Annotated in this window: 83 protein-coding genes, 5 tRNA genes, 11 rRNA genes and 1 riboswitch (2 of these 100 running past the window's edge); of the genes, 54 read left to right on the top strand and 45 right to left on the bottom strand. The window is 46.4% G+C overall.

Annotated elements, in window-relative coordinates:
* The 16 genes from OCU77_RS15310 to OCU77_RS15235 all read left to right on the top strand — a co-directional run.
* A 23S ribosomal RNA gene (locus tag OCU77_RS15310) occupies window positions 1-187 on the top strand; it begins 2705 nt to the left of the window's first position.
* Window positions 188-314: 127 nt separating this feature from the next.
* Window positions 315-430: ribosomal RNA gene (rrf, locus tag OCU77_RS15305) — 5S ribosomal RNA — on the top strand.
* Between the two features lie 407 nt (window positions 431-837).
* Window positions 838-2380, top strand: a 16S ribosomal RNA gene (locus OCU77_RS15300).
* A 353-nt stretch (window positions 2381-2733) separates the two neighbouring features.
* Window positions 2734-5625, top strand: a 23S ribosomal RNA gene (locus OCU77_RS15295).
* Between the two features lie 127 nt (window positions 5626-5752).
* Window positions 5753-5868: ribosomal RNA gene (rrf, locus tag OCU77_RS15290) — 5S ribosomal RNA — on the top strand.
* Window positions 5869-6275: 407 nt separating this feature from the next.
* Window positions 6276-7818, top strand: a 16S ribosomal RNA gene (locus OCU77_RS15285).
* A 367-nt stretch (window positions 7819-8185) separates the two neighbouring features.
* Window positions 8186-11077: ribosomal RNA gene (locus tag OCU77_RS15280) — 23S ribosomal RNA — on the top strand.
* Window positions 11078-11204: 127 nt separating this feature from the next.
* A 5S ribosomal RNA gene (rrf, locus tag OCU77_RS15275) occupies window positions 11205-11320 on the top strand.
* A gap of 407 nt (window positions 11321-11727) precedes the next feature.
* Window positions 11728-13270: ribosomal RNA gene (locus OCU77_RS15270) — 16S ribosomal RNA — on the top strand.
* 96 nt (window positions 13271-13366) lie between these two features.
* A tRNA-Glu gene (locus OCU77_RS15265) sits at window positions 13367-13442 on the top strand.
* A 1-nt stretch (window position 13443) separates the two neighbouring features.
* A tRNA-Lys gene (locus OCU77_RS15260) sits at window positions 13444-13519 on the top strand.
* A 31-nt stretch (window positions 13520-13550) separates the two neighbouring features.
* Window positions 13551-13626 (top strand) — tRNA-Val (locus tag OCU77_RS15255).
* Window positions 13627-13940: 314 nt separating this feature from the next.
* A 23S ribosomal RNA gene (locus OCU77_RS15250) occupies window positions 13941-16832 on the top strand.
* A gap of 127 nt (window positions 16833-16959) precedes the next feature.
* A 5S ribosomal RNA gene (gene rrf, locus OCU77_RS15245) occupies window positions 16960-17075 on the top strand.
* Together the 16S, 23S and 5S rRNA genes with 4 tRNA genes alongside form the textbook arrangement of a ribosomal RNA operon.
* A 66-nt stretch (window positions 17076-17141) precedes the next feature.
* Window positions 17142-17218: transfer RNA gene (locus OCU77_RS15240), tRNA-Asp, on the top strand.
* 340 nt (window positions 17219-17558) lie between these two features.
* Complete coding sequence (locus tag OCU77_RS15235; protein ID WP_107303012.1) at window positions 17559-18617, top strand: glycosyltransferase family 9 protein; 1059 nt, start codon at window positions 17559-17561, stop codon at window positions 18615-18617.
* A 36-nt stretch (window positions 18618-18653) separates the two neighbouring features.
* On the opposite strand, the gene OCU77_RS15230 is transcribed toward OCU77_RS15235, so the two are convergent.
* The 6 genes from OCU77_RS15230 to OCU77_RS15205 form a co-directional block, all read right to left on the bottom strand.
* Window positions 18654-19523: a TIGR03899 family protein gene (locus OCU77_RS15230; protein WP_048899409.1), complete on the bottom strand. Its 870-nt coding sequence runs from the start codon at window positions 19521-19523 to the stop codon at window positions 18654-18656.
* Window positions 19524-19668: 145 nt separating this feature from the next.
* A complete protein-coding gene (locus OCU77_RS15225; protein ID WP_048899410.1) occupies window positions 19669-20154 on the bottom strand; it encodes a DUF3299 domain-containing protein in 486 nt (161 codons plus the stop codon).
* A 9-nt stretch (window positions 20155-20163) separates the two neighbouring features.
* Window positions 20164-21423, bottom strand: coding sequence for an ABC transporter permease (locus OCU77_RS15220; protein WP_048899411.1), 1260 nt, complete (start codon window positions 21421-21423; stop codon window positions 20164-20166).
* On the bottom strand, window positions 21420-22115 hold the full coding sequence (locus OCU77_RS15215) for an ABC transporter ATP-binding protein (protein WP_048899412.1): 696 nt from the start codon (window positions 22113-22115) through the stop codon (window positions 21420-21422). Before OCU77_RS15215 ends, OCU77_RS15220 begins: the two co-directional genes overlap by 4 nt.
* A 41-nt stretch (window positions 22116-22156) precedes the next feature.
* Entirely contained in the window at window positions 22157-22894 is a 738-nt protein-coding gene (gene zrgA, locus OCU77_RS15210) for a zinc uptake protein ZrgA (RefSeq protein ID WP_048899413.1), read from the bottom strand.
* Between the two features lie 191 nt (window positions 22895-23085).
* Complete coding sequence (locus OCU77_RS15205) at window positions 23086-23637, bottom strand: YtfJ family protein (protein WP_048899414.1); 552 nt, start codon at window positions 23635-23637, stop codon at window positions 23086-23088.
* A gap of 279 nt (window positions 23638-23916) precedes the next feature.
* On the opposite strand from OCU77_RS15205, the gene OCU77_RS15200 reads away from it, so the two are divergent.
* Window positions 23917-24126, top strand: a complete 210-nt coding sequence (locus OCU77_RS15200) for a DUF1107 domain-containing protein (RefSeq protein WP_048899415.1) — start codon at window positions 23917-23919, stop codon at window positions 24124-24126.
* 33 nt (window positions 24127-24159) lie between these two features.
* On the opposite strand, the gene msrA is transcribed toward OCU77_RS15200, so the two are convergent.
* Window positions 24160-24804: a peptide-methionine (S)-S-oxide reductase MsrA gene (msrA, locus tag OCU77_RS15195; protein WP_048899416.1), complete on the bottom strand. Its 645-nt coding sequence runs from the start codon at window positions 24802-24804 to the stop codon at window positions 24160-24162.
* 167 nt (window positions 24805-24971) lie between these two features.
* On the opposite strand from msrA, the gene tamA reads away from it, so the two are divergent.
* From tamA to OCU77_RS15180, 3 genes are read left to right on the top strand one after another with little or no spacing between them, the layout of a single operon-like run.
* Window positions 24972-26693: an autotransporter assembly complex protein TamA gene (tamA, locus tag OCU77_RS15190; protein WP_107303013.1), complete on the top strand. Its 1722-nt coding sequence runs from the start codon at window positions 24972-24974 to the stop codon at window positions 26691-26693.
* Window positions 26690-30445: an autotransporter assembly complex protein TamB gene (gene tamB / locus OCU77_RS15185; protein ID WP_048899417.1), complete on the top strand. Its 3756-nt coding sequence runs from the start codon at window positions 26690-26692 to the stop codon at window positions 30443-30445. The genes tamA and tamB overlap by 4 nt, the downstream gene beginning before the upstream one ends.
* Window positions 30446-30453: 8 nt before the next feature.
* Entirely contained in the window at window positions 30454-30807 is a 354-nt protein-coding gene (locus OCU77_RS15180) for a gamma-glutamylcyclotransferase family protein (protein WP_107303014.1), read from the top strand.
* A 100-nt stretch (window positions 30808-30907) separates the two neighbouring features.
* Here the strand turns inward: OCU77_RS15180 and ppa are convergent, their stop codons facing one another.
* A complete protein-coding gene (gene ppa, locus OCU77_RS15175) occupies window positions 30908-31435 on the bottom strand; it encodes an inorganic diphosphatase (RefSeq protein WP_048899418.1) in 528 nt (175 codons plus the stop codon).
* A gap of 165 nt (window positions 31436-31600) precedes the next feature.
* Complete coding sequence (gene fbp / locus OCU77_RS15170) at window positions 31601-32617, bottom strand: class 1 fructose-bisphosphatase (protein ID WP_107303015.1); 1017 nt, start codon at window positions 32615-32617, stop codon at window positions 31601-31603.
* Window positions 32618-32802: 185 nt separating this feature from the next.
* Between fbp and mpl the strand changes: the two genes are divergently transcribed.
* Both mpl and OCU77_RS15160 read left to right on the top strand, forming a co-directional pair.
* Window positions 32803-34161: a UDP-N-acetylmuramate:L-alanyl-gamma-D-glutamyl-meso-diaminopimelate ligase gene (gene mpl / locus OCU77_RS15165; protein ID WP_048899419.1), complete on the top strand. Its 1359-nt coding sequence runs from the start codon at window positions 32803-32805 to the stop codon at window positions 34159-34161.
* 14 nt (window positions 34162-34175) lie between these two features.
* On the top strand, window positions 34176-34790 hold the full coding sequence (locus OCU77_RS15160) for a flavin prenyltransferase UbiX (protein WP_107303016.1): 615 nt from the start codon (window positions 34176-34178) through the stop codon (window positions 34788-34790).
* Window positions 34791-34857: 67 nt separating this feature from the next.
* On the opposite strand, the gene OCU77_RS15155 is transcribed toward OCU77_RS15160, so the two are convergent.
* The 4 genes from OCU77_RS15155 to argR all read right to left on the bottom strand — a co-directional run bounded on the left by OCU77_RS15155 (window position 34858) and on the right by argR (window position 39820).
* Window positions 34858-35307 (bottom strand): universal stress protein, encoded by a 450-nt coding sequence (locus OCU77_RS15155; RefSeq protein WP_107303017.1) that lies wholly within the window; start codon window positions 35305-35307, stop codon window positions 34858-34860.
* A gap of 57 nt (window positions 35308-35364) precedes the next feature.
* Window positions 35365-37950 carry a TRAP transporter permease gene (locus tag OCU77_RS15150; RefSeq protein ID WP_107303018.1) on the bottom strand — a complete coding sequence of 862 codons (2586 nt, stop codon included), beginning with the start codon at window positions 37948-37950 and terminating at the stop codon, window positions 35365-35367.
* A gap of 128 nt (window positions 37951-38078) precedes the next feature.
* Window positions 38079-39050, bottom strand: a complete 972-nt coding sequence (locus OCU77_RS15145; protein WP_048899420.1) for a TAXI family TRAP transporter solute-binding subunit — start codon at window positions 39048-39050, stop codon at window positions 38079-38081.
* 299 nt (window positions 39051-39349) lie between these two features.
* Entirely contained in the window at window positions 39350-39820 is a 471-nt protein-coding gene (gene argR, locus OCU77_RS15140; RefSeq protein ID WP_048899492.1) for a transcriptional regulator ArgR, read from the bottom strand.
* Window positions 39821-40213: 393 nt separating this feature from the next.
* On the opposite strand from argR, the gene mdh reads away from it, so the two are divergent.
* On the top strand, window positions 40214-41152 hold the full coding sequence (mdh, locus tag OCU77_RS15135) for a malate dehydrogenase (protein ID WP_048899421.1): 939 nt from the start codon (window positions 40214-40216) through the stop codon (window positions 41150-41152).
* An 86-nt stretch (window positions 41153-41238) separates the two neighbouring features.
* Here the strand turns inward: mdh and OCU77_RS15130 are convergent, their stop codons facing one another.
* Both OCU77_RS15130 and ispB read right to left on the bottom strand, forming a co-directional pair.
* Window positions 41239-41430, bottom strand: coding sequence for a hypothetical protein (locus tag OCU77_RS15130; protein WP_048899422.1), 192 nt, complete (start codon window positions 41428-41430; stop codon window positions 41239-41241).
* Window positions 41431-41613: 183 nt separating this feature from the next.
* The gene (gene ispB, locus OCU77_RS15125; protein WP_107303019.1) at window positions 41614-42588 is read right to left on the bottom strand and encodes an octaprenyl diphosphate synthase; all 975 of its coding nucleotides are present in this window, start codon (window positions 42586-42588) and stop codon (window positions 41614-41616) included.
* Window positions 42589-42867: 279 nt separating this feature from the next.
* On the opposite strand from ispB, the gene rplU reads away from it, so the two are divergent.
* The 7 genes from rplU (at window position 42868) to folA (ending at window position 47691) form a co-directional block, all read left to right on the top strand.
* On the top strand, window positions 42868-43179 hold the full coding sequence (gene rplU, locus OCU77_RS15120; RefSeq protein ID WP_048899423.1) for a 50S ribosomal protein L21: 312 nt from the start codon (window positions 42868-42870) through the stop codon (window positions 43177-43179).
* Window positions 43180-43196: 17 nt separating this feature from the next.
* A complete protein-coding gene (rpmA, locus tag OCU77_RS15115) occupies window positions 43197-43454 on the top strand; it encodes a 50S ribosomal protein L27 (protein WP_048899424.1) in 258 nt (85 codons plus the stop codon).
* A gap of 130 nt (window positions 43455-43584) precedes the next feature.
* Window positions 43585-44514, top strand: coding sequence for a DMT family transporter (locus tag OCU77_RS15110; protein WP_048899425.1), 930 nt, complete (start codon window positions 43585-43587; stop codon window positions 44512-44514).
* 85 nt (window positions 44515-44599) lie between these two features.
* On the top strand, window positions 44600-45772 hold the full coding sequence (cgtA, locus tag OCU77_RS15105; RefSeq protein ID WP_048899426.1) for an Obg family GTPase CgtA: 1173 nt from the start codon (window positions 44600-44602) through the stop codon (window positions 45770-45772).
* A gap of 130 nt (window positions 45773-45902) precedes the next feature.
* The gene (locus tag OCU77_RS15100; protein ID WP_048899427.1) at window positions 45903-46691 is read left to right on the top strand and encodes a threonine/serine exporter family protein; all 789 of its coding nucleotides are present in this window, start codon (window positions 45903-45905) and stop codon (window positions 46689-46691) included.
* Window positions 46691-47164 (top strand): threonine/serine exporter family protein, encoded by a 474-nt coding sequence (locus tag OCU77_RS15095; RefSeq protein ID WP_048899428.1) that lies wholly within the window; start codon window positions 46691-46693, stop codon window positions 47162-47164. Before OCU77_RS15100 ends, OCU77_RS15095 begins: the two co-directional genes overlap by 1 nt.
* A gap of 44 nt (window positions 47165-47208) precedes the next feature.
* Window positions 47209-47691 (top strand): type 3 dihydrofolate reductase, encoded by a 483-nt coding sequence (gene folA, locus OCU77_RS15090; RefSeq protein WP_048899429.1) that lies wholly within the window; start codon window positions 47209-47211, stop codon window positions 47689-47691.
* A gap of 114 nt (window positions 47692-47805) precedes the next feature.
* On the opposite strand, the gene OCU77_RS15085 is transcribed toward folA, so the two are convergent.
* The 6 genes from OCU77_RS15085 to lptD all read right to left on the bottom strand — a co-directional run bounded on the left by OCU77_RS15085 (window position 47806) and on the right by lptD (window position 54696).
* Window positions 47806-48624: a symmetrical bis(5'-nucleosyl)-tetraphosphatase gene (locus OCU77_RS15085; protein WP_107303021.1), complete on the bottom strand. Its 819-nt coding sequence runs from the start codon at window positions 48622-48624 to the stop codon at window positions 47806-47808.
* Between the two features lie 8 nt (window positions 48625-48632).
* Window positions 48633-49013, bottom strand: a complete 381-nt coding sequence (apaG, locus tag OCU77_RS15080; RefSeq protein ID WP_048899430.1) for a Co2+/Mg2+ efflux protein ApaG — start codon at window positions 49011-49013, stop codon at window positions 48633-48635.
* Window positions 49014-49112: 99 nt separating this feature from the next.
* Complete coding sequence (rsmA, locus tag OCU77_RS15075; RefSeq protein WP_048899431.1) at window positions 49113-49925, bottom strand: 16S rRNA (adenine(1518)-N(6)/adenine(1519)-N(6))-dimethyltransferase RsmA; 813 nt, start codon at window positions 49923-49925, stop codon at window positions 49113-49115.
* The gene (pdxA, locus tag OCU77_RS15070; protein WP_107303039.1) at window positions 49922-50914 is read right to left on the bottom strand and encodes a 4-hydroxythreonine-4-phosphate dehydrogenase PdxA; all 993 of its coding nucleotides are present in this window, start codon (window positions 50912-50914) and stop codon (window positions 49922-49924) included. Before pdxA ends, rsmA begins: the two co-directional genes overlap by 4 nt.
* Window positions 50901-52217 (bottom strand): peptidylprolyl isomerase SurA, encoded by a 1317-nt coding sequence (surA, locus tag OCU77_RS15065; RefSeq protein ID WP_048899432.1) that lies wholly within the window; start codon window positions 52215-52217, stop codon window positions 50901-50903. Before surA ends, pdxA begins: the two co-directional genes overlap by 14 nt.
* A 79-nt stretch (window positions 52218-52296) precedes the next feature.
* Window positions 52297-54696, bottom strand: coding sequence for an LPS assembly protein LptD (gene lptD / locus OCU77_RS15060; protein WP_048899433.1), 2400 nt, complete (start codon window positions 54694-54696; stop codon window positions 52297-52299).
* Window positions 54697-54871: 175 nt separating this feature from the next.
* Here lptD and djlA point away from each other — a divergent pair, with 175 nt between their 5' ends.
* Window positions 54872-55714: a co-chaperone DjlA gene (gene djlA / locus OCU77_RS15055; protein ID WP_048899434.1), complete on the top strand. Its 843-nt coding sequence runs from the start codon at window positions 54872-54874 to the stop codon at window positions 55712-55714.
* Window positions 55715-55789: 75 nt separating this feature from the next.
* Here djlA and rluA read toward each other — a convergent pair whose 3' ends face one another.
* Window positions 55790-56614, bottom strand: coding sequence for a bifunctional tRNA pseudouridine(32) synthase/23S rRNA pseudouridine(746) synthase RluA (gene rluA / locus OCU77_RS15050; RefSeq protein ID WP_084711810.1), 825 nt, complete (start codon window positions 56612-56614; stop codon window positions 55790-55792).
* 128 nt (window positions 56615-56742) lie between these two features.
* Window positions 56743-59661, bottom strand: a complete 2919-nt coding sequence (gene rapA, locus OCU77_RS15045) for an RNA polymerase-associated protein RapA (protein WP_048899435.1) — start codon at window positions 59659-59661, stop codon at window positions 56743-56745.
* A gap of 364 nt (window positions 59662-60025) precedes the next feature.
* Here rapA and OCU77_RS15040 point away from each other — a divergent pair, with 364 nt between their 5' ends.
* Window positions 60026-61402, top strand: a complete 1377-nt coding sequence (locus OCU77_RS15040; RefSeq protein ID WP_048899436.1) for a PhoH family protein — start codon at window positions 60026-60028, stop codon at window positions 61400-61402.
* A gap of 87 nt (window positions 61403-61489) precedes the next feature.
* On the opposite strand, the gene thiQ is transcribed toward OCU77_RS15040, so the two are convergent.
* From thiQ to leuA, 8 genes are all read right to left on the bottom strand, one after another.
* The gene (gene thiQ, locus OCU77_RS15035) at window positions 61490-62209 is read right to left on the bottom strand and encodes a thiamine ABC transporter ATP-binding protein (RefSeq protein WP_048899437.1); all 720 of its coding nucleotides are present in this window, start codon (window positions 62207-62209) and stop codon (window positions 61490-61492) included.
* A 1-nt stretch (window position 62210) separates the two neighbouring features.
* Complete coding sequence (gene thiP / locus OCU77_RS15030; RefSeq protein WP_239686012.1) at window positions 62211-63737, bottom strand: thiamine/thiamine pyrophosphate ABC transporter permease ThiP; 1527 nt, start codon at window positions 63735-63737, stop codon at window positions 62211-62213.
* Window positions 63738-63811: 74 nt separating this feature from the next.
* Complete coding sequence (thiB, locus tag OCU77_RS15025; RefSeq protein WP_372022949.1) at window positions 63812-64810, bottom strand: thiamine ABC transporter substrate binding subunit; 999 nt, start codon at window positions 64808-64810, stop codon at window positions 63812-63814.
* 97 nt (window positions 64811-64907) lie between these two features.
* Window positions 64908-65027: riboswitch (TPP riboswitch) on the bottom strand.
* A 56-nt stretch (window positions 65028-65083) separates the two neighbouring features.
* The gene (locus OCU77_RS15020; RefSeq protein ID WP_048899439.1) at window positions 65084-65887 is read right to left on the bottom strand and encodes a DUF547 domain-containing protein; all 804 of its coding nucleotides are present in this window, start codon (window positions 65885-65887) and stop codon (window positions 65084-65086) included.
* Between the two features lie 521 nt (window positions 65888-66408).
* Entirely contained in the window at window positions 66409-67011 is a 603-nt protein-coding gene (gene leuD, locus OCU77_RS15015) for a 3-isopropylmalate dehydratase small subunit (protein ID WP_048899440.1), read from the bottom strand.
* Between the two features lie 17 nt (window positions 67012-67028).
* Window positions 67029-68468: a 3-isopropylmalate dehydratase large subunit gene (gene leuC, locus OCU77_RS15010; RefSeq protein WP_107303023.1), complete on the bottom strand. Its 1440-nt coding sequence runs from the start codon at window positions 68466-68468 to the stop codon at window positions 67029-67031.
* Between the two features lie 26 nt (window positions 68469-68494).
* Complete coding sequence (gene leuB / locus OCU77_RS15005) at window positions 68495-69583, bottom strand: 3-isopropylmalate dehydrogenase (protein WP_107303024.1); 1089 nt, start codon at window positions 69581-69583, stop codon at window positions 68495-68497.
* A gap of 103 nt (window positions 69584-69686) precedes the next feature.
* Entirely contained in the window at window positions 69687-71231 is a 1545-nt protein-coding gene (gene leuA, locus OCU77_RS15000) for a 2-isopropylmalate synthase (RefSeq protein WP_048899441.1), read from the bottom strand.
* A 607-nt stretch (window positions 71232-71838) separates the two neighbouring features.
* On the opposite strand from leuA, the gene OCU77_RS14995 reads away from it, so the two are divergent.
* From OCU77_RS14995 to OCU77_RS14950, 10 genes are all read left to right on the top strand, one after another.
* The gene (locus OCU77_RS14995; protein ID WP_107303025.1) at window positions 71839-72480 is read left to right on the top strand and encodes a TetR/AcrR family transcriptional regulator; all 642 of its coding nucleotides are present in this window, start codon (window positions 71839-71841) and stop codon (window positions 72478-72480) included.
* Window positions 72480-73826 carry an efflux RND transporter periplasmic adaptor subunit gene (locus OCU77_RS14990; protein WP_107303040.1) on the top strand — a complete coding sequence of 449 codons (1347 nt, stop codon included), beginning with the start codon at window positions 72480-72482 and terminating at the stop codon, window positions 73824-73826. Before OCU77_RS14995 ends, OCU77_RS14990 begins: the two co-directional genes overlap by 1 nt.
* Window positions 73823-76936, top strand: a complete 3114-nt coding sequence (locus OCU77_RS14985) for an efflux RND transporter permease subunit (protein ID WP_107303026.1) — start codon at window positions 73823-73825, stop codon at window positions 76934-76936. Before OCU77_RS14990 ends, OCU77_RS14985 begins: the two co-directional genes overlap by 4 nt.
* A 170-nt stretch (window positions 76937-77106) precedes the next feature.
* Window positions 77107-77613 (top strand): phosphatase PAP2 family protein, encoded by a 507-nt coding sequence (locus OCU77_RS14980; RefSeq protein WP_048899443.1) that lies wholly within the window; start codon window positions 77107-77109, stop codon window positions 77611-77613.
* A gap of 13 nt (window positions 77614-77626) precedes the next feature.
* On the top strand, window positions 77627-78739 hold the full coding sequence (locus OCU77_RS14975) for an MJ1255/VC2487 family glycosyltransferase (RefSeq protein WP_048899444.1): 1113 nt from the start codon (window positions 77627-77629) through the stop codon (window positions 78737-78739).
* 345 nt (window positions 78740-79084) lie between these two features.
* Entirely contained in the window at window positions 79085-80038 is a 954-nt protein-coding gene (gene leuO / locus OCU77_RS14970; RefSeq protein ID WP_048899445.1) for a transcriptional regulator LeuO, read from the top strand.
* Window positions 80039-80328: 290 nt separating this feature from the next.
* On the top strand, window positions 80329-82140 hold the full coding sequence (locus tag OCU77_RS14965) for an AMP-dependent synthetase/ligase (protein ID WP_048899446.1): 1812 nt from the start codon (window positions 80329-80331) through the stop codon (window positions 82138-82140).
* A gap of 616 nt (window positions 82141-82756) precedes the next feature.
* Window positions 82757-84475: an acetolactate synthase 3 large subunit gene (locus tag OCU77_RS14960; protein ID WP_107303027.1), complete on the top strand. Its 1719-nt coding sequence runs from the start codon at window positions 82757-82759 to the stop codon at window positions 84473-84475.
* Window positions 84475-84972, top strand: coding sequence for an acetolactate synthase small subunit (ilvN, locus tag OCU77_RS14955; protein ID WP_048899447.1), 498 nt, complete (start codon window positions 84475-84477; stop codon window positions 84970-84972). Before OCU77_RS14960 ends, ilvN begins: the two co-directional genes overlap by 1 nt.
* A gap of 330 nt (window positions 84973-85302) precedes the next feature.
* Complete coding sequence (locus OCU77_RS14950; RefSeq protein WP_048899495.1) at window positions 85303-85434, top strand: hypothetical protein; 132 nt, start codon at window positions 85303-85305, stop codon at window positions 85432-85434.
* A gap of 55 nt (window positions 85435-85489) precedes the next feature.
* On the opposite strand, the gene OCU77_RS14945 is transcribed toward OCU77_RS14950, so the two are convergent.
* Entirely contained in the window at window positions 85490-86143 is a 654-nt protein-coding gene (locus tag OCU77_RS14945) for a GntR family transcriptional regulator (protein WP_048899448.1), read from the bottom strand.
* 294 nt (window positions 86144-86437) lie between these two features.
* On the bottom strand, window positions 86438-87850 hold the full coding sequence (gene pykF / locus OCU77_RS14940) for a pyruvate kinase PykF (protein WP_048899449.1): 1413 nt from the start codon (window positions 87848-87850) through the stop codon (window positions 86438-86440).
* Between the two features lie 602 nt (window positions 87851-88452).
* On the opposite strand from pykF, the gene OCU77_RS14935 reads away from it, so the two are divergent.
* Window positions 88453-89475, top strand: a complete 1023-nt coding sequence (locus OCU77_RS14935; RefSeq protein ID WP_048899450.1) for a hypothetical protein — start codon at window positions 88453-88455, stop codon at window positions 89473-89475.
* A gap of 293 nt (window positions 89476-89768) precedes the next feature.
* Window positions 89769-90140 carry a hypothetical protein gene (locus tag OCU77_RS14930; protein WP_048899451.1) on the top strand — a complete coding sequence of 124 codons (372 nt, stop codon included), beginning with the start codon at window positions 89769-89771 and terminating at the stop codon, window positions 90138-90140.
* Window positions 90141-90346: 206 nt separating this feature from the next.
* Here the strand turns inward: OCU77_RS14930 and OCU77_RS14925 are convergent.
* From OCU77_RS14925 to rpsU, 5 genes are all read right to left on the bottom strand, one after another.
* Window positions 90347-90422: transfer RNA gene (locus OCU77_RS14925), tRNA-Ile, on the bottom strand.
* Between the two features lie 183 nt (window positions 90423-90605).
* On the bottom strand, window positions 90606-92447 hold the full coding sequence (gene rpoD, locus OCU77_RS14920; protein ID WP_048899452.1) for an RNA polymerase sigma factor RpoD: 1842 nt from the start codon (window positions 92445-92447) through the stop codon (window positions 90606-90608).
* A gap of 91 nt (window positions 92448-92538) precedes the next feature.
* Entirely contained in the window at window positions 92539-94287 is a 1749-nt protein-coding gene (dnaG, locus tag OCU77_RS14915) for a DNA primase (RefSeq protein WP_048899453.1), read from the bottom strand.
* 151 nt (window positions 94288-94438) lie between these two features.
* Window positions 94439-94882: a GatB/YqeY domain-containing protein gene (locus OCU77_RS14910; RefSeq protein ID WP_048899454.1), complete on the bottom strand. Its 444-nt coding sequence runs from the start codon at window positions 94880-94882 to the stop codon at window positions 94439-94441.
* Window positions 94883-94909: 27 nt separating this feature from the next.
* On the bottom strand, window positions 94910-95125 hold the full coding sequence (rpsU, locus tag OCU77_RS14905; protein ID WP_005301411.1) for a 30S ribosomal protein S21: 216 nt from the start codon (window positions 95123-95125) through the stop codon (window positions 94910-94912).
* A gap of 194 nt (window positions 95126-95319) precedes the next feature.
* Here rpsU and tsaD point away from each other — a divergent pair, with 194 nt between their 5' ends.
* The gene (tsaD, locus tag OCU77_RS14900) at window positions 95320-96348 is read left to right on the top strand and encodes a tRNA (adenosine(37)-N6)-threonylcarbamoyltransferase complex transferase subunit TsaD (RefSeq protein ID WP_048899455.1); all 1029 of its coding nucleotides are present in this window, start codon (window positions 95320-95322) and stop codon (window positions 96346-96348) included.
* Window positions 96349-96421: 73 nt separating this feature from the next.
* Here the strand turns inward: tsaD and plsY are convergent, their stop codons facing one another.
* On the bottom strand, window positions 96422-97063 hold the full coding sequence (plsY, locus tag OCU77_RS14895; RefSeq protein ID WP_048899456.1) for a glycerol-3-phosphate 1-O-acyltransferase PlsY: 642 nt from the start codon (window positions 97061-97063) through the stop codon (window positions 96422-96424).
* 259 nt (window positions 97064-97322) lie between these two features.
* On the opposite strand from plsY, the gene folB reads away from it, so the two are divergent.
* Genes folB through OCU77_RS14880 form a run of 3 tightly spaced genes read left to right on the top strand, consistent with a single transcriptional unit; the run spans window position 97323 to window position 98966 of the window.
* Window positions 97323-97676 (top strand): dihydroneopterin aldolase, encoded by a 354-nt coding sequence (gene folB / locus OCU77_RS14890; RefSeq protein ID WP_107303028.1) that lies wholly within the window; start codon window positions 97323-97325, stop codon window positions 97674-97676.
* Complete coding sequence (gene folK / locus OCU77_RS14885; protein WP_048899457.1) at window positions 97673-98176, top strand: 2-amino-4-hydroxy-6-hydroxymethyldihydropteridine diphosphokinase; 504 nt, start codon at window positions 97673-97675, stop codon at window positions 98174-98176. The genes folB and folK overlap by 4 nt, the downstream gene beginning before the upstream one ends.
* Window positions 98163-98966: an undecaprenyl-diphosphate phosphatase gene (locus OCU77_RS14880; protein WP_048899458.1), complete on the top strand. Its 804-nt coding sequence runs from the start codon at window positions 98163-98165 to the stop codon at window positions 98964-98966. Before folK ends, OCU77_RS14880 begins: the two co-directional genes overlap by 14 nt.
* A 149-nt stretch (window positions 98967-99115) precedes the next feature.
* Here the strand turns inward: OCU77_RS14880 and OCU77_RS14875 are convergent, their stop codons facing one another.
* Window positions 99116-100354: a multifunctional CCA addition/repair protein gene (locus OCU77_RS14875; RefSeq protein ID WP_107303029.1), complete on the bottom strand. Its 1239-nt coding sequence runs from the start codon at window positions 100352-100354 to the stop codon at window positions 99116-99118.
* A gap of 74 nt (window positions 100355-100428) precedes the next feature.
* Here OCU77_RS14875 and OCU77_RS14870 point away from each other — a divergent pair, with 74 nt between their 5' ends.
* On the top strand, window positions 100429-102111 hold the full coding sequence (locus OCU77_RS14870) for an ExeA family protein (protein WP_084711811.1): 1683 nt from the start codon (window positions 100429-100431) through the stop codon (window positions 102109-102111).
* Window positions 102111-103067 carry a general secretion pathway protein GspB gene (locus OCU77_RS14865; protein ID WP_048899459.1) on the top strand — a complete coding sequence of 319 codons (957 nt, stop codon included), beginning with the start codon at window positions 102111-102113 and terminating at the stop codon, window positions 103065-103067. Before OCU77_RS14870 ends, OCU77_RS14865 begins: the two co-directional genes overlap by 1 nt.
* A gap of 102 nt (window positions 103068-103169) precedes the next feature.
* On the opposite strand, the gene OCU77_RS14860 is transcribed toward OCU77_RS14865, so the two are convergent.
* From OCU77_RS14860 to OCU77_RS14850, 3 genes are all read right to left on the bottom strand, one after another.
* Window positions 103170-103787, bottom strand: coding sequence for a TIGR04211 family SH3 domain-containing protein (locus tag OCU77_RS14860; protein WP_048899460.1), 618 nt, complete (start codon window positions 103785-103787; stop codon window positions 103170-103172).
* A gap of 115 nt (window positions 103788-103902) precedes the next feature.
* A complete protein-coding gene (locus OCU77_RS14855) occupies window positions 103903-105171 on the bottom strand; it encodes an inorganic phosphate transporter (RefSeq protein WP_048899461.1) in 1269 nt (422 codons plus the stop codon).
* A 32-nt stretch (window positions 105172-105203) separates the two neighbouring features.
* Window positions 105204-105884, bottom strand: coding sequence for a TIGR00153 family protein (locus tag OCU77_RS14850; protein WP_048899462.1), 681 nt, complete (start codon window positions 105882-105884; stop codon window positions 105204-105206).
* 186 nt (window positions 105885-106070) lie between these two features.
* Between OCU77_RS14850 and OCU77_RS14845 the strand changes: the two genes are divergently transcribed.
* Window positions 106071-107585, top strand: a complete 1515-nt coding sequence (locus tag OCU77_RS14845) for a CYTH and CHAD domain-containing protein (RefSeq protein WP_107303030.1) — start codon at window positions 106071-106073, stop codon at window positions 107583-107585.
* Between the two features lie 76 nt (window positions 107586-107661).
* Here the strand turns inward: OCU77_RS14845 and OCU77_RS14840 are convergent, their stop codons facing one another.
* Window positions 107662-108480 carry a potassium channel family protein gene (locus OCU77_RS14840; protein ID WP_048899463.1) on the bottom strand — a complete coding sequence of 273 codons (819 nt, stop codon included), beginning with the start codon at window positions 108478-108480 and terminating at the stop codon, window positions 107662-107664.
* Window positions 108481-108649: 169 nt separating this feature from the next.
* Here OCU77_RS14840 and OCU77_RS14835 point away from each other — a divergent pair, with 169 nt between their 5' ends.
* The 3 genes from OCU77_RS14835 to hldE all read left to right on the top strand — a co-directional run bounded on the left by OCU77_RS14835 (window position 108650) and on the right by hldE (window position 114793).
* The gene (locus tag OCU77_RS14835; protein WP_048899464.1) at window positions 108650-110251 is read left to right on the top strand and encodes a methyl-accepting chemotaxis protein; all 1602 of its coding nucleotides are present in this window, start codon (window positions 108650-108652) and stop codon (window positions 110249-110251) included.
* Window positions 110252-110393: 142 nt separating this feature from the next.
* A complete protein-coding gene (gene glnE, locus OCU77_RS14830; RefSeq protein WP_107303031.1) occupies window positions 110394-113276 on the top strand; it encodes a bifunctional [glutamate--ammonia ligase]-adenylyl-L-tyrosine phosphorylase/[glutamate--ammonia-ligase] adenylyltransferase in 2883 nt (960 codons plus the stop codon).
* A gap of 86 nt (window positions 113277-113362) precedes the next feature.
* On the top strand, window positions 113363-114793 hold the full coding sequence (gene hldE / locus OCU77_RS14825) for a bifunctional D-glycero-beta-D-manno-heptose-7-phosphate kinase/D-glycero-beta-D-manno-heptose 1-phosphate adenylyltransferase HldE (RefSeq protein ID WP_048899465.1): 1431 nt from the start codon (window positions 113363-113365) through the stop codon (window positions 114791-114793).
* A gap of 111 nt (window positions 114794-114904) precedes the next feature.
* Here the strand turns inward: hldE and tolC are convergent, their stop codons facing one another.
* Window positions 114905-115343, bottom strand: partial view of an outer membrane channel protein TolC gene (tolC, locus tag OCU77_RS14820; RefSeq protein WP_107303032.1) — the 3' portion only. It continues 863 nt past the right edge of the window; the window shows 439 of its 1302 coding nt (coding positions 864-1302); the start codon falls outside the window, past its right edge — the gene reads right to left on this strand; the stop codon is at window positions 114905-114907.

Here is a 115343-nt window from a genome sequence, read left to right as displayed (position 1 = left end):
GGTAGCTACGTTCGGAATCGATAAGCGCTGAAAGCATCTAAGCGCGAAGCGAGCCTCAAGATGAGTCATCTCTAGACCTTTAAGGTCTCTAAAGGGTTGTCGAAGACTACGACGTTGATAGGCAGGGTGTGTAAGTGCTGCGAGGCATTGAGCTAACCTGTACTAATTGCCCGTGAGGCTTAACCATACAACACCCAAGGGGTTTTACGGACTCCATGAGCACTTGAATGACGTGTTTGAACGAAATTGTAAACACTAGTTAGATTTTCCCAGATTGTATTTATCGCCTGATGGCGGTAAATAACCCGAATTTGCTTGGCGACCATAGCATTATGGACCCACCTGATCCCATGCCGAACTCAGTAGTGAAACGTAATAGCGCCGATGGTAGTGTGGGGTCTCCCCATGTGAGAGTAGGTCATCGCCAGGCTTCAATTTTGAGAGCCCGTTGGCAACAACGGGCTTTTATTTCGCTCTAGCACCACGTGGTGTGAGCGGAGTCAACATAAGGTTTTTGTGTTTTAATCGAATGATTAAAAAGATGAAAATTTTATCTTGACTTAAAAATCAAGAAGCGTATTATACGCGTCCTGACTTGCTGAAGCGTTTAACGCTAAGGCGTTGAAAGTCAACGTTCTTTAACAATTTGACCATGCAATCTGTGTGGGCACTCGTGAAATGAATAGTCAAAAAAGATTATATCAATGAACTGAGTGACCAATACAAATAACAAGTTTACTTATTATTTGGCACAGTCAATTCGAATATCATGACTAGCTTCTAGTTATCGATGTTCAATCAGTATTCATTGAGCCGGTCGCAAGACCAACAAAACTTTAATTGAAGAGTTTGATCATGGCTCAGATTGAACGCTGGCGGCAGGCCTAACACATGCAAGTCGAGCGGTAACAGGAAGTAGCTTGCTACTTCGCTGACGAGCGGCGGACGGGTGAGTAATGCCTGGGAATATGCCTTGATGTGGGGGATAACTATTGGAAACGATAGCTAATACCGCATAATGCCTACGGGCCAAAGAGGGGGATCTTCGGACCTCTCGCGTCAAGATTAGCCCAGGTGGGATTAGCTAGTTGGTGGGGTAAAGGCTCACCAAGGCGACGATCCCTAGCTGGTCTGAGAGGATGATCAGCCACACTGGAACTGAGACACGGTCCAGACTCCTACGGGAGGCAGCAGTGGGGAATATTGCACAATGGGGGAAACCCTGATGCAGCCATGCCGCGTGTATGAAGAAGGCCTTCGGGTTGTAAAGTACTTTCAGCAGTGAGGAAGGTGGTAGTGTTAATAGCGCTATCATTTGACGTTAGCTGCAGAAGAAGCACCGGCTAACTCCGTGCCAGCAGCCGCGGTAATACGGAGGGTGCGAGCGTTAATCGGAATTACTGGGCGTAAAGCGCATGCAGGCGGTCTGTTAAGCAAGATGTGAAAGCCCGGGGCTCAACCTCGGAACAGCATTTTGAACTGGCAGACTAGAGTCTTGTAGAGGGGGGTAGAATTTCAGGTGTAGCGGTGAAATGCGTAGAGATCTGAAGGAATACCGGTGGCGAAGGCGGCCCCCTGGACAAAGACTGACGCTCAGATGCGAAAGCGTGGGGAGCAAACAGGATTAGATACCCTGGTAGTCCACGCCGTAAACGATGTCTACTTGGAGGTTGGTGTCTTGAACACTGGCTTTCGGAGCTAACGCGTTAAGTAGACCGCCTGGGGAGTACGGTCGCAAGATTAAAACTCAAATGAATTGACGGGGGCCCGCACAAGCGGTGGAGCATGTGGTTTAATTCGATGCAACGCGAAGAACCTTACCTACTCTTGACATCCAGAGAATTCGCTAGAGATAGCTTAGTGCCTTCGGGAACTCTGAGACAGGTGCTGCATGGCTGTCGTCAGCTCGTGTTGTGAAATGTTGGGTTAAGTCCCGCAACGAGCGCAACCCTTATCCTTGTTTGCCAGCACGTAATGGTGGGAACTCCAGGGAGACTGCCGGTGATAAACCGGAGGAAGGTGGGGACGACGTCAAGTCATCATGGCCCTTACGAGTAGGGCTACACACGTGCTACAATGGCGTATACAGAGGGCTGCCAACCAGCGATGGTGAGCGAATCCCAGAAAGTACGTCGTAGTCCGGATTGGAGTCTGCAACTCGACTCCATGAAGTCGGAATCGCTAGTAATCGTGGATCAGAATGCCACGGTGAATACGTTCCCGGGCCTTGTACACACCGCCCGTCACACCATGGGAGTGGGCTGCACCAGAAGTAGATAGCTTAACCTTCGGGAGGGCGTTTACCACGGTGTGGTTCATGACTGGGGTGAAGTCGTAACAAGGTAGCCCTAGGGGAACCTGGGGCTGGATCACCTCCTTAACGATAGACTGCTTGTTTAATGCAGTGTCCACACAGATTGCTTGGTAAAATAGTTTTAGAAATAGCGAAAGCGCTAATGAATAACGCCAGTTATTGATTAACGCTTTTTGCGTTATGCTCTTTAACAATCTGGAAAGCTGACTAGTACATTCAATCGAATGATTGAATGACAATAGTATTTTCGAAAGAAAATACGAGTTCTCAAAACAACACACATTCAAGTGTCTTGGTTTTTGTCTTCACTTTTTTAAAAAGTGGAAATGAAAATAACGAGTCCGGCGAAAAACCAATTTGTATCCTTATCAGATACACAACCTTGGTTGTTTGAACATACAGACCCCTTGGGGTTGTATGGTTAAGTGACTAAGCGTACACGGTGGATGCCTTGGCAGTCAGAGGCGATGAAGGACGTATTAACTTGCGATAAGCCCAGTTTAGATAGTAAAAATCACTTGAGACTGGGATTTCCGAATGGGGAAACCCAACTGCATAAGCAGTTATCGTTACGTGAATACATAGCGTAACGAGGCGAACCGGGGGAACTGAAACATCTAAGTACCCCGAGGAAGAGAAATCAACCGAGATTCCGACAGTAGCGGCGAGCGAAATCGGATTAGCCCTTAAGCTAGTCTTGCGTTAGGTGAACAAGCTGGAAAGCTTGGCGATACAGGGTGATAGCCCCGTAACCGACAACGCATTACAAGTGAAAACGAGTAGGACGGGACACGTGATATCCTGTTTGAACATGGGGGGACCATCCTCCAAGGCTAAATACTCCTGACTGACCGATAGTGAACCAGTACCGTGAGGGAAAGGCGAAAAGAACCCCTGTGAGGGGAGTGAAATAGAACCTGAAACCGTGTACGTACAAGCAGTAGGAGCCCACTTGTTGGGTGACTGCGTACCTTTTGTATAATGGGTCAGCGACTTAATTTTAGTAGCAAGGTTAACCGTTTAGGGGAGCCGTAGGGAAACCGAGTCTTAACTGGGCGTCATAGTTGCTAGGATTAGACCCGAAACCAGGTGATCTAGCCATGGGCAGGTTGAAGGTGAGGTAACACTTACTGGAGGACCGAACCGACTAATGTTGAAAAATTAGCGGATGACTTGTGGCTAGGGGTGAAAGGCCAATCAAACCTGGAGATAGCTGGTTCTCCCCGAAAGCTATTTAGGTAGCGCCTCGGACGAATACTACTGGGGGTAGAGCACTGTTAAGGCTAGGGGGTCATCCCGACTTACCAACCCTTTGCAAACTCCGAATACCAGTAAGTACTATCCGGGAGACACACGGCGGGTGCTAACGTCCGTCGTGGAGAGGGAAACAACCCAGACCGCCAGCTAAGGTCCCAAAGTTATAGCTAAGTGGGAAACGATGTGGGAAGGCTCAGACAGCCAGGATGTTGGCTTAGAAGCAGCCATCATTTAAAGAAAGCGTAATAGCTCACTGGTCGAGTCGGCCTGCGCGGAAGATTTAACGGGGCTAAGCTATACACCGAAGCTGCGGCAATATGACTTGTCATATTGGGTAGGGGAGCGTTCTGTAAGCCGTTGAAGGTGGTCTGTAAGGGCTGCTGGAGGTATCAGAAGTGCGAATGCTGACATGAGTAACGATAAAGGGAGTGAAAAACTCCCTCGCCGGAAGATCAAGGGTTCCTGTCCAACGTTAATCGGGGCAGGGTAAGTCGACCCCTAAGGCGAGGCCGAAAGGCGTAGTCGATGGGAAACAGGTTAATATTCCTGTACTGCTTATAACTGCGATGGGGGGACGGAGAAGGCTAGGTGGGCTTGGCGACGGTCGTCCAAGTTCAAGGGTGTAGGCTGATAGTTTAGGCAAATCCGGACTATCTTAAGGCTGAGACCTGATGTCGAGTCACTACGGTGATGAAGTCATTGATGCCATGCTTCCGGGAAAAGCCTCTAAGCGATAGGTTATACGTAATCGTACTCCAAACCGACACAGGTGATCAGGTAGAGAATACCAAGGCGCTTGAGAGAACTCGGGTGAAGGAACTAGGCAAAATGGTACCGTAACTTCGGGAGAAGGTACGCTCCTCACGGTGATGAGACTTGCTCTCTAAGCTGTAGGGAGTCGCAGATACCAGGTGGCTGCAACTGTTTATTAAAAACACAGCACTGTGCAAAATCGAAAGATGACGTATACGGTGTGACGCCTGCCCGGTGCCGGAAGGTTAATTGATGGGGTTAGACTTCGGTCGAAGCTCTTGATCGAAGCCCCGGTAAACGGCGGCCGTAACTATAACGGTCCTAAGGTAGCGAAATTCCTTGTCGGGTAAGTTCCGACCTGCACGAATGGCGTAATGATGGCCACGCTGTCTCCACCCGAGACTCAGTGAAATTGAAATCGCAGTGAAGATGCTGTGTACCCGCGGCTAGACGGAAAGACCCCGTGAACCTTTACTACAGCTTGGCACTGAACATTGACCCTACATGTGTAGGATAGGTGGGAGCCTTTGAAACCTCGTCGCTAGATGGGGTGGAGGCAATCTTGAAATACCACCCTTGTATGCTTGATGTTCTAACGTCGCCCCCTTATCGGGGGTGCGGACAGTGCCTGGTGGGTAGTTTGACTGGGGCGGTCTCCTCCCAAAGAGTAACGGAGGAGCACGAAGGTGGGCTAATCACGGTCGGACATCGTGAGGTTAGTGCAATGGCATAAGCCCGCTTGACTGCGAGAATGACAATTCGAGCAGGTGCGAAAGCAGGTCATAGTGATCCGGTGGTTCTGAATGGAAGGGCCATCGCTCAACGGATAAAAGGTACTCCGGGGATAACAGGCTGATACCGCCCAAGAGTTCATATCGACGGCGGTGTTTGGCACCTCGATGTCGGCTCATCACATCCTGGGGCTGAAGTCGGTCCCAAGGGTATGGCTGTTCGCCATTTAAAGTGGTACGCGAGCTGGGTTTAGAACGTCGTGAGACAGTTCGGTCCCTATCTGCCGTGGGCGTTAGATGATTGAGAGGGGCTGCTCCTAGTACGAGAGGACCGGAGTGGACGAACCGCTGGTGTTCGGGTTGTGATGCCAATCGCATTGCCCGGTAGCTACGTTCGGAATCGATAAGCGCTGAAAGCATCTAAGCGCGAAGCGAGCCTCAAGATGAGTCATCTCTAGACCTTTAAGGTCTCTAAAGGGTTGTCGAAGACTACGACGTTGATAGGCAGGGTGTGTAAGTGCTGCGAGGCATTGAGCTAACCTGTACTAATTGCCCGTGAGGCTTAACCATACAACACCCAAGGGGTTTTACGGACTCCATGAGCACTTGAATGACGTGTTTGAACGAAATTGTAAACACTAGTTAGATTTTCCCAGATTGTATTTATCGCCTGATGGCGGTAAATAACCCGAATTTGCTTGGCGACCATAGCATTATGGACCCACCTGATCCCATGCCGAACTCAGTAGTGAAACGTAATAGCGCCGATGGTAGTGTGGGGTCTCCCCATGTGAGAGTAGGTCATCGCCAGGCTTCAATTTTGAGAGCCCGTTGGCAACAACGGGCTTTTATTTCGCTCTAGCACCACGTGGTGTGAGCGGAGTCAACATAAGGTTTTTGTGTTTTAATCGAATGATTAAAAAGATGAAAATTTTATCTTGACTTAAAAATCAAGAAGCGTATTATACGCGTCCTGACTTGCTGAAGCGTTTAACGCTAAGGCGTTGAAAGTCAACGTTCTTTAACAATTTGACCATGCAATCTGTGTGGGCACTCGTGAAATGAATAGTCAAAAAAGATTATATCAATGAACTGAGTGACCAATACAAATAACAAGTTTACTTATTATTTGGCACAGTCAATTCGAATATCATGACTAGCTTCTAGTTATCGATGTTCAATCAGTATTCATTGAGCCGGTCGCAAGACCAACAAAACTTTAATTGAAGAGTTTGATCATGGCTCAGATTGAACGCTGGCGGCAGGCCTAACACATGCAAGTCGAGCGGTAACAGGAAGTAGCTTGCTACTTCGCTGACGAGCGGCGGACGGGTGAGTAATGCCTGGGAATATGCCTTGATGTGGGGGATAACTATTGGAAACGATAGCTAATACCGCATAATGCCTACGGGCCAAAGAGGGGGATCTTCGGACCTCTCGCGTCAAGATTAGCCCAGGTGGGATTAGCTAGTTGGTGGGGTAAAGGCTCACCAAGGCGACGATCCCTAGCTGGTCTGAGAGGATGATCAGCCACACTGGAACTGAGACACGGTCCAGACTCCTACGGGAGGCAGCAGTGGGGAATATTGCACAATGGGGGAAACCCTGATGCAGCCATGCCGCGTGTATGAAGAAGGCCTTCGGGTTGTAAAGTACTTTCAGCAGTGAGGAAGGTGGTAGTGTTAATAGCGCTATCATTTGACGTTAGCTGCAGAAGAAGCACCGGCTAACTCCGTGCCAGCAGCCGCGGTAATACGGAGGGTGCGAGCGTTAATCGGAATTACTGGGCGTAAAGCGCATGCAGGCGGTCTGTTAAGCAAGATGTGAAAGCCCGGGGCTCAACCTCGGAACAGCATTTTGAACTGGCAGACTAGAGTCTTGTAGAGGGGGGTAGAATTTCAGGTGTAGCGGTGAAATGCGTAGAGATCTGAAGGAATACCGGTGGCGAAGGCGGCCCCCTGGACAAAGACTGACGCTCAGATGCGAAAGCGTGGGGAGCAAACAGGATTAGATACCCTGGTAGTCCACGCCGTAAACGATGTCTACTTGGAGGTTGGTGTCTTGAACACTGGCTTTCGGAGCTAACGCGTTAAGTAGACCGCCTGGGGAGTACGGTCGCAAGATTAAAACTCAAATGAATTGACGGGGGCCCGCACAAGCGGTGGAGCATGTGGTTTAATTCGATGCAACGCGAAGAACCTTACCTACTCTTGACATCCAGAGAATTCGCTAGAGATAGCTTAGTGCCTTCGGGAACTCTGAGACAGGTGCTGCATGGCTGTCGTCAGCTCGTGTTGTGAAATGTTGGGTTAAGTCCCGCAACGAGCGCAACCCTTATCCTTGTTTGCCAGCACGTAATGGTGGGAACTCCAGGGAGACTGCCGGTGATAAACCGGAGGAAGGTGGGGACGACGTCAAGTCATCATGGCCCTTACGAGTAGGGCTACACACGTGCTACAATGGCGTATACAGAGGGCTGCCAACCAGCGATGGTGAGCGAATCCCAGAAAGTACGTCGTAGTCCGGATTGGAGTCTGCAACTCGACTCCATGAAGTCGGAATCGCTAGTAATCGTGGATCAGAATGCCACGGTGAATACGTTCCCGGGCCTTGTACACACCGCCCGTCACACCATGGGAGTGGGCTGCACCAGAAGTAGATAGCTTAACCTTCGGGAGGGCGTTTACCACGGTGTGGTTCATGACTGGGGTGAAGTCGTAACAAGGTAGCCCTAGGGGAACCTGGGGCTGGATCACCTCCTTAACGATAGACTGCTTGTTTAATGCAGTGTCCACACAGATTGCTTGGTAAAATAGTTTTAGAAATAGCGAAAGCGCTAATGAATAACGCCAGTTATTGATTAACGCTTTTTGCGTTATGCTCTTTAACAATCTGGAAAGCTGACTAGTAAATTGAATCGTTAGATTCAATTACAATAGTATTTTTGCTTCTTTATTTAGAATCAGAAATACGAGTTCTCAAAACAACACACATTCAAGTGTCTTGGTTTTTGTCTTCACTTTTTTAAAAAGTGGAAATGAAAATAACGAGTCCGGCGAAAAACCAATTTGTATCCTTATCAGATACACAACCTTGGTTGTTTGAACATACAGACCCCTTGGGGTTGTATGGTTAAGTGACTAAGCGTACACGGTGGATGCCTTGGCAGTCAGAGGCGATGAAGGACGTATTAACTTGCGATAAGCCCAGTTTAGATAGTAAAAATCACTTGAGACTGGGATTTCCGAATGGGGAAACCCAACTGCATAAGCAGTTATCGTTACGTGAATACATAGCGTAACGAGGCGAACCGGGGGAACTGAAACATCTAAGTACCCCGAGGAAGAGAAATCAACCGAGATTCCGACAGTAGCGGCGAGCGAAATCGGATTAGCCCTTAAGCTAGTCTTGCGTTAGGTGAACAAGCTGGAAAGCTTGGCGATACAGGGTGATAGCCCCGTAACCGACAACGCATTACAAGTGAAAACGAGTAGGACGGGACACGTGATATCCTGTTTGAACATGGGGGGACCATCCTCCAAGGCTAAATACTCCTGACTGACCGATAGTGAACCAGTACCGTGAGGGAAAGGCGAAAAGAACCCCTGTGAGGGGAGTGAAATAGAACCTGAAACCGTGTACGTACAAGCAGTAGGAGCCCACTTGTTGGGTGACTGCGTACCTTTTGTATAATGGGTCAGCGACTTAATTTTAGTAGCAAGGTTAACCGTTTAGGGGAGCCGTAGGGAAACCGAGTCTTAACTGGGCGTCATAGTTGCTAGGATTAGACCCGAAACCAGGTGATCTAGCCATGGGCAGGTTGAAGGTGAGGTAACACTTACTGGAGGACCGAACCGACTAATGTTGAAAAATTAGCGGATGACTTGTGGCTAGGGGTGAAAGGCCAATCAAACCTGGAGATAGCTGGTTCTCCCCGAAAGCTATTTAGGTAGCGCCTCGGACGAATACTACTGGGGGTAGAGCACTGTTAAGGCTAGGGGGTCATCCCGACTTACCAACCCTTTGCAAACTCCGAATACCAGTAAGTACTATCCGGGAGACACACGGCGGGTGCTAACGTCCGTCGTGGAGAGGGAAACAACCCAGACCGCCAGCTAAGGTCCCAAAGTTATAGCTAAGTGGGAAACGATGTGGGAAGGCTCAGACAGCCAGGATGTTGGCTTAGAAGCAGCCATCATTTAAAGAAAGCGTAATAGCTCACTGGTCGAGTCGGCCTGCGCGGAAGATTTAACGGGGCTAAGCTATACACCGAAGCTGCGGCAATATGACTTGTCATATTGGGTAGGGGAGCGTTCTGTAAGCCGTTGAAGGTGGTCTGTAAGGGCTGCTGGAGGTATCAGAAGTGCGAATGCTGACATGAGTAACGATAAAGGGAGTGAAAAACTCCCTCGCCGGAAGATCAAGGGTTCCTGTCCAACGTTAATCGGGGCAGGGTAAGTCGACCCCTAAGGCGAGGCCGAAAGGCGTAGTCGATGGGAAACAGGTTAATATTCCTGTACTGCTTATAACTGCGATGGGGGGACGGAGAAGGCTAGGTGGGCTTGGCGACGGTCGTCCAAGTTCAAGGGTGTAGGCTGATAGTTTAGGCAAATCCGGACTATCTTAAGGCTGAGACCTGATGTCGAGTCACTACGGTGATGAAGTCATTGATGCCATGCTTCCGGGAAAAGCCTCTAAGCGATAGGTTATACGTAATCGTACTCCAAACCGACACAGGTGATCAGGTAGAGAATACCAAGGCGCTTGAGAGAACTCGGGTGAAGGAACTAGGCAAAATGGTACCGTAACTTCGGGAGAAGGTACGCTCCTCACGGTGATGAGACTTGCTCTCTAAGCTGTAGGGAGTCGCAGATACCAGGTGGCTGCAACTGTTTATTAAAAACACAGCACTGTGCAAAATCGAAAGATGACGTATACGGTGTGACGCCTGCCCGGTGCCGGAAGGTTAATTGATGGGGTTAGACTTCGGTCGAAGCTCTTGATCGAAGCCCCGGTAAACGGCGGCCGTAACTATAACGGTCCTAAGGTAGCGAAATTCCTTGTCGGGTAAGTTCCGACCTGCACGAATGGCGTAATGATGGCCACGCTGTCTCCACCCGAGACTCAGTGAAATTGAAATCGCAGTGAAGATGCTGTGTACCCGCGGCTAGACGGAAAGACCCCGTGAACCTTTACTACAGCTTGGCACTGAACATTGACCCTACATGTGTAGGATAGGTGGGAGCCTTTGAAACCTCGTCGCTAGATGGGGTGGAGGCAATCTTGAAATACCACCCTTGTATGCTTGATGTTCTAACGTCGCCCCCTTATCGGGGGTGCGGACAGTGCCTGGTGGGTAGTTTGACTGGGGCGGTCTCCTCCCAAAGAGTAACGGAGGAGCACGAAGGTGGGCTAATCACGGTCGGACATCGTGAGGTTAGTGCAATGGCATAAGCCCGCTTGACTGCGAGAATGACAATTCGAGCAGGTGCGAAAGCAGGTCATAGTGATCCGGTGGTTCTGAATGGAAGGGCCATCGCTCAACGGATAAAAGGTACTCCGGGGATAACAGGCTGATACCGCCCAAGAGTTCATATCGACGGCGGTGTTTGGCACCTCGATGTCGGCTCATCACATCCTGGGGCTGAAGTCGGTCCCAAGGGTATGGCTGTTCGCCATTTAAAGTGGTACGCGAGCTGGGTTTAGAACGTCGTGAGACAGTTCGGTCCCTATCTGCCGTGGGCGTTAGATGATTGAGAGGGGCTGCTCCTAGTACGAGAGGACCGGAGTGGACGAACCGCTGGTGTTCGGGTTGTGATGCCAATCGCATTGCCCGGTAGCTACGTTCGGAATCGATAAGCGCTGAAAGCATCTAAGCGCGAAGCGAGCCTCAAGATGAGTCATCTCTAGACCTTTAAGGTCTCTAAAGGGTTGTCGAAGACTACGACGTTGATAGGCAGGGTGTGTAAGTGCTGCGAGGCATTGAGCTAACCTGTACTAATTGCCCGTGAGGCTTAACCATACAACACCCAAGGGGTTTTACGGACTCCATGAGCACTTGAATGACGTGTTTGAACGAAATTGTAAACACTAGTTAGATTTTCCCAGATTGTATTTATCGCCTGATGGCGGTAAATAACCCGAATTTGCTTGGCGACCATAGCATTATGGACCCACCTGATCCCATGCCGAACTCAGTAGTGAAACGTAATAGCGCCGATGGTAGTGTGGGGTCTCCCCATGTGAGAGTAGGTCATCGCCAGGCTTCAATTTTGAGAGCCCGTTGGCAACAACGGGCTTTTATTTCGCTCTAGCACCACGTGGTGTGAGCGGAGTCAACATAAGGTTTTTGTGTTTTAATCGAATGATTAAAAAGATGAAAATTTTATCTTGACTTAAAAATCAAGAAGCGTATTATACGCGTCCTGACTTGCTGAAGCGTTTAACGCTAAGGCATTGAAAGTCAACGTTCTTTAACAATTTGACCATGCAATCTGTGTGGGCACTCGTGAAATGAATAGTCAAAAAAGATTATATCAATGAACTGAGTGACCAATACAAATAACAAGTTTACTTATTATTTGGCACAGTCAATTCGAATATCATGACTAGCTTCTAGTTATCGATATTCAATCAGTATTCATTGAGCCGGTCGCAAGACCAACAAAACTTTAATTGAAGAGTTTGATCATGGCTCAGATTGAACGCTGGCGGCAGGCCTAACACATGCAAGTCGAGCGGTAACAGGAAGTAGCTTGCTACTTCGCTGACGAGCGGCGGACGGGTGAGTAATGCCTGGGAATATGCCTTGATGTGGGGGATAACTATTGGAAACGATAGCTAATACCGCATAATGCCTACGGGCCAAAGAGGGGGATCTTCGGACCTCTCGCGTCAAGATTAGCCCAGGTGGGATTAGCTAGTTGGTGGGGTAAAGGCTCACCAAGGCGACGATCCCTAGCTGGTCTGAGAGGATGATCAGCCACACTGGAACTGAGACACGGTCCAGACTCCTACGGGAGGCAGCAGTGGGGAATATTGCACAATGGGGGAAACCCTGATGCAGCCATGCCGCGTGTATGAAGAAGGCCTTCGGGTTGTAAAGTACTTTCAGCAGTGAGGAAGGTGGTAGTGTTAATAGCGCTATCATTTGACGTTAGCTGCAGAAGAAGCACCGGCTAACTCCGTGCCAGCAGCCGCGGTAATACGGAGGGTGCGAGCGTTAATCGGAATTACTGGGCGTAAAGCGCATGCAGGCGGTCTGTTAAGCAAGATGTGAAAGCCCGGGGCTCAACCTCGGAACAGCATTTTGAACTGGCAGACTAGAGTCTTGTAGAGGGGGGTAGAATTTCAGGTGTAGCGGTGAAATGCGTAGAGATCTGAAGGAATACCGGTGGCGAAGGCGGCCCCCTGGACAAAGACTGACGCTCAGATGCGAAAGCGTGGGGAGCAAACAGGATTAGATACCCTGGTAGTCCACGCCGTAAACGATGTCTACTTGGAGGTTGGTGTCTTGAACACTGGCTTTCGGAGCTAACGCGTTAAGTAGACCGCCTGGGGAGTACGGTCGCAAGATTAAAACTCAAATGAATTGACGGGGGCCCGCACAAGCGGTGGAGCATGTGGTTTAATTCGATGCAACGCGAAGAACCTTACCTACTCTTGACATCCAGAGAATTCGCTAGAGATAGCTTAGTGCCTTCGGGAACTCTGAGACAGGTGCTGCATGGCTGTCGTCAGCTCGTGTTGTGAAATGTTGGGTTAAGTCCCGCAACGAGCGCAACCCTTATCCTTGTTTGCCAGCACATAATGGTGGGAACTCCAGGGAGACTGCCGGTGATAAACCGGAGGAAGGTGGGGACGACGTCAAGTCATCATGGCCCTTACGAGTAGGGCTACACACGTGCTACAATGGCGTATACAGAGGGCTGCCAACCAGCGATGGTGAGCGAATCCCAGAAAGTACGTCGTAGTCCGGATTGGAGTCTGCAACTCGACTCCATGAAGTCGGAATCGCTAGTAATCGTGGATCAGAATGCCACGGTGAATACGTTCCCGGGCCTTGTACACACCGCCCGTCACACCATGGGAGTGGGCTGCACCAGAAGTAGATAGCTTAACCTTCGGGAGGGCGTTTACCACGGTGTGGTTCATGACTGGGGTGAAGTCGTAACAAGGTAGCCCTAGGGGAACCTGGGGCTGGATCACCTCCTTAACGATAGACTGCTTGTTTGATGCAGTGTCCACACAGATTGCTTGGTCGAAATGTCAGAGAGCACCATGTTGCCCAACAACATGGTAGAAATACTTAGTCCCATTCGTCTAGAGGCCTAGGACACCGCCCTTTCACGGCGGTAACAGGGGTTCGACTCCCCTATGGGACGCCACGGGTCGTTAGCTCAGTTGGTAGAGCAGTTGACTTTTAATCAATTGGTCGCAGGTTCGAATCCTGCACGACCCACCATTCTTTCTCACGAAGGAATTCAAACTATCGTGGGCGATTAGCTCAGTTGGGAGAGCACCTCCCTTACAAGGAGGGGGTCACTGGTTCGAGCCCGGTATCGCCCACCACTCTCTAACTGTTTTCTGCGTCATGCAGATTCAATGAAGGTTTCCTTTGTTGAGTCCGCTTTTTTGCCGCCGAAAATCATTAGAAAGTGGTTCTTTAGATAGAAACACATGCTCTTTAACAATCTGGAAAGCTGACTAGTACATTCAATCGAATGATTGAATGACAATAGTTTTTATCTTAATGATAAAAACGAGTTCTCAAAACAACACACATTCAAGTGTCTTGTGTAAGAGTCCGGCGAAAAACCAATTTGTGTCCTTATCAGACACACAAACCTTGGTTGTTTGAACATACAGACCCTTTGGGGTTGTATGGTTAAGTGACTAAGCGTACACGGTGGATGCCTTGGCAGTGAGAGGCGATGAAGGACGTATTAACTTGCGATAAGCCCAGTTTAGATAGTAAAAATCACTTGAGACTGGGATTTCCGAATGGGGAAACCCAACTGCATAAGCAGTTATCGTTACGTGAATACATAGCGTAACGAGGCGAACCGGGGGAACTGAAACATCTAAGTACCCCGAGGAAGAGAAATCAACCGAGATTCCGACAGTAGCGGCGAGCGAAATCGGATTAGCCCTTAAGCTAGTCTTGCGTTAGGTGAACAAGCTGGAAAGCTTGGCGATACAGGGTGATAGCCCCGTAACCGACAACGCATTACAAGTGAAAACGAGTAGGACGGGACACGTGATATCCTGTTTGAACATGGGGGGACCATCCTCCAAGGCTAAATACTCCTGACTGACCGATAGTGAACCAGTACCGTGAGGGAAAGGCGAAAAGAACCCCTGTGAGGGGAGTGAAATAGAACCTGAAACCGTGTACGTACAAGCAGTAGGAGCCCACTTGTTGGGTGACTGCGTACCTTTTGTATAATGGGTCAGCGACTTAATTTTAGTAGCAAGGTTAACCGTTTAGGGGAGCCGTAGGGAAACCGAGTCTTAACTGGGCGTCATAGTTGCTAGGATTAGACCCGAAACCAGGTGATCTAGCCATGGGCAGGTTGAAGGTGAGGTAACACTTACTGGAGGACCGAACCGACTAATGTTGAAAAATTAGCGGATGACTTGTGGCTAGGGGTGAAAGGCCAATCAAACCTGGAGATAGCTGGTTCTCCCCGAAAGCTATTTAGGTAGCGCCTCGGACGAATACTACTGGGGGTAGAGCACTGTTAAGGCTAGGGGGTCATCCCGACTTACCAACCCTTTGCAAACTCCGAATACCAGTAAGTACTATCCGGGAGACACACGGCGGGTGCTAACGTCCGTCGTGGAGAGGGAAACAACCCAGACCGCCAGCTAAGGTCCCAAAGTTATAGCTAAGTGGGAAACGATGTGGGAAGGCTCAGACAGCCAGGATGTTGGCTTAGAAGCAGCCATCATTTAAAGAAAGCGTAATAGCTCACTGGTCGAGTCGGCCTGCGCGGAAGATTTAACGGGGCTAAGCTATACACCGAAGCTGCGGCAATATGACTTGTCATATTGGGTAGGGGAGCGTTCTGTAAGCCGTTGAAGGTGGTCTGTAAGGGCTGCTGGAGGTATCAGAAGTGCGAATGCTGACATGAGTAACGATAAAGGGAGTGAAAAACTCCCTCGCCGGAAGATCAAGGGTTCCTGTCCAACGTTAATCGGGGCAGGGTAAGTCGACCCCTAAGGCGAGGCCGAAAGGCGTAGTCGATGGGAAACAGGTTAATATTCCTGTACTGCTTATAACTGCGATGGGGGGACGGAGAAGGCTAGGTGGGCTTGGCGACGGTCGTCCAAGTTCAAGGGTGTAGGCTGATAGTTTAGGCAAATCCGGACTATCTTAAGGCTGAGACCTGATGTCGAGTCACTACGGTGATGAAGTCATTGATGCCATGCTTCCGGGAAAAGCCTCTAAGCGATAGGTTATACGTAATCGTACTCCAAACCGACACAGGTGATCAGGTAGAGAATACCAAGGCGCTTGAGAGAACTCGGGTGAAGGAACTAGGCAAAATGGTACCGTAACTTCGGGAGAAGGTACGCTCCTCACGGTGATGAGACTTGCTCTCTAAGCTGTAGGGAGTCGCAGATACCAGGTGGCTGCAACTGTTTATTAAAAACACAGCACTGTGCAAAATCGAAAGATGACGTATACGGTGTGACGCCTGCCCGGTGCCGGAAGGTTAATTGATGGGGTTAGACTTCGGTCGAAGCTCTTGATCGAAGCCCCGGTAAACGGCGGCCGTAACTATAACGGTCCTAAGGTAGCGAAATTCCTTGTCGGGTAAGTTCCGACCTGCACGAATGGCGTAATGATGGCCACGCTGTCTCCACCCGAGACTCAGTGAAATTGAAATCGCAGTGAAGATGCTGTGTACCCGCGGCTAGACGGAAAGACCCCGTGAACCTTTACTACAGCTTGGCACTGAACATTGACCCTACATGTGTAGGATAGGTGGGAGCCTTTGAAACCTCGTCGCTAGATGGGGTGGAGGCAATCTTGAAATACCACCCTTGTATGCTTGATGTTCTAACGTCGCCCCCTTATCGGGGGTGCGGACAGTGCCTGGTGGGTAGTTTGACTGGGGCGGTCTCCTCCCAAAGAGTAACGGAGGAGCACGAAGGTGGGCTAATCACGGTCGGACATCGTGAGGTTAGTGCAATGGCATAAGCCCGCTTGACTGCGAGAATGACAATTCGAGCAGGTGCGAAAGCAGGTCATAGTGATCCGGTGGTTCTGAATGGAAGGGCCATCGCTCAACGGATAAAAGGTACTCCGGGGATAACAGGCTGATACCGCCCAAGAGTTCATATCGACGGCGGTGTTTGGCACCTCGATGTCGGCTCATCACATCCTGGGGCTGAAGTCGGTCCCAAGGGTATGGCTGTTCGCCATTTAAAGTGGTACGCGAGCTGGGTTTAGAACGTCGTGAGACAGTTCGGTCCCTATCTGCCGTGGGCGTTAGATGATTGAGAGGGGCTGCTCCTAGTACGAGAGGACCGGAGTGGACGAACCGCTGGTGTTCGGGTTGTGATGCCAATCGCATTGCCCGGTAGCTACGTTCGGAATCGATAAGCGCTGAAAGCATCTAAGCGCGAAGCGAGCCTCAAGATGAGTCATCTCTAGACCTTTAAGGTCTCTAAAGGGTTGTCGAAGACTACGACGTTGATAGGCAGGGTGTGTAAGTGCTGCGAGGCATTGAGCTAACCTGTACTAATTGCCCGTGAGGCTTAACCATACAACACCCAAGGGGTTTTACGGACTCCATGAGCACTTGAATGACGTGTTTGAACGAAATTGTAAACACTAGTTAGATTTTCCCAGATTGTATTTATCGCTAATGGCGGTAAATAAAACAGAATTTGCTTGGCGACCATAGCATTATGGACCCACCTGATCCCATGCCGAACTCAGTAGTGAAACGTAATAGCGCCGATGGTAGTGTGGGGTCTCCCCATGTGAGAGTAGGTCATCGCCAGGCTTCAATTTTAGATATACGTATTGAACGACGTGTATCGGATAGGCAGTTAACTGTTTATCACCGTGTGGAGCGGTAGTTCAGTTGGTTAGAATACCGGCCTGTCACGCCGGGGGTCGCGGGTTCGAGTCCCGTCCGCTCCGCCACTTATACTAAGCCCGAGTCTTACGACTTGGGCTTTTTTACATTTGTACTTTGGCGAATCATGGAACGGATACCTGAAGGCGGCGGTTTATCACGCCGAGGACGCGCTGATTTTCGGTGTGGGAAGTCCTGTCCGTTTCGCCACTTTATATCTAAGCCCAAGCCTTGCTGCTTGGGCTTTTTCGTTTGAATAGAATGATACTAGCGGTGCCATTTACGTAGTTTCATTCACCCAATAAGACAAGGTACTTTTGAATCCGTAAATTAAGTGGAGGCAGCTCTGTAATCCACGTATTATGGAGCTTAATATCTTAACTCTTCTACTTTTACGGGAAATTTTTGATGAGCTTTAAAGACTCGCTGCGAAAATTTGATCAATATCGACGAAAAAAAATGATGAAACTTGAGGTGCTCCTGTTTCAAGTTATCAATAACAAAAAGATTATGGTTGATTCGTTGATCAAACCTGAAGACGTTGAAAAGATATTGATTGTTAGAACAAATAAGCGCATCGGTAATATGTTCTTCTTATTACCATTTCTGCATGAGACTGGAAAGTGCTACCCGAATGCTGAAATTGACCTTGTTTTGAATTTGCCTTGGCAAGGGAAGATTTTTGAAAATATCGCAATTAACAAAATATTTTATTCTCACTTTTCTTTTAAAGATATTTTTAAGTGGGGAGAATGTATTAAAGAGCTGAAGAAACAGGATTATGATTTAGTTCTGATGCCTTATCAATCGGTTGGTGATGCCGTTACTTCAGCCTTGATGAATGGACGTAATAAAGCCTCATTTGTCTCTGATATTAATGGTATTGCATTCCCGCATGCTGTTACTGAAGATGGCTGTGAAAGGCACTTTGCTTTCAAGCCTTTAAAAATATTAGAGGGAATCGGCAATCAATTAGAAAAACCCTATGGCTATGAAATTATTTTGTCTGAGGGTGAGGTAGAGTCGGCAACAACAGCTTTACGTGATTTGTCTAAAGATAGTGGGGCTCGCGCGCTTGCATATTTTCGTGGGGCAAGGGGCACTAAAGTGTTGAGTGACAACGTATGGCGAGGGATCGTTGCTAAATTTAAAGACTACGATCCTGAAAATACCATTTGTGTTGAAATCTTGAGTCCTGATATTCAAACGCCTTTAGAGGGCGATACGCAAGTTTATCAAAATGCAGATATGCGTGCTCTAGCTGCATTTTTAGCACAATGTGACATGTTTATTTGTTCAGATACTGGACCTTTGCATTTGGCTGATGCAGCAGGTGCAAATTGTGTTGGCTTATTTACAGAAACCGATCCAACTGTCTATGGTTGTATTGGTGCTAATACGGTTAATTTAACCGATATTGAGCATATTGATGTCAGCGCAATATACTCTCGGTTAGGTTTGAAATAGTTAACTTATAAACGCTCTTTTAAGGGCGTTTTTTATTTAGCTGGATTCAACCATGAAGTATCGGCTTAACAGGTTAATTAAGTCAGTTTGATACCCTTCATACAGGCTAACAGGCAGTAAGTGAGCGAGTTCATTACCCGTTGGTGTAAAGCGGTAATAAGTTAATGTGCTTATCTTACTGTTGGCTAATATTTTAAAATGATGGTTTTGGTAATTCAGAGGCAGTGCTTGGTGCTGAGATATAGAGCCTGACTCAAGTTCTGATGCGTGGATGATCCCGAGTTCAATGAGTGATAAAAGTTCATGGTAGGGGAGTTGGTATTGCCCAAGAGTTAATTTTGATTGCTCACGCTTAGGAATAACAAGCAGGCTCATTTTGTGACTAATTGCGCCAGTGAGTAGTTTTCGTCCTTGATCTGTACCGAAACTACAGCTAAGAGAGCATGCATGCTGAAAGGCATGTGCATCTTTTTTTGTCATATTCTTAAGAGTGTTCAGTGCTTTGATCGAAAAGCTACCTGGTGCTATGACTTCTTTTTTTAGTACTCTTCCCCAGAGTGCTTGCATATTGGCGCTATGAATATTTTTTGCAATCGACATGAATTGTGCCAACCAGTCAGGATCAGGCATGTTTGCACTGTCTTCATTGCTAACGTCATAAGCAATCTTTAGTATCTTTTCTAGATTAGCTTGCTGGGCTTCACGCTCTTTTTGTTCCCGCTGTTGAGTCCGCTGTTCAATTGAACATTCTTCCGTTTCCGTTATTAGGTGATTGACGACAAACAGCTTTGCTATTGCTTCTGTGTATTGTTTGGCGTTTCGTCGGGTAGAAGATGTCTTCTCAGCCGTATTCTGAGTGTTTTTTATTGCCAGCTCTTGGGCAGGTTTATTTGAAGATGTGGTCATGTCGAGTAACTCAATCTAGTAATAGTTCTGTTGTACCAGTAATTAGTCTTAATCGCGAAATGAATTTTGTATTTTGAGATAGGGGGTATCTCGGTAGAAAAAAGGCTAATACAGAATATTAGCCTTTGTGGATTATATTAAGGGGTTACATGTCGTCGTATTCTTCTAGTTGGGTACCTTCGATCAGGTAGCCGACTTCAGCGAGATCATGACTGACATGCTGAGTTTTCAGCTCACCGATAATATAGACAACATCCCAAAGTTGCTGGATGGGAGCACCAGATGGAAATTTCACATAAATAATCTGGTTCGGTGGCGGTGGCGGTACGTGAATACAAGCACCGAAATAAGGAACCAGCAAAAACTCGGTGACAGCTTTATCATCCCCTTCTAGAGGAATAACGAAACCGGGTATTTTCACCTGACTACCATTTAGTTCTTCGCGCACCTTCCCTATTTGGCTTTGTTTTGCTTTACCACCACTGTGATCAATAAAGGCAGCAATGCCCTGCTCATTGATCATTGAACGTTCATTTTCTGGTACTAAATCTAACCAGTCTAACGTTAATGGCTCTGATGCATGTACCAGTAATGGAAATGTGCAGCATAAGGCTAAAAGCCATTTTCTCATGTTGTACCCTTAAATCTTGATTGTCATGCCATCAGACAGTGAGTGTTGATAAGCGCGAATTGCAGGAATAATACCGACTAGGATACCTGCAACTTGAACGACTGCCAGCAATGTTAGCTCATAAATATTTAGAGGCGTGATCTCGATATACATTCCAAAGTGCGTCAGGATAAATGGCTGCGCAAGGAAAAGCAGACCATAGAGCATGATTGTTCCAAGTAGAATACCGAGCGCTGTCAGGAAGGTTGCTTCACTGATTAATAAAAAGAAAATATGGCTTGGCCTTGCTCCTGTTGCACGAAGGATCGCCATTTCACGTCGGCGTTCGTTTAGGCTCGTAAGTAAGCTAGAAAGCATACCTAGTAAACCTGCAATCACAACAAAGCCTGAAACGATGAGTAATGCTTGTTCAGCAATTGACATCATTTGCCACAGTTCATGTAAAGCAATGCCCGGCATAATGGCACTTAATGGTTCTTTGCTATATGTATTAATATAGCGCTGTAATGCAAATGTTTGGATCTTAGAGTTTAGCCCAACCATAAAAGCGGTGATTTGCTTAGGTTTGAATTGCTGTTGTAGCAGCACTTTTGCTTCAGGTGTTGGTCCTAAGCGTGCGCCAGATTCCCATCCTACATGAATGGCTTCAATCGCTTCTAATGAAACGTGAACACTGCGATCTACTGGAGTGCCTGTTGGTGCAAGTATACCCACAACTTTGAAGGGCAAGTTGTCGTGGCGGTTGAACGATTTATCGCTGATCCCATGTGCGATGATAATTTCATCGCCTAATTTGTAGTTTAGTTTTCTGGCAACTTCAGCACCAATAACCGTTTCAAATAACCCCGCAAAGGGTAAGCCTTGATCAAAATTTAGAGGCTGCTTTTTCCCGTATTTATAATGTTCGAAGTAATCACCTGTCGTGCCTATCACTCTAAAACCACGGTGTGAATCGCCAAGTGAGATGGGAATAGCCCATTTCACTGCACGGTGTGAGGTGATTTCTTGGTAGCTTTTCCAATCAATATTATTGGTCGCGTTACCGATGCGAAATACCGAGTAGAGTAATAAATTGACTGAACCTGCGCGTGAGCCCACGATGAGATCTGTACCTGAAATCGTATTGGCAAAACTGGCTTTTGCTTGTGTTCTTACTCGTTCAACGCCTAATAGTAGAGTCACTGAGATTGCTACAGTCAGTATGGTGAGTAATGCGGTCGCTTTTCGGTTCTGCAGGCTTTTCCATGCTAGATGTAAGATAGCCTTCATGATGTTATCTCTTGGTGGATAGTGTTGATGTCATTGAGTGCAACAGTGCGATCAAAAAGCCCTTCTAGCGTTTGATCATGGCTCACAAATAAAAGTGTGGTATTAGAGCGTTCGCACTCAGCCATTAAGAGTCCGATGAAGGCTTCGCGGTTATTTTGATCTAAGGCTGATGTGGGTTCATCTGCAATGAGTAGCTCTGGTTGCCCCATTAGTGCTCGCGCAGCAGCAACTCGTTGTTGTTGGCCTATGCTTAGCTCGCTGATGGGTTTGTGAAGGCAGTCTTGTGGTAAATGAAGCTGTGTTAATAAGCGCTTGGCTTCTTGCTCTAAGCTAGTTGAAATACGTTGCTGGCGTAAGGGAGAAAAGCGGCACGGTAGCATTACATTTTCAAGCACAGATAAATATGGAAGTAGATTAAACATCTGAAATATATAGCCAATGTGATTGGCTCTGAATGTATCTCTTTGCGTTGCTTTTAATTCACTAAACTTTTGCCCAAGGATTGAGATTTCACCTGATGTCGGTTGGCTAATACCTGAGAGTAGCCCTAATAATGTAGATTTTCCGCTCCCGCTTGGGCCTTTAAGAAATACCTTCTCACCTTGCTGCACAGTAAATTGAGGGATAGCTAGTATATCTGCTTGCTGTCGCGCCCAGCGAAATGTGAGGTTTGAAATATTGATAACAGTCATGCTTGTTTTCCTAAAGAGGGGCGTGAGCCCCTCTTATTTTATTAGAAGGTAAACTGGGTTTGTGCAGGTGTGAGCTGACCTGCTTTTTGTCCTTTATTGGTGATAGCCTGAATGGTTATTTTCTCGGTTGAGGTGAAATGCTTAAACCAATCCGACTGCATGCTTGTTAGTGTTTCGATGTTGTCGCAATTGAAAGTGTATTGCGCTGAAAACTCACCATGTTGTCCATCACAGTTACAATCATGGTCATCGTGGTTGTGATGTGCATGTTCGTCATGATCGTGGCTATCATGGTCGTGGTGTGCATGTTCGTCATGATCGTGGCTATCATGGTCGTGATGTGCATGATTGTCATGATCGTGGCTATCATGGTCGTGGTGTGCATGTTCGTCATGATCGTGGTTATCATGGTCGTGGTGTACATGTTCATCATGAGCCGTAAGGGTTTCTGTTACGAGAGTGTCTACTAGCGTACATTGTGCACCCGTTGAAAAGGTGAGTAATTGCTGAGGTTGAGCAAGCGTTTTCAGCGCACTATTTAGTGCTTTTTTTTGTTCATCATTTTTTGGTGCGTGCTCGAAACCGACAACGTCGGCACCTGGAGCGGTAATTTCAACGAGTAGGGCGTTGGCATCTTGTGCGATATTGAGTTCAACGACACCGTGAACATGCGCGCCATGCTGACGATATTCACTTTCATCGTGATGATTGTGTGCTAAAGCTTGCCCTGTGATGAGTGAGCTTACGAGTGTGGCGAATACAGTGCGGCGGATCGTCATGTTTGCTTTCCCTATGGTTGAAAACGATATAAATACAGCGTGACAACAAGGGGGATGTTACAAAGTAAGGAGCAAATGCTTAGTGCGAATTGCTCCCCATTAGCTTTGTATCAAAACCAATGCTGCTACAATGTGTGACATTATAACATTACATTTGGTTCTCTGGTATGGATCGATAAGAATAGGAAGAGTTACAGGTTATTGTTAATGAGATCCATAACTTGCTGAATTTCTTGTGCCGAAAGTTGACCTTCTTGAACGAAAAGCACGGTTCCTTTTGTATCCAGCAGTGCAATCATTGAGTTTTCAGGTTTAAGATCCCAGGCTTGCTGGACGTCTCCATTTGCATCTAAGACCATCGATGACCATGCAAACTCGCGCTTACTGTCCTCGGCTGATGATTTTACAAAACCACCGGTTCCCCAGATCGCGTCATCTTGATTAATGATTGTTGTTGTTTGATATTTGTCTGCAGGTAGGTTTGCAGCTTTGATCGCATCGATCATTGGAGCATTCATTGCTTTAGCGGCACTGCGCCCAGCGATTGCTTGAATAACTCTTACTTTTCCTTCTAGTTGAGCTGTTGTCCAAGCCTGATAAGTTATCTTATCTTGCGTTAATAGAATTTCACCTTTATCTGCGATATCAACACTTGGTAATACTTGTCCTACTTTTAGGTTATGAGCAGATGCTAATGTTGGTAGTAAACCAGCCAGTAAGGTAATGATAAGCTTCTTATTCATTGTTTTTTTCCAGTTTTAGTTAGACGCCTTATTATCTTAGTAAATGCGCGTCAATCTGGTTATACCAGTTAACAAGATTAGACATGAATCACTTTATTTTTTGTTGTTAATCATAATTAAAACGGTTGTCGGTGTGTTTTTGTTCTAGAGTGAAAATGCGCGATGAAGGAAACGCTGAGGAAGGGATTTTTGGCGAATATATTGCATGGTTTTTTATATCAGGTGAATGAAACAAATTTCGTTTCTATTGGTCTATAGCTATGTGAAAGAGAGGAACTCATGCTAAAAATATTTAAACAATATCGACCAAATCAAATTGCCCGCTATGTGAAAAGTTACTTCAGAGGGCGTTTGTTTATTATGGGAGTAGGAGCCTTTGAGTTTGATTGTGGGCGCTTACTGCCGCCTAAATCCCAAGACTTAAAAGCCTTGAGTGCATTAACCGAGGTGAACAAGGAAATTCAGTTACTTGCAGCGGAAGCTTATTGATACCCACGTCATCTCGCGGGTATCGTCGAAGTCTTAAGTCTTTAATGAAGGTGGTAAACAGATCCCTGTACCTCCTAGCCCACAGTAGCCATTTGGATTTTTTGCTAAATATTGCTGATGGTACTCTTCTGCAAAATAAAACGTGCTCGCGGCTTGAATTTCAGTAGTGATAGCTGCCATCACCTTGTTGTCAGCAAGTGCTTGTTGGTATTTCTTTAGGCTTGTGATTGAGCTGGTGTGTTGTGAATCGGAGTTAGTGTAAATCGCTGAGCGGTACTGGGTGCCGGTGTCGTTTCCTTGCTTCATGCCCTGAGTTGGGTTGTGGTTTTCCCAAAAGAGTGCAAGTAGCTGGTGTAGTGAAATGATTTCAGGGTCAAAGATAATTCTGACTACTTCTGTATGCCCTGTTTTTCCTGAGCAGACTTCATCGTAGCTGGGGTTTGGCGTAAAGCCGCCACAGTAGCCAACCGCCGTGCTATAAATACCATCTTGTTGACAGAATAAACGTTCCGCTCCCCAAAAGCAGCCCATTCCGACAATGAGAGAATCACAACCTGCTGGAATATCATCATTGAGTGGAGTGCCGAGTACAGTATGTGGGTGGCTTAGCTTAATAGCGGTTGCTCTACCAATAAGAGCTGCATCCTGCGAGATCATGGTTTGTTTTGTCAGCGCCATTATTACTTCCTTTTTATGCTGCTTGGTATAAAGAAAATAGTGAAATTACGTGACACAATCAATGATCAATTTTTTGCAAAATAAATACTGGCGACTAAGCGCGTGGTTTGTCAGAATATTTTGTACGCACCTTGGTTCACGACTTTAGAAAAAGAAGCAAAATAAGAATGAATTCATTGTATAAGCGGTTTAGCTTTCCCGCTCTAGCTCTCCTGTTTTCTTTTCCCGCCAGTGCGAGCACAGATCTAACGATTACAGGACTGAGTGGTAGCCTTGAAGATAATGTCGATGCTTATATTCAAGGGATCCCTGAAGACGAATACAGCACATCACTTCGCTTTCGAGAGCAACTCGAAAATGAAATAAAGTCAGCATTAAAAGCATTAGGCCATTATCAGCCAACCTTTACTTATGATGTAAAAGAAGGGAAAAACAGCGAGCTGACTGTGACAGTGGATGCTGGACCACAAACGCGTATTGCTCGTAGTAATATTGATATTCGTGGGATGGCTAAAGACGATATCGATTTTATCGCGCTAGTGCGCAACAGTGGCATGGGGTTAGGTGAACCACTGAACCACGGTAAGTACGAAGCATTAAAATCCGCGTTAAGCAGCCTTGCCCTGCGTAAAGGTTACTTTGATGCGAAGTTTGAGAAGAGTGTGATGGAGGTTGCCCCATCGCGCAGTGAAGCTTTTATCCTTATCTCTTTTGATAGTGGGATCCGCTATAACTTTGGTGAGACTGTATTCACAGGTAGCCAGATTGACGAAGATCGTTTGCAGTCGTTGATCCCCTATGATGAAGATGAGCCTTACTTAGCATCTAAGCTCGGTGAGTTTAATCAGCGCTTATCAAATGTAGGTTGGTTCTCTTCGATTTTTGTTGGTGGTGATGTTTCTAAGCTAGAAGATAATGAAATTCCTGTTCGAGTCAGTTTAGCCCCACAGGTTCGTAACCAGATTGAAACCGGTATTGGTTTTTCGACTGATACTGGTCCGCGTTTAAAATTTAACTGGAAAAAGCCGTGGATCAACAGTGCAGGGCACAGCCTGAGCGTTAAAACTGAAATCTCAGCGGTGCAGCCAAAAATTGAAGCCACCTATAAAATCCCACTCGATGATGTTTTAAATGATTACTACCAGATTGTGGGCGGCTTAAGCTACACCGACAATCACGATACAGTGAGTACTCAGCTTACATTAGGTCTTGAGCGTCATTGGTTGCTAAAACATGGGTGGAAACGTATCGCGTCATTACGTTGGTTAACGGAAGATTACAAACAAGGGAATAATGAAAAAGGCGTGTTGAACATGCTGATTCCGGGTGTGACGTATAGTAAAACCCGCGCACGTGGTGGTGCGATGCCAACTTGGGCTGATAAGCATTTAATCTCGGTTGAGTATGCCGATCCCGCTTTGGGCTCAGATACGCGTATTGCTCGTTTTCGTGGCCGTAGTGCGTGGATTCGTAGTGCAGGAGAGAATCATCGTGGGCTATTACGTCTTGATGGTGGCGCAGTTGTTGCTGATCGTATTGAAGATGTCCCACCTTCTATGCGTTTTTTCATTGGCGGTGATAACAGCCTACGCGGCTATGGCTACGAGACCATTGCGCCAAGGGATAATGATAATAAACTTCGCGGTGGTCAGTACATGCTGACCAGTTCCGTTGAATACCAATATCGAGTATACGGCGATTGGTGGGGAGCGCTTTTCTATGACTATGGCTCTGCGTGGATTGATTCACCTGACTGGAAAAGTGGTGCCGGTGTCGGCGTACGCTGGGCATCGCCAGTAGGCCCTATTCGTTTTGATGTTGCATGGGGGCTTGATCGCCCATCCGATGATCGTATCCAACTCCACTTTACCTTAGGGCCTGAATTATGATTTGGCTTAAGCGTATTTCTATTGCAGTTATCGCAACGCTTATTTTTCTCGTTATTGTACTGGCTACTTTGCTATATACCCCTGCTGGGGTAAAGGTGGCTGCGTGGGGGGCACAAAAAGCACTGCCTGCGTTAACGATTTCAGGTGTGCAAGGGGCACTTTTCCGTGGTTTTCAGCTTGAGAATGTTCGTTATCAAGATCAAGGGATCGACTTACAGGCCGATCGTCTGCACCTGGATCTCGATGATCGTTGTTTGTTGACCCCTGAAGTGTGTGTGCGAGAACTTGCGATATCTGGTGTGCAATTTTCGATGCCAAGGTTACCGGAAAGCTCGTCAGATGAAGCGCCAGTAGAAGAGGGAGCGACGACAGCATCGATTACTTTACCCTTACCGATTAGCATTGATCGGGTGCTGCTTGATGATATCGACCTAGATATTTTGGGTAATAAGGTGCGTTGGCAGCACTTTTCAACTGCGGCTGAGTTAGTTGGATCTTTGGTAACACTCAAGCCGACAGATTGGCAAGATATTGAGCTGACACTCGCAAAAACGGAGACAAGCCCAGAGCAAACGCCGAAAGCTGTTGAACCTGCAGATAAAACGGATGAAGCCATTGCTTTACCTGAAGTGCTCTTGCCATTGGATTTTGATGTGCAGCGTTTCACAGTGAAAAACTTTACATTGAAAGGAGAAACACCACAGGTTGTTAATCAACTGGAGCTGGTGGCTTCAGCGCAAGGGCATGACGTTAATGTTTCGAAGCTATTCCTTGATGTGCCCCAAGCCGTACTAAATGCATCCACCCATGTATCTTTGTTAGATGATTATCCTCTGACGCTCGATGCCGTTGTTGATATTGCCATGGCGCCGTTAAGTGGCCATCAACTGGCACTTAAAGCCGATGGCAGCATAGGTAAGTTAGCGTTAAATGCGAAGCTAAAAGGTACGATAGACGCAGTATTAGCGGGTAAGTTATCACCGTTAGATCCAAAGCTACCGTTCGATCTATCGTTAAAGAGTCACCATATCCAATGGCCTATTGATAGCAAAGCAGAATTTGAAGTTGCTGATACCTCACTCAAAGCGAAAGGTAGTCTAGATGGCTTTAATTTTGATCTAAAGAGCGCGATTGATGGCGAACCTATGCCTGCCGTGGCTGTTGATTTAAAAGGAAGCGGAGACTTAGAAAAAGTTTCACTCTCATCGTTGAAGGTCAATACATTAGGTGGGGTGATTACTGGTAAAGCCAAAGCGAACTGGAAGAAAAATGTTGTTTGGCAGGGACAGCTGGCGTTTGCAGATATTCAGCCGGACAAACAATGGTCAGAAGTTCCAGGTAAATTAAGTGGACAGCTACAGACATCGGGCGGACTGACAACCAAAGGAGGCTGGTTTGTTAAACTTCCTGTCTTGAGCGTTGATGGCAATGTGATGTCGCAAGACTTCTCGCTAAAAGGGCAGCTTGATGCCAAAGATATTGCGGGTAACGGTAATATTGAATTGGTCACCAATGGCTTGTCTTTAAATCATGGTCCGAATGGTTTAGTGGCGAAAGGTTCGTTAGCTAAAAACTGGGACATGACAGCTAGAATTAATGCACCGAATTTAGCTCAATCCATACCAGATGTTCGCGGCTCTGTTATTGGTAATGTGGCTTTGTCAGGCAAGATGCTAGAGCCTGATATCCAGCTAGATTTGGAAGGCCAAGCTCTAGGTTGGCAAGAATTAGCAAGCTTACAAGCATTTAACTTAACTGGTCGTGTATCGCCGCTACCACAACTGAATGCTGATATTGCTTTAACCGCCCAGAATGGGCAGTACGAAGAGACTAAATTAAAAGATCTATCGCTTACTTTTACGGGAACTGAAAAGCAGCATGAATTGGTCGTGGATATCGACGCAGAACCTGCGAGTGCACAGCTGCGTTTAACTGGCGCCTTAGATCGTAAGCTGGGCTGGCAAGGTGTTTTACAGCAAGCAGAATTTGGTACTCCGGTTGGACCATGGCGCTTAAATCAACCCACAGCGCTTGGCTACAACCTAAAAACGGAGTTGGCGACGGTTGCTGCGCATTGTTGGCAACAAAATTCAGCGGGATTATGTTTAGTTGAGCCACTAGAAGCAGGCAAGTCAGGCCACGCCAAACTTGCACTTAAGCGATTTGATTTCGACATCATTAAACCTTTCTTACCACCTGAGTTAATTGTTAAGGGCGAAGTGGGTGCTAACGTTGAAGCTGTATGGGCGCCAGAATCGGCTCCATACGTAAAAGCGGCTGTCGTCATGCCGGCAGGATCGTTATCGCAGCAAGTTGATGAGACGAAACCACCACTCAATGTTGGTTGGGATAAAGTCACTGTTAATGCTGAAATGAAAAATGATGTACTAAATGCAGATTGGCTTATTGGGGTGAAAGATAACGGTGATGTCAGTGGTCAAGCACGGGTTACCCAGTTGACGGCCGAACAGCAAATTGATGCCAAAGTGAAGATTGATCGCTTCATGCTCGACTTTTTACACCCCTTGTTAAATGACTTCCGTGATTTTGGTGGCCAAGTCGATGCTGATATTCACCTAACAGGGGCGGCACTGCATCCAGCGGTAAATGGTGGCTTGAGTGTCAGTAAAGTGAAACTCAGTGGTAAAACGGCACCCATCGATGTTGAGCAAGCTGATTTAACGGCAACCTTCTCTGGTTTTGGTGCAGTTATTAACGGTAATGTGATAACGCCAGATGGTAAGTTATTACTCCGCGGTAAAGCGGATTGGACTGAATTAGACAATTGGCGTACCGAGCTTAATGTGAATGGTGATGAGCTCGCGTTAAGCGTACCACCTATGTTAGCAATGAAAGTGTCACCGCACTTAAAGATAGCGGCATCGCCGAAACAAGCTGAAATTAGCGGTAACATTGGTATCCCATGGGGGCGCATTAAAGTTGATCAGCTACCGCAATCAGCGGTTGCGGTATCGGATGATGAAGTCTTACTCAATGATCAGTTAGAGCCAATAGAAAAAGAAAAACCGATCCCGTTCTCAATTAAAACTAACGTCTTAGTGAAGATTGGTAATGACGTAAAAATTTCAGCATTTGGCCTTAAGGCTAATCTAAAAGGTGATCTTAATGTACGTCAGAAAGACAATGAGCCTTTAGTGTATGGTGAAGTAAATATTAAGGACGGTACTTATCGCTCGTTTGGGCAGGAATTGGTGATCCGTAAAGGACAGATCTTGTTTAATGGCCCAGCAGATCAGCCTTATCTTTCAATGGAAGCGATACGCGATCCTGAAAATATTGAAGATAGTGTGGTGGCCGGTATTCGAGTAACTGGCCCTGCTGATGAGCCTAAGATTGATATCTTCTCTGATCCCGCGATGCCTCAGCAAAACGCGTTGTCGTATATATTACGTGGTAAGGATATCGACAGTGAATCGGGAGACAACAGTAGCGCAATGACCACAGCCTTGATCAGCATGGGACTCGCACAAAGTAGTCAGCTGGTGGGGGATGTTGGTAAAGCATTTGGGGTTCAAGATCTTGCCGTGGATACTGCGGGCTCGGGCGATGATTCCCAAGTGACAATCAGTGGCTATATTGCTCCCGGCTTGCAGGTGAAATATGGCGTGGGGATCTTTAATAGTTTGGGTGAGTTTACAGTGCGTTACCGCTTAATGACTGACTTATACATTGAAGCTATTTCAGGTTTACATAATGCAGTGGATTTACTGTACCAATTTGAATTTGATTAATAGGAAAGGTGATGAGCTTAGTCTTTGTATATGGCACCTTGCGCCAAGGTGAATCGAATCACCATCTCTTAGTGGATGCCAGATTTCTTGGTGGAGCAGAGCTAACGAGGGGTTACGCCTTGTATGATTTGGGCGCCTACCCAGGTGCGGTGGTAGATGAGTCCTCTGCGATAGCCTTATACGGCGAAGTTTACCAAGTGGATACTGCAACGTTTGAGGCATTAGATCGGCTAGAGGAATACCCAACAGGGTATACACGGCAATTGGTTGTTACCCCTTATGGCCACGCTTGGGTATATTTATACTTGCACTCGTTAGACGGGATGCCGCTAATAATCTCGGGTAATTGGTGTCAGCGCTAGCGTGATTTAAGTTGTAACTGCACGAAAATAGAGACGTTAAAGCCCCAAGCACTTCAGTGTTTGGGGCTTTTTTATATGCCTATCATTGTTGTCGCTTGGGTTATTTTTGTGCGCGTTGGTATGACGCTAGAATTTCTTCTTTGGCAGCCGTAACATCACCCCAGCCTTCGACTTTGACCCACTTGCCCGCTTCCAGTTCTTTATAGCGTTCAAAGAAGTGGGTGATTTGTGCTTTCAGTAGTTCAGGTAGATCGCCGACATCTTGAATATGATCGTATTCTTTAGTGAGTTTACTGTGTGGAACCGCGACCACTTTGGCATCTTCGCCCGATTCATCAGACATTTTTAGCACCCCGACAGGGCGACAACGGATCACTGCACCAGGTACGAGTGGGTGTGGTGTGGGAACTAAAACATCAACCGGATCGCCATCGAGTGAGAGGGTTTCGTTTACGTAGCCGTAGTTACATGGGTAAAACATCGGGGTCGACATAAAGCGATCAACGAAAATTGCTCCCGTGTCTTTATCGACTTCATATTTGATTGGATCTGCGTTGGCTGGGATCTCAATCACGACATAGATATCTTCTGGAATGTCCTTACCTGCAGGGACATTATTTAAGCTCATAACGAATTCCTTTTAATGAGTTAAAACACGGTTACATGTCTAGAAGTATAACCAGCAATGATGAAAAAGAAGTGAAATTGGAGAGGGTTGTAGGCGTTTCAGTGAAGATGTACAAGCTGCATCACACAGCTTGTACGAAATTATTTAAGACGTGATATGAGATGCTTAGTATTTTGTTGGGAACTCTTTGATGAACTCTTCAACTTTATGGACCATATTGGTCGAACCGACGAAGAAAGGAATACGTTCGTGAAGTTCGGTTGGCTTGATATCCATAATGCGGTTGGCGCCATCAGAGGCGATACCGCCAGCTTGTTCAATCAAGAAGGCCATTGGGTTGCACTCGTACAGCAGGCGTAGCTTACCGCTAGGGTGAGTTGCCGTACTTGGGTACATGTAAATGCCGCCTTTAAGTAGGTTACGATGGAAGTCCGCAACCAATGAGCCAATGTAGCGAGATGTATACGGACGATCATCTTCTGGCACATTTTCTTGGCAGAATTTGATGTACTTTTTCACGCCTTCAGGAAAACGGATGTAGTTACCTTCGTTAATCGAATAGATACGACCATCTTTAGGAATACACATATTTTCATGTGACAGGCAGAATACGCCAAGTGACGGATCATAGGTAAAACCATGAACACCATTACCTGTGGTATATACAAGCATGGTGGATGAACCGTAGATGATGTAGCCTGCCGCGACTTGACGGTGACCAGGCTGTAAGAAATCTTCTTGAGTTGGTGGGGTACCAACTGGTGAAACACGGCGGTAGATAGAGAAGATAGTGCCGACGGAAACGTTTACGTCAATGTTCGAAGAACCATCCAGTGGATCCATTAAAACAACGTACTTCGAGTTACGGTTGAGTTCTTTGTTGAACGCAACGGCTTCATCTTCTTCTTCACTGGCAACGCCACACACTTGATCGCGTGCTTCTAAAGCTGCTTTGAATTTATCATTGGCGTACAGGTCGAGCTTTTGTTGCTCTTCGCCTTGTACATTTTCACAGCCTACCGCGCCTGTAATATCAACAAGACCAGCCTTGTTGATTTCGCGGTTAACGATTTTCGCTGCAAGCTTAATTGAACCAAGCAGTGAAGAGAGTTCGCCACTGGCGTGGGAGAAGTCATTTTGTTTCTCGACAATGAACTCACCTAAGGTTCTAATATCGGACATACACAATCCTTGCATCAAGTTGTCATGGGGGGCTGAAAACTCAGGTACAATGTCTCTATTGGACAATTTTGTACGTGTTTCGGCATTAATGCCTCGTATCCAATTGTATATAAAGATCTTTTTTATGGTAACGAAGTAACGCAAAAGCGTGACTTCACATTTTTTAAGTTTGTGAGTCGACAATTATGCATATCCATATACTAGGAATCTGCGGCACTTTCATGGGCGGTGCGGCCTTACTTGCGCGTCAACTTGGCCATAAAGTCACTGGGTGTGACGCCAATGTTTATCCCCCAATGAGTACATTGCTAGAATCTCAAGGTATTGAAATAATTCAGGGTTATGACCCTGAACAGCTCAAGCCGGCCCCTGATCTAGTCGTGATAGGTAATGCAATGAGTCGCGGTAACCCTTGTGTGGAATATGTGTTGAATCACAATTTGCGCTATACGTCAGGCCCACAGTGGCTGCAGGAGTTCTTACTGCATGATCGCTGGGTAATGGCGGTAGCGGGTACTCACGGTAAGACAACAACAGCCAGTATGTTAGCGTGGATCCTTGAAGATTGTGGCTATCAACCAGGATTCTTAGTTGGTGGCGTGCTTGGAAACTTCGGTATTTCCGCGAGGTTAGGTGAAAGCATGTTCTTTGTGGTTGAAGCGGACGAATACGATAGTGCTTTTTTCGATAAACGTTCTAAGTTCGTTCATTATCGACCACGAACACTGATTATGAATAACCTAGAGTTCGATCACGCAGATATTTTTGATGATTTGAAAGCGATTCAGCGTCAGTTTCATCATTTAGTGCGAACTGTGCCGGGAAATGGCCGTATTTTAGCGCCGAGTGGTGTTGATAATATTCAGCAAACGTTAGATATGGGGTGCTGGAGTGAGCTGGAGTTCCTTGGCGACGATGGCCATTGGCAAGCCAAAAAACAGATTGCCGACGGTAGTGTGTTTGACGTTTATCTTGATGCGCAGTTGGTTGGTACAGTGAAGTGGGATCTGGTCGGCGAGCATAATGTGAATAATGCGCTAATGGCGATTGCCGCTGCGCGTCATGTTGGCGTGACACCAGATTTAGGGTGTGAAGCCTTAGCGACGTTTGTGAATACGAAACGACGTTTAGAGTTGAAAGGGACAGTGAAGGATATCACCGTCTATGATGACTTTGCTCATCACCCTACCGCAGTAGAACTGACGTTGGGCGGTTTACGTGCCAAGGTGGGATCTGAGCGTATTCTTGCTGTGCTTGAACCGCGCTCTAACACCATGAAGCTTGGTGTGCACAAGGATGATTTAGCCCCTTCGCTACACGCTGCTGATGAAGTGTTTTTATTGCAACCCGATAATATTCCTTGGTCTGTACAAGAGATTGCAGATCAATGTCATCAACCGGCATTTACCGAGAGTGATCTTGATGTGCTGGTGGCTCGTATTGTTGCCCAAGCGAAACCGAACGATCATATTTTAGTCATGAGCAATGGTGGGTTCGGTGGGATCCATGACAAATTACTTCATGCGTTAGCAGAACTGAAATAAAAAGAAGATGTAACATGGCCGATAAACGGATCACACTCGCGTGGACAGGCGCTTCTGGCGCTCCTTATGGTCTACGCTTACTTGAATGCTTATTAGCGGCGGATTATCAGGTCTATTTACTGATATCTTCAGCGGCGAGAGTGGTATTAGCGACCGAGCATGGCTTGAAGTTACCATCGGGCCCAGAAGCGGCGAAGAAAGCCTTGGTTGATCATTTAGCCTGCGATGCCACTAAATTAGAGGTTTGCGGAAAAGAAGACTGGTTTTCACCTGTTGCTTCAGGCTCTGCTGCCCCGAAAAAAATGGTGGTGTGTCCGTGCTCTGCCGGGACTTTAGCATCGGTGGCACACGGTATGTCGGATAACCTGCTAGAGCGTGCTGCTGATGTGGTGATGAAAGAGCGTGGGCAACTATTGATGGTGGTGCGTGAAACGCCATTTTCGACCTTACATCTCGAGAATATGCTCAAGCTATCCCAAATGGGGGTCACTATTATGCCAGCTGCACCAGGATTCTATCATCAACCGCAGTCGATTGATGATTTGGTCGATTTTATGGTGGCGAGAATATTGGATCACTTAGGCGTTGAGCAAGGGTTAGTGCCGCGTTGGGGCTATGATCACCGCTAAGCACATAGAAAAAAGCTCGCACCAGCGAGCTTTTTTATTGGATGGTCATAAAAGGGATTCGTGACGACTATTCGGTTACCAGACCTTGTGGTTTGAGTACCAACACATTGATGGGAGAGTTCTCAACCACTTTGGCGGCCACAGAGCCGAGCATGACCTTATCCAGTTTGGAGCGTTTATGGCTAGGCATTATGATAAGATCTGCTCCCACACGTGTTGCATTATCAATAATCGTGCTCCACGTCTTTCCTTCCGAAATATACTGATGGTGCAGTACTTCGTCGGGGATATATTGTTCAGCAAAGGCTTTTAGCTGGGCCTGAGCATCTTGACGCATCTTACGTGCAGCATCTTTAGGAAAATAGCTAGATACCATCGACATATGGATGCCGGGCAGTACGTTCAATAAATGGATAGTCGCATTACTTTGTTTTGCGTGCCAGACGGCAAGCTCAACGGCTTTATCCGCAAAGCCCTGATCATTGAGATCAACAGGAACCAAAATTTGTTTATACATAGTTAGTCTCTTTGCAAATAGCGTTGTCAGGGAAGACTGGCTTCCCTGACGTTGAGGTTATGCTGTTGTGGACGTTTGCGTTAATTGCGCCCGTCGATGTTGGTTCCATCCTAAAGCAACAAGCAAGAGTAAAGTGGGTACAAAGACCCATTCTTTCATCGGCCTAACAGCAGGCAGGCTGACTTTTGTGATCTCCCAATCAAAGTCGATGCCAGCTGCTTCTGCTGGGCTACCAAATTCGATCATATCGACCAACATCTTGTCACCTTCTTGACGAAGCATTAGTCCAGTCGATGCGATGCGATCATTTGGATTAACCGCGGTTTCGTCGAAAGGTAAGCGCACGTGTTTGCTGATCATTTTACCTTCTAGGTTTTCACCTGACACTTGCAGTTCGATAGGCTCGCCAATCGCCAGTTTATCTGCAGCATCGACGATGAGCGTACCTGGCATTTCATGTTTTGCAGGATAGACCATATCCCACCAGAATCCAGGACGGAACAAGGTGAAGGTGATAAGCAGTAGGGCTGCGACTTCCCACCATTTAGTCTTGGTAAACCACCACCCTTGTGTCGCCGCCGAGAAGGTTAGCATGGCGATGACAGCAGAGCCGACTGTGAGTAATAGGTGCCACCAAGTATCAATATTCATCATTAATAGCTGGGTATTGAAGATAAACATGAAAGGTAGAATGGCGGTACGAATATCGTAGGTGAAGCCTTGAATACCCGTCCTGATCGGATCTGATTTTGCGATTGCAGCGGCAGCAAAGGCCGCTAAACCGACAGGGGGGGTATCATCGGCGAGGATCCCAAAATAGAACACAAACAGGTGGACCGCAATTAATGGAATAATCAGACCATTTTGCGCACCTAGGGTGACGATAACTGGTGCCATTAAGGTTGAAACCACGATGTAATTTGCTGTGGTTGGAAGTCCCATACCTAATATCAAACTAATGATGGCCGTAAAGATCAGCATCAGAATGATATTACCGCCTGAAATGAACTCGACAAAGTCGGTCATCACTAAGCCGATCCCTGTGAGGGTAACAACACCGACGACCGTACCTGCAGCCGCTGTCGCGACCCCGATACCTATCATGTTGCGTGCACCAGAGACGAGGCTCTCTAATAAGTCGTGTACGCCTTCCATTGCGGCATCAGGCAAGCTTTTTTCTTTGTTAAACAATGCCAATAACGGGCGCTGAGTTAACAAGATAAAGATCATAAACACCGTAGCCCAGAAAGCAGAGAGGCCAGGAGAGAAACGCTCTACGGTTAAACACCATACCAGCACCACGATAGGCAGTAGGAAGTACAAACCTGATTTAACGGTAGGGCCAGGATCGGGCACTTCGGTTAACTCTTGATTTGGGTCTTCCATTCGGTGATCTTGATAACCAGCCGAGAGTCGAACTAAGGCCACATAAGCAATCATGATCACCACGGCAATCATAGGTGTTGCCGCAGCACCAAAGACATCTTTAGTCCAGCCCACCCCATAATAGACTGCCGCACTTAATACGATTAAGCCTAAGATTGTGCCTGTAAAGGACAACAAGCTTTGTGCCATAGTTGGCTTATAACGACGTGGTAGCCCTGACATACCGGCTTTACAGGCTTCAAGGTGAACAATATAAAGTAGAGCGATATAGGAAATTAATGCTGGCAGTAATGCCGCTTTAATCACTTCAACATAGGAAATCCCCACATACTCAACCATCAAGAATGCCGCAGCCCCCATAATAGGTGGCGTTAGCTGACCGTTAGTCGATGCCGCGACTTCAACGGCGCCGGCTTTGGTACCGGGAAAGCCGACTCGTTTCATGAGTGGGATGGTGAATGTACCCGTTGTCACAACGTTAGCGATGGATGAACCAGAAACGAGCCCAGATAGACCAGACGCGACTACCGCTGCTTTTGCTGGTCCACCACGCATATGGCCAAGCAAAGAGAAGGCGACCTTAATAAAGTAAGCACCAGCCCCTGCGCGTTCTAACATGGCACCAAAGAGGACAAATAAGAAAACAAAGGAGGTTGAAACCCCTAAAGCAACCCCAAAAACCCCTTCCGTGGTGAGCCATAAATGCGACATAGCCTTATTAAGGCTTGCCCCTTTATGCGCGATCACATCGGGCATGTGTGGGCCACCAAAGGTATAGAGTAGGAAGACTGCCGCAACCACCATAAGCGGTGGACCTAATGCACGGCGCGTTGCTTCGAGCAACAAAATCATCCCAGCGACAGCGACGATAATATCAGTTTGCGTCGGTGCGCCTGAACGCTCAGCAAGGCTGGTGTAGAAAATATAGATATAAGCAGCAGCAAAACTACCCGCAAGAGCAAGTAGCCAGTCAACAGCAGGAATATGATCTCGTGGTGAGCGTTTTAAGGCGGGGTAAGCCGTAAAGGCTAAGAAAATAGCGAAAGCTAAGTGAACAGAGCGTGCTTCTGTGTCATTTAGGATGGCAAAATTAAAAATAAATGGCAGTGGTGAAGCGTACCAAAGCTGAAACAGTGACCAGCATAGAGGTACAAACCATAAGATACGTCCAGCAAGCCCTGTTGGGTTCCTTGCCCCTGTATCTGCCTGCGCCACCATATCTTGCACATCTGCCGACGTTTGCGTTGTCTTCGTCATGCATCATCCTTCTTCGATGGGCTGATTTATTATTTGTGTTATTAATGTTGTGTTCTATAAAGCACTATGCGCCGCAGAGGCGGCGCATAGGTTGGCAGCAAGTGCCTCTTAACTTTAGTCGAAAGCGATTACTTTGGTAGGTAACCTTTTTCTTTGTAGTAGCGAACAGCGCCAGGGTGTAAAGGAATCGATAGACCATCCTTCACCATTTGCTCTGGTTTTAGATTCGCAAACGCAGGGTGTAGGCGCTTGAAGGTATCAAAGTTCTCGAAGACGGATTTCACAACCGCGTAAACAACGTCATCTGAAACATCGGTTGATGAAACCAATGTTGCTGCAACACCGAAGCTGTTTACATCGTTATCAGTGCCTTTGTACATGCCACCAGGGACGGTACTTTTCGCGTAGTAAGGGTTGTCTGCAACAATCTTGTCAATTTCAGCACCCTGTGCAGAAACGAGTTTTGCATCACAAGAGGTTGTAGCTTCTTTGATTGAACCATTTGGGTGACCAACCATGTAGATGAAGGCATCAATCTTGTTATCACAAAGGGCTTGTGAACGTTCAGAACCTTTTAATTCTGCCGCCAGTTTAAAGTCCGCATTGGTCCAACCTAGTACATCCATGACAACACCCATGGTCGCGCGATCGCCAGAACCCGGGTTACCAATATTGACGCGTTTACCTTTCAGGTCTTTAACACCATTAATGCCTGAGTCGGCACGTGCAATGATATTGAAGGGTTCAGTATGAAGAGAGAAGACAGCACGTAGTTTTTTATACGGGCCTTGATCCGTAAATTTACTGGTGCCGTTATAGCCATGATATTGCCAATCGGATTGTACAATACCAAAGTCCAGTTCACCTGCACGCATGGTATTAACGTTGTAAATTGATCCACCTGTTGATTCGACAGAACAACGCACTTTGTGCTCTTTACGATCTTTGTTTACAAGCTTACAAATTGCCCCACCTGTTGGGTAGTACACGCCTGTTACCGAACCTGTACCAATCGTAATAAACTCTTGGGCGTTAGCCATACCTGATACAGCAAATGCTGCAGCGATAGCACTAACTTTTAATAGTTGTTTCAATGCCATGTTTATCCCTTCCTAATTGTTGTTATCTTGCATGTGGAAATGCTTTCCATCGTTGGAAACGGCATCATTGCGAGATGCAAATCACGATGATAATAGCAAAACTAAACCATAAGTTTAAAATGATGTTAACAAAATTGCTGTTTGGTTAAGGGTTTATAACAAGTTGAAACAAGGGCTGCTGTGTGATTGACTTTAAAAATCAATATCTTGCATTGAGGTGGTGTCGCGAGGGGGATTTCGTTTGAATGTGAAGCGGGTCTCACTTTATAACTGGGTAGCTGGCTACCCAGTTATAGTATTTACTTACTGTAATCAAACAGATCGCAAACAGAGTTATACAGATCTTCGGTTGTAATAGTGTGAGTGGGTGTAATGAAAATCGTATCATCACCCGCAACAACACCAAGGATACCTTCTGCTTTACCTAAAGAATCCAACAAACGAGCAATCACTTGCGCTGCACCAGGACCTGTGTGGATAACCACTAAAGCACTGTTGTAGCCAACTTCCATTACTAATTCTTTAAGTGGGCTAGAGGTTGTTGGCACACCTAGCTCAACAGGAAGGCAGTACACCATTTCCATTTTTGCATTACGGGTTCGTACCGCACCGAACTTGGTTAACATTCGGGATACTTTCGATTGATTAATATTTTCGAACCCTTGAGCTTTCAGAGCATCAACAATTTCACCCTGAGAGCTGAATTTCTCTTCTTTCAAGATTGATTTAAAGGCTTTGATTAGACGTTCTTGCTTATCTGAATTGCGCATAATTTTTAGTATGAACAGGGACGAGGTAGCGTATTTTTGCATAAGCATGCCAGTTGTAGCAAACAGTGTTCATGCAAACTGATGTTCTAATCACTATTACGAAAAATTATTAATAGCATTCGGCTATATTCAAGCTCTATTCGTGTTGAAATCGAGACTTGAATCTCATTATAAGCAAGCCATATGGTTATTCATCTAGCACATTTTTTACACCTTATGCGTGACTTCGCAAACCAAGTGGTGTTTGATTGTATTTCTTTTAGGCTTGCTATAACGTTTTAACCAGATTAACTAATTGATCAGAAAGGATCGTTAAGAAGAGTCGTGAGACAATTAGTTAATGTGATTGATTTTGGTCTGAAAAATATACTTCTATCGTAAAGGAGAACGAATATGAAAGTTGCTGTCATTGGTGCTGCTGGTGGTATCGGCCAAGCGTTAGCTTTGCTATTGAAAAACCGCCTACCTGCAGGTTCTGATCTTGCTCTTTATGACATTGCCCCTGTTACACCTGGTGTTGCGGTTGATCTTAGTCATATCCCGACGCCTGTTTCAATTAAAGGTTACTGTGGTGAGGATCCAACTCCTGCGTTAGAAGGTGCTGATGTTGTTTTGATCTCAGCGGGTGTTGCGCGTAAGCCAGGTATGGATCGTGCTGACCTATTTAATGTCAATGCGGGCATTGTAAAATCACTGGCTGAAAAAATTGCCGTTGTATGCCCTAAAGCTTGTGTCGGTATTATTACTAACCCAGTTAACACCACAGTGGCGATTGCGGCTGACGTATTGAAAAAAGCAGGCGTATACGACAAGCGTAAACTGTTTGGTGTAACAACACTGGATGTTATTCGCTCTGAAACTTTCGTTGCTGAGTTAAAAGGCACTGAGCCATGCAATGTTCGTGTCCCTGTTATTGGTGGTCACTCAGGCGTTACGATCCTTCCTCTTCTATCTCAGGTAGAAGGTGTAGAGTTCACCGAAGAAGAAGTGAAAGCATTAACCCCACGTATCCAAAATGCGGGTACTGAGGTTGTTGAAGCTAAAGCGGGTGGTGGTTCTGCAACACTGTCTATGGGTCAGGCTGCATGTCGCTTTGGTCTTGCACTTGTTCGCGCACTACAGGGTGAAGAAAGCGTCGTTGAGTGCGCTTACGTCGAAGGTGATGGTAAGCATGCACGCTTCTTCGCACAACCGGTACTGCTTGGTAAAGAGGGTGTAGAAGAAGTGATGGATTACGGTAGCTTGAGTGCATTTGAGCAACAAGCACTCGAAAGCATGCTAGACACGCTTCAAGGTGATATCGCCAAAGGTGAAGAGTTCGCTGCGAAGTAATCGCTTTGGTTCTCTCGTTTGTTAATGAAAAAGCGGCGATTATGCCGCTTTTTTGTGCCTGCTATTTATGCCGACATGCGTGAGTATCAGTAGTAACGGTCACAGCCGGTGTGGAGTTGCGGTTGATCTGTGATCTCTTCACAAGAGACGCTGGATCGTTGATGATCGTTTTGGTTCTCTATGATCACAGTGTTATTGCTGGGATCGACGGCGATGATTTCAGCAATTTCGTGTTGATGCTCAACCCACATGCCTTGTTTTAAATCGCTTGCTTGCATGGTAGTTCTCCCGAGAAGATCTAAAAACACCCTAGGTATAGGTTATACGATCTGAGTGTAGTTGAGATCACAAGGATCCTGAGTCTGTGGCACTGGTAGACATGCATGGAGAGGAGAGTTAGCGGATTCACAAATAAAAAAGCCTGCATTTTAAGCAGGCTTTCTCGTTACAGGGCTTAGCGGTTATTTATTACGCTTCACCGCTAAGTGAGCGAGTGCGACCAAGGCTTCTTTGTAAGGTGACTCAGGCAGAGGGCTAAGTGCTGCAATCGCTTTGTCGGCTTCTTCTTCTGCGCGTTGCTGCGTGTATTCTAATGAGCCTGCTTGGTGCATACATGCCAAAATGGCATCAAGCTTGTCCATTCCATTCGCTTTTTCAATGGCTTCACGGATCATCGCCGCTTCTTGCTCATTGCTGCTGTTATGCATGGCATGTAGCAAAGGTAGGGTTGGTTTACCTTCAGCAAGATCGTCACCGACGTTTTTACCCATTTCTTTGCCATCAGCGATGTAATCGAGCACATCATCGATAAGTTGAAAAGCGGTACCTAAGTAACGGCCGTAATCTTGTAAAGCAAGTTCTATTTCTTCAGGTGCATCTGCAATGATTGCGGCAATTTGGGTTGCAGCTTCAAAAAGGCGCGCCGTTTTCGAGTAGATGACCTGCATGTAGCTGTCTTCGGTGGTATCTGGATCATTACAGTTCATCAACTGCTGAACCTCACCTTCGGCAATCACATTGGTGGCTTCGCTCATGATGTCTAGAATACGCAATGAGCGTAAGCTGGTCATCATTTGGAAAGAACGAGTGTAGATATAATCACCAACTAATACACTTGCTGCATTGCCAAATGCTGCGTTTGCCGTTTCTTTTCCACGGCGCATATCGGACTCGTCAACCACGTCATCATGAAGCAATGTTGCGGTATGGATAAATTCGACAAAAGCAGCTGCAGTTGTATGTTTTTCACCCTCGTAGCCAAGAGCTCGAGCGGCTAATACAGACAGCATTGGGCGAAGGCGTTTACCCCCACCACTGACAATGTAAAAACCCAGTTGGTTAATGAGCGCTACGTCGGAATTAAGTTGTGCTTGTATCTTCGCGTCAACTTCCGCCATATCTAAGGCGGTAAGCGCTTGGATAGCTTTAAAATCCATTAATACATCCAGCTAAAAGAGACCCCGCAAAGGCGGAAAGTTATTTTTAATTGATGTCCGAATCTTACACAAAAATGTGGTATCTTCCTAACCTCTAAGGGGGTGAATCACGTGACTTTCGTTTGTGAATAGCTTTTCGCCAATTTTTTTGTTTAATCGCTTGCCAGAAGATGTGATTTCACGTAACATTCGCGCCCTATTGATGACAAGATTAAGCGCATACCCATTGCCCAAAAATTAACCGTGGCAAGTGGCCTATGCGGAAAAGCGGAGTAAGACATGTACGCTGTTTTCCAAAGTGGTGGTAAACAACACCGAGTGAGCGAAGGCCAAACCTTACGCTTGGAAAAACTAGACGCAGAAACTGGCGCAAACGTTGAGTTTGACAGTGTTCTTCTAGTAGCTAACGGTGAAGAAGTTACCGTTGGTGCACCTTTCGTAGCTGGCGGTAAAGTAACAGCTGAAGTTGTTACACACGGTCGTGGCGATAAAGTTAAAATCGTTAAGTTCCGTCGCCGTAAGCATTCTCGTAAGCAAATGGGCCACCGTCAGTGGTTCACTGAAGTCAAAATTACTGGCATCAGCGCTTAATAACAGGAGAATAAAAAATGGCACATAAAAAAGCTGGCGGTTCTACTAATAACGGCCGCGATTCAGAAAGCAAACGCCTAGGTGTTAAGCGTTTCGGTGGCGAATCTGTACTTGCAGGTAACATCATCGTACGTCAACGTGGTACTAAGTTCCACGCTGGTACTAACGTAGGTTGCGGTAAAGACCACACTCTATTCGCTCTATCTGACGGTAAAGTGAAGTTCGAAGTTAAAGGTCCTAAGAACCGTAAATTCATTTCTATCGAAGCTGAATAATTTAGCCTCGTAATGAATATCAAAGCCCTGCCAATTGGCGGGGCTTTTTATTATGTCTGTATTTATGTGGAGTATGCGTTTTACTCTCTTTAGCATAAATATATGATGTAAATCACATTGAGAGGTCTGTATGTCGAGTAGAAACACGACAATAGGCATCGCTTTGGCGCTAACCACCGCGGTATTTTGGGGAGCGCTGCCCATTGCGATGAAGCAGGCTGTCGAAGTGATGTCACCTTTTACTATCGTTTGGTATCGTTTTCTTACGGCATCCATTGGACTTGGATTGCTATTAGGTTTTAAAAAACAATTACCTACACGGTTAATTGGTGGTAAAGGCAGTGTCGTTATTCTCTTATTAGCGAGCATTGGCCTAGCTGGGAACTTTGTTCTTTTCAATAGTGCGCTAGAATATTTACATCCTCCCGTTGTTCAAGTGATCATCCAATTAGCACCCGTGATCTTATTGATCTCAAGTGCATGGGTGTTTAAAGAAAAACTCGGGGTTCACCAGATTATTGGGGTCGGGTGTTTACTTCTTGGTTTACTATTATTTTTTAATGAGCGCTTGTTAGAGCTGTTCACTAGTTTTACTGGTTATACAGTTGGCGTATCATTAGCTGTGTTAGCCGCCTTAGTTTGGGTGGTATATGGGCTTGCCCAAAAGCAGTTGTTAAAGCACTACAGTTCAGCTCAGATCTTATTTATGATCTATGTGATCTGCGCTGTTATGTTGACCCCGATGGCGGAGCCTGAACAACTGTTATTAATGGATTCAAGACAGCTAGGCATGTTGATGTTTTGCTGTATAAATACGCTTGTTGGCTACGGTGCATTTGCAGAAGCAATGGCACGTTGGCAGGCATCGCAAGTGAGTGCAGTGATAACACTAGCCCCCTTGTTTACGATTATATTTGTTGATTTAGCTAGCCTTGTTTGGCCACAGTTTTTTGTGGCTGCACCTTTGAATATTCTTGGGTACCTAGGCGCTTTGGTTGTTGTGAGTGGTGCAATGTTTTGTGCTATTGGGCATAAGTTCATCCGACAGCGTAATGTGTAAAGGTTAGATACAATAGTTAATACAGGTAGTGATCGACGATAGGTCATCATTACTAGTAATTAAGCGCCACAGCGCGGAGAGTAAAATGAAGTTTGTAGATGAAGCGGTAATCCGCGTTGATGCGGGTGATGGCGGTAACGGTACTGTTAGTTTCCGTACGGAAAAATATGTACCTCGAGGTGGCCCTGACGGCGGTGATGGCGGTGATGGCGGTGATGTATACCTACTGGCTGACGAAAACCTAAATACCTTGATCGATTTCCGCTTCGAGCGCTTCCATGCTGCGGTACGTGGTGAGAACGGTCGTGGTGGTAACTGTACAGGTAAACGTGGTGAAGACCGTGTGCTATCTGTACCTGTTGGTACACGTGCTGTGGATGAAGAAACGGGTGAAGTGATCGCCGATCTTACCGAACACGGCATGAAAATCATGGTGGCAAAAGGTGGCTTCCATGGTTTAGGTAATACACGCTTTAAATCATCGGTTAACCGCGCACCACGTCAAAAGACCATGGGTACGAAAGGTGAAATTCGTCATCTACGCTTAGAGCTTCTACTGTTGGCTGACGTTGGTATGCTGGGTCTACCTAATGCGGGTAAATCAACTTTCATTCGTTCTGTATCAGCAGCTAAACCGAAAGTTGCCGACTACCCGTTCACTACTTTGGTGCCAAGCCTAGGTGTTGTTCGCGTAGGTGATGACCGTAGCTTTGTGGTTGCAGATATCCCTGGTTTGATTGAAGGCGCTGCAGATGGTGCTGGCTTGGGTATTCGTTTCTTGAAGCACCTAGAGCGTTGTCGTGTGTTATTGCACATGATTGACCTTCTACCTGCAGATGGTTCTGATCCAATTGAAAATGCATTTACGATTATTAACGAACTTGAACAGTACAGCGATAAGCTGTCGAATAAGCCGCGTTGGTTGATTTTCAATAAGGTTGATCTGCTTTCTGACGAAGATGCACAAACCAAGATCAATGAGATCTTAGAAGCATTAGCGTGGGAAGATAAGCACTACAACATTTCAGCGATTAATCGTACCGGTCTTCAGCAATTGTCTTATGACTTGATGGAGCTTATCGAAACCATGCCTGCTGAAGAGCTTGTTGAAGAAGCTGTCGAAGATAAAGCGGATTTCAAATGGGATGATTACCATACCCAGAAAATGAAAGAAGCTGAAGAAAGCGATGATGACGATGACGATTGGGATGATTGGAACGAAGATGATTACGATGTTGAAATCATCTACAAACCTTAATCTTTTATCTTGTCGATAAAATAATAAATGAAAGCCGCTCAGAGATGAGCGGTTTTTTTTGTGCCTAATCAACGTCTAATCTAATGCTTTGTATGATAATTTGCAGATAAAACTAGATTGAGGGAAAAGGATGCCATCACCAGAAATATCGTTAACAGAACCGCAGCAGCGTGAAATTTCACGCCTCGCCGTGGGCGCGGGCCAAAAATTGTTACAGCACGGGGCTGAAAGCACCTTGGTCATGGAAGTGACACGGCGGTTAGGGTTAGCGCTGGGGGTTGATAGTGTCGAAGTATCCTTATCTGCTAGCTCTATGGTGATTACGACTTTACATAAGGGACGCTGTATTACAACGACCCGACGTTGTCAGGATCGTGGGATCAACATGCAAGTGGTTACCGATATTCAGCGTATTTGTATTATGGCGGAGCGAGGGCTACTGGATCTTGAATCTGTACATGATCGACTCGAAGAAGTGCAGCCGATGCGCTATAACCGTTTCTTAGTGATTGTGATGATAGGTTTATCCTGTGCTTCTTTTAGCCGCTTAGCGGGTGGGGATTGGCCAGTGTTTGCCTTAACGTTTGTCGCTTCAGCTGTTGGGATGTTTGTACGACAAGAAATCGCACATGCGCATTTTAATCCCTTGGTGAATTTTGGTGTGTCTGCGTTTGTAACTACCTTGATTGCAGGTTTTGGGCAGGTGTATCACATAGGTGAAACGCCATTTCTTGCGATGGCATCGTCAGTCTTGATGTTTGTGCCTGGTTTTCCATTGATAAATGCCGTATCGGACATGGTGAAGGGGTATGCCAATATGGGAATCGCTCGCTGGACAATGGCGAGTTTGCTGACCTTGTCGACCAGCTTAGGCATAGTGGTGGCAATGAACGTGCTCGGTGTCTGGGGGTGGCTATAATGGATATTTCATCGTTATTACTCGCCTTATTGAATGACATGTTTTTTGCATCCATTCCTGCGGTTGGTTTTGCATTGGTGTTTAATGTGCCACAGAAGGCATTGAAATATTGTGCGATTGGTGGGGCGCTGGGCCATGGTTGTCGTTTTTTATTGATGCACTACGGCGTGCCTATTGAATGGGCGACTTTATGTGCTGCAACACTAGTTGGGATGATTGGTGTACATTGGTCTCACCGATTTTTGGCACACCCGAAAGTCTTTACGGTTGCAGCAATGATCCCTATGGTGCCTGGCGTGTTTGCGTTTAAAGCTATGATTGCCATTGTTGAAATTAACCATAGAGGTTATAACCCACAGCTATTGGCCGCCTTGATGGAAAATGGAGTGAAAGCCGTCTTTATCGTTGCTGCTTTAGCAATAGGGCTAGCCATGCCGGGGTTATTGTTTTATCGTCGTCGGCCTGTCGTGTAATCAAAGCGACTCGACTTGCTAGCAACCAGCTTAGAGGGAAAAAGATGAAAATCAGTATGATTGCCGCGATGGCTAATAATCGAATCATAGGTAAAGATAATGCGATGCCGTGGCACTTGCCTGCTGATTTTGCTTGGTTTAAACGCTCAACTCTCGGCAAACCGATTGTGATGGGACGTAAGACGTTTGAATCCATTGGTCGCCCACTACCTGGTCGTCATAATATCGTCATTAGCCGCAATGCCGCGTATCAAGCTGAAGGGGTCACGGTTGTCGCTGATATTGATGCCGCTGTGGTTGCTGCGGGAGATATTGATGAATTGATGATCATCGGTGGTGGCAGTATTTATCAAGCGTGTTTACCTATGGCTAACGCCTTGTATTTGACCTTCATCGACGCAGATATAGAAGGTGATACTTGTTTCCCTGATTGGGGAGCCAATTGGTCTGTTAGCCAAGAAGAGACTTATCAGGCAGATGACAAGAATGCCTATGACATGCGATTTGTCGTGCTTGAACGCGTATAAACTACGGCATGTATTCTTATCAAGGTGAGATATTTTAGATGATTAAAAAGGGTGAGTGCATACTCACCCTTTTGCTATCTATCACTTAACGATAGTTACTGGTTCTATTTTTCATTAGGCATACAGTGGGCATTCTTTGACGAAACGTTGCCCATCATCCCAGCGTAGTAATGTCATACTATTGCCCCACACACACCCGGTATCTAAACCGATCACTTGCTCATCTTCATGCCCCATCAGTGCAGCCCAATGCCCAAAAATAATTTTCTTGCCGAGAGGCTTGTCCCTTGGTAGCTGAAACCATGGAACTAACTCACCGATGCCTGCTTCTCCAGGAGACAGCTTGCACTCCATGTCGAGCCGGCCATCTGGGTAACAAAAGCGCATCCGAGTGAATGCATTGATGGTAAAGCGCAGCTGTTCCAATTCATTGAGAGAATCTGACCATAGTTCAGGGCCATCGCCATACATGTTTTGCAGTAGCCATAGGTAGCGCTTAGATTGGAGTATAGATTCAACATGGCGAGCCTGTTGGTGTGCCTGCGTTAAATCCCATTGTGCGGGGATACCAGCGTGTGCCATAACAAATGAATACTTAGGGTGCTCTGCTAACAATGGCTGTTGACGAAGCCATTCAAGCAGCTCCTGGCTGTCATCGGCATCGAGTATGGCTTGGGTTTTATCTTTAGCTTTACATCGAGCGATGCCTTCCGCCACGGCTAAAAGGTGGAGATCATGATTCCCTAATACCGTAATAGCACTTTTACCTAGGCTCTTAACAAAGCGCAATGTTTCTAAAGATTGGGGCCCACGGGCAACAAGATCACCCGCAAGCCAAAGTTCATCGTGGTTCGGATGGAATTGTGCTTGATCTAATAACGATAGCAAATCATCGAGGCAACCTTGAATGTCGCCCACGAGGTAGGTGGCCATAAGGCTCCTTAATGTAAAATATTGGGTATCGCGAGTCGGAAAGGTGCGACATCGGCGCTGAAGGTTTCACCCTCATCCGTTTGCATGGTATAGCGGCCTTGCATAACTGCGACTGGGGTTTCAATGATAGTGCCACTGGTATAGGTGTACTCATCGTTAGCCGTGATCAGAGGTTGTTCACCGACAACACCTTCCCCTTCAATGACAAGCTGCTTGCCGTTGGCGTCAGTGATTAACCAGTAGCGATTGAGTAGTTGAGCATTGCCTTGGCCAAGATTGGCGATGGTAATGGTGTAGGAAAAGACGAAACGTTGGTTTTCAGGTTCGGATCGTTCAGCAAGGTAATGTGTAGTGACGTGGCACTTTATTGTTGGATTGAGTGTTTTCATTGGCTTGCTTCCTTTCTCTTTGTATTTCATCTGTAACAGACAAAATACACGAATACCAAGAGGGTAAGCTGACAGCCTCATGAGAGGCTGCCGAATCCGTTATTTAGCGTGGTTGGCATCCAGCCAGTTCGCCATAGCAACAAATTGCTCTAACGTGATATTTTCTGGGCGGTGACCAGGGTTGATCCCCAATGCTTCCAGTTGCTCTACAGTTAGTAGGGCTTTGTAACAGTTACGAATTGTTTTACGGCGCTGGTTGAAACCTTCACGACAAACACGGTCTAGCCACTTAAGGTTAGTACATGGATGCGGGAGTGTTTCATATGGCGTTAAACGAACAACGGCTGAGTCAACTTTTGGTGCTGGTGTAAATGACTCTGGCGGTACTTCCAGTACAGGGGTAACCTTAGAGTAGTATTGTGCCATAACCGTTAAACGGCCATACGCTTTACTACCTGGGCCCGCAGCAAGGCGGTTAACCACTTCTTTTTGTAGCATGAAGTGCATGTCTTGCACGTGCTCATGGAACGAGAATAGGTGGAACATCAGTGGCGTAGAGATGTTGTACGGTAGGTTACCGAAAATACGCAGCTTGTTGTTTTCTTTGATTAGCTGAGTAAAGTCAAAACGCATTGCATCGCCTTCATTGATCGTTAGCTTATCTGCTAGATCTGGGTGATTACGTAGGCGCTCGGCTAAGTCTCTATCAAGTTCGATAACCGTAAATTTATCGACTAGTTTGCCAACCGGTTCGGTGATTGCACCAAGACCAGGGCCGATTTCTACCAAGTTTTGACCTGGAAGAGGATTGATTGCAGATACGATGCCATCAATGATAAAAGGGTCGTTCAAAAAGTTCTGGCCAAAGCGCTTACGCGCGCGGTGACCTAGGTGGACTTGATCGCTGCTCATGCTTGTTTTTCTACCAATTCGAGGGCGTGTGATAGCGCTGTCCAAAGGCTACCCGTGTCCGCCTGTCCAGTACCTGCGAGTTCCAGTGCGGTACCATGATCTACTGAAGTTCTGATAAAGGGCAGGCCTAACGTAATGTTGACCGAATTACCGAAGCCTTTGTATTTCAGCACCGGTAGCCCTTGATCGTGATACATCGCTAATACCGCATCGGCATCAGCTAAATATTTCTCTTGGAAAATTGTATCTGCGGGCAATGGGCCAATCAGATTCATATTTTCTTGGTGGCGCAGCTGTTCTAGCGTAGGGGTGATCACCTCGATCTCCTCCATACCTAAACAACCATCTTCACCAGCATGTGGGTTTAAACCACAGACATAAATATTCGGGCGCTCAATACCAAATTTAGTGACTAAATCACTGTGCAAAATACGGATAACATCTTTTAGGCGTTCTTCAGTAATTGCTTTTGATACGTAAGCTAAAGGAATATGTGTCGTAACGAGTGCAACACGTAATCCTTCTGTTGCCAACATCATAACGACTTGGGCCGTGTCTGACTGCTGGGCAAAAAATTCGGTATGTCCACTGAACGAGACACCCGCACGGTTAATCACACCTTTATGAACAGGACCGGTCACAACAGCGGCAAACTCACCACTCATACACCCTTGTGCTGCGCGCTCAAGCGTCTGCAGTACATAGTGGCCATTTTTCTCGTTTAAAGTCCCAGGCGTGACGATTTCAGCGAGTTCGCAGTTCGCGACAACCAAGGTACCGGCTTGATGCGGTTGAGCGGGTTGTGACGCGTCGTACTCTTTCAGCGTAATATCCAAACCGAGTTGGGCTGCACGTTCTACCATAAGCTGAGCGTTAGCACAAATAACAAGCTCATGTGGCCAACTCTGTTGTGCCATTGCTAGCACTAAATCAGGGCCGATGCCTGCAGGCTCACCAGGAGTAATCGCAAGGCGCTTAACTTCGTTCATCATCAGCGCCCTCGTTATTATCTAATTGTTCGATATACGCCCCTGCGCGTAGTTCTTGTAGCCAAGCTTGCGCTTCTTCGTTGAATTTACGGCTAAACAGAATTTGGTAAGCACGGTTTTTCACTGCGGCATCAGTGCGATCGACATTACGACGATCCATGACTTCAACGATGTGCCAGCCATGTACCGTTTTGAATGGTTCGCTGATCACACCTTTACTTAGTGCTTCAACTTTATCTTTAAACTCAGGTACGTAAATATCAGGTGTATGCCAGCCTAGCTCACCGCCATTGGCTGCTGAGCCTGGATCAGCACTGAGTGCTTCAGCGGCTGCCGCAAAGGTTTGATCGCCGGCTAGAATTGCCTGGCGTGCTTGTTCAAGTTGACGCTTAGCCGCTTCGTCACTTTGAATCACAGAGGTCTTCACCAAGATATGGCGGGCTTTTACTTCAGTAACAGAAACCGTTTCCAGCCCTTTAACATCATTTATCTTGATGATGTGGTAGCCAATGCCACTGCGAAATGGACCAATGATTGCCCCTTTACCGTGAGATTTAATTTCATCAGCAAAGATAGTCGGCATTTCTTCTTGGCGCATCCAGCCCCATTCGCCGCCTTGAAGGGCTTTTGGCCCCTTTGAGTAGCTATAGGCTAAGTTAGCAAAATCAGCACCGTTATTGAGTTCTTTTACCAGTGTTTTTGCTTGTTGTTCAGCATCGTCACGCTCTGCTTTATCCGCATCTTCTTCTACACGAATTTGGATGTGACTGACGTTGTATTGCACGCCTTGTAAGTTCTGAGCGTTAAGCTGATCGGCAAGGGTATCGACTTCTTGCGGCAAAATATTAATGCGGCGGCGTACCTGAATAGTACGTGCCTCACTAGCGGTAATATCACGACGCATTTGCTCACGGAACATGGCATAACTAATGCCACTTGCAGCTAGTTTACTTTGAAGCTGAGCCAGCGTCATTTGTTGTTGTTTCAGCATCTGCTGGATCGATTGATCCAACTTGTTATCGTCGATACGAATCCCAAATTGCTCAGCCTGCTGAATTTGCAGTGCTTCAATGATCAGTTTTTCTTTAACCTGTTCGGTGAGTATGTCAGTTGCAGGCAATGTTTGGTTTTGATCGGCGGCATTAAGACGTACTGTCTTCAGCATTGCATCTATGTCACTTTGTAAAATGACACTGTCATTGACTATGGTGACAACTTTATCCATTTCTGTTGGTGCAGCGAAGCTACTTGCCGCTGCGCCCCATATCATTAAGCCTAGTAGTGAGGACTTCCACTTCTTCATACTGATTTCCATGTTGCGCAGTGCGCGTAAATTTATTGTGATGTACTAATCGCTACGCGTTAGACACCAGAATACGTAATTAGTTGTTTAGGTTGAAGGGTTGACCGTAACCGATCGCATTTCCACTGGCGGTTGATGCACCAAAGCTGTTGACGCCAGCCAGCCCCAATAAGCTAAAAGAAATACTCACATTGCTGTCATAAGTTGGGCTTTCAAAGCGCACATCACCTCGAGAAACGAGATACTTGTTATAACCTATGCTAACTAGCCAACACGATGTTCGATAATTAAGGGCGATTTGACTCTCAATCATCTGGCTTTCGGTTAAATCATGGTAGTAGTCACCACGCACACTTAGGCCGCCATAAATAGGGAAGCCAGTAACAAGACCTGCTTGTGAAATACCGTTATTGGTGTATTTATCAATGTCGTTGTTATCTTTCAGGCTACTCTGAATGTATTCCTTAGATACGTAGCGATAGTTCATTTGAGTAAAGAAACTCGACTCACGATATTCTAAGGTTGAGTTGGCAAATTGAATGTCATTACTGCCCGCATCAAACTGCAAGCCACCATGGAAAAATAACCAATCATCGTAGTTAAAATCGGATTCTAACGCGGTTGCTGAGTAACTTGGTGCTGTAGTATTGCTACTACTATCAATATCGGCTGCGGCTGGATTCAGGTAGAAAATCTGACCAATCGAAAGATTGAAGCGTTCAACGTATTGGTTATCAAAATAGCGAGTGGATGCACCAACCGTAAACTGGTTGGCTGCAGCAATGCGATCGACACTGGAGTAACGCTTGTCACGGAACAAACCGTAATAGTCGGTTTGTAGCAATGTGGTGTCGTAGGCATCATAAATATTTTGCTGGTCGACATTTTGAACGTACAAATACTGAACTTGCGGCTCTAAACTCTGGGTGTAGGCATCACCCCAAATACTGGTGTTGCGCTCAAGGTATAAGCCAGAGTGAATTCGTGCACTTGGGATCAGACGAGACACACTCTCTTCTAAATTTTGATTAGCGGTTATATTTTTATCAAAATTCTGATTGTAATAGCTATACATGAGCTTAGCTTCAGAGGTGATTGACCACCAAGGCGTCGAATACGGCAGAGTTAATGTTGGCTCTAAGTGCAAACGATCCGCTGATGGTTTATTGGGATCATCATTTTCAAAGCGACTGATATGACTGTTCATTGAAAAGTCGAGATCGTATGGCAAATCAGGACGATAATAGTTTGCTTCCACTTGTGGCATTAAGCGGTAGTTTGACGATGTACCGGAAGTCAGTGGTTGGAAGTCTCTTACTCGTAATGTGGTATCCCAATTTTGTGTACGGTAGGACGCTTCTGCTGTTTGCAGTAGATTGTTATCTTCACGCTTACCTACGTTAGAGTCGAGATCGCTAAAATACGTGACATCGCTGACTTTGCTGTAATCTATTTTAAGTAACCAATGGCTTTGATAAACACCTGTATGGTTGATATTAAATGCCCAGCGACTGCCTTTTTCTGGGAACTTTTGGTCACTGCCTAGGTACTCGCTTGTTAGGCTACCTGCACCAAACACAGTTAAATAACGAAACTCTGTATTCAGCTGCAAGCCACGATTAGTCATGTACTTAGGCGTTATTGTCATATCGTAGTTAGGCGCGATATTCCAATAAAATGGCGTCTGTACGGTGAAACCATCGCGTGAGTTTAATTTAATATTTGGGTACAAAAAGCCCGTTAAGCGCTCACTGCCAACCGGTACGCGCAGATACGGTAAGTAAAAAATCGGCACATCCACGACTTCAAAACGGGCGTTGTATAAGTTCGCGAAGGGGGAATCGGTTTCGCGTTCAATACTGGTAGCAGAAAAACGCCAGCTTTGATCATCGGCAGGACAGGTGGTGTAGGTGCCATTTTTTAAGCGGTAATACTCCAAACCATCTTTGATCACTTTTTCTGCTTCACCACGACCAGGCTCACAGGTCATGTTGTAGACGGCATTCTCCATTTCGGAGTCTTCTGTGTCTAAATCACTTTCTAAGCGGTCTGAGTAGACCTCCATACCACCGTCATGAAAGTAGACGTTACCTTCTGCAGTAACGCTATTATCCGGTTGGTGATAGGTGGCAGTGTCGGCTGCAACGGTGCGGTGACCTTGTTTTACGACCACATCACCAGAGTAGGTGATTGCAATGGCGCTTTCTGCGGTCGCTTGATCGGCAGAAATGTGAACCGGTTGTTCATCTGGTTCACCTGTACGATTTTGTGGCGCGATACAGGTGCCTTTGACCATTTCAAGTTCAGATAGCGATACATCAAGCGTCTCAGGCTCAGGTCGCTGATCTGCTGATGAGGCCGCTTTCGTTGTATCGTTATTGGTCTTGTTCGTGGCTTGTGGATTGTCATCTGCCATCGCCGGTCCATAAAGGGCAAGGCTAATCATGGTTGCAAGTATGCTGCGGGAGGTTAATGACATTTAATTTCACATTCCTGTATTGAATTTTTGTTGCGTCGCGAATTGGTGGCGCTTTTTACAAGCATTCCCGATAAATGACAGCTATCATAATGCAAATTCTACTCGACAGCACGTTTTCGACAATGTTGTCGAGCTAAATATATTTTAAATTTAGCAAATTACCAGAGAGTATCGAATGCAGGTGTGGGGCAAAATACTTGGCGCATTTTTTGGTTTCCTTCTTGGTGGCCCTTTTGGTTTGTTCTTAGGTCTATTTTTAGGCCATAAGTTCGATAAAGCGCGACGAAATGTTTATGGCGGTGGATTCGGTGGTTTTGGTGGCAGTCAAGCGAGCCAAGCTGAACGCCAGGCCGATTTTTTCCATGCTGGCTTTGCGGTAATGGGACATGTTGCCAAAGCAAAAGGGCGCGTGACACAAGAAGAAATCCGTGTTGCGACGGCGATCATGGAACGTATGGGCTTGCAGGGTGAATCTCGTCGTCAGGCACAAAATGCATTTCGTGAAGGTAAAAATGATGACTTTCCGCTAGAAGAGACGCTGCAACGGGTACGTCAAAATTGTGCTGGACGTGCGGATTTACTGCAATTTTTCTTAGAGTTACAAATCCAAGCCGCGTTTGCAGATGGCTCGCTTCACCCTAATGAGCGTCAATTATTGCATGTTATCGCTCGCTACCTTGGCTTCTCTGAGCGCCAGTTAGAGCAGCGTCTTCACATGCAAGAAGCGGCGTTTCGTTTCCAGCAGGGTGGCTTCCATCAACAACAGCAAGGGGCTGGTGGCTTTAAGGCGCCACCAAGTAAAGACCAGTTGGCCGCAGCTTATGACGTGTTAGGTGTGAGCCCAACAGCATCGGCACAAGAGCTAAAACGTGCTTACCGTAAGCAAATGAATGAGCATCACCCTGATAAACTGGCCGCGAAAGGGCTACCACCAGAGATGATGGAGTTGGCGAAGCAAAAAACGCAAGAGCTTCAAGCTGCTTATGACCTGATCCGAAAAGAAAAGCACGATAAGTAATGTATCGAGTGGAATGTAAAACGGGCGCCCTATGTAAGGGCGCCCGTTTTTTTATGCTCTGAAGATTGTCATGAATCAATCAGATTTTGATTGCTCTCGCGCTAATAAAGCGCGCGCGACTAATGCTTCGTGAATTTTGCGCTTTTCTGCACGTTTAGCACGGCGTGACTGGCGCTCTGGCTCAACAGGGCGTGGCGCGTTCAGTGGTAGCGTTTGAATTGGCGCATCAGGATAAAAATCACAAGGTGCAAATAGATGAGTCGGCTGATTAGTTGCCGGATGGTAAAGGCAAAGTTCTGTTGCATGCAGATTTAACCGTGGCGACATTGCCTTGGCTTCATCATTGGCATAAAACTCATCCCCTATGATTGGGTGACCTAATGCCATCATGTGCAAGCGTAGCTGGTGGGATCGGCCTGTGATCGGTAATAAACGCACTAAGGTCGTATTATCAGGATTACGGCGCACGACATTGTAATGGGTGAGCGAGGGTTTACCGTCTGTGTGGCAGATTTTTTGCCGAGGACGGTTATGCCAGTCACAAATCAAGGGCAAATCCACCGAACCTTCATCTTGCTCGATATGCCCCCAAACCAGCGCGTAATAAACCTTATGGGTTAAGCGCTCACGAAATTGTGCGTGCAAGTCGCGTTCAGCCGCCTTGTTCAGCGCCATGATGATTAAGCCAGAGGTTCCCATATCTAAACGGTGCACAATATGCGAGTCGGGGTGATCACGGCGTACTCTACTGTAAATACTGTCGTTGTGTTCTGGCAGTCGCCCTGGGTTTGACAGTAATCCTGCGGGTTTGTTTAAGGCGATAAAGTCATCGTCTTGATACAAAATATCCAGCCAAGGGTCGAGAGGGGGATGGTAATCCAGTACTGGTAATGGGTTCATAGCATGCTCGATCTGATTATCCAGATTGGACGTGGTTTAATGTGTCTGTGATAAGGAAAGACCGTATCATGCAGGCACGATACGGTCTTGGCTTATCCGTTCAATAGGTTGTGAAACCCTGAGCCGTTTTAGTTATGACTAACTGCGATTAAGCGTAGTGAATCTAACTGTACTTGTGCCTTACTGATGTAAGTGGTCAGGTCTTGGATCTGTGACTCAATCAGCTCTAGCTCATCATCACGAATATTCGGGTTCACGGCTTTCAATGCTTGCAGGCGATCTAGCTCGGCACGTAAAGTACTTTCCATCTCAGCTTGTGCATTTTCACGAATTGTCACGGCTTCTTTGGCGATCACTTGCTCTGCGTGTTCAATCAGTACGTGTACTTCTTTTTGTACTGAGTTGACCAACTTGCTACCAAGGTGGCGATTAACAGGGCTGAGCTGGCGGTTAAAGCCTTCAAATTCGACTTGTGCCGATAAGTTGTTACCTTTGGCATCCAGCAAAATACGAATCGGTGTTTGTGGCAAGAAGCGGCCAATCCCCGATTGCTTCGGTGCTTGGGCGTCAACCACATAGACTAATTCAAGCAGCAGCGTGCCAGCAGGCAGTGCTTTGTTTTTCAGCAAGGAAACCGCAGTGGTGCCGACCCCTTCTGAGAGCAGTAGATCAATACCGCCTTGGATCATCGGGTGTTCCCAACTCAGGAAGTGTAGATCTTCACGGGAAAGGGCTGTGTCACGATCAAAAGTAATAGTACAACCGTCGTAAGGTAAACCTGGGTAGCTGGCAACCATCATGTGCTCTGACGGCGACACCACAATGGCATTTTCGCCTTTGTCATCTTGGTTTAAGCCTATGGTATCAAATAGGCCCAGCGCGAAAGTTACCAAGTTGGTATCGCCATCTTTCGCTGAAATACTGTCAACGAGCTCGTTTGCGGCATCACCACCGTTTGAGTGGATTTCTAATAGACGGTCACGGCCTTGCTCTAGCTTAGATTTCAGTTCGTTGTGCATGGTAGCACTTTGCTCTATCAGAGCGTCAAGCGCTTCACTGCTATGTTCATTGCTGGTCAGTAAGGCAATCAGGTCACTACGAACGTGATCGTATACAGCGCGGCCGGTAGGGCAGGTTTCTTCAAAGGCATTTAAGCCCTCGTTAAACCAGCGCGCCAGTAGGGCTTGCGAGGTACCCTCAAGGAAAGGTACATGAATCTCTATATCACGCTTCTGACCAATACGGTCTAAACGGCCGATGCGTTGTTCAAGCAGATCGGGGTTGTTTGGTAGATCAAACATCACCAATTGATTAGCAAATTGGAAGTTACGTCCTTCAGAGCCGATTTCAGAACACAGTAGCACTTGTGCGCCGTCTTCTTCTTGTGCGAAGTATGCCGCGGCTTTATCGCGCTCGATGATCGACATGCCTTCGTGGAACACGGTAGAGCGAATACCTTCACGCTCGCGTAGTGCCTGTTCTAGTGTTAATGCGGTTTGGGCGCGAGAACAAATCACCAACACTTTCTCGCTGCGGTTGGCTTTGAGCGTATCAAGCAACCAGTTAACACGTGGATCGAAGTTCCACCATGTGGCTGATTCACCTTCAAATTCTTGGAAGATGTCTTCAGGGTAAAGCAGTTTCAGCACTTTCTCTTCATCGCTGACTTTGCCCATCATCATGTTCGCAACACGCATCGCTGTAGTGTATTGCGTTGGCATTGCCAGTGGGTAAAGGTTCAGATGGCGGGTTGGGAAGCCTTTAATTGCAGAGCGTGTATTACGGAATAGCACACGGCCCGTACCATGGCGATCCATTAAGTTATCGATCAGCTCATGGCGGACGGTTTGGCTTTGTTCATCATCAGCAGCACTGGATTCGATAATACGCAGCATTGGCTCGATATCTTGCTCTGACAGTAATTCAGCCAGTGTGTTCTTTGCATCGTTATCCAGTTTTTCACCCGACAATAGGCGTGAAACCGCATCGGCAACGGGCGCGTACTGACGTTCTTCTTCAACAAATGCTTGGTAATCGTAGAAGCGATCGGGATCTAGTAGGCGCAAACGGGCGAAGTGGCTTTCGTGGCCAAGTTGCTCGGGTGTTGCGGTAAGTAGCAATACTGCGGGTGTTTTTTCTGCAATCGCTTCCACCACTTGGTATTGGCGGCTTGGCTTGTCTTCACTCCACTCAAGGTGATGGGCTTCATCGACAACCAAAAGATCCCAATCGGCATCTAGCGCTTGTTCAAAACGGCGTCGGCTCTTACGTAGGAAGTCGAGTGAACATAGAACGTATTGCGCGGTATCAAACGGATTCGCTGAATCGGCGTAAGCTTCAACGCAACGTTCTTCATCGAAAATAGAGAAGTGCAGGTTAAAGCGACGCATCATCTCAACCAGCCATTGATGCTGTAGGGTTTCAGGCACTAAGATCAAAATACGTTCAGCACGGCCTGACAACACTTGTTGGTGGATGATCATACCTGCTTCAATGGTTTTACCTAAACCCACTTCATCAGCTAATAATACACGAGGAGCATAGCGGCGACCCACTTCATGGGCGATGAACAGCTGATGAGGGATTAAACCGGCACGCATGCCACACAGTCCACGCAATGGGCTCTTATGTTGTTCGTACTGATTTTTTAACGCACGGTAGCGCAGCGCAAAGCGATCCATGCGATCGATTTGACCAGCAAAGAGTTTGTCTTGTGGCTTGTTGAAGCGGATTTGGTGATTAAGGAAAATCTCACGTAATTTAACGTCTTCTTCACCCGTATCCGTGCGTGTACCCACGTAAGTGAATACACCGCCGTCTTCATCTACGCGTTCAACGTTTAAAGACCAACCTTCATGGCTTTCAACCACATCGCCCACGTTGAACATTACGCGGGTTACAGGGGCTTCGTTTCGGGAATACAGGCGGCTCTCTTCACTTGCGGAGAACATTAGGCTAACAGTACGGGCATCACAGGCGACGACGGTACCTAATCCTAAATCACTTTCAGTATCACTGATCCAACGTTGACCCAAAGCAAATGGCATAGTGGCTAAAACCTTCTAAATTCTTTGAAAATTGAAAATGTGTTATCTGGTATTCACGCCATGGCGAAGCACATCACTCGTAGGAGTGTCATACAAGGCTCAAAAAAGCGTAGCTATAAGTGTAAGCCAGAATTCGTACCAGAAAAAAGGGGAGTCATGTTACTGCATGATGTGAAAGAGGTCACGGTGAAAGTGCTCTGAATGCGACAAAGTAGTTTTGTCACATTTATTTAAAAAAGTTCGGTCTTTAATGGAGTCACAGGAGCGATTGTTTTGTGAAAATGCAGCAAATACGAATAACTGTCATACGCTTAAAGAGTGGTGGTAGATGTAATACCGCCTGAATGTTACCAAGGAGGTGCCTATGGGCGATTCAGATCGGAAAGTCTTTGTTCTCGATACTAATATCTTGCTACACGAGCCTCTCGCGATTTATTCCTTCCAAGAACATGATGTCGTCATACCGATGACAGTCCTCGAAGAACTTGATCGCATTAAGGATAGCAAGCGTGATGTTGCCCGCGATGCCCGAGTCGCGATTCGAGCCCTAGAAGATATTTTCCACGATGCGACTCCCGAGCAGATCTCTGCGGGGATCCCTTTTTCAAAACAAACGGCACACAATGGCACCATAGCTATTTTTGCTGATTATGAAATCACCGAAACTGTACATGCATTTACTGATAAAGCGGGTGACAACCGTATTTTGAATGCTGTACTCCACTTACAGCAGCACTATGCGCCACGTGATGTGGTCTTGATCACTAAAGATATTAATATGCGTTTGCGAGCCAAGGGCGCAGGTGTGTATTTCGTTGATGATTATCGTTCGGATCAGTTGATTGACGATGTTAGCTTGCTCACTAAGGGGTTTGTTGAATATCCCGGTCGATTCTGGGATCAAGTGGGTGAGTGTCAATCAGAAAGCCGAGGCCGTGCCACGCTACATACATTGCCTATGACTTTGTTTGATAAGCCTTTCGTTAATCAATATTTGATTGATGAAGAGCATGAGTTTGCAGCTCGTATCAAGCAGATCGACGACGAGAATGTGATATTGAAAGACATAGGACATGATCGTTTAATGCATCGCCAGGCCTGGGGCATTCACCCTAAAAATGTTTATCAAGGTATGGCGCTCGATGCCATGCTCGACCCTGATATTGACCTAGTGATTTTAACGGGGCCTGCGGGCTGTGGTAAAACCATTTTGGCAATGGCATCAGCATTAGAGCAAGTCATTGAGAAGGGCATGTACGATAAAATTATTGTCACGCGTAATACGCCAGAAATTGCCGAATCGATTGGTTTCTTACCCGGTACGGAAGAAGAGAAAATGATGCCATGGTTGGCGGCGGTGACCGATACCATGGAAGCGCTCCACAAAAATGATGTGTGTACTGATGGCTCGATGAAATACATCTTTGATAAAGCCAATATTCAATTCAAATCGATTAACTTCATGCGCGGTCGTTCTATCCAAAATGCGTTTGTGTTGCTGGATGAATGCCAAAACTTAACCGCATCGCAAATCAAAACTATCATCACCCGCTGTGGTGAAGGCACTAAACTGGTCTGTTCGGGTAACCTTGCGCAGATTGACTCCAATTATCTATCGCCTGTAACGTCTGGGCTTACTTATATCGTTGAGCGCTTTAAAAACTTCGAAGGAAGCGCCAATATTTATCTCAATGGCGTTGTACGTAGCCGCTTGGCTGAATTTGCTGAAGAAAACCTCTAAATTTCTGATTAAAAGCCTGAATATCAAAAAGGGAGAACACCATTCGGGTTCTCCCTTCCTTATTTTTGCATGCGATACAGTTTACAGCTAATAGCCAAGGTAGTGCTTGAGCTCAGCATCCTGTGGTTGTGTCAGCATGTGCTGTGTTTCACCAAAGACTGTGATGCTACCGTTAGTGATAAACGCACACTTATTGGCAATCTTGAGGGCGTCGTCAGGGCTATGGGTAACCATGAGAACCGTGATTTTATGCTCACGGGCGAGACTTCTTACTAGCTCTAACATCTCTTTGCGCAGGGCGGGATCTAGGGCTGAAAAAGGTTCATCGAGCAGCAACAAGGGACGATGTCGCACTAAACAACGCGCGAGCGCCACACGTTGTTTTTGGCCGCCAGAGAGTTGCTCGGGAAGGCGATCTAAGTATTGCTGAATGCCAACCCGCGCAGCTGCCACCACGATAGCTTCCTTATCGACTTGGCTCAGCGTTAATCCTGGGTGAATACCCAGTCCAATGTTTTCAGACACAGTGAGATGCGGAAATAAATTATGCTCCTGAAACAGCATCGACAAAGGCCGCTCTGCGGGGGCTTGCTGGTCAATCATTTGATTGGCGATGGTTAACTGGCCACTCTTAGGCTTAAGAAAGCCGGCAATTAATGCCAGTAAAGTACTTTTTCCTGCACCACTGGGGCCGATTAACGCCACAATATCGCCTTGCTGCGCCTCGAGTGAAAAGGACAAGTGCATGGCTTGTCCATTCGCAGTATGGGGCTGGTAGCTATGGGTAAGCTGATCTAACTTCAACATGTTATTTCTTCCTAAGCAGCACAGTTTCAACCAAGGTAAATAACCCTAAGCTCAGTAGGAGTAGGATGAGCGCTGCGACGGCGGCGGCATCCATTTGGTAGCTGCCTAATAATTCAAATAAATACAGTGGCAAGGTTTGGAAGTTTTGGCTGCCAAATAAAGCTATCGCACTTAAATCCCCAAGTGATAGGACAAAGCCGATTGCTAAAGCTTGCGATAGTGGTTTACGCAATGCTCGCCATTCCAATAATCGCAGGCGAGACAAGCCTGCCATGCCCAAACTGGCGCAAAGCGGGTTAAATTGTTGGGCGATATGGAGCATAGGCTGACTGAGTGTTTTGATCACATAAGGCAGTGCCATTAGCGCATTGACGGTTACTACCACCCAAAAGGCCATCGCAAAGGCATCGGTGTATTGGCGCAGTAACAAAAATAGCCCAGTACTGAGCACTAAACCTGGGGTAACCAGAATCATTGCGCCAATCAGCTCAATACCATCGGCAGCCCATTTTTTGCGTTGTAATCGCCATTGACGGCTAGTCAGTAAAATAGCAATACCGCTGACAACAGCTATCACACAAGACATGGCTGCTATCTGTAATGAATGGCTGATGGCTTGCCAGAGTTTGGCAGAACTTAATTGGACAATCAGCTGCTGGTTGAGCCCTGCGGTGATCACAGACAAGAGCGGAGGCGCAACCAGTAAGATCACGCCACCAATCCATAAACCATCCCAGAGTTTACTCTGCCATGTATCTTGGTAGTGATGAGGGGCTTGGTTGATCGTGCCGCTCAGCGTGGCTAACGGTTTAGCGAAACGCTGTGATGCTAACACTAACGAACAGCACAGTAGCATTTGCCACAATGCTAACAAAGCTCCTGAGGCGAGGTCAAAGTCGTAACGCAGGGCTTGGTAAATAGCGAGCTCAATGGTGGTGGCTTTAGGTCCGCCACCCAGTGACATGATCACTGCGAAACTGGTGAAACACAGCATAAAGATCAAGCCGATCACATGCGGTAGTTGTTGTTGCAATCGAGGCCAAGCGACTAAACGAAACTTGTTCCAGCCTGTCACACCTAAATGTGCGGCGAGCTGATGCTGCTCATGTGGGATCCCTTCTAAACTTTGCAGTAATAGACGCACCGCGAGGGGCAGGTTTAAAAAAATGTGGGCGAGTAAGATACCGCTTAATCCGTAAATATTGAGGGTGATATCCCAACCTGCAGCAGCAAACCATTGATTCAGTAGGCCGCTTTTTCCATATATTGACAGTAACCCAAACACGGCGACCAAGACAGGCAGTACCAGCGTCATGGCGAAGAGCCGTAACAACAAAGCACGTCCGATAAATTGACGGCGAGAAAGTGCATAGGCGACGGGGATCGCAGGTACCACACTCAATAGGGTTGAGAGGAATGCTTGGTAGAAACTAAACCCAGTGACATGGCGTAAATACGGGTCGTGCCACAATGTCTGCGGTGATAGTTCATCGGCGTGTCCGAGCAGGGCACTAATGGCAAATACCATTAATGCGGTGATGCACCCGGCAGCAGTGATGCCGGGTAATAACGAGGTAAAGCGAGTGTTCAAACGAAATGCCTTTATTGCGTGAGGGCGTGTTGCCATTCGCGAATCCAGCTGCGGCGTTGTTTAGCGACTTCCTTCGCATCAAACTCAAGCGCTGTTGCAGGTATCGTCAGCTGGTTAAAACCGTCAGGCAGTTGTTGATTTGTTACTGGGTACATCCAGTTACCTGTGGCCATATTAGATTGGAAGCCATCGCTAACAATGAAGTCCATAAATTGATCCGCTAACTTAGGGTGTGGGCTGTTTTTAAGTTTGGCGGCCACTTCCACTTGCATGTAATGCCCTTCGCTGAAATCAGCGGCGATATACTGGTTCTTTTGTTCTGCGATGATGTGGTAAGCCGGAGAGGTGGTGTATGACAACACCATATCTGCCTCACCTTTGAGGAACATGCTATAGGCTTCGGACCAACCTTTGGTGACGGTGACTGTTTTCTTGGCCAGTTGCTGCCAGGCATTGGCTGCTTGATCGCCATAAACCGATTTCATCCACAGCATCAAGCCTTGGCCAGGGGTTGAAGTACGAGGATCTTGGTAAAGGATCGATAGGTCATCACGTTCGACTAATTCTTTTAAGCTCTTTGGTGGGTTCTTCAACTTAGTGTTATCGTAAACAAAGGCAAAGTAACCATAATCGTAAGGCACAAAGGTGGTGTCATTCCAGCCATTTGGCAGCGTAACTTTGCTGGTATCGACCTTGTGTTGTGCTAGCAGACCTGTTTTTTTAGCTTCTTCGATAAGGTTGTTATCAAGCCCTAATAAGATATCTGCTTTGCTGTTGTTACCTTCCAAGCGCACGCGGTTAAGAATAGACACGCCATCATCGAGCGCCACTAAGTTTAAGTGACAGTCACACTCAGCTTCAAATGCGGTTTTAATGGCTGGGCCTGGCCCCCAATCTGAGGCAAATGAGCTATAGGTATAAACCGTTAGTGTTGCTTTTGGGTCTTGTTCGGTGGCAAATACACTGCTGCTCGCAAGCGTTAAGGTAAGTAAAGGTAGTAGTTTTTTCACAAAGCGCTCCTGATGCCGATGCATCCTGCTGGCAATAAATCAAATGAGCGAGGGTTGAGAAAAGGGTGGCTTAAGGGCGACCTAATAACAGAGGCTGACTTAGCGACTTCTCAATTCCTACGCCAGTATTAGCTGGTTCAGGTTCTGTGGGTTCTGCGTGTGCAATCTCAGCCGAAAGAAAGTGTAAACCTTCTATTTAGCTCCCCAATGAGAACGTCGTCATTGTAATAGTGCAAGCGTGGTGTTGCTAGGGCATGAAGACAATGATTGGCATTATTTTGCCTCGTTCAATGCCCAGTCGTAATCATAATCAATTGTTTTGAGTACCACAGGTGTGGTGCGGTACTGATTTAAGTGTTGCTGGAGCTGCGTTGTGTCGCCGAAGTCTGCTTGATACCAATCGTAGATGGACGACAGCTGGGTCTTGTTATTCGTGCTAAGAACGCCTTTTTTACTGTTGATGAATTGTTTGGCGGCTAGATCGAGTAAGTGGTTACTATTGCTGGCCGTGAAGGCATGGGGTTGTAGGTTAGGGCAACCTAGACTCGCACAGTTCACTGCATAGTGAATACGTTTGTCTTGCCAAATCGGACGCAAGATACGGTGCTCGATATCATTGAGGGTGAGCTTTTTGCCGTTGACCGTGACCACTTCATCATCCCATGGACCAAAACTAAACAAGCCGCCGAGTTTTGTGATCGATTTGACGGGGTAATTATCAACAATGAGTTTGACGGTCAGTGCATTATACAGATTGACCCAGTAGGCAAATTGTTCTGCTTTGCGGTATGCCAACGGGTTGAGTTTACTCATTTCTCGAATGTAGCGATCAAGCTGCCATTTTCCCTCTTGATCGATTTGGTGATAGCTAATTAGTGTTTGCTCACCCTGTTGCACTATGTAGTGATTAAGCGTCTGTTGCCACAATTGATGATTGATTGGCATGGAATTAGCCTCATCACTGCCTTGCCAGTATGGCCATAAATCCGCTTTGGGGGCTGCGAACACTGTGCTGCTGACGAGTAAAATGAATGAAGCCAAAATAAGGTGTAAGGTAAGTGAAAGACGAGACGGCATAATCAACCTTTTTAATCTGTAATAACCTAATACCAATCTAACTAAGTAACTGATCGTTCTTGCTGGTTAAAATCAGTGATAACTGCGCTATAGATTTTGTAGATAGAATAACTAGCCATCTGCAATCTACGCCTTGTTTTCAGTGCTTTTTTCCTGCGCAATCACCTGAACATTTACTTAACCAGATTGGTATAACAACTATAGACCGAGGTGAACGGCTTTTTATTGCAGAGTTTACAGTCGGTTGAAGAATACCAATCTAACTAAGTAACTGATCGTTCTTGCTGGTTAAAATCAATGATAACTGCGTTATAGATTTTGTAGGTAGAACAACTAGCTATCTGCAATCTACGCCTTGTTTTCAGTACTTTTTCCTGCGCAATCACCTGAACATTTACTTACCCAGATTGGTATAAGTGGTGTAAGCAGTAAATAGCAAGTAGAAGATAAAACAACACCCTGCGAGGCAGGGTGTTGTGGTTAGCTCTTATCACGTAAGTAAACGCTAACAAATACAATGTTTACCTTAAAAATTCAGGGATATTATCTTCGTAAGCGGCAATTTTATCTTCATGTTGCAGCGTCAGGCCGATGTTATCCAACCCATTCAATAAGCAATGACGGCGGAATTCATCAATCTCAAAGTGGTATTGCTTGCCGTTAGCCGTGACTAACATGGCTTCTAAATCGACCTGGATCTCAGCACCTTCTGTGTTTTCGACAAACTGGAAAATCTCATCGACTTCTTGTTCACGCAAGCGTACTGGCACCATTTGGTTGTTGATCGAGTTGCCATAAAAAATGTCGGCAAAACTCGGTGCGATCATCACTTGGATGCCGTAATCTGCTAGCGCCCACGGCGCATGTTCACGTGAAGAGCCACAACCGAAGTTCTCACGTGCCAGCAAAATACTTGCCCCTTGATAGCGCGGCGCATTCATTACAAATTCAGGGTTTGCTTGTTCGCCGGCATCATCAAGAAAACGCCAGTCGTGGAACAAATGTTTTCCAAAGCCTGTACGTGTCACTTTTTGTAGAAATTGCTTAGGGATGATTGCGTCGGTATCGATGTTGGCGATATCTAGCGGCACAACCAAGCCTGTATGTTGTTTAAAACCTGCCATTGTTACCTTCCTCTCGATTATGCCGTTGCGCTGTCTAAGTCACGAATATCTACAAAATGGCCTGCGCACGCGGCAGCGGCTGCCATTGCTGGGCTGACAAGGTGGGTGCGGCCATCACGGCCTTGGCGACCTTCAAAGTTACGATTGCTGGTGGAGGCGCAGCGCTCTTTTGGCCCTAGGCGGTCGTTGTTCATCGCGAGACACATAGAGCAACCTGGTAGACGCCATTCAAAGCCTGCATCGATGAATATTTTATCCAAGCCTTCTTGCTCTGCTTGGGCTTTGACTTGCTCAGATCCTGGCACAACCAGCGCTTGAACATTGGCGGCAACTTTGCGGCCTTTTGCGATAGCGGCAGCGGCGCGCATATCTTCTATCCGTGAGTTGGTACAAGAACCAATAAAGACTTTATCAATTGAAAAGTCAGACAGTGTTTTCCCCGCTTCTAGCCCCATATAGGCCAACGCTTTTTCCGCTGATGCTTTTTCAACGGGGTCAGCAAAGTCAGCTGGGCTTGGAATCGGCGTATCAATTGCGATAACTTGGCCGGGGTTTGTGCCCCAAGTTACTTGTGGCTTAATCTCGGCGGCTTCTAAAGTTACTGTCGCATCGAAGACGGCACCCTCATCGGTTTTTAGGGTATTCCAGTATTCAACTGCGGCATCGAAGTGACTATCTGTTGGTGAGAATTTACGGTTTTTAATGTAATCGTAGGTGGTTTGATCGGGGGCAATCAAGCCCGCTTTTGCACCTAATTCGATCGCCATGTTACACACCGTCATCCGCCCTTCCATTGATAGATCGGTAATGGCTTCACCACAGAACTCGACGACGTAACCAGTACCGCCAGCAGCTGTCGTTTTACCTATGATGGCTAGCACGATATCTTTAGCCGTAATGCCCTCAGCAACTTTGCCTTTGACTTCGATTTTCATGGTTTTGGCGCGCGCTTGTTTGAGGGTTTGGGTAGCTAACACATGCTCAACTTCTGAAGTGCCAATACCAAAGGCTAATGAGCCAAACGCACCGTGTGTTGCCGTGTGTGAATCACCACAAACAATCGTCATGCCTGGTAGGGTAATGCCCAACTCGGGGCCCATAACATGCACAATACCTTGGTATTTATGGTTTAGATCGTAAAGGGTGACGCCAAACTCTTCACAGTTTTTGGCTAGCGTTTCCATTTGGATGCGTGCCATTTCACCAGAGGCATTAATGTCTTTAGTTTGGGTTGAGACATTATGATCCATGGTGGCAAATGTTTTACCGACTTGGCGAACGGGGCGCCCTTTTTCACGTAAACCATCAAAGGCTTGTGGTGATGTCACTTCATGAACCAAATGACGGTCGATATATAAAATTGGGTTTTCGCCTTCCGCGGCAACCGCAACATGGGCATCGTAAACTTTTTCGTATAGCGTTTTAGGCGCTTTATTTTCTGTATATTGTGCTGACATTGCTTGGTGCTCCTTGCCGGTATTGCTTATGCTTGGCGAATATAGGTAGCGATCTTATCGCCCATTTCGCTAGTGGTCAGTGCTTGGCCGTTACCCGCTAAATCTGCTGTTAGTTCACCGGCTTCAAGTGCTTGAGATACCGCTAGTTCAATGGCACGGGCAGCCTCTTCTTCACCTAAGCTGTAGCGCAGCATCAATGCTGCCGACAGAATTTGTGCGACTGGGTTGGCAATGTTCTTGCCCGCGATATCAGGTGCGGAACCACCTGCTGGCTCGTACATGCCGAACTTTTCTTGGTTCAAGCTTGCCGATGGCAGCATCCCCATGGAGCCTGTGATCATCGCGCACTCATCGGAAATAATGTCACCAAAAATATTAGAACATAGCATTACATCAAATTGTGATGGGTCTTTGATCAGCTGCATGGTCGCGTTATCAATGTACATGTGGTTAAGCGTTACGTCTGGGTAGTCTTTTGCGACTTCTTCCACCACTTCACGCCATAAGATTGAGCTTTGTAGGACATTGGCTTTATCAATCGAGTAGACGTTTTTGTTGCGTAGCATCGCTGATTCAAACGCAATACGGGCAATGCGCTCTATCTCGTAGCGATGGTAAATCTCGGTGTCGTAGGCTTTTTCTTGTGGGCCTTCACCCTCACGGCCTTTAGGTTGGCCGAAGTAGATCCCACCCGTTAGTTCGCGAACCACGACAATATCGAAACCTCGTTCAGAAATATCGGCACGTAGTGGTGAGAATGTCTCTAGCCCGCTATGGATTTGGGCTGGGCGCAAGTTACAAAACAGCTGAAAATGCTTACGCAGTGGCAGTAGTGCGCCACGTTCGGGTTGATCATTCGGAGCAAGGTGTTCCCATTTAGGGCCTCCCACCGAGCCAAACAATACGGCATCTGAATCTTCACAACCTTTTAGGGTTGCATCGGGTAGGGGACAACCATGGTTATCAATCGCAATACCACCCACATCAAATTCGGCACGCTCTAGGGTCAAGTCGAACTTAGCTTCAACGGCATCTAGCACTTTATGGGCTTGCTGCATCACTTCTGGACCAATGCCGTCACCCGGTAGAACCGCTATTTTATATGTACCTGCCATGGTTAGTTGTCTCCGTAATTTGTCGTTAATCGTTATAAATTGGGCTGGCGTAGCACGTGTCATCTTTCACTGGCTACGCCTAAGATTAGATTGAGGAGCGGTGTTATACCGTCGCGGTACGCTCTTTAATTTCAGCAATTTGATCGGCGCGGTGGATGCTGTTGATAACATGCAATAGCGCTTGGCCAGAGGCTTCAACAATATCCGTTGCTAAGCCCGTACCGTGGTATTTGCGGCCTTTGTAATTGGCAATGATGTCTGCTTGGCCTAAACCATCTTCCCCTTCCCCTTTAGCGGTTAGGTCGAATTTGTCTAGTACGATTTCGTAGCCTGTTAAGCGATAGATACATTGGTATAGCGCATCAACGGGGCCATTACCGACAGCGGCTTCGCATTTCTCTTCATCACCACATTGCAGTTTGATGCTGGTGGTCGCCATGATGCTACCTGACTGTACACTGAGGTAATTCAGCTTAAAGAAATCATCTTCTTCGCGTAGGTTAGCGAAGTGCATCAATGCTTCTAGATCGTAGTCGAACACTTGGCCTTTGCGATCGGCCAGTTTTAGAAAATCAGCGTATAGCGCATCTAGGCTGTATTCACTCTCGGTGTAACCAAGGGCGTCCATGTGACTTTTTACCGCGGCGCGACCAGAGCGACTGGTTAGGTTCAGCGCTTGGTTTTTTAGCCCAATTGACTCAGGGGTCATGATCTCGTAGGTGTTCTTATTTTTTAGCATGCCATCTTGGTGGATCCCTGATGAGTGGCTAAAAGCATTGGCACCGACAATGGCTTTATTCGCTTGAATCGGTGAGTTACATAGTTGGCTCACCATTTTACTGGTGCGGTGAATTTCGTCGTGTTTAATGTTGGTGTGCACACCCAAGAAGTCAGCGCGGGTTTTGATGATCATGGCGATTTCTTCTAGTGAACAGTTGCCCGCTCGCTCACCTAGACCATTTATGGTGGCTTCAACTTGGCGAGCACCTGCTTGTACCGCTGCCATGGAGTTCGCGACTGACATGCCTAGATCGTCGTGGCAGTGCACCGAGATAATGGCTTTGTCGATATTCGGTACGCGGTCAAACAGCTGCGCCACGATACCGCCAAACTCGTTGGGTAGGGTGTAACCCACGGTATCAGGGATGTTGATGGTGTTAGCACCCGCATTGATAGCGGCTTCCACCATGCGGCATAGATTATCGATAGGGGTACGGCCAGCATCCTCACAGGAGAATTCCACATCGTCGGTGTAGTTGCGGGCGCGTTTGACTGCGGCAACCCCCATTTCGATAACATCATCATAGCTACGACGCAGTTTGTCTTGTACGTGAACAGTTGAAGTAGAAATGAAAGTATGGATTCGGAAGGCTTCGGCGATTTTTAGCGATTCAGCAGCAACATCAATGTCTTTCGCAACGGCGCGTGAAAGGGCACATACGCGGCTATTTTTAATATGTTTCGCAATAGTTTGCACCGATTCAAAGTCGCCAGGTGAAGAAACAGGAAAGCCCGCTTCTATTACATCAACCCCTAGGCGTTCCAGCGCGTAAGCGATTTGTAGCTTTTCTTTTACCGTTAGGCTTGCTGATAGTGCCTGTTCACCGTCGCGAAGCGTGGTATCGAAAATAATGACTTGATCTTTCATTGCTACTTCCTTTTATTGGCCTGCCTAATTATGTGTTCATTGGTATTAGGCTTAGTCTGCATCCGCTTGCGCTGGCTCTGATATAAAAAACCCGCGCTATCTGCGCGGGCTTATTCAATGCTTAGTGGCGTTTCCTACTCATAAGCTACCCGCGCGAATTATTCACGATAAGGAGGAGGCTTAGGAGGATAAAGAAACGGTTAGTCATATTTACATGTCTTCCACAAAGTTGATAACAAATGAATACCAAATAGACAGGTTGAAGGTCAACCACTATTTAGTGTTTAATTTTATTTTTATTGTTAAGCTCTTGATAAATAGTCTTAATTTGTGTTTTCTAACATAGGGCGCGTGTAAGGGAGAGTTATTGATACAAGAGATGGCTATAAGAGTGATTATTCACTTTGTTGTTACAGACGTTAAATGATTGAAATGTGTTTTCTATCGAATAATCTGCTGTATCTAAGCTTTGTTATGGGTTGTTTACTTGGTTCACAGTATTAATTAATCAATTGGTTAAATTAAGATGAATAATAGAGTGAACCTTTTAACTGTTCAGTTAGTACAATTATTAATCATACGATTAATTTGGTAGAGATGTGAGTTAATGGCAGGAAAAGCAGGTCGTCCAGTCGGTGATTCCGATGCGCGAGAGCGTTTAATTATAGAAGCGCGTAAGTTATTTGTCGTCTTGCCTTACAGCAAGGTATCGACCCGCATGATTGCATCTAGGGCTGATGTAAATGTGGCGCTGATTCGCTATTACTTTGAAAACAAAGCTGGCTTATACCAAACCATGATGCATGAAACCATGGAGCCGATCCAAGCCCAGATGAGGGTGGTGATGGAGAAAGGTGATTTCGATTCGATTGGCGAGTTTATGCGAACTTACTATCGGATTATGGCGCCAAACCCTGACATGCCGAAATTAATGTCACGTGCCATGATGTTGGCCCCCGATGATCCGCAACGCCAAATGATGGAAAAGATGATCCGCGATATCGCTCGTCCAGCGACTGACATGATGTTTACCAAGTTGCAGCAAAATGGCCAACTAAATCCAGGCATGGATCCTGAAAAAGCCCGAATGACGTTTATTAGCTTGATGGTTTTTCCATTTTTGATCCCACCTGCAATGCTTGAGATTCACGGTATAGAAATGACGGAATCCTACTTATTCGAATTGGCAGAACACAATGTAAAAGTGCTCACGCAAGGGATCTTTAACCAAAAAGGGGAAGCGCAATGATAGCTCGAAATCGGAAGTTACTGTTTATTCCTGCGCTGATGGTTGGCATCTTAATTTTAGTTTTAGCCGTGAAACTACGCCCTTCCCCAAGCAGTAAGCCTGCCTTGGAACGCAGTCGGGCCGTTGATGTGATCACCTTGCAACAACAGCCTTTGGCGCCGCAAGTGACGGGGTTTGGTCGTGTAAAGCCCAAAGTGGAATGGAAGGCCATTTCAGAAGTGAGCGGTAAAGTCATCTATCGCCATCCTGAGTTAGAAAAAGGTCGGGTGTTAGATGCAGGTACTGTGATCCTTAAAATTGATCCGCTGGATTATCAGTTAACCTTAGCGAAAGCAGAAGCCGATATTAGCTCAAGTGAAGCCCAACTGGCTAAATTGGACTTGGAAGAGAAAAACCTTAAAACGACATTAACGATAGAGAAAAATCGCCTCGCAATCAGTAAGAAAGAGGTCGCCCGGAAAGAGGAATTGCGTCGTAAAGGGCTAACATCGCAGTCGGCTTTGGATTTGGAAAAGCAATCTTACTTAGCCAGTCAAAAAGTGGTGCAAGATTTAGAAAGTCAGCTGCAAGTGCTACCCAAAGAGCGCCGTGTGAGTGAAGCACAATTGCAAGTGAACCAATCGAAAGTAGAAGAGGCTGAGCGCTCACTGGAGAAAACGGAAATTACCTTGCCGATTGATGCCCGAATTTCGAGCGTTGATATTGAGCAAAACCAAGTAGTTAACATGCAACAGACGATGCTGGTTGCCCACGGTATTGCCGAGATTGAAGTGGACGCGCAAGTGGCATTGCATGACATGCAAGCGTTGGCATCGAGTCTGACTCAATACACCGCCCATGCTGATGGTCGCCCGCGTGCCGATCAGTTGGCACTGCAAGCCAGTATCCAATTATCTAGTGGTCAATTTGTTCAGCAATGGCCGGCGAAAGTGACGAGGATCAGCGACACCGTGAGCGCTAATCAAGCGACTGTTGGAGTTATTCTGGAAGTGGCACAAGATTACAGTCAACTCTCACCTGAAACCGCCCCACCGTTAGTTAACGGCATGTTTGTTCAAGCCACTTTAGAGGGGCAAGCTAACCCACACTGGGTGATCCCTGAGCGCGCGTTACATGGCGACAAAGTGTACTTAATGAGTGATGACGACACCTTAAGCATTAAACCTGTGACTGTGTTGTTCCGTCGAGAAGGTTTGGTCGCGGTACAGGGGGATTTTATAGCTGCGCAGCAATTGGTGGTTAATGACTTGCTACCTGCAGTGGAAGGCATGGCACTGAAAGTCATTAGTAAAGATGGCAAAGCGGTGGTCGTGCTGACGAAAGAGCAAGGAGCACCACAATCATGATCCGCTTTTTCTCTCGCCACCCAACAGCGGCAAACTTAATGATGTTTGCCTTGCTGTTATTGGGTTTAGTGTCGTTACCGCAAATTAAACGAGAAACTTTTCCTGAGTTCTCACCGCCTTATATTATTGCTTCTGTGGTGTATCCAGGCGCGTCACCACAAGAAGTGGAACAAAGCATTTGTATGCGAATGGAAGACGCGGTTGATGGCCTTGCCAATATAGAAGAAACGCGCTGTGAGGCAGTGGAAGGTTCTGCATCGCTGATTTTAAAGCTGACCAACAGTGATGTCGTTTCGCGCATGCTGGTGGATGTACAAACTCAAATCAATGCGATTAATGATTTCCCTGCGGAGATTGAATCACCGATTGTGCGTGAATTGGATTGGAACGAGCCTGTTGTCGATGTTGCAATCAGTGCTGACACTAACTGGCCTCACCTTAAAGCCTATGCCGAAGAATTAAAGCGTAAGCTAAAGATTGATTATGGTGTGTCTTTGGTGGCCGTGAGTGGCTTTTCTGATCATCAACTGCGGGTCGAGCTAAAAGAAACCGCCTTACGCCAGCTTGGGATGAGTGTTGGTGATGTAGCAGATCGCCTGTCACGGCAAAATATCAAACTGCCGAGTGGTAATATTGAGCTCGCCGACAAGAACCTATTAATCCGTTTCGATGAACAAAAAGTCACGCCAGAGACCTTAGCAAAAACCATCATAGGGGCTGATGCTGAAGGGGCGGTATTGCGCCTTGGCGACATTGCTACGATCACAGATCGTTTTGAACTTGATGAGCAAAAAATCCTGTTTGACGGTAAGCCATCAGCAGTGCTTAAGATCAGTAAAAATAAAGCGGATGACGCCTTGCGGATCAAAGAGCGGGTTCAGCAGTTCGTTGAAGATGAAAGCCAAATCGCACCAACGGGCGTAACACTCAGCCTCACTAATGATATTTCATCGGTGCTGTGGGATCGTTTGACCATGATGGTGGATAACGGCCTACAAGGTGTGGTGTTGGTGTTTTTCACCATGTGGTTATTTTTTACGTTTCGTTATTCGTTTTGGGTCGCCGCGGGTTTGCCTGTCGCCTTTATGGGGAGCTTGTTTCTCATGGCGGGTCTTGGTTTGTCGATCAATATTATGTCGTTAGTCGCCTTGTTGATGGCGATTGGTATCATGATGGATGACGCCATCGTGATCGCAGAATCCATTGCGGCTCATTTAGAGCGTGGTCAATCGGTGCCAGATGCCGTGTTCAACGGGGTGAAGAAAGTTTTCCCCGGGGTATTGTCTTCGTATCTCACTACTGTCTGTATTTTCGGTAGCTTGCTGTTTCTTGATGGTGAAATGGGCGCAGTGCTGAGGGTCGTGCCACAGGTGCTGATCTTGGTGTTGACCATCAGCTTGATTGAAGCATTTTTGATTTTGCCGCATCACCTCAGTCATTCATTGCAAAAGCAGCGCAATAAAGAAGAAAAACCAGACATTAAATTCAAGCGAGTGTTCTTGGCTAAATTTGAACACTTTCGCCAACATCAATTAGTGACTGCGGTGGATGCCGTGGTGCGCTGGCGTTACTTATTTTTAGGTGGCGTGGTGGCCATGTTGTTTGCCTCGGCGGCGTTACTGGCGGGTGGTGCGCTTAAATTTGTGGGCTTCCCTGATCTTGATGGCGACATCGCAGAAGCGCGTATAATTTTAGCGCCGGGGGCATCACTGTCTCAAACGGAAAAAGTGGTCGCGCACATTGTTGAGGCGGCTGAGCGATTGAATGTGGAATGGAGCCAAGATGTTGAAGGTGGCCATACCCTGGTCGAGCACATCACCGAGCAATACAACACCAATGCGGATGCCGATGAAAAAGGTCCGCACGTGGCGACGGTACGACTCGATTTACGTGGGGCAGAATCGCGCAATACGGTTATCGATGAATTCATTGCCGCGTGGCGAGAAGAGGTTGGCACACTGGCTGATCCCATTTCCCTTGTATTTAAGCAGCCAATCATGGGACCGGGGGGGCGGGCTGTTGAAATTCGGATGCAACACGATGAACTTACCGCGTTAAAAGCGGCGTCATTGGAAGTGCAGGACTTCCTAAATGAGTTCGATGGTGTGTTTGGGGTCTTGGATGACATGCGAATGGGTAAGCAAGAAGTGCTGGTTACCCTGCGCCCAGGGGCGGAAAGCTTTGGCGTCGATGGCCAAATGATTGCTTCGCAATTGCGAGCGGCTTATTTTGGGCAAAAGGCCGATGATATCCAGCTTGGACCAGAAAACATTGAAGTTGAAGTCCGCTTTGATAAGGCCGAGGCGGGGAACTTACAAACACTGGCCAGCTTTCCGATTATATTGAGTGACGGTAGCCAAGTACCTTTGGCGTCGATTACTGAGCTTAGTTACCAGCGAAACTATGTGCGTATCCAGCGAGTCGATGGCCTGCGAACCCTAAGTGTGTATGCCGATCTAGAGCACAGTAAGATCAGTTCTACCGAGATCCTTACCTTGTTCCGTCAACAAGAGATCCCACAGCTAAAAGCTAAATACCCAGGTTTACGCTTTAACTTTGAAGGAGAAGCGAAAGATACCGCGGAAACCGGGCAATCCATGGCGATTGGTTTTGCACTTGGAGTGTTTGGGGTGTTTGTGATCCTGAGCTTCCAATTTCGCAGCTACCTCGAACCTTTTGTGGTACTGCTGGCGATCCCATTAGCGCTTATTGGGGTGTTCTGGGGGCACTGGCTATTAGGTCATGCGTTAAGTATGCCTAGTATTATGGGGTTTGTGTCCTTAGCAGGGGTGGTGGTGAATGACTCTATCTTGTTGGTGCAGTATATTCGACACCATGTCGATGATGGGGCCAGTGTGCATGATGCCGTAGTGAAAGCCAGCCGTGAACGCTTTCGCGCCGTATTTTTAACGTCCCTGACAACGGCTGCGGGTTTATTGCCGTTACTCTTAGAAACCAGCCTACAAGCACAAGTTATTCAGCCCTTAGTGATTTCTATCGTGTTTGGTATTTTCACTTCGACCTTACTTGTGCTGTTTATGATCCCTGCCGCTTATGCAATTTTGGCAGACTTCGGTCTAGTGAAAAAGCATGAGCCACTTGCTGCGTAAAGGGCTGGCTATAAACGAATGAGTGCTGACGAGCATGTCAGCGCTCAACGGTTCCCAATGATAAAGCAGCGCCTGCCTGCTTTGTCATTATCTCTCCTTGTTAACGTCACCCCCTTGTCATATCCCTTTCCTAGGCTGTAATCGTCACTTGATGATAAAGGGAAGCAAGGATGATGATGCCCGCACCAATCCAGCGTTTTGATAATGCGTTCTCAGCGATGTGTCTATGTCATCGGTATAGCCAAGCTGTCGCGGCATTTAGCCGGCATGTATCACGCACGGGCGATGGCCCGCTTTATCTTATATTTGCATTATGTGCTTGGTGGTTTGACTCCGCGCAGGGGCGAGAGTTGGTCGTCACTGGGCTTACTGCCTTTGCCATCGAATTACCTTTGTATGTTGTTTTGAAAAATAGCGTCAAACGTAGTCGCCCTTCGCATCTACCAAGCTTTATTACCCCATCGGATAAATACAGCCTGCCATCTGGGCATACGGCTGCTGCTTTTATTATGGCTGCTCTTATTACGAGTTATTACCCTGAATTAGCATGGCTTGTGTGGCCTTGGGCGTTATTGATTGGCTTATCACGCGTGTTATTAGGCGTGCACTACATTAGTGATATTTTAGTAGGTGCTGTATTTGGGCTGGCCTGCTTTGAATTTGCGTCACTATCATAATCAAGGAGTGAATATGAAAATTTTATATGGCGTGCAAGGAACAGGGAATGGGCATATTTCACGAGCACGAGAAATGGCACGAGCTTTTAAAGTGCTAGGGCAGCCGGTTGATTTTTTCTTCAGTGGCCGAGAGCCTGATAAGTATTTCGATATGGGGTGTTTTGGTGATTATCGAACGGCGCATGGACTGACCTTTGTGACGCAACAAGGCAAGATCGCCCCGCTCCAAACAGCCTTGCAAGCAAGACCCTTTACTTTTATTAACGAGGTAAAACAGTTGAGCCTAAGCGCTTATGATGTCGTGATCAATGACTTTGAGCCCGTCACCGCCTGGGCGGCGAGGCAGCAAAAAGTGCCCACAATAGGGGTGAGCCATCAGTGTGCGTTTACTCACCCTGTTCCGAAGAAAGATCAAACCTGGTTCGATAAACAGCTGATACGTCACTTTGCCCCCGCCGAGCAAAAAATTGGTCTGCATTGGCATCATTTTGATGCACCGATATTGCCACCAATTATTCCTGCACTGGATGTGAGTAAGGTATCAAACGATGGCAGTGTCGTTGTGTATTTACCCTTTGAAGCACTGGATGAGGTTGTCGTTCTATTACAGCACTTCCCACAAGTAGTTTTTCATTGTTATCACCCCGATATTCAAGCTGAACAACAGCAAGAGAACATGTATTTACACCCATTGAGCCATACTGATTTTCATCAGCACCTACTGAGGTGTATGGGGGTGATCGCCAGTGGTGGTTTTGAATTACCTTCAGAGGCAATGGCACTGGGGAAGAAGCTATTGATCAAACCGCTAGGTGGACAATTTGAACAACAAAGCAACACGCTGACACTGACCATGATGGGGTTAGCTCAACCCATGACCTTGATGGAGCCTTCAATTATACGGCATTGGTTGGGTGTGGAGCCTATTGGTAAGGTCTATTTCCCCGATGTTGCGTTAGCCGTTGCACAGTGGGTATTGAACATGGAGAGTTATCAGTTTGATGAATTGTGCGAACAGCTATGGTCACAGGTTGAGTTCCCAGAATGTGTCACCGATATATTGCTTGATTTTCAAGCGTCCCCATCCCGTTTATCTAAGGCGAATTTAATAAATGGGGTTTATTGATCCTTATTTTTAGGTGGCGATACGGTGTTTTATTAGAGCGAATACGTGAAAATGCAATCGATTAACTTGCTTATAATTAATACTTTATTTTAATAAAAGTTATTTTTGATTTTTTTAGAAGTGACTTAATGGTTTGATTTTAAATAATTTATATTCTGATTTTATGTTTTGTGTGGTTAATTGCGATAAACCGCGTTGTCAGCCTATTGGTTTCATCAATCTGTTTGGATAATACTGAGCGCATCCCAGCAACAGGGATTCAATTATTTTTTAAGTGTGGTTGTACTGCCGTATTGATGACCATCTCTAAATAACGCCCGTATTAAATTAAACAAGAGGCTAAAAATGACACGCAAAAGCTCAGCTATTCACTCTATCGATGGTTATAAAATGGAGTCAAACCTACGCAGTGTAGACCTTAATTTGCTAACGGTGTTTGATGCCGTAATGCAAGAGCAGAACATCACACGAGCAGCGCATAATTTAGGTATGTCTCAACCCGCAGTAAGTAATGCCGTTGCGCGTTTAAAAGTCATGTTTAATGATGAATTATTTATTCGACATGGCCGTGGTATCCAACCAACTCAACGAGCAAAGCAGTTATTTGGTCCGATGCGCCAAGCTTTGCAACTGGTGAAAAATGAGCTGCCATCATCAATTTTCTCACCTGAAACATCTACGCGTACCTTTAAATTGGCACTGTGTAGCCCATCGGACATGCGTTTTGCACCGCATATCCTACGTTCTGTTACTGAGCAAGCCCCAAACTTACGCATGCAGCTTGAAGCAGAATTCGATGCTAAATTAACGCAAAAGATGCGCTACCAAGAAATCGACTTTGTGATTGATTACGTTCGTTTTGACGAACCTGGCTTTTGTAGCACTGAATTATTCAGCGACGAGCTTGTTGTGATTGCCGCGCAAAATCACCCACGCTTAAGTGACAATGTGTCTGAGTCTCAGTTTGCGTCAGAAAAACACGCCTTGTTAAAAGCGATGCCGGGTGTGAAGATGTTTGCTGACCACATTTATAATAAGCACAACTCTTACCAAGAAGCATATCAAGGCGCTAGCTTAAGCAACATTATGTATGTTGTTGGCCAGTCAGATTTGATCGCGGTTGCACCACGCTGGCTGGCGGAATCAGTGGCAGATAACCTAAAATTAAAAGTGCTGGATTTACCCTTTGAATCAGCAAGCATTAGCGGTTACCTAAGTTGGCACGAGTCTTCACAAAAAGACAAAGGCCATATCTGGATGCGTGATCAATTGATGACCATTTGTGGTAATCACGCTTAAACGCTTACATCGCTTACTATTGAATAAAAGCCAGCATTGCTGGCTTTTGTTTTATATGGAACAAGGGTAAGTAAGGAAGGGGGCGTAATTGCTCGTTTGTATTACTCTCTTACATTTGTATCAAATGTATTAAAAACTCGTATCAGCCCTGTACTGGTAGGGGCTTGGAGTGAGATAGATGCAACAATTTCAGTAAATTTCCGAGGGGAGTGGTTGCCTTTTTTGCCATCAAAGGTAAACTTCGCACCTCAGTTAGGCTTACAGGTGTAAGCTAAAAGATCAGGGTTGTTATGGCTAAACGTGACTTTCATTTAGTAAATCGTATCCGCACACAGATCACTCGCCTGGGTGACCGTGTTGCTTTACGTCATCAGGTTGCCGAAGAATGGCAAGATATCACTTGGAATGAGTTTGGTGCTCAGATTCAAGAACTTGCGATTGCAATGTTGACGCAAGGCCTGAATGTGCAAGATAAGGTCGGTATTTTCTCAAATAATATGCCGAGCTGGACCGTTGCTGATATGGCAACCTTGTACTGTCGTGCGGTAACTGTGCCGATTTACCCAACAAGTACGCCTGATCAGGCCGCTTACATTATTAATAATGCCGACGTGCGTATTCTGTTTGTAGGTGAGCAGGCGCAACACGATGCGGCGATACAAATTGCTGAGCAGTGCCCTGAGCTTGAACATATTGTTGTGATGTGTGATGACGTAGTATTAGCGGATCATCCTCTAGTCAGTCGTTTGAGTGACTTTGTCACTGGATCTTCGACTGAAGCAGAGCAAGTGTTAACTGAGCGTCTTGATAACATCGCGATGGATGATCTACTGACGTTGATTTATACCTCGGGTACCACAGGTACACCAAAAGGGGTGATGCTGGATTACACCAATATTGCTTCGCAGCTAGAAAGTCACGACACCAACTTAGCGTTAGCAGAAGGGGATAGCTCACTGTGCTTCCTTCCTCTTTCACACGTATTTGAACGTGCATGGACTTTCTATGTGCTTCACCGTGGTGGCGTGAACTGTTACCTCAGCGATACCAATAAAGTGCGAGAAGCACTGTCAGAGGTGAAGCCTAATGTGATGGCGGCAGTACCACGTGTGTATGAGAAAATTTACTCGTCGGTTTATGAGAAAGTGGCGAAAGCGCCTTTCCACCGTAAATTGATTTTCACGTGGGCGGTGAACATGGGCGCACGTATGGCGGCCTGTCACCAAGAGTGCCGTCAGCCCTCAATGGCTTTGAAACGTGCTCACAAGCTTGCCGATAAGATGGTATTGTCGAAACTGCGTGATGTACTAGGTGGCCAAATTAAGTTTATGCCGTGTGGTGGTGCCAAACTGGATCCTACTATTGGCCGTTTCTTCCATGCCATCGGAATTAACGTCAAACTGGGCTACGGCATGACAGAAACTACAGCAACCGTATCTTGTTGGGATGATCGCTGTTTTAACCCTGACTCTATTGGTATGACGATGCCGGGGGCAGAAGTAAAAATCGGCGCAGACAACGAAATTTTAGTCCGTGGTCCTATGGTGATGCGTGGCTATTATAAGATGCCAGAAGAAACTGCGAATAACTTTACCGAAGATGGTTTCTTGAAAACTGGTGATGCGGGGGAATTCGATGCTGACGGGAACCTGTTTATTACCGATCGTATTAAAGAATTAATGAAAACCTCTGGTGGTAAGTACATCGCACCACAAGTGATTGAAGGCAAAATTGGTAAAGACCACTTTATTGAACAGATTGCCGTGATCGCCGATACGCGTAAGTTTGTATCTGCTTTAATTGTGCCATGTTTTGAAACATTGGAAGAACACGCTCGCGAACTGAACATTAAGTATAAAGACCGTATTGATCTGTTGAAAAAGACGGAAATTAAAGAACTACTTGATCAGCGTATAGCCGAGCTACAAAAAGATTTAGCACGCTTTGAGCAAGTGAAGAAATTCACCTTGTTGCCAAAAGCTTTTTCAATGGATAAGGGTGAACTGACACCTACGCAGAAACTGCGCCGTAAAGTGATTCATGATCGTTACCATCAAGAGATTGAACGCATGTACGAAGAAAGCCATAAAAAAGCAAAATAAGCTTAATATCGTTTTATGAAAAGGAGCCTTTGGCTCCTTTTTTATTGCGACGGATTTGTTCAACCCTAGATCCTCTCGCAATCTAGGTTTTCTGAGTAATTCAATTTGTCGTGATCGGCTGAATTTAGGCTGCTGACACAATTATGATGCTCTGTATATTTATTGCTTGTTAGCGATAAATACCAATCAAAATACTAACCTCCACATGATTTTGGTGAATTTAAACTAATGGTAGAGCAATAACGCATAGTGACTTTTGTGCATAGACTTAAATGCTAATAAAACGTTACAGTTATTGCGGTTGTCCGTTATCTGTTATCAGATTAAATGGAAACATAGCGAGAAAATTCACTTTAGGCTAAAAATAAGCCCTAACTATGTTGTATCAGCCCATATAGCTAATTGTATTGTTTGGTTTGTTGTTGTTTTCTGTTCTTAACACTATCGCCAAGGGATTGCGCCATCAGTACAGAATAGTGCACAACTGCCGACGGCTTATCGCTATCTCAATGCAGACTACTCACATGTTGGTTCATGGTGTAACTGTGCGATAACAGCGGCAGAGTGGGACGAATTAGCTATATAGGCTGGTCACACTGACCTGGAGGCAAGAAATATGGAAATGTTGTCCGGCGCCGATATGATCGTTCGATCGATGATCGATCAAGGCGTAAAACACATCTTTGGATACCCTGGTGGCTCGGTGCTCGATATCTACGATGCACTGCATGAAAAGAGCGATATTGAGCATGTCCTCGTGCGTCATGAGCAAGCTGCAGTTCACATGGCTGATGGTTATGCGCGTGCTACAGGAGACGTCGGTGTCGTCCTAGTGACATCGGGGCCGGGTGCGACGAACGCGATCACTGGTATTGCAACGGCGTATATGGATTCCATTCCCATGGTGGTTTTTTCTGGTCAGGTGATGAGTAATCTGATTGGTAATGATGCCTTCCAAGAGTGTGACATGGTGGGGATTTCTCGCCCTGTCGTAAAACACAGCTTTTTAGTGAAGAACCCAGAAGATATCCCTGCGATTATCAAGAAAGCCTTTTATATCGCTGCCAGCGGCCGACCTGGACCGGTTGTGATAGATATTCCGAAAGATATGCTAAACCCAGCGGAAACCTATCCGTATCAGTACCCTGAAGATATTTCACTACGCTCGTACAACCCAACAACACAAGGCCATAAAGGACAGATCAAACGCGGCCTTAAAGCCTTACTTGCAGCTAAAAAGCCGGTGTTATACGTTGGTGGTGGTGCCATCATGTCTGGGTGTAGCGAGCAACTATTGAACCTTGCTGAATCTCTGAATATCCCCGTCGTAAACACCTTGATGGGGTTAGGGGCATTTCCTGGTACCCATAAAAACTGTCTAGGCATGTTAGGAATGCACGGTACCTATGAAGCCAATATGGCGATGCATAATGCGGATCTGATTTTTGGTGTTGGGGTACGCTTTGACGATCGCACGACCAACAATGTCGAGAAATACTGTCCCAATGCCACCATCATGCACATTGATATTGATCCATCGTCGATATCGAAAACCATTGCTGTAGATATCCCCATTGTTGGCTCGGCTGAAACCGTCTTAAACTGCATGTTGAAGCTCTTAACCGATCAAGAGGCCAGCCATGATCAAGATACCGCTGCTAGCTGGTGGGCGGATATCGATACATGGCGTAGTCGTAAATGCTTGAACTATGACACCTCTGGCGAGCGCATCAAGCCACAACAAGTGATTGATGTGCTTTATCGTCTGACTAATGGCGATGCCTATGTCGCTTCGGATGTGGGTCAGCACCAAATGTTTGCCGCCTTGTATTACCCATTCGATAAACCGCGTCGTTGGATCAACTCAGGTGGACTCGGCACCATGGGTTTTGGTTTACCCGCAGCGATGGGGGTGAAGTTTGCTTTGCCTGATGCGGAAGTGGTGTGTGTGACGGGGGATGGCAGTATTCAAATGAATATCCAAGAGCTGTCCACCGCACTGCAATATGATATCCCGGTAAAAATCATCAACCTCAATAACCGTTTCTTAGGGATGGTGAAACAGTGGCAGGATATGATCTATCAAGGCCGTCATTCGCATTCTTATATGGATTCAGTGCCTGACTTTGCTGCAATTGCTGAAGCCTATGGCCATGTTGGGGTTAGGATCTCTGATCCGAAAGAGCTGGAAGGGGAACTGGAAAAAGCCTTAGCACTGAAAGACAAGCTGGTATTCATCGATATCAGTGTGGATGAAACCGAACATGTTTATCCAATGTTGATCCGTGGTGGTTCTATGAGTGAAATGTGGTTAAGTAAAACGGAGAGAACATAATGCGCAGAATCGTATCAGTATTATTGGAGAATGAATCCGGTTCATTGTCGCGTGTTGTGGGTCTTTTCTCTCAGCGGGGCTATAACATTGAATCGCTTACCGTCGCGCCGACGGATGATAAAACACTATCGCGGTTAAATATCACCACCAATGTGGAAGATGATGCTGCGTTGGAACAAATAGAGAAACAGTTGCATAAACTGATCGATATTCTCAAAGTCAGCAATGTGACAGAAGGAGAGCATGTCGAACGTGAACTTATGTTGGTTAAAGTAAAAGCCAGTGGTTTTGCCCGAGCAGAAGTTAAGCGTACGGCTGATATTTTCCGTGGTCAGATTGTGGACGTAACATCGCAGATTTATACCATCCAACTTGCAGGTACTAGCGATAAACTGGATGCCTTTATCTCGGCGGTTGGTGAGGCAACCGAGATCATTGAAGTGGCCCGCAGTGGTGTTGTGGGCGTTGCACGAGGCGAGCGCGCACTCAAAGCTTAAGCTCCTTCGATATAACGTGCTACCCCAAATAGTTATTGAGCCACTGTCTTTTGATGGTGGCTTTTTTGATTGCCCCGAAGTGGAAAACCTTCTCGTGAAGCTGTATTAGACTAAAGTTGTAGATAGGTTGAAATTTGCACAGCACTAAAAAGCGCGTAGACTAGCACTTCTTTTTCTATCGGTGATATCTCACGCAGTGAGGCAGTGTTGTTATCAACTAAAGCTGTCGACTAAAGTCGTAGGGCTAACAGATAGCAGTAAGCAGATAGGTTCATTTTTAGGATGCAGCATGATCAAAGTGAAGGGAAGCTCGTTGGCGGAGTAGTAACAATGATCAATAAGTTTTTAGTGCGCTTAACCGCGTTAACCGCTTTATTACTAGGTTTTAATGTGAGTGCGATTTATTTTTTGTTGGTCGTACTCTTACTGAATACTCACCATAGAGATATTTTTGGCTGGTAACCGTCAGTTGAAGCTCGATCAAATGATCGAGCTATATCAAGTACTCATGTCTGTTCTACAGGTAGGCTTTGATCATTTCGATAGCGCGCTGAGAGTGGTTATCGAGTAAGGTTAATGCTTGCTCAGTATCTTTACCGAGTACGGCTTTCATCATGGCTTCATGTTCACCGTTATCGTGGTAACGTTCTTGATAATCACGCGAACGACATACCCAAATATGGCGATAACGTTCAATCTGATCGTACACTTCACGGTATAAATTGAGCATGACAGGAGAGTTACTACCGGCAAGAAGTGCTAAGTGGAACTGGCTGTGTCGCTGTTCCCATTCAACAAAGTCGACTTCTGATTCTGCTGGATTAATTCGGCTTAGTTTATGGTAGCTCGTTAGAATATTAAGCTCCCATGCCTCATCGCCATTTTGAATAGCACGCTCAATCAGCACGCGAGAAAGGACCAAGTTGGTTTCAAATAAATCTTCAAGCTCAGCTAAAGAGATCGGTGAGACCCAGCATCCTTTCTGAGGTGCAAAGTGGACAAATTTTTTCCAAGATAGCTGGACTAAGGCTTCACGGATCGGAGATGCCCCCACGTTATAACGCTGCTTTAAATCGGCTACAACAAGCTTTTGCCCCGGCGCAAGTTCGCCGAGTAAGATGTCTTGTCGAATCACCTCTATGACTTGATTAGTCAAAGTTGGACTAGACACAAAATTCCCCCTTAGATTTTATTATATTCCCTTTACGTCATGCGATTAGCAAGCGAAGGGATATTGTTATCAATACGCACTGTACAGCAAAAGAGGCTGTTTCTGAGCAAGTTATGTTTTCTAGGCATTTATCTTGCGTGCGAAAGTATATGTTTTATATGAAATCATGGCGATAAGCAAACATTTGAAATGTGAGGATGAGCGAGGGAACGTCGGTGATATGACTTAGTAGGTTAGATAAAAAATGGGAGCCATTAGGCTCCCATTGAAATTTGATTGTACGAAAAGCTAGGCTTACAGTACGTGTACTGATGCCGTGTTTGTTGTGCCTGATGGTACTAGTGCACCAGAAACCATAACAACGATATCACCTTTAGCACCTAGGCCAGTTTCAAGCGCAAGCTCTTTACCGCGACCGTAGAATGCATCTGTGCTGTCAATTGAATCAACAACAACAGGTGTAACACCTTTAGTCAGTGCAAGTTGTGCAGCTGTTTTAGTGTTAGTTGTTACCGCTAGGATGTTTGCAGTCGGGAAGTACTTACGTACTGAACGTGCTGATTTACCTGCTTCTGTTGCAACAACGATAAGTGGTGCATTTAGTTTCTCAGAAGTATCAACTGCGCCTTTACATACTGCTTCAGTAATACGTAGACGAGAGCTGTCTAGACGAGAACCTAGTTCTGCTTTTAGTGCTGCATCAGTACGCGCACAGATTTGCGCCATGATAGTTACAGCTTCGATTGGGTATTTACCCTTCGCAGACTCACCTGAAAGCATTACTGCATCAGTACCATCCATGATTGCGTTAGCAACATCACCCGCTTCTGCGCGTGTTGGACGTGGGTTCTTGATCATTGAATCAAGCATTTGAGTTGCAGTGATAACAACTTTACGAGCGCGGTTACACTTCTCGATCATCATCTTCTGCGCGAAGATTACTTCTTCAACTGGGATTTCAACACCTAGGTCACCACGAGCAACCATGATGCCGTCAGAAGCTTCAAGAATTGCGTCGAAGTTATCAACACCTTCTTGGTTCTCGATTTTCGAGATAATTTGGATCTTCTCGCCGCCGTTAGCCGTTAGAAGTTCACGGATTTCGTTCACATCAGATGCTTTACGGATGAAAGATGCAGCAACGAAATCAACGCCTTGCTCACAACCAAACTTAAGGTCAGCTTTATCTTTTTCAGATAGTGCAGGTAGGTTTACAGAAACGCCAGGTAGGTTAACACCCTTGTTCTCACCTAGGTCACCGTTGTTAAGCACTTTACACTTAACTTCAGTTTCAGTTGTTTCTAGCACTTCCATCTCGATTAGACCGTCGTCAACCAAGATAGTGTTGCCTTTCTGAAGGTCTTTCGCAAAACCAGGGTAAGTTACAGCAACGCGATCTTGGTTGCCCACAACAGTAATGTCAGTTGTGAAAGTGAATTCTTGACCAGCAACTAGAGAGAAATCTTCACCGTTCTCTAGTTTGATAGTACGAATTTCAGGACCTTTAGTATCAAGCAGAATCGCTAGAGGCTTACCAGACTCAGCCATAACGTCACGTAGGTTTTGGATGCGCTGGCCATGCTCAGCGAAATCACCGTGTGAGAAGTTAAGACGCATTACGTTCATACCAGCGTTAGCTAGTTTAGTAAGCATTTCAACTGATTCTGTTTTTGGTCCAATCGTACATACGATTTTGGTCTTTTTCATTGAGGATACTCTCCGGAAAAACTTAAACCCAAGGGAAATTTAAAAAACCACAGTGTTATACATGAAAGTCAGTGATCAAATATGTTGAAAAATGACTACAAAACGAGAGGGACTTCAAAAAAACAGAACTTACTCGCGTCAAAAACTGTAGTAATACAAAACTGTTGCAAAAATATTGCGTTACACAAGCACTTGGCTTGCTTGTGTAACGAAACACATTATGTGGAGCGCGTTAAAAATCGGTTAACTTTCAGTCAGTCCAATCATAAAACCTGCATTCAAACAAGTGGAGGATTATAGCAGGGTTTCATTCTATTAACACCTTGTGACGTTAATCAACATTTCACAAGAAGGAGGCTGATTATGCCCAATTCCAACAAAAAAGTTTTGTCATTTATCAATTGTGGTGCTTTTTTTCACATTTATCTGGCTTGTGTCTCTATGGATGATTAGGTAGAGAACGCTATTATGCGGATTTATCACACAAAACAACAGTGTTTTTTATTGTGGTTTCTTGTAGTAGAATTTTGCTTGCAATCAATTCTGATTAATAAATAACAACAAAAATTGGTTGTTAAGCCCCAATACTAACAAGGACTCCCATGAATTTAGGCCGTATAACAACTGCTGTACTTATTGCTTCCACACTTTCTGCGTGTGGTGGTTCCAATGATTCAAACAATAACTCAACACCCGCTAAACCTAGCTCGACCAAGGTCAATGTTTTTTCTTCAGTCGCAAATTGTGCGGTGAAAGTTGATGTTCCCAACTGCCACTTCGAAAATGGTATTTATGTTCTAAATATTGGTAAAAATGCCACGTCTGTGCAACAGAAGCGCGTAATTGCACAAGTGAACAACATGATGAAGTGGGCACATGACGATGTACGCAAACAGTTTGCGAATAAGCGGATTGTAATTGGTTTGATGGAAGCTTCTGACGTCGGTGAACGGCCAACGCCTGCAGGAGAGTTTGCCATGAAGTTGAATGAGCAGAAGCAAAAGGGCCTTACCATTGATGGTATTGAGTTGGTGTACATTAAAAATGAAGATGGCACGGATGAAAGTACTCGCTTAACGACGTACCAGAAATTGTTGCAAGTGTATGATTACTACGTGGATGCTAATAATAATTCTACGCCAGGTACTGAGCTAACAGCAGCATATCAGCAATTTAAGCGTGCACTAAAATCAGCAAAGGTAGCTGCAGATGCGAACAAACTAGAATACTTAACATTTAATGAGTGTAATTATGGTAATCAACAGCTAGGGGCTGATCGTGCGTTAGGTACGCCTAGTCCATGCACTGTGATTGATGAAGATACAGGTAAGCCTACCTCAATGGTTGATGGCGAGGATATTTCTAATGGTAAGCCAGATATGACCCATAGGGTGAAATTAAACCTTAATCCTGGTGCGCTATTAGGTAGCCTTTACGAATATAAGCTTGACCCGAACAAGAATGAAGTACCGTTCAGTAATAGTGGCTTTGTTGACCAAGGCGTGGTGGCAAGCGGTCAGCCTGATGGATTAACTGATCCTAAAAAAGTGATGAATAGCTGGGCAACGCCTGCAATCAAACCGTTAAACGATTACTTAAATAAGTGGTTCTTTGCTAATAAATAATCCTCAATCAAATGTAAGTGTATTGATGAGGTGGCTTTAGCTGAATAGAGAGGTCGAAGAGGTGATAATTTCTTCGGCCTTTTTCTTTTTGGGTTACTTACCAGACATTTATTGCGGGAGAGGATAACAAAAGCAAGTGAGAGCAGGTAAAGTAGTGGCAGCAGAGGGGGAGTGGTCTAAAGTTGTCTGGAATACACCACCTTAAAATTGCCAAGGCTGTCGGTAAATCACGCCAATCAGTGTCGGTAGAATGTGAAAATAGTGATGAAGTCCCAGCTAGAGGAGAATCGATAATGACTCATGAAACAAAAACAATGGAAGTGCCTGTCGCCATTGCTGAACGCGTACAGACGTTGATTGATGCCTATATCGCGAAAGAAAAATTTAATGCTGAGCGTAAGGTGGTTGTGAACAACTTACTTTCCATGGATAACCTTAGCTGCGAAATGGCGGTGTATAGTTTGCCGCAAGGGGAGCTGTTAGACACGCTAAGATTTGTATATGAGCTATCTGGTACCAACAGTAAGTTTGTAAAAAACATCCTGACAATGTCGCGAGAAAACCCGAATAAAGCCCTATCTGACGCACAACGCTCATCTGCTAAGGGCCTGTTGTTTAACTTAATTAATGACCCTTCAGTGGTTTCGGCGATGAAAGAGATCTAAAGCGAAGCACATCAGCGCTAATGTCTTGTACCTTGAGATAAAAGTATGGGTGACTAAAGGCGCTGATGGTTAAGTCCAACCTCAATACCAAGTTTTGAGTTGTTGCTAGTTTACGCATGAGGTTGGTAGCAGGTGATTATCTGTGACTGGATTTCAGAAACGCAAAAGGCCGAAGTGGTTACTAACCGCTTCGGCCTTTCTATATCTGGTGGCCCCTCCCAGACTTGAACTGGGGACCAAGCGATTATGAGTCGCCTGCTCTAACCACTGAGCTAAGGGGCCAGTGTGCGAGAAATTATATGGGATGAAGGATCGCTTGTCTATAGCTTTCCTTGGCTAAATTGTGTGCTTTTTCAACAGTTAAGATAAGAGGCTGGAGGTTGTAGGTGATTGAAGGCAATAAAAAAGCGAGCTCTATAGCTCGCTTTTTTGAATAACTCTCCAATGGCGAATAAGTTTAGGTTCTTACTCGTCTAGGAAGCTACGTAAAACATCTGAACGGCTTGGGTGACGTAGTTTACGCAGTGCTTTCGCTTCGATTTGACGAATACGCTCACGCGTTACATCAAACTGCTTACCTACTTCCTCAAGCGTGTGGTCAGTGTTCATATCGATACCAAAGCGCATACGCAGTACTTTCGCTTCACGAGGTGTTAGGCCTGCTAATACTTCGTTGGTTGCGCCACGTAGGTTAGTCGCTGTTGCGGCATCCATAGGTAGCTGAAGCGTTGTATCTTCAATGAAGTCACCTAGGTGTGAATCTTCATCATCACCGATAGGCGTTTCCATTGAGATCGGCTCTTTGGCAATCTTCAGTACCTTACGGATTTTGTCTTCCGGCATTTGCATGCGTTCAGCCAATTCTTCCGGCAGCGGTTCACGACCCATTTCTTGTAGCATCTGACGTGAAATACGGTTCAGTTTGTTGATCGTTTCGATCATGTGAACCGGAATACGGATAGTACGCGCTTGGTCAGCGATTGAACGTGTGATTGCCTGACGGATCCACCACGTTGCGTAAGTTGAGAACTTGTAACCACGACGGTATTCGAACTTATCAACCGCTTTCATCAAGCCGATGTTACCTTCTTGGATCAGATCCAAGAATTGTAGACCACGGTTGGTGTATTTCTTCGCGATAGAAATAACTAGACGTAAGTTCGCTTCAACCATCTCTTTCTTAGCACGGCGTGCTTTCGCTTCACCGATAGACATACGACGGCTGATGTCTTTAATACGTTCGATTGTTAGGCCAGTTTCTTGCTCAAGTGTGTTGAGTTTAGAAACAGAACGGCGTAGATCCTCTTCGTACGTTTTTAGACGCTCAGAATAAGGTTTACCTGCATTCAGTGCTTCATCAATCCAATCAGCTGAAGACTCGTTACCTGCGAATAGGTTAACGAAAGTTTTCTTCGGCATTTTTGAGTTGTCGACACACATACGCATGATAAGACGCTCATTTGTGCGTACTTTATCCATAGATTCACGTAGTGAACTAACCAGCTTATCAAACTGTTTTGGAATCAGACGGAATTGTTTGAATACCTCAGACAATTCTTCAACGGCAGTTTCAGTTTCTGCGTGGTGACGACCGTTAGTCGTGATTGCAGTTGCCATTTTTTCGTAAGACGTGCGTAGCTCCATGAATTTTTCACGTGCTAGCTCAGGGTCGATACCTGTGTCTTCTTCTTCTTCGTCTTCTTCGTCTGAGCTATCAAGATCTTTATCTTCGTCTTCTAACTCAGTTTCACTTAGTTCTGAACCAATGTGAGTTGCAGTTGGTGCTGTAGAACCGTCATCGTTCGGGTCAACGAAACCAGAAATGATGTCAGTAAGGCGAAGCTCATCGGCTTCAACTTTGTCAAATTGCTCTAGTAGGTGAGCAATCGCAGAAGGGTATTCGGCAACAGAACACTGAACCTGGTTAATACCATCTTCAATGCGTTTGGCGATATCAATTTCACCTTCACGAGTCAGTAGCTCTACTGTACCCATTTCACGCATGTACATGCGTACTGGGTCAGTAGTACGGCCGATCTCGCTTTCTACGCTAGATAATGCTTGCGCCGCAGCTTCGATGGCGTCTTCATCTGCATTATCTTCAGTCATCATTAATTCATCGGCATCAGGGGCAGTTTCAACTACCTTAATACCCATGTCATTGATCATCTGAATAATGTCTTCAACCTGATCGGAATCTACGATATCTTCCGGTAGGTGGTCATTTACTTCGGCGTAGGTCAGATAGCCTTGCTCTTTGCCTTTAGCGACAAGTAACTTTAGCTGAGACTGCGGATTTTGCTCCATAGACGATATCCAACTTCGGGTCTGAGTGAGAATTAGAATGCAGAAATGCAAACCGTTAATTATAACAAACTTCTAAACTGTTGGCTAAATATTAGCCGGGACGATTGAGCAACAACAACTGCAATTCCCGCTTCTCTTCGACTGATAAGCCGATAGTATTCGATTTAGCCTGCAACTTTTCTATTTGCTGTCGGACGCACTGGTCAAATACTTTATCCAATGCGTCTAAAAATACATCGTGTGTGTTGTCTTCATTATCCAACAACGGCAGTTCCCATGCGGCTAATCGTGCCATCATAGGTTCATTTTTACTGCCTCGCCAGCTTTCAAGTAGCTGGCCTGTTGTTATATTGGGGCGCGCTCTGCACTTATCAACTATTGACAACAATAAATTTAGTCCCGCTACATCAATACCTTCAAATGTAGTGGTATCAAATGCGAGGGTGTTAACAAAATGCGGATTTTGCACCAGTAAGGCAATGACTTCTCGCATGGGTGTGCGTTTGATGTCTTGCTGTGGCTTTTTAGGTTTATCGACCGTACTTTGTTTTAATTCAATACGAATTTGATCGGGCGGTAGACCTAAATTATAGCCTAGCGTATTGATCAAATACTCACGCAAGGTTTCGCCAGCCACTTTTTCAATCAAAGGTGCAGCTAAGGTTTTTAGCTTAGCCTTGCCTTCTCGGGTACTGGTATCAACTTGCTGGATTAGCGAGTTAAACATAAAGTCCGAGAGCGTCATCGCATCGGTAACGTTTTGTTCAAATGCTTCTTTGCCGTATTGGCGAATATAAGAATCTGGGTCTTCACCATCAGGTAAAAACATAAACTTTAATTGGCGACCATCGGTGAGGTAGGGCAGTGCCTGTTCCATTGCACGCCATGCTGCATCTCGGCCTGCACGGTCACCATCGTAGCAACAGACAACCGTACCCGTTTGACGAAACAAGGTTTGCATGTGTTCGCCTGTGGTTGCTGTTCCTAGTGAGGCAACGGCATAATCGACCTCAAACTGCGCTAACGCCACCACATCCATATAACCTTCAACAACCAATAAGCGTTCAGGCTCGCGGTAGGCCTGCATGACTTCGTATAAGCCGTACAGTTCTCTACCTTTATGAAAGATAGGGGTTTCGGGTGAGTTGAGATATTTAGGGGTGCCATCGCCTAATACGCGTCCACCAAAGCCAATCACACGACCACGGCGATCGTGAATGGGGAACATGACACGGCCACGGAAACGGTCATAACGACGACCATTATCGTTCTCGATCAGCATGCCTGTTGTTACTAAGGCTTCTTGGGCGTGGTTATCGCGGCCAAAGCGGCTACGTACCATGTCCCATTGATCAGGGATAAAGCCAATACCGTATTTTTTGACCACATCGCCAGACAAGCCACGATCTTTTAAGTAATCGATCGCGATTTTTCCATCACCTGTGCGCAACTGTGATTGATAAAACTGGGAAATCTGTCCCATTAAATCATACAGATTGCGTTTTTCGGCGGTGCGAGGCCCAGATGGTGCGCCACCATTTTCTCGTGGTACTTCTAACCCAAGCTGAGAGGCAAGCTCTTCAATGGCATCGACAAAATCAAGGCGATCAAATTCCATGACAAAATCGAGCACATTACCGTGTACGCCACAGCCGAAGCAGTGATAAAACTGTTTCTCTTGGCTAACGGAGAAAGAGGGCGTTTTTTCGTTGTGAAAGGGGCAGCAGGCACCAAAGTTTTTGCCTTTTTTCTTAAGTTTCACTCGTGCGTCAATCACGTCGACAATGTCATGACGTGCGATGAGATCATCAATAAACGAACGAGGGATTTTTCCTGCCATACAACGCGTTAAACCTACTTCTCGGGGTTAAATACCACCAGAAAATGGTGATTGAGTGTGTGTTTTCTACTTAAAATCGACAAGGCTAGAATACAAACAAGCCGCGCATTCCCAAAAGGATAGCACGGCTTGTTGCAGAGCTGGGGTAGTTTTAACCTAGTTTAGTTTTCACTAATTGGCTAACTTTTCCCATATCGGCACGACCCTGAATTTGCGGCTTTAATACGCCCATAACTTTACCCATGTCTTGCATGCCGGCAGCACCTGTAGCAGCAATAGCGTCATCCAGCAGAGCGGCAACTTCGTCGTCGCTTAGTGGTTGAGGCATAAACTCTTCAAGTACAGCAATTTCAGCATGTTCAACATCAGCAAGGTCTTGACGGCCCGCTGCTTCATATTGAGCAACAGAGTCACGGCGCTGCTTCACCATCTTAGTAAGAACAGCAACCACGTCGTCTTCGGAAAGAGTGATCTTTTCGTCAACTTCACGTTGTTTGATTGCTGCCATTACAAGGCGGATAGCACCAAGGCGAGGTTTATTTTTCGCCTTCATTGCCGCTTTTTGTTCGTCCTTAAGACGATCAATCAGAGTCATAGCACGTTCCTTCTGATAATCGTTAGATTAGTACAGACGAACGCGACGCGCGTTTTCGCGAGCCAATTTCTTCAGGTGACGCTTAACTGCCGCTGCTTTAGCGCGCTTACGTACTGTAGTTGGCTTTTCGAAGTGCTCACGACGACGAACTTCAGAAAGGATGCCTGCTTTTTCGCAAGAGCGCTTAAAACGACGTAGTGCTACGTCGAACGGTTCGTTTTCACGTACTTTGATTACTGGCATGTAATACTCACCTCAGAGTGATTCGGTTTAACGCTGACAATCATAAAGAGTCAGCTGATTAAAAATGGTGCGAAATTCTAATCTGATCTAGGGGCATTTGTAAAGCATTCTGCAACCATGAACTGGTTAATTTTTGTCAACAGCGGTAACATGCCCTCAATTACCACCAGTTACTAACTAGTATAGAGGTTGTTATGCGTATACTGGGCATCGAAACCTCCTGTGATGAAACAGGCATTGCAATTTTCGATGATGAAAAAGGCTTACTGGCTCATGAGCTGTATAGCCAAGTGAAATTACACGCAGATTACGGCGGCGTTGTACCGGAATTGGCGTCTCGTGATCACGTTAAAAAAACCATTCCGCTGATCAAGGCAACCCTTGCCAGTGCTGGTCTGACGCCTGAAGATCTAGATGGCATCGCGTATACCGCAGGCCCGGGCCTTGTGGGGGCGTTACTTGTGGGGGCCACTATCGGTCGAAGCCTTGCTTACGCATGGGATATTCCTGCGGTAGCGGTTCACCATATGGAAGGTCACCTACTGGCGCCTATGCTAGAAGATACGCCGCCAGCATTTCCGTTTGTGGCGCTGTTGGTGTCAGGCGGTCATACCATGATGGTGGATGTGAAAGGCATTGGTGAGTATCAAATTTTAGGTGAATCAGTGGATGATGCCGCGGGTGAAGCCTTTGATAAAACCGCTAAGCTGATGGGGCTTGATTACCCAGGCGGTCCACGCTTGGCTAAATTGGCTGAGAACGGCACCCAAGGCCGCTTTAAATTCCCTCGTCCGATGACAGACCGCCCTGGTTTGGATTTTAGCTTTTCAGGTTTAAAAACCTTTACGGCGAACACAGTACGAGCGAATGACGACGATGAGCAAACGCGTGCGGATATTGCGTATGCTTTCCAAGAGGCGGTTGTTGATACGCTGGCAATCAAATGTAAGCGTGCCCTTAAGCAAACAGGCTATAAACGCTTAGTGATTGCGGGTGGTGTGAGTGCAAATAAATACCTGCGTGAACAGCTTGAGGTCTTGATGACTAACCTTAAAGGGGAAGTTTTCTACCCACGTACCGAATTTTGTACTGATAACGGTGCAATGATCGCGTATGCCGGTATGCAGCGTTTGAAGAATCAAGAGACTATGGATTTGGCGGTAAAAGCGTATCCACGTTGGCCGATTGATCAATTAAAACCGATTGGTTCTGAGACTGAATAATTTGATATTCAGTGACGACAGATACAAAAAAACGGGCGAATTGGCCCGTTTTTTATTGCTGTGATAAAGCGATTTAGTCGTCTAATACTTTGCCTTTTTGCTCGGCTTCCGCTTTATTGCCTTGACGGATCTTTTGCCAGATCTTGCTTTCGTTGCCATCAATTAAGCGCTTCACGTTATCGTGATGACGAAGGACTATTAAGCAAGACAACATAGCAACAGGCATGGTGTATTCAGGTTTAACCCACCAAGTGAAGAGTGGCGCTGCTAGTGCGGTGAAAAGTGATGCAAGTGATGAATAGCCCGTAACAAAAACGGCAAGTAGCCAGCAGCTGATCAACATACCACTAAGATCCCAGCCTATTGGTGCCAGTCCACCTAGGGCTGTCGCGACACCTTTACCACCACGGAAATGGAAGAAGATTGGATAAATATGGCCAAGACAAGCGGCGATACCTATTACACCCAGTAAGAATGGATTGACGTGGAGGAAGTAGCTGACCCAAACTGGGATCATGCCTTTCAGGATGTCGCACACCAGCACCAATGCCGCTGCTTTACGTCCACCAAGGCGATACACATTGGTCGCCCCCGGGTTGCCTGAGCCAGATTCGCGAGGATCGGGTAAACCAAAGAGTCGACAAATTAATACCGCACTAGAAATTGAACCTAATAGATAGGCTCCGATAATGATCAAAAGTATCAATGGCGTCATGGTTACATCCTGCTAGCCAACAACATGTTGATTGTCATTTCGGTTGAATGATAATGATCACTCAGTTTCATTTTTGTGACTCATTCCTGTGATATAGTTCCTCACCTCTCACGCCATTGCAAGTATTGGGCAAGTGCTTATTTTGCCTGCTATGCGCGAAGTGGAGAGTGAATGTCATTATAATTGACGATTACGACCTGATAATACGCGCTTTTGCTCAAATTAGGTATCCGACCTCTAACAAAATTAGCGATTGAACATGGACTCAGTATTTATCGAACAACTCGAAGTTATCGCCACTATTGGAGTGTATGACTGGGAGCAGGAAATTAAACAGAAATTGGTGCTGGATTTGGAGATGGCTCACGATAACCGTCCCGCAGCCAATAGTGATGATGTTGCCTATGCCCTAAATTACGCGGCAGTGAGCGAAGCGGTGACAGCCCACATTCAAAATGGTCGTTTTCTCTTAGTAGAGCGTGTAGCCGAAGAAGTGGCGACGTTACTCATGACGCAATTTGGGGTGCCTTGGTTGCGTGTTCGAGTAACAAAACCTACTGCGGTCGCAAATGCTGCAGGTGTGGGTGTTCAGATTGAGCGAGGCGAAAAGTGATACGCACCTTTATCAGCCTAGGTTCCAATATCGAGCGTGAATACCATATTCATGCCGCGATGACTGAGCTGAAAAAGTTAGGCGTACATTTTGAAGTGTCCCGTATTTTTGAAGCTGAGCCTGTTGGGTTTAGTGGGCCAAATTTTTATAATTGCGTGGTGGCGTTTGAGACGTCGTTGTCGTTGTCGGTATTGCAACAAACGTTAAAGCAGCTTGAGCTGGACTATGGTCGTGCACCTGATGCTAAAAAGAATCAGAGCCGAACGTTAGATTTAGATATTTTGCTCTATGGCGACGTGCAGCGACACGCATCACCGACCTTACCTCGCGCTGATATCTATAAATTTGCTTTTGTTCTATGGCCTATGGCTGAGATCGCCCCTGAACTGAAAATACCTGGGGACGATCGCACTGTGGCACAGCTATGGAATGAATTTGGAACTGAGCAGGCGTTGTGGCCTGTTGATGTTGTTTTTGAGGAATCTCATGAGTCACTTTGAAGCTTTTGTGTTAGCGCTTATTCAGGGCCTAACCGAGTTTTTGCCGATTTCGAGCTCGGCACATTTAATTTTACCTTCTCAAGTTTTAGGCTGGGATGACCAAGGCTTAGCCTTTGATGTTGCGGTGCACGTTGGTACTTTGGCTGCTGTTGTCTTGTACTTCCGTAAAGAAGTGGTTGCCTTGTTATCAGCTTGGGTGGCATCGATCTTTAAGCGCCAACATAGCGCAGAATCAAAGCTGGCATGGATGATCGCATTGGCGACGATCCCTGCCTGTATCTTTGGTTTGCTGATGAAAGATTTTATTGAGTTGTACCTGCGATCGGCGTGGGTAATTGCGTGTACCACCATTATTTTTGGTTTGTTGCTGTGGTGGGTAGACAAGCGTGCAACTCAGCAAGTTAATGAGTATCAAACCGGTTGGAAACAAGCCTTGTTCATTGGCTTAGCACAGGCGGCGGCTATTATTCCGGGGACCTCGCGCTCTGGTGCGACCATGACAGCGGCCTTGCATTTAGGCTTTACGCGTGAAGCGGCAGCCCGTTTCTCGTTCCTGATGTCGATTCCGATCATTCTTCTGGCGGGGAGCTATTTGACCTTGAAGCTAGTGACCAGTGGTACACCTATTGACGTGAGCGGTTTAGGTATTGGTTTGGCGGTATCGTTTGTGAGTGCATACGCTTGTATTCACGTGTTCCTGAAGCTAGTCACACGCTTGGGTATGTTGCCGTTCGTGATTTACCGTCTATTGCTAGGTGTTGGTTTGTTTGCGTTCTTGCTGATGCAGTAACGCATAGCGTAATTGGTTTAAGCCAGTATAGAAACGCGAAAAAGGCTCAACCTGCGAAGGTTTGAGCCTTTTTTATTATAGGTAATCAGAGATGTAAGAAGTATTGAAGCTCCAGTTCCAAAGCTTAAGCATCAAGACTACGATAATTGTTAGCTTGCGGCTTGGCGGTATTGGGTTAGTACAGCGGCAACGGCTTGGCTGCGCTGAATCGCTAACTGTTCTTTGATGTCTTTACCTTTGAATCCAGCCTCCACAATTGGCTTGACTGCTACAGCAACAGCAGCCTTAAAGCATTGCAGTAACAAGTCTGCTTGCGGATAGGCATCGTTTTCAAAGCCAGTACGACCACGAATGTCAGCACGACAACAAAGCCCAAGCTGTTCAACACGTTCCGGTTTTCGCCATGCATCCATCTGATCGAAAATTTTGATGAAGGTCTCTGGGCGCATTTCTGCCGCTCGGTGGATCTTGGTATGTTGCGCACATACCATTAGCGCGGTATCACGGTAATCGTTCGGTACACGTAAGCGTTGACACAGTTGTTTGATGGCTTTGAGGCCTGTGTGACAATGCATTTTGTGGCTTGGCCACTCACTTTCAGGTGTCAACGCTTTGCCTAAGTCGTGGACTTGGGCACAAAATCGAATAATAGGGCTATCACTGAGCAAAGCGGCCTGCTTTGCAACGAGCAGGGTGTGAATGCCGCAGTCAATTTCAGGGTGCCACTGTTCTGGTTGAGGTACACCAAAGAGGGCATCAATTTCAGGCATGATAGCGTGTAATGCACCGCACTGGCGCAGTACTGTTAAAAACACTTCTGGATTGGCGTAGCCGAGTGATTTTTCCCACTCTTTCCAGACGCGCTCTGGTGTTAATGCACTGAGCTCCCCCTTGATAACCATTTCTTGCATCAAAGCCATTGTTTCAGGAGCAACATGAAAACCGAGGTGTGAAAAGCGGGCAGCAAAACGAGCCACACGTAATACGCGTAGGGGGTCTTCAACAAAGGCCGGCGAGACATGACGTAGCCATTTGTTTTCAATATCGGCTTGGCCGTTGTACGGGTCGATTAGGCTGCCATCATTGGCTTGCGCTATGGCATTGATCGTCAAATCACGGCGCATCAAGTCTTGTTCTAGCGTGACATCAGGCGCGGCATGGCAAACGAAACCTGTGTAGCCCATGCCTGATTTACGTTCAGTACGTGCTAACGCATATTCTTGTTTGCTTTTTGGGTGCAAAAAAACAGGGAAATCACTGCCGACTTGGCTATAGCCCTGGGCAATCATTTGTTCTGGGGTTGCCCCAACTACGACCCAGTCTTTGTCTTTGACGGCGAGACCGAGAAGTGCGTCACGTACCGCACCTCCAACAAGATATGTCTGCAAATCTAGCTCCTATCATGTAACTATGCGTTTTATCGTTATAGAATCATTTTTCCATCGGTATCAGAGTATAAAGCATGTATAAGGATTTTTTCGGTATAACTGAGGCACCTTTCTCAATTGTGCCTAGCGCTCGATTCCTCTATTTGAGTGATCGGCACCGAGAAGCGCTTACACACTTGCTCAATGGGTTAACTGACGGCGGTGGGTTTGGTTTATTAACCGGTGAAGTTGGAACGGGTAAAACCACCGTTTTACGCGCCTTGATTGCTCGTCTAACGCAAGATACACAAGTGGCGGTGATTTTAAATCCGGCCTTGTCGGCGCAAGAGTTATTGGCGTCTATTTGTGATGAACTTGGGCTAACCTACCCTGAAACTGCCAGCTATAAAAAGCTGATGGATACCATCTATCAACACTTATTGAGTAACCACAGTGACGGTCGTCAAACACTGCTATTGATTGACGAAGCGCAACACCTGATGCCTGATGTGCTCGAACAGCTGCGTTTATTGACTAACCTTGAAACAGAAAGCCGTAAGCTGTTAAAAGTTGTCCTGATTGGCCAGCCAGAATTACAGCAACTGCTGCAGCAAGAACGTCTGCGTCAACTAGCCCAACGGATCACTTCACGTTATCACCTTTTGGCCTTAACTGGGCAAGAAGTGAGTGAGTACGTGCATTATCGCTTACGTGCGGTGAATTGTTTATTTGCAGTCTTTGATGATCACGCCACAGCCGTTATTGCGAAGCGAACCCAAGGGATCCCACGCTTGATTAACCTAGTGTGTGATAAAGCGATGCAATTGGCCTATCAGCAAAGCACGCATCAGGTCTCTAAAGCTTTGATGAGTCAGGCTTGTGATGAAGTATTGAGTTGGCATCAGCCGAGTAATCCTGCTCTGGGAGCGACGGGGCGAGAATCGATGGCCTATGTGCCAAGCTCGGTGATGCAGCATTTAACCGCCTTAACCTTGGGTATCGCAGTGGCACTTGGTGGCTATTGGTTTGCTCAGCAGCAAGCGTGGTTGAGTAGTGAAAAGGTCGCATTGGATTCGTTGGTGGAACCTGTCTCGCGCACTGCGCAACCTCCATCAGAGGTGGAGCCTCAAGTAAGGCCTAATATTCAATCAGAAGCGGTATTGTTAGCACAAGCGATTGCGCAAAGTCGTAGTGATCGTGATGCCATGCAGACGTTATATCGACTATGGGGATACGAGACTTCATTGAGCCAAGCAAATTGTTCGACCAGTCAGCGTTTGTACTTGTCTTGCTACACAGATAGCTCAGCAGATAGTGGCGCTACCATTAGTGGATTAGCGCTGATTAATCGCCCTGCATTAATGAAGATGCACAGCGAGGAGTACGGTGATTATTTCGCAGTGCTCTATCGTTATTCTCGTGAGCAGGTTGAACTATTGGTTGGTGGGCAGCGTTTAGCGGTGAGTCATGCTTGGTTTGAGCGCCATTGGCTGGGTGATTACACCTTACTGTGGCGTCCACCGCTTGGCGATAAAACCAGTATTCGATTTGGTCAGCGTGGTGAACGCGTGGAATGGCTTAATCAACAACTTAGCACCTTACTGGGTGAACCGATGACATCGCATAATCGCTTTGATCAAAGTGTGCTTGATAAATTACGCCGTTTTCAGCAGTCGCAGAACTTATCTGCTGATGGTATCGCAGGGCCAAAAACATTGATGGTACTTGATGCCGCTTTGGATTTACCTGGGCCGACACTACAGCCGAGGGAAAGCTAATGTCGAAACTATTTAGCGCCATTGCGCAATCAGAACAAAATTACCAAACACAATCCACGTTGACCATGCCAACCTATGCGCAACAGCAAGCTACGCCTGTGTCTCGTCGTGGTTGGAGCAGCATTGTTCTGTTTACCTTGCCCGTGGTTGCCGTTGTTGGTTATACGCTGCTACAGCCTTATATAAGCACTGTTGGGCAGCAAAGCGCAGAGCTCCATACTACGGAGGCTCGCACGACAACATTGGCGCGTATTGATAATGCTCAGCAGGAACTCGACGGTCAGGAAGAGACGGCGATGGCTGAGCGTGTCTATGCACAGCATGATGTCTTATCAGAGGTAAGCTTTTTGCCATACCCCGAGTTGATCACCGAAGCTTTGCCTGAGGCGAATTGGGATCAATCGCGAGCTCTGGTGACCAATAATACAGTCGACACATATGGTGGTTCAGAGGTAAAGGTAACACCGAATGCGCCTAAGGTGATCTCGGCGAAGCCGTCGAGCAGACAAGATGATAGCTGGAATTTAGATAAGCTCGATTTATCGGGCTTATCTCCTGAGCTGGCCAGCCAATTGCAATCAGCCATAGCCGCAACAGACAGTACAGAAGGTAGTGCTGATTTTGCTGCCCAGAGCCAGCAGGCGGTGACACAAAATGGCGCAGCGCCTAACGCGTCGAATACTACGGCCAGCACTTCAACTACGCGAGCAGCTAATGCTGTTATGGCGATTGGAGACTTGCCCGCAGCGGTACAGCAACGCTTGCCGACCATGAATTTACAAGCGCACATCTATTCATCCAATGCGCAAAGCCGTTGGGTCAAAGTGAATGGTCGAGAAATCTTTGAAGGTGATGCCATTGCGCCAGGGGTGACTCTGCGTAGCATTGAACCGCGTCAGATTGTGTTTGACTTTGAAAACTACCGTATCGCCATGCCAGCGTTATCAGAGTGGTAACCGTGTCAGAGTGAAAGAACAGATAAACAAAAGGGTAGCCGAGAGGCTACCCTTTTTTTATTCGTGACTATCCGCTTATTTGGTACGGGTAGCTCATCAATATTATGCCCAGCCGTTGTTGCTCTTACGACGACGTGGGATCAAATGCGGCAGTATCAAGCCAAGCAACAGGCCAACACCAGCGACCATACCGCCGTAAGTAAACCAGCGCATTAGCAGGTCATCTTTTTGGGTATCGATTTTAGCACGCAGCTCTCGGATTTCAGCTTGAGAGGTCGTTAACTGATCGTTTAGGTTGGTATTTTGTGCTTCAAGCTCAGTGATTTGATTGTTACGCAATTTCAGTGAGTTTTTTAAACCAGCATTTTGCTCGTCACTTGATTTCACTGCTTCAGCTAGAGCGGCTTTCACTTTTGTTAGCTCTTTCTCTAGGGCTGGAACTCGGTCTTTCAAGCCAACTTGGCGTGAAATGAATTTGCTGTTAACCCAGCCAGTACGGCCACGGTTATCGGTAATACGGCTGTAACCTGTCTCTTTGTTGGTTTCTAGTAACGAAACCTTAGTACCTGCATTCACACTACCGATAATACGGAATTGTGTGCTTGGGCCTTTGTGCATGTAAGTAAACAAGTCGTCAGAGATATAACGTACTTGTTCTGCATGCGCAGGTGCAGTCAGCACAGCGCAAGCGAGTAATAATAAGCTGATTAGTTGCTTCACGATTTGATCCTTGAGGAGCCTGAACACGATATGGGGTCAGATACTAAAAATTTTACGCGCAAGGTGCAAGAAAAGAGGGAGGCAAAGCCTCCCTCTTTTGAACCTGTGCCACTAATTAACCGAAGATGGCTTGCATTCCGTAGAAGAAAATGACTGCAAGCAATGCCCCTGCTGGGAGTGTAATAACCCAAGATGCAACGATGTTACGTACTACACCTAGGTTAAGTGCCGCGATACCGCGCGCAAAGCCAACACCCAGTACCGCACCAACAAGTGTTTGTGTGGTCGAGATTGGAAGGCCAGTACCAGAAGCCAGTACAACGGTTGAAGCAGTTGCTAGCTGAGCAGCGAAGCCACGGCTTGGTGTTAGTTCAGTAATACCTGTACCAACAGTCGCCATTACTTTGTGGCCCATGGTCGCAAGGCCGACAACGATACCAATACCGCCAAGTGGAAGGATCCACCATGCAATTTGGCTTTTCGCAGTAATTTCGCCCATGTGCTCCACGGTGGAAACAACAGCAGACAGTGGACCAATCGCATTAGCTACGTCGTTTGAGCCGTGTGCAAACGCCATCGCACAAGCGGTTACAACCATTAGTAGGCTGAATACACGTTCAACGCCGGCATAGCCATTGCTGTCAACTGAACTACCATCGTCGGTATATTTACGGCCAATGTAAACATAGCCGAAAAACATAACGACAGCTGAAACGGCAATAGAAGCCATCCATGCTTCACCTGATGAAAGGTGAAGGCCAACGTGTTTAAGACCTTTTTTGATGGTTACCAATGCAATAACAAGTGCAGTGATAAACATGTAAACAGGTACAAAACGTTTAGCGTTTACAAGTGGGTTATCGGTATCAAAGATTAAACGCTGTGCACTAATGAAAATCATGTAAGCGAATAAGCCAGAGATCAGTGGTGTGATCAACCAACTACCAACAATACCTTGAACAGAGCTCCAGTCGACAGCTTCAGTACCCACAGACACACACGCAAAACCGATGATTGCACCGATAATAGAGTGAGTCGTAGATACCGGCCAACCCATGTAAGATGCAAGTAGCAGCCATGTACCAGCAGCAAGTAGCGCTGACATCATGCCGTATACCAGCACTTCAGGTTGTTGAGCATAGAGAGAAGTCTCGATAACCCCTTTACGAATCGTATCGGTAACTTCACCGCCAGCCAAATATGCACCAGCAAACTCGAAGATCATTGCAATAATGATCGCTTGTTTAACAGTAAGTGCTTTTGAACCAACTGATGTACCCATTGCATTGGCTACATCATTTGCACCAATACCGATCGCCATCATAAAACCAAAGATAGCCGCCACCAAAATAAGAATGGTGCCGTAATTAGCCAGGATTTCCATTGTAAAACCTTGTTTTTGTTAATTCTCTTCGCTTATGAACGCGATAGCATGATTTCTAGTCGCGAGCCGACACGTTGTGCCTGATCAGCGATGCCGCCAACCCACTCGAGAATTTTATACAGGAACATGACATCCACCGGACTGTATTGGTCTTCGATGGACATTAGTTGTTGTCGTAATTTTATCTGCATGCTGTCGGTGTCATCTTCAATAACATCAAGCTGATTAATCATTTCCGCAACTAAAGTCACTTCTCTGCCTTTGAAACCTGTTTCAAGCAGTTCGTCCAGTTCGTTGATCACACGACGTGCTTGTTCGGCAGCGTCAAGACAACGTTGAACGTACGCGAGAAAATCAGGGTACATTGTAGAAGGAACTTGTAACTCACGACCTAAGACACGACCAGCGATATCTTTGGATAAGTTAGCAAGCTTATCTTGTTGGGTTAGAAGACCTAACATGTCAGTACGATCTACTGGCATGAAAAGCCCACGAGGAAGCTTAAGGCGGATTTCACGCTTTAGCACATCCGCATCTTTTTCAAGCTGCGAGATTTGCTCACGTATCATCGATGCCTTTTTCCAGTCTCCTGCATTACATGCTTCGAAGAATGGAACAAGCAGTTCGCAACATTCATTTACACGAGTAACGTGACGTTGCAGTGGTTTGATTGGGGATTTAGCAAAGAGCCCCATAATTGTATTTACTGGCATAGCCGATCAACCTAAAGAGTGCCTACGATATGGCTAAATCTTGAGCGATGGTCACAGAGGCGCGAATGGTAACGTATAAGTTTCTGCAGGGGAACCCATTTTGATCAAGGTTTTGTTGATATTTCTCACTTGCCCCCGAGCGTATAAGGAAATATCCTTGGTTTGCCACTGTTTATAGGTACCCATATGGAAACCGAGATAGAACTGAAGTTTTTCGTCTCACCAGAATTTTCGAGTCAATTGTTGAGCAAAATATCACAAGCGAAAATTCTGCAACAAAGTAGTCGAATGTTAGGGAACATTTACTTCGACACCCCAGACCAAATTCTTCGCCAGCACGATATTGGCCTTCGGGTCCGTCGTTTTGATGATGTGTTTGTCCAGACATTGAAGACAGCAGGACGTGTAGTTGCAGGTTTGCATCAGCGCCCAGAATACAATGCTGAAACCAATGGTACTGATCCTGACCTTAGCCTGCATCCTGCTGATGCATGGCCTGAGTCTTTCGTGGTTGCTGATGTTCAGCAACAGCTTATGCCGCTCTTTTCGACTGATTTTGAACGTCAGCAATGGCTAATTGCGATGCCTGACGGCAGTCAAATTGAGCTAGCTTTCGATCAAGGTGATGTGAGCACGAATGGCTTAACCGATCCTATTTGCGAAGTTGAACTTGAGCTTAAATCAGGCCAGACCGATGCTCTGTTTACGCTTGCGCGTGAACTTTGTACCGACGGCGGTATGCGCCTTGGTAGTTTGAGTAAAGCCGCAAGAGGTTATCGCTTAGCATCAGGTTATCAAGGTGATGCGATCACCACGCTGGACTTCATGCCATTGCGTGCTGATGAATCGGTTGAAACCGTATTTGTACGTACCTTAGAGCATGCATTGGATCATTGGCATCGCCATGAGCAAATCTATGCGGAACGCCAAGATGCCAATGCATTAATCCAAATTAAGCAGGCGCTAGGCTTAATTCGTCAGGTCTTTGTTTTGTTTGGTGGCATGATCCCACGCCGTGCCAGTGCGTTACTGCGCCAAGAACTGCAATGGCTTGAAGGTGAACTGGATTGGCTAGAAGAAGCGGCAAGCATTGAACAGTTGTTGGCAGACAAAGCGTACATGCTGCGTAAGCTGAATGCGCAGAAAGTGCTAGTGAAGCAACTGCATGAGCGTCAAGAGGCCTTGCCTGATGAAGAGGCGATGCTGGCATTAATGCAATCGTCGCGTTACTGCAACCTATTACTCGATTTAAGTCGTTGGATTTTAAGCCGAGGTTGGCAGCCATTCCTTGATGATAAAGGCCGTACTAAGCTTGCAGGTAGCGTAAAACCTTATGCGGATGCAACGTTAGCACGCTCTTGGCAAGAGCTGCAGGATGTCTTTCCTGCGGAGCGCCAACTTGATCGGGTGGAATATTGTGATCAGCAGCCACGCTTGATTCGCAATTTGATGAGCGGGTTATGCTTTGCCAATTTATACGATGAAGACAAGCGTGCGGGCTTTAGAATGCCTTGGCTTGACCTGTTACGTGGCATTGAAGACTTGCGCCAGTTAGAGCCTATCCGCACATTGTTAGCAGACCATCAAGAAGATGACTTAGTGCAAATGGAAAAATGGCTCGAACGACGTGAAGAGTCGCTATTACATGCCATGAATCAAACGCGCCATATTGGGATTGAGCTATCGCCGTACTGGCCGTAGCGCTACACCATTTAATATTGATAAAAATGCCGCCAGTATCGTCATACTGGCGGCGTTTTTGTTTATGTGGTTAGTGCTATTTAGGGGGTGGTGGTGTGGCGTTGAGCGTCGCTTTTGGGTCTTTTACTCGCTCAGCGACAATGCGCTCTTCTAGATGATCTAAACGTTGCAGTAACTCTTGTTGTATCGCTAACATTTGTTGCCACTCTTGTTGGTGCAGGCGTTCTTGCTCTTTTTCATGCTTAAGCTTGCCTGGGTCGGAAATCATTGAACTGACTAGGCCAGCCACCATACCAAATAACCCCACACCACAAACGATAATAGCCGCGGCCAATATTTTTCCCAGTGTCGTCACAGGGTAGTGATCGCCATAGCCGACGGTAGAGATCGTGACAAATACCCACCATAGCGCATCGCTCGCATCATGAATGTTGGATTCGGGGATATCACCTTCGATCATTAGCATCAGCGCAGACCCTACGGTCACGAGTAATGTGAGGAGTAAGAAGATAGAAGCAACGGTCGCTTCACGGCGGTTACTGCGGATGTAATGAAGGATCTGGTTGCTTGAACGGATCAGTCGCATTACCCGAAAAACTTGAATAACCCGAGCAAAGCGGACTTGTTCAATAATGGGTAAGCTGGCAACAAAGTCGATCCAGTGTACTTTTAAATATGCCCATTTGTGCTTGCTTCTGAATAAATCAGTAAGTAGCTGGAACCAAAAAAACAGGCAAATAAAGGTATCAATACCAAAGAGCAGTGTATAAACATCATCGGCTTTTGGGATGAAGATGAGGCTAGTCACTATGGCTAAGGAGATAATCGATAATACCAGTGACATCAAACTCATAGGGTTGAGTTCGTGTTTGATGACATCGACTTTTTTAGACATTCAATTTTCCCTATTAGCTGCCGACATATAGTATGGTCGTAATGAATCTAGCTTGTGAAAGTATAATCACGGCACTTGAGTGAATACCCAGCGCAATTTCTTTGTGCGATCAATATTATAACGCATCAATAGTCGGGTTTCGCGAGCTTATTAAATATGGAGATTAAGAATGGCAACGTTGGTTTTCAAGCCATGGGAAAAAGGGATCACTGACATCCGTTTAGTCCCTAAGTTAGTGTTACTCATGGTATTCAGTACCGTCTTATTGATTGGTAAGCAGTTGTGGGATGCGAATACGTTTTACCAAAGTGTTGTTAAGATTCAGCAAGATCGTTCCAAAGAAGTCGCCAATGCCAATGTGGCTTTGCTGACATCCTTGTTAGCACAGGCCGACAATGGCAAAAAATTAGCCGAAACCGCCATCATGGCACAAGAAAATAGCTTCGGTGAGGGTGCGTATCTCTACTTGGTTGAGCGTGATACTGGGGCTGTTTTTGGTCATCCTACCGCACGTTCAATTAATCAACTTGCGAGCCAAATGGAGCAAGGCGGTTCGTTGTCGGGTTACTTATCTCAGCTGCAAGGTGCTGGGGATATTGTATTGGGCCAAGGTGAGCGATTCGAACATGCGGTAACTATGCCTAATTTGGATTGGGTGTTGGTTGCATCGCAGCCCTCATCTGAAGCCGATCGTTACTATAGCGATTACTTGATCCAAGTTGCGTGGCAAACGGGTCTGATGATCGTGTCCTTTATGGTCATCTTATTAGGTGGCTCTAGCATCATGCTTCGCCAAATTAATTACCTTGCAGACAGCATTAAGCGCTTGGCTCAGCGTGATTTATCACAGCCTATCATTATGGAATGTAAAGATGAGTATGGTGATTTAGCGCGAGAACTAGAGCAAACCCGTGTGCAACTGCGTGATGTGATCTGTAATCAACGTGAAGCCTCTACCGAGCTATCGGGGTTAGCGGAGGTGATGTCGATCAGCATGGTTGAAACCAAAGAGTCGGCGCAAGAAGAATTTGCGGAAATTGATCAACTGGCATCAGCCATGAGCGAAATGACCTCAACGGTGCAAACCGTGGCCGATAATGCGCGTCAAGCCTCGAATGCAACGGAAGGAACGTCAGAGCAAGCTGAACAAGGTCAACGTTTTGTGGCTGAAACTATCGGGACGATCAATCAGCTTTCTCAAGACATCAGCCAATCAGCGGGTGCGGTGAATCAGGTTGAAAATCGTGTTGAGCAAATCAGTAGCGTAATTGTGACGATCCAAGGTATTTCAGAGCAAACTAACTTGTTGGCCCTGAATGCCGCCATCGAAGCTGCCCGTGCGGGTGATGCAGGCCGTGGCTTTGCGGTGGTGGCCGATGAAGTGCGTAACCTTGCTCAGCGTACTCAAACTGCAACGGTCGAAATTCAAGATATGATCACGCAGTTGCAAAACAGTGCGCAAGAAGCTGTGTCATTGATGGAGCAAAGTGTGGTGGAAGCCGCCGAAGGTGTTGAGTTGGTCACAAATGCGGGGGGCGAGTTGGATAAAATCGTTGAGCAAGTGACGAACATTAACGATATGAATTTCCACATTGCTTCAGCCGCAGAGCAGCAAAGTTCGGTCGCGGAAGAGATGAGTCAGAACTTGAGTAACGTCCGTGAGCTCGTAGAAGCCTCTGTGATGGTGGTGACTGAATTGTCAGAAACCTCTGATGTGATGCAAGAGCAAGCCTCTGACTTAGAGAAAAAAATTCAGGCTTTCCATGTTTAGCCGAGTGGCTGGTGACAGATAAATTGATAGCTTTAGCGCCCGCGATTGCGGGCGTTTTGTTATCTTATCCCCAGCGGGGAGCTGTGGTATTTTAGAACGGTAGTGCTTGAGCATTTATCAAGGAACAGATTGAGGACGAGTAATGAATCACAACGAGCGTTTGCAAGCAGCAGCATCCAAAGCGTGGGAAAAGCTGCAAGCGGCCCACCCTGATGCATTGGCACAGTGGCCTGATTCACGTAAAGCAGAATTGATGCAAGCGCTTGGGTTTAGCGACTTTATTTGTGCCTCCATGGTGCGTGATGTGCAGCTATTACCTTGGCTGGCGTTGCATCTGGATGATACATCACGCTGTGATGATTACCGTGACCAACTAGCCGAGTGCTTGAGCCATGTTCGTGATGAAGCGGGGTTGATGCGTGAGCTCCGTGCTTTTCGTCGTCGTGAGATGGTATGGATTGCATGGCGTGATTTTATGGGGCGTTCGACGCTGCCCGATAGCTTGAATCACCTGTCGATGTTAGCTGAAGCCTTGATTATGCAGGCTTATCATTGGCTATATCAACAATGTTGTAGTGAATGGGGCACACCTACTAATGCTGACGGTGAAGCGCAACCTATGCTGATTTTAGGCATGGGCAAGCTCGGCGGCGGAGAGCTGAATTTTTCCTCTGATATTGACCTGATTTTTACTTACCCAGAAAACGGTGAAACCCAAGGCGGACGCCGTAGCATTGCCAATGCCCAATTTTTTACTCGTTTAGGTCAGCGCTTAATTAAAGCCTTAGACCAACAAACCTTTGATGGTTTTTGCTATCGAGTGGATATGCGCTTACGTCCTTTTGGTGACAGCGGTCCACTGGTGATGAGCTATTCGGCATTGGAAGACTACTACCAAGAACAAGGGCGAGATTGGGAACGCTACGCGATGATCAAAGCCCGCGTGATGGGGCGTGAAAGTTTTAGCCAATATCAAGAATTGCGTCAAATGCTACGTCCGTTTGTGTTCCGCCGTTATATCGATTTTAGCGCCATTCAAGCTTTGCGCCGTATGAAGTCGATGATCAGCAGCGAAGTACGTCGTCGTGGGCTTAGTAATAACATTAAGTTGGGCGCGGGCGGCATTCGTGAAGTCGAGTTTATCGCACAATCTTTCCAGTTAATTCGTGGTGGCCGTGAACCAAGCCTACGTGGCCGCGGCTTGATTGAAACGCTCGAGGCTATTAAACATCAGGGCTTCTTACCACCAGAGCAAGTCGATGATCTTGAACGTGGTTATTGCTTCTTACGTAAACTTGAAAACTTACTGCAAGCCATCGATGACAAACAAACCCAAACCTTGCCTGACAAACCGCTGGATCAAGTGCGCCTTGCGATTGCGATGGGGTTTGATGATTGGCAGCAACTGTTAACCACGACTGAACAGCATATGGCCGATGTTCATCTGGTATTTGATGCTATTGTGGGTAGCGATGAAGATGAAAATGACAGCGCTTGTATTGCAGGTCCGCAATATCAAGAACTGTGGGCAATGAGTAAAGATGAAGAAGTCTTGCTCTCGATTTTTGCCGAGCTGGATGTGCATGAACCAGCCCAGCAAACCAGTACTTTACTGGGGATGAAAGCTGAATTAGCGAAACGTACCTTAGGGCCTCGTGGACGCGAAGTATTAGCGACCCTGATGCCGTGTGTATTGAGTCGCATAGTCACTCGTCCTGATGCTGCGCAAGTGTTAGGACGAGTGACCAAGTTGATTGTTCGTATTGCTACCCGCACCACGTATTTGGAGTTGCTCGGTGAACACCCCGCGGCACTCGACCAATTAGTCCGCTTATGTGCGGCGAGCCCTATGGTGGCCGAGCAGCTGGCGCAATACCCAATTTTGCTGGATGAGTTGCTTGACCCGCAGCACTTGTATAACCCAACCCCGCTGCACCAGTACCGTGAAGAATTGCGTGAGTATCTGGCTCGTATCCCTGAAGAGGATATGGAGCAGCAGATGGAAGCTATTCGTCAGTTTAAGCAAGCACAACTGTTACGGATTGCCGCGGCCGATATTGCGGGTGCATTGCCATTGATGAAAGTGAGTGATCACTTAACCTATTTAGCCGAAGCGATAGTGGAAGCCGTGGTGAATCAGGCTTGGCTGCAAATGGTCGAGAAATATGGTGCACCAAGCCATCTTGAAGGGCGTGATGGTAAAGGCTTTGGTGTCATTGGTTATGGCAAAGTAGGGGGCTGGGAAATTGGCTATGGATCAGATTTGGATTTGGTGTTCCTGCATGACTGCCCAGCCAATGTGTATACCACAGGCAAGAAAGAAATCGACGGTCGCCAATTCTATTTACGCTTAGCACAGCGGATTGTGCATTTGTTCTCGACCCGAACTGCGTCGGGGGTCTTATACGAAGTCGATGTGCGCTTGCGTCCATCGGGCGCATCCGGTTTGTTGGTAAGTACCTTGGAGGCCTTTGATGAATATCAACAGCAAGAAGCATGGACTTGGGAGCACCAAGCCTTAGTGAGAGCGCGTTTAATTTATGGTGATGCGCAATTGCAACAAGGTTTTAGTCAAGTACGTCAGCAGACCTTGATGCAAGAACGCGAGGAAACGGCATTACGTCAACAGGTGATTGAGATGCGTCATAAGATGCGTGAGCACCTTGGCAGTAAAAAAGCCGGCTTGTTTGATTTGAAGCAAGATGAAGGGGGCATTACTGACATTGAATTTATTGCCCAATACTTGGTCTTACAACATGCTTCTGAGAACCCAGCGTTAGCGTATTGGTCTGACAATGTACGCATTTTTGATACGATGGCGGAATATGATCAAATGTCGCCAGAACAAGTTACGACCATTAAGTCGGCGTACTGTGCCATGCGTGATGCGATTCATCGCTTAAACTTATTGGGGCAATCTGCTTACGTTGATGAGCAGCAATTCAGTGCCGAGCGGGCGATAGTTCGCCAAGTTTGGCAACAATATTTGGCTAAACACGATGAATCAGATACGTTAGCCGAATAATTTAATGATCAGCAAGCGCTGGCTGAGTGTTTGCTGTTTTTGCTTTGTGATACTATTTCGCAGTTTTCACTTTCCCGGAGATAAAAATGAAATTGACTCTTCCTGATTATGATCAAGCTGATGTGCTCGTTGTCGGTGATGTCATGCTAGATCGTTACTGGTATGGGCCAACAGGGCGTATTTCGCCAGAAGCGCCAGTACCCGTAGTTAAAGTTGATCAGATTGAAGAACGTCCAGGTGGTGCAGCTAACGTCGCAATGAACATTGCAGCCTTGGGTGGTCATGCTCGCTTAGTGGGCCTTACCGGGATTGATGAGCCAGCGAAAGCGTTGACGGAAAAACTATCGTCGCTAAAAGTACGTTGTGATTTTGTCTCGCTGCCTGATTACCCTACCATCACCAAGTTACGTGTGATGAGCCGTGGTCAGCAACTGATCCGTTTAGACTTCGAAGAAGGCTTCCACGATGTGGACCCTGATTTGATCATGCCACGCCTTGAGCAATCACTGTCGCAAGTGAAAGCCGTGATCTTGTCGGATTACGCGAAAGGTGCATTGGAGCATGTTCAAACTATGATCCAAATGGCACGTAAAGCGGGTGTGCCTGTTCTTATTGACCCAAAAGGGGCGGATTTTGAACGTTACCGTGGTGCAACCTTGCTGACTCCAAACTTGTCTGAGTTTGAAACCGTGGTCGGTAAAGTGCATGGCGATGCTGATATCGTTGAAAAAGGCTTTGCCTTGATGGAGCAATTCGACTTCGAAGCGCTATTGGTAACCCGCAGTGAACACGGTATGACCTTGTTACAGCGTGGCCAAGAGCCATTGCATATGCCGACTCAAGCGCAAGAAGTGTACGATGTAACAGGTGCCGGCGATACGGTGATTTCTGTGCTGGCCTCTTCGCTTGCAGCAGGTAAATCACTGTCTGATGCGTGTAAGCTTGCCAATGCAGCAGCGGGTGTTGTCGTTGCGAAACTGGGTACTTCAACCCTATCAACGATTGAGTTGACTGATGCGATTCACGGTAGCCAAGATAGCGGCTTTGGCGTGATTGCTGAAGATCAGCTAAAACAAGCTGTGCTAACTGCACGTGCGCGTGGTGAGAAAGTGGTGATGACCAACGGTTGTTTCGATATCTTGCACGCTGGCCACGTGGCTTACTTGAATGAAGCGGCAAAATTGGGCGATCGCCTGATTGTGGCGGTGAACTCAGATTCATCGGTACAAGCGCTGAAAGGTCCTGGTCGCCCAGTGAACCCTGAAGATCGTCGTATGGCGGTACTGGCGGGGTTAGGTGCGGTTGATTGGGTGGTTCCTTTTACCGAAGAAACGCCGCAACGTCTGATCAGTGAAATCCTACCAACACTGTTGGTGAAAGGTGGCGATTACAAACCTGAAGAAATTGCAGGTGGCCAAGAAGTGATTGCCGCTGGTGGTCAAGTATTGGTGCTGAACTTTGAAGATGGCTGTTCTACCACTGAAATCATTGAAGCGATCCGTGGTGGTCGTGGCTAATCGTAGATAGGCCTTACGATAGGCTAATTAGCGGGTAATAAAAAAGCGCCGATGGGCGCTTTTTTTGTATCTGGTAGTCGCTGACGAAACATGGCAGCGATGAGCACAGAGTTATTTTTTCGCTTTGATCAAGCCAGCATTGATATCTGTCACGTCTTGTTCGTTAAGCGAACCAACAGCTTGTTTTAGCTGAAGTTGGCTTAGGATGTAGTCATAACGTGCGTTCGCCAGTTGACGGTTTGCATCGTATAGACGACGTGTTGAATCAAGTACATCAACGATAGTACGTGTACCTACTTCAAAGCCTGCTTCTGTGGCTTCCAATGCAGATTGCGCTGAAATGACAGATTGTTGGTAAGCACGAAGTGCACCAATAGAGGCATTGATGTTGTTGTAGAATGCGCGAACATCTTTAACAACGCTGCGGTAAGAACCTTCCAGTTGCTCACTTGCTGATACGTACGAGAATTGTGCTTGTTTTACTTCAGAGCTTGTTTTACCACCGCTGTACACAGGCAGATCAAGGCGAATACCCGCCGTTAATTTACCG

The sequence above is a fragment of the Photobacterium swingsii genome (assembly GCF_024346715.1).
Lineage (GTDB): Bacteria > Pseudomonadota > Gammaproteobacteria > Enterobacterales > Vibrionaceae > Photobacterium > Photobacterium swingsii.
The sequence above is the reverse complement of the archived record's forward strand: the minus strand, read 5'-3'. Positions and strand labels throughout refer to the sequence as shown.

Excerpts from the sequence above, each read along its gene's own strand:
- OCU77_RS14930 (WP_048899451.1), top strand. The coding sequence starts at position 89,769 with ATGACTCATGAAACAAAAACAATGGAAGTGCCTGTCGCCATTGCTGAA.
- OCU77_RS14995 (WP_107303025.1), top strand. The coding sequence starts at position 71,839 with ATGGCAGGAAAAGCAGGTCGTCCAGTCGGTGATTCCGATGCGCGAGAG.
- dnaG (WP_048899453.1), bottom strand. The coding sequence starts at position 94,287 with ATGGCAGGAAAAATCCCTCGTTCGTTTATTGATGATCTCATCGCACGT.
- thiP (WP_239686012.1), bottom strand. The coding sequence starts at position 63,737 with ATGGTATTTGCCATTAGTGCCCTGCTCGGACACGCCGATGAACTATCA.
- leuC (WP_107303023.1), bottom strand. The coding sequence starts at position 68,468 with ATGTCAGCACAATATACAGAAAATAAAGCGCCTAAAACGCTATACGAA.
- fbp (WP_107303015.1), bottom strand. The coding sequence starts at position 32,617 with ATGTCCGATATTAGAACCTTAGGTGAGTTCATTGTCGAGAAACAAAAT.
- OCU77_RS15130 (WP_048899422.1), bottom strand. The coding sequence starts at position 41,430 with ATGCAAGCAAGCGATTTAAAACAAGGCATGTGGGTTGAGCATCAACAC.
- OCU77_RS14985 (WP_107303026.1), top strand. The coding sequence starts at position 73,823 with ATGATCCGCTTTTTCTCTCGCCACCCAACAGCGGCAAACTTAATGATG.
- msrA (WP_048899416.1), bottom strand. The coding sequence starts at position 24,804 with ATGGCGCTGACAAAACAAACCATGATCTCGCAGGATGCAGCTCTTATT.
- OCU77_RS14870 (WP_084711811.1), top strand. The coding sequence starts at position 100,429 with ATGTATAAGGATTTTTTCGGTATAACTGAGGCACCTTTCTCAATTGTG.
- OCU77_RS14850 (WP_048899462.1), bottom strand. The coding sequence starts at position 105,884 with ATGCCAGTAAATACAATTATGGGGCTCTTTGCTAAATCCCCAATCAAA.
- OCU77_RS15095 (WP_048899428.1), top strand. The coding sequence starts at position 46,691 with ATGGATATTTCATCGTTATTACTCGCCTTATTGAATGACATGTTTTTT.
- tamA (WP_107303013.1), top strand. The coding sequence starts at position 24,972 with ATGAATTCATTGTATAAGCGGTTTAGCTTTCCCGCTCTAGCTCTCCTG.
- rpoD (WP_048899452.1), bottom strand. The coding sequence starts at position 92,447 with ATGGAGCAAAATCCGCAGTCTCAGCTAAAGTTACTTGTCGCTAAAGGC.
- OCU77_RS15020 (WP_048899439.1), bottom strand. The coding sequence starts at position 65,887 with ATGCCGTCTCGTCTTTCACTTACCTTACACCTTATTTTGGCTTCATTC.
- OCU77_RS14965 (WP_048899446.1), top strand. The coding sequence starts at position 80,329 with ATGGCTAAACGTGACTTTCATTTAGTAAATCGTATCCGCACACAGATC.
- leuA (WP_048899441.1), bottom strand. The coding sequence starts at position 71,231 with ATGAAAGATCAAGTCATTATTTTCGATACCACGCTTCGCGACGGTGAA.
- pdxA (WP_107303039.1), bottom strand. The coding sequence starts at position 50,914 with ATGAACGAAGTTAAGCGCCTTGCGATTACTCCTGGTGAGCCTGCAGGC.
- hldE (WP_048899465.1), top strand. The coding sequence starts at position 113,363 with ATGAAATTGACTCTTCCTGATTATGATCAAGCTGATGTGCTCGTTGTC.
- surA (WP_048899432.1), bottom strand. The coding sequence starts at position 52,217 with ATGAAGAAGTGGAAGTCCTCACTACTAGGCTTAATGATATGGGGCGCA.
- leuD (WP_048899440.1), bottom strand. The coding sequence starts at position 67,011 with ATGGCAGGTTTTAAACAACATACAGGCTTGGTTGTGCCGCTAGATATC.
- OCU77_RS15220 (WP_048899411.1), bottom strand. The coding sequence starts at position 21,423 with ATGAAGGCTATCTTACATCTAGCATGGAAAAGCCTGCAGAACCGAAAA.
- OCU77_RS14975 (WP_048899444.1), top strand. The coding sequence starts at position 77,627 with ATGAAAATTTTATATGGCGTGCAAGGAACAGGGAATGGGCATATTTCA.
- OCU77_RS15225 (WP_048899410.1), bottom strand. The coding sequence starts at position 20,154 with ATGAGAAAATGGCTTTTAGCCTTATGCTGCACATTTCCATTACTGGTA.
- OCU77_RS15235 (WP_107303012.1), top strand. The coding sequence starts at position 17,559 with ATGAGCTTTAAAGACTCGCTGCGAAAATTTGATCAATATCGACGAAAA.
- OCU77_RS14835 (WP_048899464.1), top strand. The coding sequence starts at position 108,650 with ATGGCAACGTTGGTTTTCAAGCCATGGGAAAAAGGGATCACTGACATC.
- OCU77_RS14845 (WP_107303030.1), top strand. The coding sequence starts at position 106,071 with ATGGAAACCGAGATAGAACTGAAGTTTTTCGTCTCACCAGAATTTTCG.
- OCU77_RS14980 (WP_048899443.1), top strand. The coding sequence starts at position 77,107 with ATGATGATGCCCGCACCAATCCAGCGTTTTGATAATGCGTTCTCAGCG.
- rplU (WP_048899423.1), top strand. The coding sequence starts at position 42,868 with ATGTACGCTGTTTTCCAAAGTGGTGGTAAACAACACCGAGTGAGCGAA.
- ilvN (WP_048899447.1), top strand. The coding sequence starts at position 84,475 with ATGCGCAGAATCGTATCAGTATTATTGGAGAATGAATCCGGTTCATTG.
- rpsU (WP_005301411.1), bottom strand. The coding sequence starts at position 95,125 with ATGCCAGTAATCAAAGTACGTGAAAACGAACCGTTCGACGTAGCACTA.
- OCU77_RS15155 (WP_107303017.1), bottom strand. The coding sequence starts at position 35,307 with ATGTATAAACAAATTTTGGTTCCTGTTGATCTCAATGATCAGGGCTTT.
- OCU77_RS15100 (WP_048899427.1), top strand. The coding sequence starts at position 45,903 with ATGCCATCACCAGAAATATCGTTAACAGAACCGCAGCAGCGTGAAATT.
- OCU77_RS15040 (WP_048899436.1), top strand. The coding sequence starts at position 60,026 with ATGGGCGATTCAGATCGGAAAGTCTTTGTTCTCGATACTAATATCTTG.
- OCU77_RS15200 (WP_048899415.1), top strand. The coding sequence starts at position 23,917 with ATGCTAAAAATATTTAAACAATATCGACCAAATCAAATTGCCCGCTAT.
- argR (WP_048899492.1), bottom strand. The coding sequence starts at position 39,820 with ATGCGCAATTCAGATAAGCAAGAACGTCTAATCAAAGCCTTTAAATCA.
- mdh (WP_048899421.1), top strand. The coding sequence starts at position 40,214 with ATGAAAGTTGCTGTCATTGGTGCTGCTGGTGGTATCGGCCAAGCGTTA.
- OCU77_RS14910 (WP_048899454.1), bottom strand. The coding sequence starts at position 94,882 with ATGACTCTGATTGATCGTCTTAAGGACGAACAAAAAGCGGCAATGAAG.
- OCU77_RS15085 (WP_107303021.1), bottom strand. The coding sequence starts at position 48,624 with ATGGCCACCTACCTCGTGGGCGACATTCAAGGTTGCCTCGATGATTTG.
- pykF (WP_048899449.1), bottom strand. The coding sequence starts at position 87,850 with ATGAAAAAGACCAAAATCGTATGTACGATTGGACCAAAAACAGAATCA.
- OCU77_RS15145 (WP_048899420.1), bottom strand. The coding sequence starts at position 39,050 with ATGGCATTGAAACAACTATTAAAAGTTAGTGCTATCGCTGCAGCATTT.
- OCU77_RS14950 (WP_048899495.1), top strand. The coding sequence starts at position 85,303 with ATGATCAATAAGTTTTTAGTGCGCTTAACCGCGTTAACCGCTTTATTA.
- OCU77_RS14855 (WP_048899461.1), bottom strand. The coding sequence starts at position 105,171 with ATGGAAATCCTGGCTAATTACGGCACCATTCTTATTTTGGTGGCGGCT.
- tamB (WP_048899417.1), top strand. The coding sequence starts at position 26,690 with ATGATTTGGCTTAAGCGTATTTCTATTGCAGTTATCGCAACGCTTATT.
- rpmA (WP_048899424.1), top strand. The coding sequence starts at position 43,197 with ATGGCACATAAAAAAGCTGGCGGTTCTACTAATAACGGCCGCGATTCA.
- djlA (WP_048899434.1), top strand. The coding sequence starts at position 54,872 with ATGCAGGTGTGGGGCAAAATACTTGGCGCATTTTTTGGTTTCCTTCTT.
- apaG (WP_048899430.1), bottom strand. The coding sequence starts at position 49,013 with ATGAAAACACTCAATCCAACAATAAAGTGCCACGTCACTACACATTAC.
- leuB (WP_107303024.1), bottom strand. The coding sequence starts at position 69,583 with ATGGCAGGTACATATAAAATAGCGGTTCTACCGGGTGACGGCATTGGT.
- OCU77_RS15110 (WP_048899425.1), top strand. The coding sequence starts at position 43,585 with ATGTCGAGTAGAAACACGACAATAGGCATCGCTTTGGCGCTAACCACC.
- OCU77_RS14840 (WP_048899463.1), bottom strand. The coding sequence starts at position 108,480 with ATGTCTAAAAAAGTCGATGTCATCAAACACGAACTCAACCCTATGAGT.
- OCU77_RS15160 (WP_107303016.1), top strand. The coding sequence starts at position 34,176 with ATGGCCGATAAACGGATCACACTCGCGTGGACAGGCGCTTCTGGCGCT.
- glnE (WP_107303031.1), top strand. The coding sequence starts at position 110,394 with ATGAATCACAACGAGCGTTTGCAAGCAGCAGCATCCAAAGCGTGGGAA.
- thiQ (WP_048899437.1), bottom strand. The coding sequence starts at position 62,209 with ATGTTGAAGTTAGATCAGCTTACCCATAGCTACCAGCCCCATACTGCG.
- OCU77_RS15230 (WP_048899409.1), bottom strand. The coding sequence starts at position 19,523 with ATGACCACATCTTCAAATAAACCTGCCCAAGAGCTGGCAATAAAAAAC.
- folA (WP_048899429.1), top strand. The coding sequence starts at position 47,209 with ATGAAAATCAGTATGATTGCCGCGATGGCTAATAATCGAATCATAGGT.
- plsY (WP_048899456.1), bottom strand. The coding sequence starts at position 97,063 with ATGACGCCATTGATACTTTTGATCATTATCGGAGCCTATCTATTAGGT.
- leuO (WP_048899445.1), top strand. The coding sequence starts at position 79,085 with ATGACACGCAAAAGCTCAGCTATTCACTCTATCGATGGTTATAAAATG.
- zrgA (WP_048899413.1), bottom strand. The coding sequence starts at position 22,894 with ATGACGATCCGCCGCACTGTATTCGCCACACTCGTAAGCTCACTCATC.
- cgtA (WP_048899426.1), top strand. The coding sequence starts at position 44,600 with ATGAAGTTTGTAGATGAAGCGGTAATCCGCGTTGATGCGGGTGATGGC.
- OCU77_RS14960 (WP_107303027.1), top strand. The coding sequence starts at position 82,757 with ATGGAAATGTTGTCCGGCGCCGATATGATCGTTCGATCGATGATCGAT.
- OCU77_RS15215 (WP_048899412.1), bottom strand. The coding sequence starts at position 22,115 with ATGACTGTTATCAATATTTCAAACCTCACATTTCGCTGGGCGCGACAG.
- OCU77_RS14880 (WP_048899458.1), top strand. The coding sequence starts at position 98,163 with ATGAGTCACTTTGAAGCTTTTGTGTTAGCGCTTATTCAGGGCCTAACC.
- OCU77_RS14865 (WP_048899459.1), top strand. The coding sequence starts at position 102,111 with ATGTCGAAACTATTTAGCGCCATTGCGCAATCAGAACAAAATTACCAA.
- OCU77_RS15205 (WP_048899414.1), bottom strand. The coding sequence starts at position 23,637 with ATGAATAAGAAGCTTATCATTACCTTACTGGCTGGTTTACTACCAACA.
- OCU77_RS15150 (WP_107303018.1), bottom strand. The coding sequence starts at position 37,950 with ATGACGAAGACAACGCAAACGTCGGCAGATGTGCAAGATATGGTGGCG.
- lptD (WP_048899433.1), bottom strand. The coding sequence starts at position 54,696 with ATGTCATTAACCTCCCGCAGCATACTTGCAACCATGATTAGCCTTGCC.
- ppa (WP_048899418.1), bottom strand. The coding sequence starts at position 31,435 with ATGAGCTTAAATAATGTCCCTGCAGGTAAGGACATTCCAGAAGATATC.
- folB (WP_107303028.1), top strand. The coding sequence starts at position 97,323 with ATGGACTCAGTATTTATCGAACAACTCGAAGTTATCGCCACTATTGGA.
- rapA (WP_048899435.1), bottom strand. The coding sequence starts at position 59,661 with ATGCCATTTGCTTTGGGTCAACGTTGGATCAGTGATACTGAAAGTGAT.
- ispB (WP_107303019.1), bottom strand. The coding sequence starts at position 42,588 with ATGGATTTTAAAGCTATCCAAGCGCTTACCGCCTTAGATATGGCGGAA.
- rsmA (WP_048899431.1), bottom strand. The coding sequence starts at position 49,925 with ATGAGCAGCGATCAAGTCCACCTAGGTCACCGCGCGCGTAAGCGCTTT.
- OCU77_RS14935 (WP_048899450.1), top strand. The coding sequence starts at position 88,453 with ATGAATTTAGGCCGTATAACAACTGCTGTACTTATTGCTTCCACACTT.
- mpl (WP_048899419.1), top strand. The coding sequence starts at position 32,803 with ATGCATATCCATATACTAGGAATCTGCGGCACTTTCATGGGCGGTGCG.
- tsaD (WP_048899455.1), top strand. The coding sequence starts at position 95,320 with ATGCGTATACTGGGCATCGAAACCTCCTGTGATGAAACAGGCATTGCA.
- rluA (WP_084711810.1), bottom strand. The coding sequence starts at position 56,614 with ATGAACCCATTACCAGTACTGGATTACCATCCCCCTCTCGACCCTTGG.